Annotated in this window: 107 protein-coding genes (1 of these 107 cut by a window edge); 49 read left to right on the forward strand and 58 right to left on the reverse strand. The window is 68.6% G+C overall.

What is annotated here, in order from left to right:
• The first annotated feature begins 518 nt into the window (after positions 1 to 518).
• The 8 genes from AC1D2O_RS02170 (at position 519) to AC1D2O_RS02205 (ending at position 9,943) form a co-directional block, all read left to right on the forward strand.
• Positions 519 to 1,499 (forward strand): transglutaminase family protein, encoded by a 981-nt coding sequence (locus tag AC1D2O_RS02170; protein ID WP_478086057.1) that lies wholly within the window; start codon positions 519 to 521, stop codon positions 1,497 to 1,499.
• Entirely contained in the window at positions 1,496 to 1,954 is a 459-nt protein-coding gene (locus tag AC1D2O_RS02175) for a RidA family protein (protein ID WP_478086059.1), read from the forward strand. The genes AC1D2O_RS02170 and AC1D2O_RS02175 overlap by 4 nt, the downstream gene beginning before the upstream one ends.
• Complete coding sequence (locus tag AC1D2O_RS02180) at positions 1,951 to 2,406, forward strand: Lrp/AsnC family transcriptional regulator (RefSeq protein ID WP_478086111.1); 456 nt, start codon at positions 1,951 to 1,953, stop codon at positions 2,404 to 2,406. The genes AC1D2O_RS02175 and AC1D2O_RS02180 overlap by 4 nt, the downstream gene beginning before the upstream one ends.
• Positions 2,407 to 2,431: 25 nt before the next feature.
• Entirely contained in the window at positions 2,432 to 3,244 is an 813-nt protein-coding gene (locus AC1D2O_RS02185) for a helix-turn-helix transcriptional regulator (RefSeq protein ID WP_478086061.1), read from the forward strand.
• 104 nt (positions 3,245 to 3,348) lie between these two features.
• Positions 3,349 to 4,782, forward strand: a complete 1,434-nt coding sequence (locus AC1D2O_RS02190) for an aldehyde dehydrogenase family protein (RefSeq protein ID WP_478156090.1) — start codon at positions 3,349 to 3,351, stop codon at positions 4,780 to 4,782.
• A 107-nt stretch (positions 4,783 to 4,889) separates the two neighbouring features.
• Entirely contained in the window at positions 4,890 to 5,879 is a 990-nt protein-coding gene (locus AC1D2O_RS02195; protein WP_478086065.1) for a helix-turn-helix domain-containing protein, read from the forward strand.
• A gap of 125 nt (positions 5,880 to 6,004) precedes the next feature.
• Positions 6,005 to 8,311 (forward strand): primary-amine oxidase, encoded by a 2,307-nt coding sequence (gene tynA / locus AC1D2O_RS02200; RefSeq protein ID WP_478086067.1) that lies wholly within the window; start codon positions 6,005 to 6,007, stop codon positions 8,309 to 8,311.
• Positions 8,312 to 8,359: 48 nt separating this feature from the next.
• Positions 8,360 to 9,943, forward strand: coding sequence for an amidase (locus AC1D2O_RS02205; protein ID WP_478156092.1), 1,584 nt, complete (start codon positions 8,360 to 8,362; stop codon positions 9,941 to 9,943).
• Between the two features lie 45 nt (positions 9,944 to 9,988).
• Here AC1D2O_RS02205 and AC1D2O_RS02210 read toward each other — a convergent pair whose 3' ends face one another.
• Complete coding sequence (locus AC1D2O_RS02210; protein WP_478156255.1) at positions 9,989 to 11,200, reverse strand: saccharopine dehydrogenase family protein; 1,212 nt, start codon at positions 11,198 to 11,200, stop codon at positions 9,989 to 9,991.
• Between the two features lie 219 nt (positions 11,201 to 11,419).
• Positions 11,420 to 12,112 carry a Crp/Fnr family transcriptional regulator gene (locus AC1D2O_RS02215; protein WP_478086073.1) on the reverse strand — a complete coding sequence of 231 codons (693 nt, stop codon included), beginning with the start codon at positions 12,110 to 12,112 and terminating at the stop codon, positions 11,420 to 11,422.
• Positions 12,113 to 12,201: 89 nt separating this feature from the next.
• Here AC1D2O_RS02215 and AC1D2O_RS02220 point away from each other — a divergent pair, with 89 nt between their 5' ends.
• From AC1D2O_RS02220 to AC1D2O_RS02245, 6 genes are all read left to right on the forward strand, one after another.
• Positions 12,202 to 13,284 (forward strand): aminotransferase class V-fold PLP-dependent enzyme, encoded by a 1,083-nt coding sequence (locus tag AC1D2O_RS02220; RefSeq protein ID WP_478086074.1) that lies wholly within the window; start codon positions 12,202 to 12,204, stop codon positions 13,282 to 13,284.
• Positions 13,281 to 13,712 (forward strand): hypothetical protein, encoded by a 432-nt coding sequence (locus tag AC1D2O_RS02225; RefSeq protein WP_478086076.1) that lies wholly within the window; start codon positions 13,281 to 13,283, stop codon positions 13,710 to 13,712. Before AC1D2O_RS02220 ends, AC1D2O_RS02225 begins: the two co-directional genes overlap by 4 nt.
• Positions 13,713 to 13,733: 21 nt before the next feature.
• Positions 13,734 to 14,723: a Bug family tripartite tricarboxylate transporter substrate binding protein gene (locus AC1D2O_RS02230; protein ID WP_478086077.1), complete on the forward strand. Its 990-nt coding sequence runs from the start codon at positions 13,734 to 13,736 to the stop codon at positions 14,721 to 14,723.
• Positions 14,720 to 15,121 carry a RidA family protein gene (locus tag AC1D2O_RS02235; protein WP_478086078.1) on the forward strand — a complete coding sequence of 134 codons (402 nt, stop codon included), beginning with the start codon at positions 14,720 to 14,722 and terminating at the stop codon, positions 15,119 to 15,121. The genes AC1D2O_RS02230 and AC1D2O_RS02235 overlap by 4 nt, the downstream gene beginning before the upstream one ends.
• A 32-nt stretch (positions 15,122 to 15,153) precedes the next feature.
• Entirely contained in the window at positions 15,154 to 15,945 is a 792-nt protein-coding gene (locus AC1D2O_RS02240) for a cyclase family protein (protein WP_478086079.1), read from the forward strand.
• Between the two features lie 189 nt (positions 15,946 to 16,134).
• Positions 16,135 to 16,665, forward strand: coding sequence for a hypothetical protein (locus AC1D2O_RS02245; protein ID WP_478086081.1), 531 nt, complete (start codon positions 16,135 to 16,137; stop codon positions 16,663 to 16,665).
• A gap of 53 nt (positions 16,666 to 16,718) precedes the next feature.
• On the opposite strand, the gene AC1D2O_RS02250 is transcribed toward AC1D2O_RS02245, so the two are convergent.
• The 8 genes from AC1D2O_RS02250 to AC1D2O_RS02285 form a co-directional block, all read right to left on the reverse strand.
• Positions 16,719 to 17,744, reverse strand: coding sequence for a LacI family DNA-binding transcriptional regulator (locus tag AC1D2O_RS02250; RefSeq protein WP_478086113.1), 1,026 nt, complete (start codon positions 17,742 to 17,744; stop codon positions 16,719 to 16,721).
• Positions 17,745 to 17,758: 14 nt separating this feature from the next.
• Complete coding sequence (locus AC1D2O_RS02255; RefSeq protein ID WP_478086083.1) at positions 17,759 to 18,751, reverse strand: 2-hydroxyacid dehydrogenase; 993 nt, start codon at positions 18,749 to 18,751, stop codon at positions 17,759 to 17,761.
• The gene (locus tag AC1D2O_RS02260) at positions 18,748 to 19,707 is read right to left on the reverse strand and encodes a sugar kinase (RefSeq protein ID WP_478086085.1); all 960 of its coding nucleotides are present in this window, start codon (positions 19,705 to 19,707) and stop codon (positions 18,748 to 18,750) included. The genes AC1D2O_RS02255 and AC1D2O_RS02260 overlap by 4 nt, the downstream gene beginning before the upstream one ends.
• Positions 19,707 to 20,441: a sugar phosphate isomerase/epimerase family protein gene (locus tag AC1D2O_RS02265; RefSeq protein WP_478086087.1), complete on the reverse strand. Its 735-nt coding sequence runs from the start codon at positions 20,439 to 20,441 to the stop codon at positions 19,707 to 19,709. Before AC1D2O_RS02265 ends, AC1D2O_RS02260 begins: the two co-directional genes overlap by 1 nt.
• A 16-nt stretch (positions 20,442 to 20,457) precedes the next feature.
• The gene (locus AC1D2O_RS02270) at positions 20,458 to 21,237 is read right to left on the reverse strand and encodes an amino acid ABC transporter ATP-binding protein (RefSeq protein WP_478086089.1); all 780 of its coding nucleotides are present in this window, start codon (positions 21,235 to 21,237) and stop codon (positions 20,458 to 20,460) included.
• Between the two features lie 25 nt (positions 21,238 to 21,262).
• Positions 21,263 to 22,060 carry a transporter substrate-binding domain-containing protein gene (locus AC1D2O_RS02275; protein ID WP_478086091.1) on the reverse strand — a complete coding sequence of 266 codons (798 nt, stop codon included), beginning with the start codon at positions 22,058 to 22,060 and terminating at the stop codon, positions 21,263 to 21,265.
• Positions 22,061 to 22,138: 78 nt separating this feature from the next.
• Positions 22,139 to 22,792 carry an amino acid ABC transporter permease gene (locus AC1D2O_RS02280; RefSeq protein ID WP_478086093.1) on the reverse strand — a complete coding sequence of 218 codons (654 nt, stop codon included), beginning with the start codon at positions 22,790 to 22,792 and terminating at the stop codon, positions 22,139 to 22,141.
• A 5-nt stretch (positions 22,793 to 22,797) separates the two neighbouring features.
• Complete coding sequence (locus AC1D2O_RS02285; RefSeq protein ID WP_442281436.1) at positions 22,798 to 23,469, reverse strand: amino acid ABC transporter permease; 672 nt, start codon at positions 23,467 to 23,469, stop codon at positions 22,798 to 22,800.
• A gap of 159 nt (positions 23,470 to 23,628) precedes the next feature.
• On the opposite strand from AC1D2O_RS02285, the gene AC1D2O_RS02290 reads away from it, so the two are divergent.
• The gene (locus AC1D2O_RS02290) at positions 23,629 to 25,332 is read left to right on the forward strand and encodes a hypothetical protein (RefSeq protein WP_478086095.1); all 1,704 of its coding nucleotides are present in this window, start codon (positions 23,629 to 23,631) and stop codon (positions 25,330 to 25,332) included.
• A gap of 27 nt (positions 25,333 to 25,359) precedes the next feature.
• Here the strand turns inward: AC1D2O_RS02290 and AC1D2O_RS02295 are convergent, their stop codons facing one another.
• On the reverse strand, positions 25,360 to 28,842 hold the full coding sequence (locus AC1D2O_RS02295; RefSeq protein WP_478156094.1) for a patatin-like phospholipase family protein: 3,483 nt from the start codon (positions 28,840 to 28,842) through the stop codon (positions 25,360 to 25,362).
• A 161-nt stretch (positions 28,843 to 29,003) separates the two neighbouring features.
• On the opposite strand from AC1D2O_RS02295, the gene AC1D2O_RS02300 reads away from it, so the two are divergent.
• Positions 29,004 to 30,131: an MBL fold metallo-hydrolase gene (locus tag AC1D2O_RS02300; RefSeq protein ID WP_478086099.1), complete on the forward strand. Its 1,128-nt coding sequence runs from the start codon at positions 29,004 to 29,006 to the stop codon at positions 30,129 to 30,131.
• 211 nt (positions 30,132 to 30,342) lie between these two features.
• Here AC1D2O_RS02300 and AC1D2O_RS02305 read toward each other — a convergent pair whose 3' ends face one another.
• The 5 genes from AC1D2O_RS02305 to AC1D2O_RS02325 are packed head-to-tail and all read right to left on the reverse strand — an operon-like array spanning position 30,343 to position 36,792.
• A complete protein-coding gene (locus tag AC1D2O_RS02305) occupies positions 30,343 to 31,329 on the reverse strand; it encodes a Bug family tripartite tricarboxylate transporter substrate binding protein (protein ID WP_478086101.1) in 987 nt (328 codons plus the stop codon).
• A gap of 38 nt (positions 31,330 to 31,367) precedes the next feature.
• On the reverse strand, positions 31,368 to 33,710 hold the full coding sequence (locus AC1D2O_RS02310; protein ID WP_478086103.1) for an acyl-CoA dehydrogenase family protein: 2,343 nt from the start codon (positions 33,708 to 33,710) through the stop codon (positions 31,368 to 31,370).
• Positions 33,711 to 33,759: 49 nt separating this feature from the next.
• Positions 33,760 to 34,533, reverse strand: a complete 774-nt coding sequence (locus tag AC1D2O_RS02315) for an enoyl-CoA hydratase/isomerase family protein (RefSeq protein WP_478086105.1) — start codon at positions 34,531 to 34,533, stop codon at positions 33,760 to 33,762.
• A 45-nt stretch (positions 34,534 to 34,578) separates the two neighbouring features.
• Entirely contained in the window at positions 34,579 to 35,778 is a 1,200-nt protein-coding gene (locus tag AC1D2O_RS02320) for a CaiB/BaiF CoA transferase family protein (protein ID WP_478086106.1), read from the reverse strand.
• 39 nt (positions 35,779 to 35,817) lie between these two features.
• Positions 35,818 to 36,792 carry a Bug family tripartite tricarboxylate transporter substrate binding protein gene (locus AC1D2O_RS02325; RefSeq protein WP_478086108.1) on the reverse strand — a complete coding sequence of 325 codons (975 nt, stop codon included), beginning with the start codon at positions 36,790 to 36,792 and terminating at the stop codon, positions 35,818 to 35,820.
• A 211-nt stretch (positions 36,793 to 37,003) separates the two neighbouring features.
• On the opposite strand from AC1D2O_RS02325, the gene AC1D2O_RS02330 reads away from it, so the two are divergent.
• Positions 37,004 to 37,981, forward strand: a complete 978-nt coding sequence (locus tag AC1D2O_RS02330) for a LysR family transcriptional regulator (RefSeq protein WP_478156096.1) — start codon at positions 37,004 to 37,006, stop codon at positions 37,979 to 37,981.
• Between the two features lie 97 nt (positions 37,982 to 38,078).
• On the opposite strand, the gene AC1D2O_RS02335 is transcribed toward AC1D2O_RS02330, so the two are convergent.
• From AC1D2O_RS02335 to AC1D2O_RS02350, 4 genes are all read right to left on the reverse strand, one after another.
• Positions 38,079 to 38,258 carry a hypothetical protein gene (locus AC1D2O_RS02335; RefSeq protein WP_478088582.1) on the reverse strand — a complete coding sequence of 60 codons (180 nt, stop codon included), beginning with the start codon at positions 38,256 to 38,258 and terminating at the stop codon, positions 38,079 to 38,081.
• An 11-nt stretch (positions 38,259 to 38,269) separates the two neighbouring features.
• On the reverse strand, positions 38,270 to 40,654 hold the full coding sequence (gene parC, locus AC1D2O_RS02340) for a DNA topoisomerase IV subunit A (RefSeq protein ID WP_478088580.1): 2,385 nt from the start codon (positions 40,652 to 40,654) through the stop codon (positions 38,270 to 38,272).
• A gap of 78 nt (positions 40,655 to 40,732) precedes the next feature.
• Positions 40,733 to 41,611 carry a lytic transglycosylase domain-containing protein gene (locus tag AC1D2O_RS02345; RefSeq protein ID WP_478088578.1) on the reverse strand — a complete coding sequence of 293 codons (879 nt, stop codon included), beginning with the start codon at positions 41,609 to 41,611 and terminating at the stop codon, positions 40,733 to 40,735.
• Between the two features lie 85 nt (positions 41,612 to 41,696).
• Positions 41,697 to 43,694 carry a DNA topoisomerase IV subunit B gene (locus AC1D2O_RS02350; protein WP_478088575.1) on the reverse strand — a complete coding sequence of 666 codons (1,998 nt, stop codon included), beginning with the start codon at positions 43,692 to 43,694 and terminating at the stop codon, positions 41,697 to 41,699.
• 140 nt (positions 43,695 to 43,834) lie between these two features.
• On the opposite strand from AC1D2O_RS02350, the gene AC1D2O_RS02355 reads away from it, so the two are divergent.
• From AC1D2O_RS02355 to AC1D2O_RS02380, 6 genes are all read left to right on the forward strand, one after another.
• Positions 43,835 to 45,049 carry an MFS transporter gene (locus AC1D2O_RS02355; protein WP_478088573.1) on the forward strand — a complete coding sequence of 405 codons (1,215 nt, stop codon included), beginning with the start codon at positions 43,835 to 43,837 and terminating at the stop codon, positions 45,047 to 45,049.
• 8 nt (positions 45,050 to 45,057) lie between these two features.
• Entirely contained in the window at positions 45,058 to 45,207 is a 150-nt protein-coding gene (locus tag AC1D2O_RS02360) for a hypothetical protein (protein WP_478088571.1), read from the forward strand.
• On the forward strand, positions 45,204 to 45,758 hold the full coding sequence (locus AC1D2O_RS02365) for a class I SAM-dependent methyltransferase (protein ID WP_478088570.1): 555 nt from the start codon (positions 45,204 to 45,206) through the stop codon (positions 45,756 to 45,758). Before AC1D2O_RS02360 ends, AC1D2O_RS02365 begins: the two co-directional genes overlap by 4 nt.
• Positions 45,759 to 45,799: 41 nt before the next feature.
• Positions 45,800 to 46,726 (forward strand): 4-hydroxy-tetrahydrodipicolinate synthase, encoded by a 927-nt coding sequence (dapA, locus tag AC1D2O_RS02370; RefSeq protein WP_478088568.1) that lies wholly within the window; start codon positions 45,800 to 45,802, stop codon positions 46,724 to 46,726.
• Positions 46,727 to 46,845: 119 nt separating this feature from the next.
• Positions 46,846 to 47,928 (forward strand): outer membrane protein assembly factor BamC, encoded by a 1,083-nt coding sequence (gene bamC, locus AC1D2O_RS02375; RefSeq protein ID WP_478088566.1) that lies wholly within the window; start codon positions 46,846 to 46,848, stop codon positions 47,926 to 47,928.
• A 7-nt stretch (positions 47,929 to 47,935) separates the two neighbouring features.
• Positions 47,936 to 48,712 (forward strand): MBL fold metallo-hydrolase, encoded by a 777-nt coding sequence (locus AC1D2O_RS02380; protein WP_478156098.1) that lies wholly within the window; start codon positions 47,936 to 47,938, stop codon positions 48,710 to 48,712.
• A 63-nt stretch (positions 48,713 to 48,775) separates the two neighbouring features.
• On the opposite strand, the gene AC1D2O_RS02385 is transcribed toward AC1D2O_RS02380, so the two are convergent.
• The 3 genes from AC1D2O_RS02385 to AC1D2O_RS02395 all read right to left on the reverse strand — a co-directional run bounded on the left by AC1D2O_RS02385 (position 48,776) and on the right by AC1D2O_RS02395 (position 50,750).
• On the reverse strand, positions 48,776 to 49,024 hold the full coding sequence (locus tag AC1D2O_RS02385) for a hypothetical protein (protein ID WP_478088562.1): 249 nt from the start codon (positions 49,022 to 49,024) through the stop codon (positions 48,776 to 48,778).
• Between the two features lie 93 nt (positions 49,025 to 49,117).
• On the reverse strand, positions 49,118 to 49,621 hold the full coding sequence (locus AC1D2O_RS02390) for a hypothetical protein (protein WP_478088561.1): 504 nt from the start codon (positions 49,619 to 49,621) through the stop codon (positions 49,118 to 49,120).
• Positions 49,611 to 50,750 carry a JmjC domain-containing protein gene (locus AC1D2O_RS02395; protein WP_478156100.1) on the reverse strand — a complete coding sequence of 380 codons (1,140 nt, stop codon included), beginning with the start codon at positions 50,748 to 50,750 and terminating at the stop codon, positions 49,611 to 49,613. Before AC1D2O_RS02395 ends, AC1D2O_RS02390 begins: the two co-directional genes overlap by 11 nt.
• A gap of 14 nt (positions 50,751 to 50,764) precedes the next feature.
• Between AC1D2O_RS02395 and AC1D2O_RS02400 the strand changes: the two genes are divergently transcribed.
• Positions 50,765 to 51,289, forward strand: a complete 525-nt coding sequence (locus AC1D2O_RS02400; protein ID WP_478088557.1) for an FKBP-type peptidyl-prolyl cis-trans isomerase — start codon at positions 50,765 to 50,767, stop codon at positions 51,287 to 51,289.
• Between the two features lie 61 nt (positions 51,290 to 51,350).
• On the opposite strand, the gene AC1D2O_RS02405 is transcribed toward AC1D2O_RS02400, so the two are convergent.
• The 3 genes from AC1D2O_RS02405 to coaBC all read right to left on the reverse strand — a co-directional run bounded on the left by AC1D2O_RS02405 (position 51,351) and on the right by coaBC (position 53,751).
• A complete protein-coding gene (locus AC1D2O_RS02405) occupies positions 51,351 to 51,842 on the reverse strand; it encodes a glycine zipper 2TM domain-containing protein (RefSeq protein WP_478088555.1) in 492 nt (163 codons plus the stop codon).
• A 195-nt stretch (positions 51,843 to 52,037) separates the two neighbouring features.
• Positions 52,038 to 52,484, reverse strand: coding sequence for a dUTP diphosphatase (gene dut, locus AC1D2O_RS02410; RefSeq protein ID WP_478088553.1), 447 nt, complete (start codon positions 52,482 to 52,484; stop codon positions 52,038 to 52,040).
• Positions 52,485 to 52,521: 37 nt separating this feature from the next.
• Positions 52,522 to 53,751 carry a bifunctional phosphopantothenoylcysteine decarboxylase/phosphopantothenate--cysteine ligase CoaBC gene (coaBC, locus tag AC1D2O_RS02415; protein WP_478088552.1) on the reverse strand — a complete coding sequence of 410 codons (1,230 nt, stop codon included), beginning with the start codon at positions 53,749 to 53,751 and terminating at the stop codon, positions 52,522 to 52,524.
• Between the two features lie 190 nt (positions 53,752 to 53,941).
• Here coaBC and AC1D2O_RS02420 point away from each other — a divergent pair, with 190 nt between their 5' ends.
• The 7 genes from AC1D2O_RS02420 to AC1D2O_RS02450 all read left to right on the forward strand — a co-directional run bounded on the left by AC1D2O_RS02420 (position 53,942) and on the right by AC1D2O_RS02450 (position 60,120).
• Positions 53,942 to 55,612 (forward strand): CTP synthase, encoded by a 1,671-nt coding sequence (locus AC1D2O_RS02420; RefSeq protein ID WP_478156102.1) that lies wholly within the window; start codon positions 53,942 to 53,944, stop codon positions 55,610 to 55,612.
• Complete coding sequence (gene kdsA / locus AC1D2O_RS02425) at positions 55,609 to 56,466, forward strand: 3-deoxy-8-phosphooctulonate synthase (protein WP_478088546.1); 858 nt, start codon at positions 55,609 to 55,611, stop codon at positions 56,464 to 56,466. The genes AC1D2O_RS02420 and kdsA overlap by 4 nt, the downstream gene beginning before the upstream one ends.
• Positions 56,463 to 56,753, forward strand: coding sequence for a DUF1330 domain-containing protein (locus AC1D2O_RS02430; RefSeq protein WP_478088544.1), 291 nt, complete (start codon positions 56,463 to 56,465; stop codon positions 56,751 to 56,753). Before kdsA ends, AC1D2O_RS02430 begins: the two co-directional genes overlap by 4 nt.
• A gap of 162 nt (positions 56,754 to 56,915) precedes the next feature.
• Positions 56,916 to 58,199, forward strand: coding sequence for a phosphopyruvate hydratase (gene eno / locus AC1D2O_RS02435; protein WP_478156104.1), 1,284 nt, complete (start codon positions 56,916 to 56,918; stop codon positions 58,197 to 58,199).
• 142 nt (positions 58,200 to 58,341) lie between these two features.
• Positions 58,342 to 58,617: a cell division protein FtsB gene (gene ftsB, locus AC1D2O_RS02440; RefSeq protein WP_478092984.1), complete on the forward strand. Its 276-nt coding sequence runs from the start codon at positions 58,342 to 58,344 to the stop codon at positions 58,615 to 58,617.
• 13 nt (positions 58,618 to 58,630) lie between these two features.
• Positions 58,631 to 59,155, forward strand: a complete 525-nt coding sequence (locus AC1D2O_RS02445) for an ATPase (protein ID WP_478092986.1) — start codon at positions 58,631 to 58,633, stop codon at positions 59,153 to 59,155.
• Complete coding sequence (locus AC1D2O_RS02450) at positions 59,152 to 60,120, forward strand: hypothetical protein (RefSeq protein ID WP_478092989.1); 969 nt, start codon at positions 59,152 to 59,154, stop codon at positions 60,118 to 60,120. The genes AC1D2O_RS02445 and AC1D2O_RS02450 overlap by 4 nt, the downstream gene beginning before the upstream one ends.
• 17 nt (positions 60,121 to 60,137) lie before the next feature.
• On the opposite strand, the gene AC1D2O_RS02455 is transcribed toward AC1D2O_RS02450, so the two are convergent.
• The 6 genes from AC1D2O_RS02455 to AC1D2O_RS02480 all read right to left on the reverse strand — a co-directional run bounded on the left by AC1D2O_RS02455 (position 60,138) and on the right by AC1D2O_RS02480 (position 63,510).
• Positions 60,138 to 60,620, reverse strand: coding sequence for an adenosine-specific kinase (locus tag AC1D2O_RS02455; protein ID WP_478092991.1), 483 nt, complete (start codon positions 60,618 to 60,620; stop codon positions 60,138 to 60,140).
• A gap of 50 nt (positions 60,621 to 60,670) precedes the next feature.
• Positions 60,671 to 60,880, reverse strand: a complete 210-nt coding sequence (locus AC1D2O_RS02460) for a hypothetical protein (RefSeq protein ID WP_478092993.1) — start codon at positions 60,878 to 60,880, stop codon at positions 60,671 to 60,673.
• Positions 60,881 to 60,963: 83 nt separating this feature from the next.
• The gene (locus AC1D2O_RS02465) at positions 60,964 to 61,164 is read right to left on the reverse strand and encodes a DUF6494 family protein (RefSeq protein ID WP_478093002.1); all 201 of its coding nucleotides are present in this window, start codon (positions 61,162 to 61,164) and stop codon (positions 60,964 to 60,966) included.
• 59 nt (positions 61,165 to 61,223) lie between these two features.
• Positions 61,224 to 61,799, reverse strand: coding sequence for an NnrU family protein (locus AC1D2O_RS02470; RefSeq protein WP_478092996.1), 576 nt, complete (start codon positions 61,797 to 61,799; stop codon positions 61,224 to 61,226).
• A 164-nt stretch (positions 61,800 to 61,963) separates the two neighbouring features.
• The gene (gene hslO, locus AC1D2O_RS02475) at positions 61,964 to 62,962 is read right to left on the reverse strand and encodes an Hsp33 family molecular chaperone HslO (RefSeq protein WP_478092998.1); all 999 of its coding nucleotides are present in this window, start codon (positions 62,960 to 62,962) and stop codon (positions 61,964 to 61,966) included.
• 23 nt (positions 62,963 to 62,985) lie between these two features.
• Positions 62,986 to 63,510, reverse strand: a complete 525-nt coding sequence (locus tag AC1D2O_RS02480) for a gamma carbonic anhydrase family protein (protein ID WP_478156106.1) — start codon at positions 63,508 to 63,510, stop codon at positions 62,986 to 62,988.
• A 40-nt stretch (positions 63,511 to 63,550) separates the two neighbouring features.
• Here AC1D2O_RS02480 and AC1D2O_RS02485 point away from each other — a divergent pair, with 40 nt between their 5' ends.
• A complete protein-coding gene (locus AC1D2O_RS02485; protein WP_478156108.1) occupies positions 63,551 to 64,354 on the forward strand; it encodes a ferritin-like domain-containing protein in 804 nt (267 codons plus the stop codon).
• A 6-nt stretch (positions 64,355 to 64,360) separates the two neighbouring features.
• Here AC1D2O_RS02485 and AC1D2O_RS02490 read toward each other — a convergent pair whose 3' ends face one another.
• The 6 genes from AC1D2O_RS02490 to AC1D2O_RS02515 form a co-directional block, all read right to left on the reverse strand.
• Positions 64,361 to 64,828: a MaoC family dehydratase gene (locus AC1D2O_RS02490; RefSeq protein WP_478089007.1), complete on the reverse strand. Its 468-nt coding sequence runs from the start codon at positions 64,826 to 64,828 to the stop codon at positions 64,361 to 64,363.
• A 32-nt stretch (positions 64,829 to 64,860) separates the two neighbouring features.
• Entirely contained in the window at positions 64,861 to 65,994 is a 1,134-nt protein-coding gene (locus AC1D2O_RS02495) for a thiolase family protein (protein ID WP_478089008.1), read from the reverse strand.
• 89 nt (positions 65,995 to 66,083) lie between these two features.
• Positions 66,084 to 66,647, reverse strand: coding sequence for a TetR/AcrR family transcriptional regulator (locus tag AC1D2O_RS02500; RefSeq protein WP_478089009.1), 564 nt, complete (start codon positions 66,645 to 66,647; stop codon positions 66,084 to 66,086).
• A 50-nt stretch (positions 66,648 to 66,697) separates the two neighbouring features.
• Positions 66,698 to 67,672 (reverse strand): Bug family tripartite tricarboxylate transporter substrate binding protein, encoded by a 975-nt coding sequence (locus AC1D2O_RS02505; protein WP_478089010.1) that lies wholly within the window; start codon positions 67,670 to 67,672, stop codon positions 66,698 to 66,700.
• Positions 67,673 to 67,762: 90 nt separating this feature from the next.
• The gene (xerD, locus tag AC1D2O_RS02510) at positions 67,763 to 68,680 is read right to left on the reverse strand and encodes a site-specific tyrosine recombinase XerD (protein ID WP_478089011.1); all 918 of its coding nucleotides are present in this window, start codon (positions 68,678 to 68,680) and stop codon (positions 67,763 to 67,765) included.
• 152 nt (positions 68,681 to 68,832) lie between these two features.
• Positions 68,833 to 69,807 (reverse strand): tripartite tricarboxylate transporter substrate binding protein BugE, encoded by a 975-nt coding sequence (locus tag AC1D2O_RS02515; RefSeq protein WP_478156109.1) that lies wholly within the window; start codon positions 69,805 to 69,807, stop codon positions 68,833 to 68,835.
• A 103-nt stretch (positions 69,808 to 69,910) separates the two neighbouring features.
• Here AC1D2O_RS02515 and AC1D2O_RS02520 point away from each other — a divergent pair, with 103 nt between their 5' ends.
• Both AC1D2O_RS02520 and AC1D2O_RS02525 read left to right on the forward strand, forming a co-directional pair.
• Positions 69,911 to 70,816: an AEC family transporter gene (locus tag AC1D2O_RS02520; protein ID WP_478089013.1), complete on the forward strand. Its 906-nt coding sequence runs from the start codon at positions 69,911 to 69,913 to the stop codon at positions 70,814 to 70,816.
• A 43-nt stretch (positions 70,817 to 70,859) separates the two neighbouring features.
• A complete protein-coding gene (locus tag AC1D2O_RS02525) occupies positions 70,860 to 71,291 on the forward strand; it encodes a hypothetical protein (RefSeq protein ID WP_478089014.1) in 432 nt (143 codons plus the stop codon).
• On the opposite strand, the gene queG is transcribed toward AC1D2O_RS02525, so the two are convergent.
• Complete coding sequence (queG, locus tag AC1D2O_RS02530) at positions 71,278 to 72,348, reverse strand: tRNA epoxyqueuosine(34) reductase QueG (RefSeq protein ID WP_478089015.1); 1,071 nt, start codon at positions 72,346 to 72,348, stop codon at positions 71,278 to 71,280. The genes AC1D2O_RS02525 and queG overlap by 14 nt on opposite strands.
• Here queG and tsaE point away from each other — a divergent pair.
• The 3 genes from tsaE (at position 72,334) to AC1D2O_RS02545 (ending at position 74,662) form a co-directional block, all read left to right on the forward strand.
• Entirely contained in the window at positions 72,334 to 72,831 is a 498-nt protein-coding gene (gene tsaE / locus AC1D2O_RS02535; RefSeq protein ID WP_478089016.1) for a tRNA (adenosine(37)-N6)-threonylcarbamoyltransferase complex ATPase subunit type 1 TsaE, read from the forward strand. The genes queG and tsaE overlap by 15 nt on opposite strands.
• Complete coding sequence (locus AC1D2O_RS02540) at positions 72,828 to 74,255, forward strand: N-acetylmuramoyl-L-alanine amidase (protein WP_478089017.1); 1,428 nt, start codon at positions 72,828 to 72,830, stop codon at positions 74,253 to 74,255. The genes tsaE and AC1D2O_RS02540 overlap by 4 nt, the downstream gene beginning before the upstream one ends.
• A gap of 110 nt (positions 74,256 to 74,365) precedes the next feature.
• Complete coding sequence (locus tag AC1D2O_RS02545) at positions 74,366 to 74,662, forward strand: glycine zipper domain-containing protein (RefSeq protein WP_478089018.1); 297 nt, start codon at positions 74,366 to 74,368, stop codon at positions 74,660 to 74,662.
• A 61-nt stretch (positions 74,663 to 74,723) separates the two neighbouring features.
• Here the strand turns inward: AC1D2O_RS02545 and AC1D2O_RS02550 are convergent, their stop codons facing one another.
• Positions 74,724 to 75,371, reverse strand: a complete 648-nt coding sequence (locus AC1D2O_RS02550) for a DedA family protein (RefSeq protein WP_478089019.1) — start codon at positions 75,369 to 75,371, stop codon at positions 74,724 to 74,726.
• 49 nt (positions 75,372 to 75,420) lie between these two features.
• Here AC1D2O_RS02550 and mutL point away from each other — a divergent pair, with 49 nt between their 5' ends.
• The 5 genes from mutL (at position 75,421) to AC1D2O_RS02575 (ending at position 81,350) form a co-directional block, all read left to right on the forward strand.
• Positions 75,421 to 77,271, forward strand: a complete 1,851-nt coding sequence (gene mutL, locus AC1D2O_RS02555; protein WP_478089020.1) for a DNA mismatch repair endonuclease MutL — start codon at positions 75,421 to 75,423, stop codon at positions 77,269 to 77,271.
• A gap of 235 nt (positions 77,272 to 77,506) precedes the next feature.
• The gene (locus AC1D2O_RS02560; RefSeq protein WP_478156111.1) at positions 77,507 to 78,469 is read left to right on the forward strand and encodes an alpha/beta hydrolase; all 963 of its coding nucleotides are present in this window, start codon (positions 77,507 to 77,509) and stop codon (positions 78,467 to 78,469) included.
• Positions 78,470 to 78,515: 46 nt separating this feature from the next.
• Entirely contained in the window at positions 78,516 to 79,760 is a 1,245-nt protein-coding gene (locus AC1D2O_RS02565) for a multidrug effflux MFS transporter (protein WP_478089022.1), read from the forward strand.
• Entirely contained in the window at positions 79,750 to 80,697 is a 948-nt protein-coding gene (gene miaA, locus AC1D2O_RS02570) for a tRNA (adenosine(37)-N6)-dimethylallyltransferase MiaA (protein WP_478089023.1), read from the forward strand. Before AC1D2O_RS02565 ends, miaA begins: the two co-directional genes overlap by 11 nt.
• Positions 80,694 to 81,350 (forward strand): ABC transporter ATP-binding protein, encoded by a 657-nt coding sequence (locus AC1D2O_RS02575; protein WP_478156113.1) that lies wholly within the window; start codon positions 80,694 to 80,696, stop codon positions 81,348 to 81,350. Before miaA ends, AC1D2O_RS02575 begins: the two co-directional genes overlap by 4 nt.
• On the opposite strand, the gene AC1D2O_RS02580 is transcribed toward AC1D2O_RS02575, so the two are convergent.
• Positions 81,347 to 82,312, reverse strand: a complete 966-nt coding sequence (locus tag AC1D2O_RS02580) for a threo-3-hydroxy-L-aspartate ammonia-lyase (RefSeq protein ID WP_478156115.1) — start codon at positions 82,310 to 82,312, stop codon at positions 81,347 to 81,349. The genes AC1D2O_RS02575 and AC1D2O_RS02580 overlap by 4 nt on opposite strands.
• 129 nt (positions 82,313 to 82,441) lie before the next feature.
• Here AC1D2O_RS02580 and AC1D2O_RS02585 point away from each other — a divergent pair, with 129 nt between their 5' ends.
• The 4 genes from AC1D2O_RS02585 to AC1D2O_RS02600 are packed head-to-tail and all read left to right on the forward strand — an operon-like array spanning position 82,442 to position 87,696.
• Positions 82,442 to 82,798 (forward strand): YciI family protein, encoded by a 357-nt coding sequence (locus AC1D2O_RS02585; RefSeq protein ID WP_442281501.1) that lies wholly within the window; start codon positions 82,442 to 82,444, stop codon positions 82,796 to 82,798.
• Positions 82,795 to 84,036, forward strand: a complete 1,242-nt coding sequence (locus tag AC1D2O_RS02590) for an RNA polymerase sigma factor (protein ID WP_478094079.1) — start codon at positions 82,795 to 82,797, stop codon at positions 84,034 to 84,036. The genes AC1D2O_RS02585 and AC1D2O_RS02590 overlap by 4 nt, the downstream gene beginning before the upstream one ends.
• Before the next feature lie 28 nt (positions 84,037 to 84,064).
• Complete coding sequence (locus AC1D2O_RS02595; protein WP_478156116.1) at positions 84,065 to 86,629, forward strand: ABC transporter permease; 2,565 nt, start codon at positions 84,065 to 84,067, stop codon at positions 86,627 to 86,629.
• Between the two features lie 11 nt (positions 86,630 to 86,640).
• Complete coding sequence (locus AC1D2O_RS02600; RefSeq protein WP_478093012.1) at positions 86,641 to 87,696, forward strand: lipocalin-like domain-containing protein; 1,056 nt, start codon at positions 86,641 to 86,643, stop codon at positions 87,694 to 87,696.
• On the opposite strand, the gene AC1D2O_RS02605 is transcribed toward AC1D2O_RS02600, so the two are convergent.
• Positions 87,672 to 88,031 (reverse strand): hypothetical protein, encoded by a 360-nt coding sequence (locus tag AC1D2O_RS02605; RefSeq protein ID WP_478093006.1) that lies wholly within the window; start codon positions 88,029 to 88,031, stop codon positions 87,672 to 87,674. The two genes, AC1D2O_RS02600 and AC1D2O_RS02605, sit on opposite strands and share 25 nt — an antisense overlap.
• Positions 88,032 to 88,553: 522 nt before the next feature.
• On the opposite strand from AC1D2O_RS02605, the gene AC1D2O_RS02610 reads away from it, so the two are divergent.
• Positions 88,554 to 90,629, forward strand: coding sequence for an O-linked N-acetylglucosamine transferase, SPINDLY family protein (locus AC1D2O_RS02610; RefSeq protein WP_478093008.1), 2,076 nt, complete (start codon positions 88,554 to 88,556; stop codon positions 90,627 to 90,629).
• A gap of 48 nt (positions 90,630 to 90,677) precedes the next feature.
• On the opposite strand, the gene AC1D2O_RS02615 is transcribed toward AC1D2O_RS02610, so the two are convergent.
• The 10 genes from AC1D2O_RS02615 to AC1D2O_RS02660 all read right to left on the reverse strand — a co-directional run bounded on the left by AC1D2O_RS02615 (position 90,678) and on the right by AC1D2O_RS02660 (position 102,314).
• Entirely contained in the window at positions 90,678 to 91,427 is a 750-nt protein-coding gene (locus tag AC1D2O_RS02615) for a hypothetical protein (protein WP_478156118.1), read from the reverse strand.
• Between the two features lie 602 nt (positions 91,428 to 92,029).
• Positions 92,030 to 93,019, reverse strand: coding sequence for a branched-chain amino acid ABC transporter permease (locus AC1D2O_RS02620; protein WP_477650530.1), 990 nt, complete (start codon positions 93,017 to 93,019; stop codon positions 92,030 to 92,032).
• A 22-nt stretch (positions 93,020 to 93,041) separates the two neighbouring features.
• Positions 93,042 to 93,917, reverse strand: coding sequence for a branched-chain amino acid ABC transporter permease (locus AC1D2O_RS02625; protein ID WP_478156120.1), 876 nt, complete (start codon positions 93,915 to 93,917; stop codon positions 93,042 to 93,044).
• 133 nt (positions 93,918 to 94,050) lie between these two features.
• The gene (locus tag AC1D2O_RS02630) at positions 94,051 to 95,244 is read right to left on the reverse strand and encodes an ABC transporter substrate-binding protein (protein WP_478156122.1); all 1,194 of its coding nucleotides are present in this window, start codon (positions 95,242 to 95,244) and stop codon (positions 94,051 to 94,053) included.
• 49 nt (positions 95,245 to 95,293) lie between these two features.
• On the reverse strand, positions 95,294 to 96,469 hold the full coding sequence (locus AC1D2O_RS02635) for an ABC transporter substrate-binding protein (protein ID WP_478094205.1): 1,176 nt from the start codon (positions 96,467 to 96,469) through the stop codon (positions 95,294 to 95,296).
• A gap of 58 nt (positions 96,470 to 96,527) precedes the next feature.
• Complete coding sequence (locus tag AC1D2O_RS02640; protein WP_478094201.1) at positions 96,528 to 97,238, reverse strand: ABC transporter ATP-binding protein; 711 nt, start codon at positions 97,236 to 97,238, stop codon at positions 96,528 to 96,530.
• Between the two features lie 86 nt (positions 97,239 to 97,324).
• Positions 97,325 to 98,095 carry an ABC transporter ATP-binding protein gene (locus AC1D2O_RS02645; RefSeq protein ID WP_478156124.1) on the reverse strand — a complete coding sequence of 257 codons (771 nt, stop codon included), beginning with the start codon at positions 98,093 to 98,095 and terminating at the stop codon, positions 97,325 to 97,327.
• Positions 98,096 to 98,219: 124 nt separating this feature from the next.
• Positions 98,220 to 100,097 carry an acyclic terpene utilization AtuA family protein gene (locus AC1D2O_RS02650; protein WP_478087699.1) on the reverse strand — a complete coding sequence of 626 codons (1,878 nt, stop codon included), beginning with the start codon at positions 100,095 to 100,097 and terminating at the stop codon, positions 98,220 to 98,222.
• A 26-nt stretch (positions 100,098 to 100,123) separates the two neighbouring features.
• A complete protein-coding gene (locus tag AC1D2O_RS02655) occupies positions 100,124 to 101,101 on the reverse strand; it encodes a Bug family tripartite tricarboxylate transporter substrate binding protein (protein WP_478087701.1) in 978 nt (325 codons plus the stop codon).
• 61 nt (positions 101,102 to 101,162) lie between these two features.
• Complete coding sequence (locus tag AC1D2O_RS02660; protein WP_478087703.1) at positions 101,163 to 102,314, reverse strand: CaiB/BaiF CoA transferase family protein; 1,152 nt, start codon at positions 102,312 to 102,314, stop codon at positions 101,163 to 101,165.
• A gap of 131 nt (positions 102,315 to 102,445) precedes the next feature.
• Between AC1D2O_RS02660 and AC1D2O_RS02665 the strand changes: the two genes are divergently transcribed.
• On the forward strand, positions 102,446 to 103,336 hold the full coding sequence (locus AC1D2O_RS02665; protein ID WP_478087705.1) for a LysR family transcriptional regulator: 891 nt from the start codon (positions 102,446 to 102,448) through the stop codon (positions 103,334 to 103,336).
• A gap of 9 nt (positions 103,337 to 103,345) precedes the next feature.
• On the opposite strand, the gene AC1D2O_RS02670 is transcribed toward AC1D2O_RS02665, so the two are convergent.
• Genes AC1D2O_RS02670 through AC1D2O_RS02685 form a run of 4 tightly spaced genes read right to left on the reverse strand, consistent with a single transcriptional unit; the run spans position 103,346 to position 108,286 of the window.
• A complete protein-coding gene (locus AC1D2O_RS02670; protein WP_478087707.1) occupies positions 103,346 to 104,905 on the reverse strand; it encodes a DHA2 family efflux MFS transporter permease subunit in 1,560 nt (519 codons plus the stop codon).
• A gap of 17 nt (positions 104,906 to 104,922) precedes the next feature.
• Positions 104,923 to 106,233 (reverse strand): EmrA/EmrK family multidrug efflux transporter periplasmic adaptor subunit, encoded by a 1,311-nt coding sequence (locus AC1D2O_RS02675; protein WP_478087709.1) that lies wholly within the window; start codon positions 106,231 to 106,233, stop codon positions 104,923 to 104,925.
• A gap of 39 nt (positions 106,234 to 106,272) precedes the next feature.
• Entirely contained in the window at positions 106,273 to 107,751 is a 1,479-nt protein-coding gene (locus tag AC1D2O_RS02680; protein ID WP_478087710.1) for an efflux transporter outer membrane subunit, read from the reverse strand.
• Complete coding sequence (locus tag AC1D2O_RS02685; RefSeq protein WP_478087712.1) at positions 107,732 to 108,286, reverse strand: MarR family winged helix-turn-helix transcriptional regulator; 555 nt, start codon at positions 108,284 to 108,286, stop codon at positions 107,732 to 107,734. The genes AC1D2O_RS02680 and AC1D2O_RS02685 overlap by 20 nt, the downstream gene beginning before the upstream one ends.
• Before the next feature lie 79 nt (positions 108,287 to 108,365).
• Here AC1D2O_RS02685 and AC1D2O_RS02690 point away from each other — a divergent pair, with 79 nt between their 5' ends.
• Complete coding sequence (locus tag AC1D2O_RS02690; RefSeq protein WP_478156126.1) at positions 108,366 to 110,147, forward strand: ABC transporter transmembrane domain-containing protein; 1,782 nt, start codon at positions 108,366 to 108,368, stop codon at positions 110,145 to 110,147.
• A gap of 270 nt (positions 110,148 to 110,417) precedes the next feature.
• Here AC1D2O_RS02690 and AC1D2O_RS02695 read toward each other — a convergent pair whose 3' ends face one another.
• Both AC1D2O_RS02695 and AC1D2O_RS02700 read right to left on the reverse strand, forming a co-directional pair.
• On the reverse strand, positions 110,418 to 110,858 hold the full coding sequence (locus tag AC1D2O_RS02695; protein ID WP_478087714.1) for a DUF1178 family protein: 441 nt from the start codon (positions 110,856 to 110,858) through the stop codon (positions 110,418 to 110,420).
• A gap of 7 nt (positions 110,859 to 110,865) precedes the next feature.
• A protein-coding gene (locus tag AC1D2O_RS02700) for an NUDIX domain-containing protein (protein WP_478087716.1) crosses the window boundary here: on the reverse strand, positions 110,866 to 111,376 show its 3' portion. The gene runs 80 nt beyond the window's last position; only the last 511 of its 591 coding nucleotides appear in the window; the start codon falls outside the window, past its right edge; the stop codon is at positions 110,866 to 110,868.

The following is a 111,376-nucleotide window of genomic DNA, read 5'->3' on the forward strand; positions in this document are numbered from 1 at the left end:
GCCCTGCGCTGCTCACGGTACGCGGGGTCTCGCTCAAACTCGCTCCGCTGCGCTCCACTCAAACAGTCGCGAGCCCTGATCCGCGCACCGCTGCGCTGCTCGGCGGTGCCTCAACGGCCGGCCCGGGGCCTACCGCCCACCGCCGTGGACACGTTGGGGTTGCATTGGACGTTGGAGGCGCAGGGGCGGCTCGCACACCCCGAAGCCCGGCATGCGGTGCGGGACGGGCGATCCCCTCTGCGCCGCTGAGGAGCGCAGCTTCAGGCGGATAAGGGCCGCGCGTGTTTGAGCGCAGCGAGTTTGCGCGGACCCCGCCTGAAGCGAGCACCGCAAGGCAGCCCGAAGGGCCGGCGCAGTGGGGTCGGCGGGCCCGTACCGCGTGCCGGGCGCGCTTCCGAGGGAAACAAGCCTGGCGCACAACCAACATCCCTCCTTGGAGTTCCGCTTGGAGAAAAACCCCAAGCCCAATTCTTGACCCCTCGTGCCCGCCCTCCGCGGGCGGCTGTAAGCTCTGCCTTATGCTGCTCCACGTCACCCACGCCACCCGCTACGACTACGCGCCGCCGGTCGAGACGGCGCAGCACCTGGCGCACCTGAAGCCGCTGAACACCGTGTCGCAACGCCTCGTAAGCCATGCGCTGACGATCAGGCCGACGCCCGCCCTGCACGAGGAGTCGCCGGATGTCTACGGCAATGCGCGCGCCTTCTTCGCGCTCGAGTCGACGCACGACGAGCTGGTGGTGACCGCCGAGAGCGTGGTCGAGACCGCGCCGCCCGTGCTGTCGCCGGCGGCGGCGCCCGAGCTGCCGTGGGAAGAGGTGCGGGAGCGCTTCCGCTACGTCAAGGACTCGGGCTACGACCCGGCCTCCGAGTTCGTCTTCCCGTCGCGCTACGTGCCGCGGCACGACGACTTCGCCGCCTACGCGCGGCCCAGCTTCGCACCGGGCCGGCCGGCCTTCGACGCGGCGATGGACCTCACGCTGCGCATGTTCCGCGACTTGGAATACGACGCCGAGAGCACCGAGATCAGCACGCCGGCAATCGAGGCCCTGGCGCAGCGCAAGGGCGTCTGCCAGGACTTCGCCCACATCATGATCGCCTGCCTGCGCACCCTGGGCCTGCCGGCGCGCTACGTGAGCGGCTACCTGCTGACCCAGCCCCCGCCCGGCCGCCCGCGCCTGATCGGCGCCGATGCCTCCCACGCCTGGGTGTCGCTCTACCTGCCGGGCACCGACGGCCCCGGCGACTGGGCCGACTTCGACCCGACCAACGGCCGCCAGCCCGGCGAGGACTACGTGACGCTGGCCATCGGCCGCGACTACTCCGACGTCTCGCCGATGCGCGGCGTGCTGCATGGCGGGGCCCGGCACACGCTGGATGTCAGGGTCACCGTGCGGCCGCTCGAGGAGCTGAAGGACGAAGCCGTTCGGATCGCACAGTCCCAATCGCAATCGCAATCGCAATCCCAATCTCAAACCCGGAACAAGGAGTCCTCATGAACGTCTACGACACGCTGTCCCGCCTCGGCATCACCCTGCCGCCCGTGGCCACCCCGGCCGCTGCCTACGTGCCCTTCGCGCGCACCGGCAACCTGGTGTTCCTCTCGGGCCACATCGCCCGCAAGGACGGCAAGCCCTGGGTCGGCCAGCTCGGCGCCACGCTCGGCACCGACGAAGGCAAGCAGGCCGCGCGCGCGATCGCGATCGACCTGCTCGGCACCCTGCACGCGGCGGTCGGCGACCTGAACAAGGTCAAGCGCATCGTCAAGCTCATGAGCCTGGTCAATTCGACCAGCACCTTCACCGAGCAGCACCTGGTGACCAACGGCGCGAGCGAGTTCATGGCCGAGGTCTTCGGCAGCGAGAAGGGCGCCCACGCGCGCAGCGCCTTCGGCGTCGCGCAGATCCCGATGGGTGCCTGCGTGGAGATCGAACTGATCGCCGAAATCGAATAAGCAGTTCGTTGGACGACACCGACCGCCACCTGCTGAGCCTGCTCCAGGCCAACGCCCGCGAGCCCGCCGCGACGCTGGCGCGCAAGCTGGGCATGGCGCGCACCACGGTCGTCGCCCGCATCGCGCGGCTGGAGCGCGACGGCGTGATCGCCGGCTATGGCGTGCGGCTCGGCCAGCGTCTCGAACACGCCGCCGTGCGCGCTTACTGCGGGCTCAGTGTGGCGCCGAAGGCCGGCGCCGCGGTGGTCCGCGCGCTCGAACGGCTGCCCGAGGTCGAGGAACTCTCGGCCGTCAGCGGCCAGTACGACTACATGCTGGCCCTGCGCTGCGAGACCAACGAGCAGCTCGACGCGCTGCTCGACCGCATCGGCCTGATCGAAGGCATCCAGCACACGCACACCTCGGTGGTGCTGAGCCGCAAGATCGATCGGCGCAGCGCGGTGGCGCCATAATCCCGGACCCCGGGGAACCCATCCGATGCACAGCGACGACGTGCTCCAGACCCAACGCCGACTGCGCGGCAGTCTGCTCGACGACCGCCGCGCGCTTCCCTGGCGCCCGGCCCGCGAGTTCGCGGCGCAGATGCTGCTGTACGTCGAAGACCCGCTCCAGTGCTGGCGCGTGGGCCTGGAGTGCCTGCGCGAACTGCTCGACGCCGATCGGGTGGATGGCGGCTTCGCCGAACCCGGGCAGGCGCTGTATGCGCCGCTGGCCGAATCGCTGCGCCCTGGCGGTGCCGTGCCTTCGGTGGTCGGATTCGCGATGGATGCCCGCGATCCGAGCCTGGCCGCCGTCTGGGCCGCCGAGGGCGTGGTGGTGTTCGGCGACATCGCGAGCGATGCGCGCTTCGGGCCGCAGATGCGTGCTCAGCTCGGCACCATCGGCACCCGCACCAAGCTGGCCGTGTCGCTGCACGACGGCGCACGCTCGCTCGGCCTCTTGTGCGCGGACTGGATCGAGCCCCGCACGGCCTGGCGCTCCGAGGCCTTCGCCCAACTTCCGCTGCTCGCACGCGCCGTGCTCACGCCGGTGCTGACGGCGGCACGCTCGCTCAACGATGCGCGCGACGCTGCAACCGCTCCCGATCCTGCGGCCCTCGCCGGACTCACGCCGGCCGAGCTGAAGGTCGCGCGCATGGCCGCCACCGGGATGAGCTACAAGGAGATCGCGCGCGAACTCAAGCGCTCCTTCTCGACCGTCGACCACCAGCTGCGCAGCGCGCGCGACAAGCTGGGCGTGTCCTCGACCGCACGCCTCGCGGGCGCCCTGTCGGTCCACCTGCCCCACTGACGGCGCTCCATGGGGGTGAACCCTATCGCGAATCTTCGCGATGGAGCAGCGCGGGCGCGCTCCCTAGACTGCGCGGGCCACCATCCACCGTCTGGAGACACCCCGTGAGAACCTTTCAGAACACCGTGAACGGCCGCCCCGCCGCCGCCGCCGCCCGCACTTTCGAATCGAAGAACCCCGCCACCGGCGAGACGCTGGGCCTGGTGCCGCACGCCACGCCGCAACAGGTGGCCGAAGCCGTCGCCGCGGCGCGCGCCGCGCAGCCCGCATGGGCCGCACGTCCCGACGCCGAACGCCAGGCGCTGCTGATGCAGGTCGCGCAAGCCATCAAGGCCAATTCCGAGTACCTCGCCGAATGGGTGACGCGCGAACAGGGCAAGCCGCTCGGCGGCGTCGGTCCCGACCAGGTACCCGGCGCGCGCTTCGAGCTCTGGGGCTGCGAAGTCTGGACACAGGTGCCCGCGAGCCTCGAGCTGCCGGTGGAAGTCGTCTTCGAGGACGCCACGCGGCGTGACGAAATGCACCGCCAGCCCTTCGGCGTGGTCGCCGCGATCGCGCCCTGGAACTGGCCGCTGCTGATCGCCATCTGGCAGATCGTCCCGTCCCTGCGCGCCGGCAACACGGTGGTGCTCAAGCCCTCCGAATACACGAGCATCGGCACGCTGGAGATGGTCCGCATCATGGCGGAGGTGCTGCCGCCCGGCGTGCTGAACACCGTGACCGGCGGCGGCGATGTCGGCGCCGCCCTGGTGGAGAACAGCGGCATCGACAAGATCATGTTCACCGGCTCGAACGCCACCGGCGCGCGCATCGCCGCGGCGGCGGCGCGCAATCTCACGCCGACGACGATGGAACTGGGCGGCAACGACGCCGCGATCGTGCTGCCCGATGCCGATCCGAAGGCGATCGCGATGGGGCTCTTCTGGGGCGCCTTCCTCAACATGGGCCAGACCTGCGCCTGCGCCAAGAGGCTGTACGTGCCCGACAGCCTGCACGACGCCGTGGTCGCCGAGCTCAAGGCGCTCGCGCAAGCCATGCCGATGGGCAACGGATTGGCGGCCGGTACCGTGATCGGCCCGATCCAGAACCGCATGCAGTACGACAAGGTGGTGGCGCTGGTCGAGGACGCCAGGGCAGGCGGAGCGACCATTGTCTGCGGCGGCAAGGCGCCCGGCGGTCCGGGCCACTTCTATCCGGTGACGCTGGTCACCGACATCGCCGACGGCAGCCGCCTGGTGGACGAGGAGCAGTTCGGCCCGGTGCTGCCGGTCATTCGCTACAGCGACCTCGAATCCGCGATCGCGAGCGCCAACCGGCTCGACGCCGGACTCGGCGCCTCCGTCTGGTCCGCCGACATCGACAAGGCCAGAGCGGTCGCCTCGCGCATCCGGGCCGGCACCGTGTGGATCAACCAGCATGGCGCGATCCATCCCATGGTGCCCTTCGGCGGCGTCAAGCGCTCGGGCTGGGGGGTGGAATTCGGCATCGACGGCCTCAAGTCGGTCACGCAGCCGCGCGTCATCAGCATCAAGAAGTAACGGCGTGCCAAAACGAGCGGCAGAAACCCGACCATCAGGGTAATCCGGCTTCCGAAACGCCGGGGCCTGCGGCACGCTTCTTGCGCCGAATCCGTCCGGATACCGCCATGGAAGACGTCTGCTACACCACCCTCGACACCCGCGATGCGGACGAGCATGCCGCCGGGCTGAGCGCCTGGGACCAGAAGTACGAGCAGATCTCTGCCGGCCGTTTCAGCGGCCACGTGGAGGACCTGCGCGTGGGACCGGTGCAGGTGTTCGCGGAGACTGCGAGCCGCGCGGTTTTCCAGTGCGGTATGCCGCGCGCCGGGACGCTCACGGTCGGCCTGATGCATCCCGTGACCGAGGCCGGCTGGTTCTGCGGCCATGCGCTCGAACGCGACCGCATGATCGCCGTGTCGTCCGGTTCCGAATTCGACCTGATCGCGGGCGCGGGCATGGATGTGATCGGCATCTCCATCGACACCGCGCACCTGTCGGCACTGGCCGCCCAGTTGCGCGGCGGCGAGCAGGTCGCGCAGCCATTGCAAGGCCCGTGCGTGCTGGCTTCGTCTGCGGCCGTCCAGGCCGGGATGAAGCAACTCGTCGATTCCGCGCTCGCGCTCGCGCGGCTGCAGCCTGCGCTGCTGCAGGAGCCCGCAGCGCAGCGCATGCTGGCGCTCTCGCTCTCGGAGGCGATGCTCGACGGCGTGGCCGGCGATCGCCACGAAGCGAGCGTGCGGCCCAGCGCCGCCGCGCGACGGCGCATCCTCTACGCCGCGCGCGACTACATGCACGCCCATGCCGACGAGGCGATCACCGTGCCCGACCTGTGCCAGGCCACCTGCGCCTCGCGCCGAGCGCTGCAATACGCGTTCGAAGAGATCCTGCACCTGAGCCCCGTGACCTACCTGCGCGTGATGCGCCTGAACCGCGTGCGCGGCGAACTGCTCGCGCACAGCGACGAGACGGTGGGCGACGTCGCGGCGCGCTGGGGCTTCTGGCACCTGTCGCGCTTCGCGGCGGACTACCGCCAGCACTTCGGCGAACTGCCCTCGGCGACCCGCGCGCGCGGTGCCGCCAGGGCCATGCCGACCGGCATGCTGACCACCCACTGACCGGCTTGCGGCCCGTGGAGGTCGTTCGAGGCCCCGGGCGAAGTCTTGCCGAATCGGGATAACGGGCCCCGTGCACTGCCTCGTAACCTCCGTCGAAACCACTCCCACAGCGACGCAGGACTTCGATGCAGCATCCACAGTTTTCAGATTCCCGCCCTCTGCGCCAGCGCGCCGCCGCACTGACGGCCATCGCGGTGCTCGCGGCCTGCGCCGCGCTCACGACCTTCGCACCGCCCGCGCACGCCCATGGCGGCGCGGCGCACATGGTGCCGCTGAAGAAGACGCTGGAGGACTTCGGTGCCGCGGTGCGCTGGGACGGCTTCGCCAACGTCTTCACGATTTCGCGCAACAGCATGCTGGTGCGGGTCAAGCCGGGTTCGCGCACCGCCATGGTGAACGGACAGCCGGTGCAGCTCGACGTGCCGGTGACGATGCGGGCCAACACGGCCTATGTGTCGCACGATTTCATCAACCAGGTATTCCAGTCGGGGCTGGACAAGACCTTTGCGGTGGAGCGCACGCCGAGTCCGCTCAACCCGCTGACCGCCGACGAGATCCAGGCGGTCGTCGCGATCCTCAAGTCCTCCGGCCGCTACCAGCCCGGCTACCGCTTCACCGAGATCACGCTGAAGACGCCCCCGAAGGACGAAGCATGGAACTTCGCGCTCACCGGCCAGCCCGTGCGCGCGCCCCGCCAGGCCTCGGTGGTGGTGCTCGACGGCAAGAAGCTGATCGAAGGCACGATCGACCTCGCGGCGCGCAGCGTCACGAGCTGGAAGCCCATCGAGGGCGCGCACGGCATGGTTCTGCTCGACGACTTCGCCACGGTGCAATCGGCCATCGAAGGCAGCCCCGAGTACGCGCAGGCGCTGCGCAAGCGTGACATCCACGACGTGAGGAAGGTGGTCGCGACGCCGCTGACGGTCGGCTACTTCGACGGCAAGGACGAACTGAAGCAGGAGCAACGCCTGCTCAAGGTCGTGAGCTACCTTGACGTGGGCGACGGCAACTACTGGGCCCACCCGATCGAGAACCTGGTCGCGGTGGTGGACCTCGAGCACAAGAAGGTCGTGAAGATCGAGGACCAGGGCGTGATCCCGGTGCCGCTCAAGCCGACGCCCTACGACGGCCGCGACCGCAGCGCGTCCCCCGCGCCCAAGCCGCTGGAGATCACCGAGCCCGAGGGCAAGAACTACACCATCAGCGGCAACACGCTGCACTGGCGCAACTGGGACTTCCATGTGCGGCTCGATTCGCGCGTCGGGCTGGTGCTCTCGACCGTCACCTACAACGACCGCGGCACGCGCCGCAAGGTCATGTACGAAGGCTCGCTCGGCGGCATGATCGTGCCCTACGGCGACCCCGACGTGGGCTGGTACTTCAAGGCCTACCTCGATTCGGGCGAGTACGGCATGGGCACGCTGACTTCGCCGATCGCGCGCGGCCGCGACGCGCCCGACAACGCGGTGCTGCTCGATGCCACGCTGGCCGACTACGCGGGCGCTCCGGCCAAGGTGCCCAACGCGATCGCGGTGTTCGAGCGCTATGCCGGCCCCGAGTTCAAGCACCAGGAGATGGGCAAACCCAACGTCAGCACCGAGCGGCGTGAACTGGTGGTGCGCTGGATCAGCACCGTCGGCAACTACGACTACATGTTCGACTGGGTCTTCGCCGAGAACGGCACCATCGGCATCAACGCCGGCGCGACCGGCATCGAGGCCGTGAAGGGCGTCAAGGCGCGCACCATGCAGGATCCAACCGCCGCCGAAGACACGCGCTACGGCACCTTGCTCGACCACAACATCGTCGGCACCACGCACCAGCACATCTACAACTTCCGGCTCGACCTCGACGTCGATGGCGAGGCCAACTCGCTGACCGAGATCGACCCGGTGGTCGAGAAGAACACGCGCGGCGGGCCACGCACCAGCACCATGCAGACCGTGCAGCGCACGGTGGCGAGCGAGAAGGCGGCAGCTCAGAAGTTCGATGCGTCGACCATCCGTCTCCTGAGCAACCCGAACCGGCTCAACAAGGTCGGCAATCCGGTCTCGTACCAGCTCATTCCTTACGCGGGCGGCACGCACCCGATCGCCAAGGGCGCCAACTTTGCCAAGGACGAGTGGATCAACCACCGCCTGAGCTTCATGGACCGCCAGATCTGGGTCACGCGCTACGACCCGCAGGAGAAGTTCCCCGAAGGCAAGTATCCCAACCGCTCGGGCAAGGACACCGGCCTCGGCCAGTTCACCGCCGACGACCAGCCGATCGTGAACACCGACAACGTGGTCTGGCTGACCACCGGCACCACCCACGTCGCGCGCGCCGAGGAGTGGCCGATCATGCCGACCGAATGGGTCCACGCGCTGCTGAAGCCCTGGAACTACTTCGACGAGACGCCCACGCTCGGGCTGAACCAGCCGGCCAAGTGAGCCGCTCGCTTCACCTCCATTCCAACATCCAGACCACGAGGACATCCCATGCAAGACTTCGACCCATCGCCATCCCTCGGCGGCGCGACCACGGATCGTCGCGACTTCCTCAAGGCTGGCGCCGCCCTGCTCGCGACCACACCGCTGGCTGCGCTGGCCCAGGGCGCGAGTCCGGTCACCCGGCCCGCCGGCGAGATCACCGGCTGGTCGGCCATCGCCTTGTCGCGCGCCATCCAATCGCGCAGCGTCTCGTGCGTGGAGGTGATGAACGCCTATCTGGCGCAGGTCGACCGCTTCAATCCGACGGTCAACGCCATCGTCTCGCTGCAGGCGCGCGAAGGGCTGCTCACGCAGGCCCGGCAGCGCGACGCCCAGCTGGCGACAGCGAAGAACGAAGGCCGCAGTGTCGGCTGGATGCACGGCTTTCCGCAAGCGCCCAAAGACCTCGCGGCCACGGCCGGCATCGTCACCACGCAAGGTTCGCCGATCCTCAAGGACTACGTGCCGAAGACCGACGCCATCGTCGTCGAGCGGGCGCGCAAGGCCGGCGCGATCCTGATCGGCAAGACCAACACGCCGGAATTCGGGCTCGGCTCGCACACCTACAACGCCGTGTTCGGCACTACGCTGAATGCCTTCGATCCGACGAAGAGCGCGGGCGGCAGCAGCGGCGGCGCCGCCGTGTCGCTGGCATTGAACATGCTTCCCGTGGCCGACGGCAGCGACATGATGGGATCGCTGCGCAACCCGGCCGGGTGGAACAATGTCTTCGGCTTCCGGCCTTCGTTCGGGCGCGTGCCCTACGGCCCGACCAACGAGGTCTTCATGCAACAGCTCGGCTACGAAGGCCCGATGGGCCGCAGCGTGGCGGATCTCGCGATGCTGCTGTCGGTGCAGGCCGGCCATGACGCCCGCGTGCCGCTGTCGATCGACCAGGACCCGGCGATGTTCACCAGGCCGCTGGCCAAGGACTTCAAAGGCGCGCGCATCGGCTGGATGGGCGACTACAACGGCTACCTGCCGATGGAGCCCGGCGTGCTCGACACCTGCACCCAGGCGCTCAAGCACTTCGAGACCATCGGCTGCACGGTGGAAGCGGTTCAGCCCGATTTCTCGATGGAGCGCCTGTGGAAGACCTGGCTCACGCTGCGCGGCTTCCTCGTCGCGGGCGTGGCCGGCGGGCTCTATGCCGATCCGAAGACGCGAGCCATGATGAAGCCCGAAGCCGTCTGGGAAGTCGAGAAGGGCCTCAAGGTCTCGGGCGCGGACGTCTACCGCGCCTCCATCGATCGCAGCGCGTGGTACCAGGCGCTCAACACGCTGTTCCAGAGCTACGACTACCTGGTGCTGCCATCGGCGCAGGTGTTTCCCTTCGATGCCAAGCTGGACTGGCCCAAGAGCGTCAACGGCAGGACGATGGACACCTACCACCGATGGATGGAGGTCGTCGTCGGCGGCACGCTGGCCGGCGTGCCGGTGCTGAGCGTGCCGGCCGGCTTCGGTCCGGGCGGGCTGCCGATCGGTCTCCAGGTGATGGGCCGCGCGCAGGCGGATCTGGCAGTGCTCCAGATCGGCAACGCCTACGAGCTGGCGTCGAAGTACACGGCAAGGCGCAGCCCGCTGCTCGCCTGAAGACGACACGGGTCAATCGAACCGGATGCCCTGCGCCAGCGGCGTTCATGCTTGTGGCTCCTTGCGTGCGCGACGTCGCGCCTGAGGCGGCCAAGCATGGGCGAAAGTGGCGCCGCGATGCGGGCCGGCCGGCGCCGCGCCGCCACCCGGTTCGCCGAGCGCGGCGAAGCAGCTGCCGACGCGGGTGGCCAGGAAGGCCTCGAGCGCCACCCGCTCCTGCCCCACGAAACCGCGCGCCGGCAGGCGGCCTGTGCGCAGCAGCTCGAACACGCCGACCACGCCCGCCGCGGTGGCGAGTTCGATCGCGGTGCGGTCCACGCCGCGCAGGCGGCCGCCCTGGATGCGGGCCATGCGCGTTTCCTGCTCGAGGCGCCCGCCACGCAGGCCGGACGCCGAGGCGAACACGATCACCACGTCTTCCCGGCTGTGCGGCACGGCGTACTCCAGCACCTGCCGCAGCAGGTCCCGCCGCTCGGCCAGCCGCAGGTCGTGCAGCAGCAGCGCCATCGCATCGCGGTGGCCCGGGTAGCGCAGCGTCTTGTAGTCGAGGTTGCGCACGCGGCCCGCCAGCGTCTCGCACAGCGTGCCGAGCCCGCCCGAGGTGTTGAAGGCTTCGTAGGTGTCGCCGTCGAGCACCAATGTCTCGTGCCCTTCGAGGGGCTGCGCCGACACGGGCTGGCCCTGCACGATGGCCGCGCAAGGATGGCAGTATTCGTTGATGAGGCCGTCGATGCTCCAGGTGAAGTTGTAGCGCAGGCCGTTGGTGGCGTGGCGAGAGAGAGCGCCGACGCGCAGATGCAGGTCGTGCAGTTCGTCGAACCGGCCGGCGAGGTGGGCCCCCAGCATGCCGATCACGCCGGGCGCCAGGCCGCACTGCGGCATCAGCACCGTGTCGGCCCCGTCGGCCAGGCCACGGATGACGTGGGTGGCCGCGACATCCTCCGTCAGGTCGAGGTAGTGCACACCGAGCGCGCGCGCGGCCGCCGCGACGCGCCCGGCCTGCTGGAAAGGCAGCGCGTTGATCAGCAGCTGGTGCCCGGCCAATGCCGCCGCCAGCGCTGCGTCGTCCCCGACATCGAGCACCGTGCGCCGCACCAGCCGGTCGTCCAGCGCGCGCCGCGGGGGTTCGCGGTCGGCGAGCGTGACCGGAATCCGGTGGTAGTCGGCCAGCATGTCGGCCACCGTGCCACCCACCTTGCCGGCCCCCAGCACCAGCACGTTGCGAATCGAGATCATCGGGTCCTCCCTGGCATCCATCGAATGCAAGAACAGACTCTAGGAGGCCCCGCCGTCAGGCGGAAGCCGCCATTGCGTCGAAGGACCGCCCTGCACGGACGAAACGACGGCCCGGACGATCGAAAGGTCAGCCAGCGCCGCAAGCCGGGCACGGCGAGAAAAAGATGCCGGCTTGTAAAGCCGTTGACATACGGCGCCGCGAGCCGTTCCTACACTGGATCGCCATCGACCCGATGTCCTTCACAAGACCACGGCCCGCTGCCTCAGCGCCTGCATCTCTCGAATCACGCAATGCGACTTGACCATCTCGATCAGGCCCTGCTCCTGCAGCTGCATCAGCACGTTGGAGGTCATGACCCGGCTCAAGCCGGCGAGGTTGGCCATCTCCTGGTGGGTGAACGAGATCCGTATCGCGACGCCCTGCCCTTGCGCCTCGCCGTAGGTGCCGGCCAACTGCACCAGGTGATGGACCACCCGCTGGGTCGCCGTCGCCTGGCTCAACAGCAGGTTCTGGTGCGCCAGCACGCGCAGCTTGACATTCATGAGCCAGAGCACCTGGCGCATGCACGCGTCGTCGCGCGCCATGGACTGCAGCAGCTGGGCCAGCGCCACCTGCCGCGTGACCACGTCCGACGAGGCCACCGCGGTGACCGAATGCCGGCCGTCCAGGAACGCGCTGCATTCGCCGACCATCCCCTGCGTGCCGACGATGGCCAGGTGTTTCTCGTGGCCGGCCTCCGACAGCAGCACCAGCCGGACACGGCCCTGCTCGACGACGTGGACATGGGTCACGGCGTCGCCCTGCGAGAACAGGGTCTGCCCCTTGCGGAAGTCCACCCGCGGCGCGCCCTGCGCCATCAGCATCTCCCAGCGGAAATGCGGCACCTCGATCCACGCCGAAGGGGAAGCCGTCGTCTCTGCGTTCTTGTTCATCGCCTCGAAGTCCCATCGTCCCGGCGGGCAGTTTCATGAAACATCCATTCTCCTCATACCGAAAGCTTTTTCCCATCCTGGACAACGCGGTGCAGCTGTCCAGCTGCTCGCAAAGCGCGCTGAGCCTGCCGGTGCGTCAGGCCATCGACGAGTACCTCGACGTCTGGGTGCGCCGCGGCGCCGACTGGGGCTACTGGATGGACCAGGTGGCCCTGGCGCGCGCCGAGTTCGCACGCATGATCCACGCCGATGTCGAGGACATCGCGGTGCTGGGCAGCGTGTCGGATGCCGCGTCGGCGATCGCCTCGGCGCTGCGCTTCGACGGCGGACGCCCCGACGTCGTCACGAGCACGCTGGACTTTCCCTCGATCTGCCACGTCTGGCTGGCACAGCAGCCGCGCGGCGCGCAGGTCCGCCTGGTTCCGGCCGAGGCGGGCCGCACCGACACCACCGCACGGGTCGCGGCGGCGGTCAACGACCGCACGGCACTGGTGTCGGTGTCGCAGGCCTGCTTCTATGACGGCCAGATCGTCGACATCGCGGCCACCGGCCGGGCTGCGCGCGCGCACGACGCGATCCAGTTCGTCGATGCCTACCAGTCCGCCGGCTCGATCGCGATCGACGTCCGCGCCCAGGAGGTCGACATCCTGGCCGCCGGTGCCCAGAAGTACCTGCTGGGCATTCCGGGCATCGCGTTTCTCTATGTGCGGCCTGCGCTGGCGCGGCAGCTCGTGCCCACGGTCACCGGCTGGTTCGGCCGCGTCAACCCGTTCGCCTTCGATCCCGCGCAGCTCGATTTCGCCGACAGCGCCACGCGTTTCAACACCGGCACGCCGCCCATGATGTGCGCCAGCGTCGCGCGCGCCAGCATGGCCCTGCTCAACGAGATCGGTGTGCCGGCGATCGAGGCCTACCTGCAGCAGCTGTCGGCCGTGGCCATCGAGGAGGCGGCGCGCCTGGACCTCGAGGTCGCGAGCCCCCTGGACCCCGCCGCCAAGGGCGCGAACACCGCGATCCGCATCGCCAACGCCGCCGCGGTCGAAGCGCAGATGCTGCAGTCGGGCTACGTGGTCTCGGCGCGCAACGACGTGATCCGGATCGCGCCGCACTTCTACAACACGGCCGACGACGTCGTGGGCGCCCTGCGCGCGCTGGCTCGCCTGACGCGATGACGGCCACCCACAGCGCTTCGGTCCACTGCCGCGCGAGCACGCAGCAGGCCCTGGACTTCCTTTGCGATGGCCTGGCGCTCGGCCAATGGGCCCTGGGCTGCTGGCAGACCGAGGCGGTCGGCGGCGGCATGGTGCGCGGCCACTCGCTGTTCGACGACACGCCGAGCTGGGTGCGCCCGGTCGTCGACGAGGCCCGCATGACAGTGAGCTACCACGTGGGCGGCGCGCCCGATGCGCTGAGCCCGCGCATCCACGCCGTGGTGGAAGTCGATCCGGACGGCTGCCGGATCAGCCTGCATGCGTCGCGCACGCCCGACATGGATGACGCCCGCTGGCTGCGCCTGGTGCGTTGCCACGAGCTGGAAGTGCTCCTGATCCAGGCACGCCTGGAGCACCAGGCTGCGCCACCCGGTCCGCAAGTTCTTTGACACCACGATGAGGAAGAGATCATGAACCGACGTCATTTCGGCCAGGCCTTCACGGCGGCCCTGCTCGCCCCCGCGCTCTCGTCTCCCTGGGGCGCCCACGCGAGTACCAAGGCTTACACGGGACCCATCCGCGTGCTGGTGGGCTTTCCGCCGGGCGGCGCCACCGACGTGGTGGCGCGCGCCGTGATCGACAAGCTCGGCAAGGCCATGAACGGCCAGGTGTTCGTGGTCGACAACAAGCCCGGGGCCGGCGGGCAGATCGCCGCCCAGCTGCTCAAGGCCGCGCCGGCCGACGGCTCGACCATCATGCTGTCGATCGACCACACGCAAGTGATCATTCCGCTGACCCTCGCCGCCGCCGGCTACGACCCGGTGGCCGACTTCACGGCGCTGGCCGGCGTGGCCTCCTACTACAACGTGCTCGCGGTCAGCGCCGCCACCGACGTCAAGACCATGGCCGAGCTCGGCGCCTGGGTGAAGGCCCATCCGAACGAGGCCAACTACGGCATCCCGGCAGCCGGCAGCGTGCCGCAGTTCATCGGCCACATCGTCGGCAAGTCCTTCGGCGTCACGATGAACTCGGTGCCCTACAAGGGTGGCGCTCCGATGGTGCAGGACCTGCTCGCGGGCCAGATTCCGATCGGCATTGCCTCGATGACCGAGTTGATCGAGTACCACCGCGCCGGCAAGGTGCGCATTCTCGCGAGTTCGGGCCAGGTGCGCAGCAAGACCGCGCCCGAGATCCCGACTTTCCTCGAACTGGGCTACAGCGGCATCGACAAGAACCCGTGGCTGGCCTTCTTCGGGCCGAAGGGCTTGCCGGTCGAATTCGTCGATCAGTTCGACCGCGCGATGAAGATCGCCCTGGCTCAGCCCGACCTGCAGGAACGGCTGGCCAAGATGGGCAACGAGGTGACGCCGGCGCCGGCCAAGGAGGTCGAGCAGTGGGTGGTCGATGCCTCGCGCGGCTGGGGCAAGGTGATCCGCGACTCGGGGTTCAAGGCGCAATGAGCATCGACTCCGACACGCCACGCACGTTCATCCAGAGCGGCTCCCGCTGGGAGGAGCTGGCCGGCTACTCGCGCGCCGTGGTCGACGGCGACTGGATCTTCGTCTCGGGCACGCTGGGCCAGGTTTTCGCCACCGGCGAGTTTCCGGCCACCGTCGAGCAGCAGTGCGATGTCGCGCTCGACACCATCGAAAGCGCACTGGCGCAGGCGCGGGCCAGCCTGGCCGACGTGCTGCGCGTGCGGGTCTATGTGCCCGATCGCGGCGATGTGATCGCGGTCAGCGGTGTGCTCAAGCGCCGCTTCGGCGCCAACCGCCCGGCCAACACCACGCTGTGCAGCGCATTGGCGGTCGAGGGCGCCAAGGTCGAACTCGAAGTCACCGCCCGGCGCCGCGCCTGAGTCTCCTTTTCCCCGTCTGATTGGAAGCCACGATGAACCTCCTGACCCAGCTGGCCACGGCCATGCGCGACCGGTCGGTCCGCACGATCGATCTCACCCACACCCTGAGCGAGGACTTCCCGCCGCTGCAGTTGCCGCCGCAGTTCGGCCAGGTCGCCGCCTTCAAGATGGAGCGCATCTCGCGCTACGACGAGGCCGGCCCTGGCTGGTACTGGAACAACTTCACCTGCGGCGAGCACACCGGCACGCACTTCGATGCGCCCGCGCACTGGGTGACGGGCAAGGACCATCCGCGCAACACGGTCGACACCATCGACACCGGCAACTTCATCGCGCCGGCGGTGGTGGTCGATGCCAGCGCCGAGGTCGCCGAGGATGCCGACTGGCTGCTGACGGTGGATTTCCTGCAGGCCTGGGAAGTGCGCCACGGCCGCATTCCCGAAGGCGCATGGGTGCTGCTTCGCACCGACTGGTCGAAGCGGATCGCCGACCCGGTCGCCTTCGTCAACATGCGCGACGACGGCGCCCATACGCCGGGGCCGACGCAGGAGGCGGTCGAGTGGTTGATCCGCGAGCGCAACGTGCATGGCTTCGGCGTCGAGACGATCAACACCGATGCGGGTCAATCGCATGGCTGGCCGCTGGCCTATCCGTGCCACACCCTGATGCATGGCGCCAACCGTTATGGGCTGCAGTGCCTGAAGAACCTTGACCAGTTGCCGCCGACGGGAGCGCTGATCGTCTCTGCGCCGTTGAAGATCCAAGCGGGCTCGGGCAGTCCGTTGCGGGTGCTGGCGCTGGTCGAGGGCGATCCGGGCGGCTAGCCGCCCATCCGCTCGCCGGCGGCGCCCATCCTTCGCGGCGGGGCGGTCCGGAACTCTCATTCGGTTTCACTTGATCCGTGTCCGAATTGACGCACGTCAACAATTCGAGGGTCAACCTCGGACATGCTGCCCCTGTGGGACAGGCTCCCAGGAATTGCAGCTTCTTTCAACCACGTAGGGGGAATCTTCATGACGACCCGACGCGTTTTCGTGACCTCCGCGACCTTGCTCGCCTCGACTCCCGCACTCGAGACCGCCAGGGCACAGGGCGCCGATGCGCCGGCGAAGCCGGCCGACTTCCTGTTCGTGCAGACGGCGAACAGCATGACCTACGACAAGACGAACGGCAAACTGACGCTGAAGGATGTGAGCCCGATCACGGTGTTCTTCTCCGACCGCCCTGAACACATCGCCGGAAACATGAAGACGGCAGCATTCGTTCCCTTCTGGAGCAAGGGCAAGGACAGCTTTCTTTCGGATCCGCCCAATGCCGACATCTCCATCATCGAAGGCAAGTCGATGCGGCAAGTGATAGCGATCCTGCAGACGCCCGTACTGAAAGGCTCCGCCCTGTCCTACACGATCAAGGTCCTGCAGGGCAACATGCCGGCCAAGGGAGCGGAGGTCTCGGTGTTCATCGACGTCATCGGCATGCCCATGACGCCCGTGTCGTACGCCGGCGTCGCACGGCGGAGCTACCGTCGCGCGGTCATTCGATAGGTCGGAGCGCGCCGCTCAGTCCACGGCGCGATGGCGCGATGGACAAGCGCGCGTCAAGCGCTGCTCGACGATCCCCGCACCACCAACTGCCCCGGCAGCAGCAACTGGCGCGCCGGCCCTTCCAGTCCTCGCAGGCGTTCGAGCAGGCAGGTCGCCGCGACCCGGCCGATGTCCTCGGTGGGCTGCGCGATGGCGCTCAGCCCGGGGCCGATCAGCGGTGCCCATTCGGCGTCATCGAAACCGACGAAGCCGATATCGATTCCGAAGCGCAAGCCCAGCCGCGCCATCGCCGCGGCCACGCGCAAGGTCACGACCGCATTGCCCGCCAGCACCGCGGCACGCTTGCCGCGCTTGGCGCGCTTGTGCAGGGCGCGCAGCGCGGCATCGAGGCCCTCGCTGTCGTCACCTGTGCATTCGCACACCTCGCCGGCCACGCGCGGCTCGTGCGCCGCGATGCAGGCCCCGAAGGCCGCCGTGCGCTCGCGCCGCGAACTCACGCCCTTCTGCGGCTCCGTGATGTAGAGCAGCTCGCGGTAGCCGCCTTCGACCAGGTGGCCGCAGGCCGCGCGCATGGCCGCGGGGTTGTCCAGCGACACGAAGTCCGTGTGCATGCCCGCATGGCGCCGGTCCACCAGCACGGCAGGCTTGCCATGCAGCGCGTCGGCGTCGACCAGCCCGGCGCCGCGACCCAGCGTGTTGAGGATGAAGCCATCGACCTGGTAGCCGGCCAACGCATCGATGGCCTCGCGCTCGCGGTCGATGTCGTTGCCCAGGTTGAACAGCATCACGAGGTAGCCGGCTTCCTGGCAGGCCTTCTCCGCGCCGCGCAGCACGGCCACCGAATACGGATTGGTGATGTCGGCCACGATCAGGCCGATCAGGCGCGATCGGCCGTGGCTCAGGGCCTGCGCCATCGGGCTCGGCGTGTAGGCCAGTTGCGCGACCGCGGCCTCGACGCGGGCCGCGATGTCGGGACTCAGCAGCCGCTCGCGATGATTCAGGAACCGCGAGACCGTCGCCTTGGAGACGCCGGCCGCCTTGGCGACGTCGGCGATGGTGGCGCGGGCCGGACGCTGCATGGAGGTTCGGGCGCTCAAGCGGATGCGGTGTCGTAGACGGCCGTGGGGCACTCGCCGGCCAGTGCCTGCAGCAGATTGGTCGTCGCGAGCTCGGCCATCGCATGCCGGGTCTCGTGCGTGGCCGAGCCGATGTGCGGCAGCGGGGTCACGCGCGCATGGGTGCGCAGCGGCGAATCCGCGGGCAGCGGCTCGGTCGCGAAGACGTCGAGGCCGGCCGCATGCAGCGTGCCGTGGTCGAGTGCGGCGAGCAGCGCGTCTTCCTGCACCGTGGCGCCGCGGCCGCCGTTGATGAAGATGGCACCCGGCTTCATCGCGGCGAAGAACTTCGCATCGACCATGCCGCGCGTGCTGTCCGACAGCGGCAGCATCGCGACCACGAAGTCGGCGCGGGCCAGCAGCTCGTCCAGCGGCGTGTGCGCGGCACGGCCCTGCAGCTCGGGCGCCTGCGCGGCCAGGTCCACCGGCCGGCGCGCGTGATAGAGCACAGGCATGCCGAATCCGAGCGCGGCCCGGCGCGCAACCGCCTGGCCGATGCGGCCGAAGCCCAGCAGGCCCAAGGTCTTGCCGTGGACGTCGAAGCCGAACAGATCCTCGCCGATGTTCTTCGTCCAGCGGCCTTCCCGCACCAGGTTCGAGAGCTCGACCACGCGCCGGCTGGTGGCCATCAGCAGGGCGAACACGGTGTCGGCCACGGTCTCGTCGAGCACGCCGGGCGTGTGGCACAAGGTGATGCCGCGCGCGTGCAGCGACGCCAGCGCATAGTTGTCGACCCCGACCGAAACGCTGGACACCACTTCGAGCTGCGGCGCGCGCGCCAGCAGCGCGTCGTCGACCGGGTAGCTGGAGCCGATCAGGCCATGGGCCTTGGCGAGCGCCGCGTCGAAGGCCGCGCGCTGCGCCGGCAGGCGTGGATTGGCGACCGTGACCTCGTGCACCGCCTGCAGGCGCGCGAGCTGGTCGTCGGGAAGCTCGCGAAACACCAGCACGTTCTTGCGGGCAGCAGTCACAGTCCGGCCTCCTCGAGTTCTGCGCGAGTCGGCAGGCCCTCAGTATCGCCGAGGACCTGCACCGCGCGGGCGCCGATCCAGGCGCCGCGCCGCACCGCATCGGGCACCGCCTTGCCTTCGAGCAGCGCGCTGACCACGCCGGCCGCGAAGCCGTCGCCGGCGCCCACGGTGTCGACGATGTCCTTCACAGGGAAGCCTTCGACTCGGCCGCTGCCCGCGACATCGCTGTCGTAGTAGGCGCCTTCGGCACCGAGCTTCACGACCACCAGCCGGGCACCGCGTGCCCGGTAGAAATGCGCCACGCCCTCGGGCGTGCTTTCACCGGTGAGGAACAGGCCCTCCTCCAGGCCCGGCAGCACCCAGTCGGCGCGCGCCGCCAGGTCGTTGATCCAGTGCCGCATGGTCTCCGGCGACGACCACAGCGTCGGGCGCAGGTTGGGGTCGAAGGAAATCGTGCGGCCGGCCGTGCGCATCACGTCCATGCTCTTGATGGCCGCCTGCAGGCTGGTGTCGGAGATCGCCGCGAACACGCCGGTGGCGTGCAGGTGGCGCGCCGAGCGCAGCCAGGCCTCGTCGACGTCGGCCGGACCCATGTGGCTGGCGGCCGAGCCCTTGCGGTGGTATTCGACCGGCGGATCGCTGCCGTCGGTCACGCGGCCCTTGAACTGGAAGCCGGTGCGCTGGGCCGCATCGCTGATCACGTGCGAGCAGTCGATGCCCTCGCCCTGCATGGTGGCGAGCAGCGCGCGGCCCATCGAATCGGTGCCGAGCCGGCTGGCCCAGCCGACCCGCAGGCCGAGGCGCGAAAGGCCGATCGCAACGTTGGTCTCGGCGCCCGCGGTGCGCTTGTGGAAGGCGGTGGCGTTCTCGATCGGCCCGGGCTGGTCGGCCACCAGCAGCAGCATGGCCTCGCCGAACAGCGCGACGTCGAAGGTGGCAGCGGCAGCGTTCGTCATCAGAGGGAGCGGATGTGGGTGATCTGGTCGCGCGTGACGGCCTGCAGGTCGTCACCGACCAGAGGGTATTCGATGGCGCGCGGCACATCGGCCGGCAGCGCCCGCAGCACGGCGCGCCAGGGCGCGACCGAATCGGCCAGCGGCACCGCCACCCACTTGGCCGGCAGCCGCTGCACACCCTTGCAGTGCACGTAGCGCACGCGGCGGCCCAGCGCCTGGGCCGCCTGCAGCGGACACTCGCCGACCCAGTGCCAGTTGCCCATGTCGAAGGTCATGCCGAGCTCCAGCCCGGCGCGGTCGGCCGCGTCGAAGAAGGCCTGCAGCGCCGCCAGCGTCCCGGCGGAGACGGTCTGGTCGTTCTCGATCACGAGCTCGACCCGGGTCTCGGCGAGCTGCACCTTCAATCCCCACAGCGAACCGTGCGAGGCCGGACCGAAGTCGCCGATCGACATCTTGAGTCGCCTGGCGCCCAGCGTGGTCGCGGCGGCGATGCCGCGGGCCAGCGCGGCGCTGTCGAGCCAGCCGCCTTCGGCCCAGAGGCCTTCGGGGCTGGAATAGACCGAGGCCAGCCCGGCCATGGCGGGCAGCTCCGAGGACGGGTCGCGCAGCAGTTCGCCGCGCACCTCGACGCTGTCGGCGCCCGCGGCGCGCGCCAGTTGCGCGCACCAGAGCTGGCCGTGGCGCCCGATCTCCGAGGCGCCGAAGGATGAAAGGGAAATCAATACCGGCGTCATGTCGTCGATCGCGGCGTCAGTGCGCTTGATGGGAACTCAGGATTTGTCCGAGAAACTGCCGCGTCTTCTCGTGCTTGGGATGGCCGAAGAATTCGGCCGGCGGGCCCTGCTCGACGATCTGGCCGTCGGCCATGAAGATCACCCGGTCGGCCACGCTTCGCGCGAATCCCATCTCGTGCGTGACGCACAGCATGGTCATGCCGTCCTCGGCCAGGCCGATCATGGTGTCGAGCACTTCCTTGACCATCTCGGGGTCGAGTGCCGAGGTCGGCTCGTCGAACAGCATGATCTTGGGCGCCATGCACAGCGCACGCGCGATCGCCACCCGCTGCTGCTGGCCGCCCGAGAGCTGGCTCGGGTACTTCTGCGCCTGCTCGGGAATGCGCACGCGCGTGAGGTACTTCATCGCCACCTCTTCCGCCTGCAACTTGCTCATGCCGCGCGAGCGCATCGGCGCCAGCGTGCAGTTCTGCAGGATCGTGAGGTGCGGGAACAGGTTGAACTGCTGGAACACCATGCCGACCTCGGCCCGCACGGCGTCGACGTTCTTGCCACCGGCCGTGAGCTCGATGCCGTCGACCACGATGCGGCCCTTCTGCACCGTCTCGAGCCGGTTGATGCATCGGATGAGCGTCGACTTGCCCGAGCCCGAGGGCCCGCAGATCACGATGCGCTCGCCCGTGCGCACCGACAGGTCGATGCCGGTCAGCACCTGGAAGCTGCCGTACCACTTGTTCACCGCCTCCATGCGGATGATCGGATCAGCGCCTGCGGCGGTCGTGACTGCGTCGGTCATGGATGTTCCCTGGAATCGGTCCGGCTTACTGCAGCTTCGGCAGGTCCGTCTGCAGCCACTTTTGATAGAGCTTGTTCAGCTCGCCGTTGGCCGTGTTCTTCGAGACGAACTCGTTCACGTTCTTGAGCAGGTCGTCCTGGCCCGGGCGCATCGCGATGCCCATGGACTGCTGCAGCAGCGTGAACTTGTTCTCGAAGGTGTTGGCCGGCACGCGCTTGGCGATCTGCGCCGCCACCGTGACCGAGCAGCCGATCGCATCGACCTGGCCCGACATCAGCGCCTGCATCGCCGAGGCGTCGTCGTCGAAGCGGCGGATCTCGGTGCCTTCGGGCGCTGCCTTGGTCACGGCCACGTCCTGCGTGCTGGCGCGGGCCACGCCCACGCGCAGGCCCTTCAGGTCGGCCGCGCTCTTGATCGGCGTGCCGCTCTTGCCGTACAGCACGACGGTCGCGGCCGCATAGGGCTGCGAGAACTGCACCTGCTTGGCGCGCTCGGGCGTCACGGCCAGCGAGGCCACCAGCAGGTCGACCTTGTTGGTCAACAGGAAGGGAATGCGGTTCGGACCGGTGACCGGCACGATGTTGGCCTTCACGCCCCAGTCCTTGGCCAGCAGCTTGGCGACGTCGGCGTCGTAGCCGTCGGGCTGGTTCTTCGCATCGGTGGTGCCATAGGGCGGGAAGTCGACCAGCATGCCGATCGTGATCTCGCCCTTCTTCTTGATGTCGGCCACGGTCTGGGCCGAAGCGAAGGGAGCGAAGGCGGTCAGCGCGGCGCCCAGGCCCAGGGCTGCAATGACCGCGCGGCGGGTGGTGGAACGGATCATGTCAGGTCTCCTTGATTGAACAGAAAGAATGAGGGAAGGCGCGCGCGACACGAAGTGCGCGAAGACTGGGGGAGAGCTTCATCTCCCGAGCGCCTGTGCCCGCTTGCGCTCCATGCGCGCGGCCAGCAGCGACAACGGCCAGCAGATGACGAAATAGATCGCGGCCACGGTCGTGAAGACGTGCAGCGGCTGGAAGGTGGCGTTGTTGATGATCTGCCCGGCGCGCGTGACTTCGGTGAAGCCGATGATGGCCGCCAGCGAGGTGCCCTTGATGATCTGCACCAGGTAGCCGACCGTCGGCGGCAGCGCGATCTTGAAGGCCTGGGGCAGGACGACGTCGCGCATGCGCGATGCGTAGTCGAGGCTCAGCGCCTCGGCCGCTTCCCACTGACCGCGCGGGATCGCCTGGATGCAGCCGCGCCAGATCTCGCCGAGGAAGGCGGCGCTGTTGAGGATCAGCGCCACGCCGGCGGCGATCCACGGATTGATGTCGAGGCCCAGCACCGGCGCGCCGAAGAAGATCAGGAACAGCTGCAGCAGGAGCGGCGTGCCCTGGAAGACCTGGATGAATGCGGTGGACAGGGTGCGGGCGGTCTTGCTGTCGGAAGTGCGTGCGAGCGCGATCACGAGGCCGAGGATCGCACCGCCGACGAAGGCGATCGCCGACAGCGCCAGCGTCCATTGGGCCGCTTCGAGGATGAACAGGAATTCGGGAAAGCCGAAGGTACGCATGATGTTCAGCGCCGATCCGGATAGTTGAGGGTGCGCCTGTAGATCAGCTTGAACAGGGCCGAGAACGCGAGCGAGAGCGCCAGGTAGATGCCGGCGACCACGATGTAGATCTCGAAGCTGCGGAAGGTCTGCGACTGCAGGTTGGCGGCCACCGAGGTCAGGTCGTCGGCCGAGATCACCGACACCACGGCCGAGCTCAGCATCAGCAGGATGAACTGGCTCGTGAGCGCCGGGTAGATGGCCTTCAGCGCGGGCTTGATGATCACGAAGCGGAAGATCTCCCAGGGCTTCAGATTGAGCGCCCGGCCCGCCTCGATCTGGCCCTTGGGGATCGACTCGATGCCGGCGCGCACGATCTCGGCGGCATAGGCGCCGAGGTTCACCACCATCGCGGTCAGCGCCGCGGTATAGGGCGACCAGCGCAGCCCGATGGCCGGCAGCGCGAAGAAGAAGAAGAACAGCTGCACCAGGAAAGGCGTGTTGCGGATGACCTCGATGTACGCGTTCACGATGAAGCGCAGCCAGGCCGGGCCCGAGGTCTTGCCCCAGGCGCAGAAGACCGCGACCACCAGGCCCAGCAGCGTGGCGACCAGCGACAGCTGGATCGTGATCCAGGTGCCTTTCAGCAGCAGCGGCCAGGCGGCGAAGACGGCGTCGAACTGGAATTGGTAGTTCACGGGGGGGCGTCGATTCGAAACAGGGTTCGGTGTGGGTGCACCGCGCGAGAAACGCACTTCGTCGCGGTGCAGCGCAGTATATTTGAAACCGGTTTCAGCACCACATTAGGGATTCCCCCTAGACACCCGCCCTGGACGCCGGCATGCCTACACTGTGGGATGCCGATCACAGACTTGGTGGACACCGAGGCAGAGTTTTCCGGCGCAGTGGCCGCACCCGCCGTGCAGCACCTGCGCCAGACCCTCCTGTGGCCCTTGCGCCTGATGCCGACCGTCCAGCCGCGCCACGCGCATCGCGGCCCCTGGCAGGTGCTGCGAGACCTCGGCGACGCCTCGCCGTGGCGCGAGGAGATCGACGAATACACCGGCGCCAGCGACCGCTTCCACGAGCGCCACTACAACGAGTTCGTGAGCTTCCTGCCCTACGTGCAGCGCTTCCTGTACGGCGACGGCCGCAAGGGCCGCGCGGCCGGCGGCGCCAACGACGGCGACTCGCCGATGCGCGTGTTCCGCCGCAGCGACGTGGCCGCGGTGCGCGTGGTGGGGCGGCCCGGCGACGCGCCGATCACGCTGCAGGTGGTGCACGTCGATCTCTACTTCTTCTTCGACGTCGACGTGGTGATGCTCAACGTCGAGGTCGGCGCCGACCAGCTGAGCCTGGCGCAGGCGCAGGAAATCCTCTACCGCTTCGGCCGTGCCTACCCCGGCGGCTGGGATGCGCAGGGCCAGGCGCTGCACTGCATGAGCAGCGTCGAGTGGCTGGCCGCCGACGGCAGCGTGCTCGCGTGCTCCGACGCGCAGGAGCGCGAGGCCTTCATGTCGCACGTGGCCGAGCATCGCGCGCCGCGGCTGGCCGCGCACTGGGCCTGGCTGATGCGGCCGCTGGTCAGCGACCATTCGGACGAGGCCGGCGCCCTGCGCTTTCGCCAGATCGAGTACTACCGCATGCCGGTGATGGCCTACCTCGCGCTCGACGACCCGCGCCGGCTCTCGCGCAGTGATTTCATCCGGCTGGCGCTGGTGACCGGCGCGGCCGAGCCGGCCACCAGCGCCGGCGGCCCCCTGCCCTACGCCGACGAACTGGTCGAGGACTTCGAGCGGCGCTACTGCTACGACCGCTTCTGGGTCGACGCCGGCGCGGCGCCGCGCACGCGCTACCTGTGCAACGGCCGCGCCCTGGTCGTGATCGGCGACGCCCATGCCGAGTACTTCTGCTGCCGCGACCGCGGCGTGCTGGCGCAATTCCGCCATCAGCACTTCCTGCTGTTCCTGATCGCGCACTTCCAGAAGGCGGCGCTGCTGATGTACTCCGACCGCCTGGTCGAGGCGCTGCGCATGCTCGACGTCCACGACGTCGCCAGCGTCAAGCGCTTCAAGCGCGCGATCCGCGCCAGCTTCGAGGGCTTCCTGCGTTTCACGCACCGCTACTGGTTCCACGAGATCTCGGAGCAGGCGCAGGTGCGCGCGCTGTCGCACCTGTGCGCCACGCACCTCGGGCTCGATCCGCTCTACGACGAAGTCAAGGAGCGGATCGCCGACATGAACACCTACCTCGACGCCGACAGCCTGCGAAGACAGGCGAACACGGTGGTGCGGCTCACGGTGGTCACCCTCTTCGGCCTCATCGGCACCATCACCACCGGCTTCCTCGGCATGAACCTGCTGGCCGAGGCCGAGTCGCCGCTGTGGCGCAAGCTGATCTGGTTCGGCATCGTCTTCGTCTTCACGACCTGGCTCACGGTCTACACGATGGTCAAGTCGAAGCGGCTGTCGGACTTCATCGATGCGCTGTCCGACGAGCGCCACACGCTGCGCACCAAGCTCGGCGTGCTGGCCCGGGTCTGGCGACCCGGTTCGGACTGAGCGCTCACCCGACCCAGGGGCGGAACCTCAGCGGGGCAACCAGACCTCGATCGCGCCGGGGTCCGCCGCGATCGGGCGCGGCAGCAGCTTGATGACCCAGGGCTGCCCGGTCGGCGACGCCGCGGTCTGGATCAGGGCTTGGGCGCAGGCGCGCGAAGACTCCTCGCGGATCACCACGGTCGGCACCGGATGGCCGACCGGCGGCGCGCGTCCGGCGCGGCGCGAGGTGCTCAGCAGGTCCTCGATCGGCGGCACCGACGCGCCCAGCGCACGCCAGGGACCACGCCAGGCACGGGCCTTGTCGCGCAGCCCGGTGCCATAGGTCAGGATGTAGACCACCGCACCGTCGCAGGCGTCCGGGGCGACCGGCGTGGGCACGGGCTGCGGCGCACTCGTGCCGTCGGGCGACGGTGCATAGGTGGGCGGCGGCGCGGCCGCCACCTGCTCGTCGCGGCCTGCCCCCGTGAGCCGGTCGCGCATCCAGACCGCCAGCCGGAACGGAACCGGCAGGATGCCGCTGCAGTTCTGTTTCGAGCCGGTCTGGCCGCTGTAGTCGCGCGCCCAGTAGCGCGGTGCGCACGGCGGCGCCTGCGCAGGCTGCAGGCAGTCGATGCCGTTGCCCGGATCGAGCAAGCGCGCGCAGGCCGGCGAGCGTTGCTCCGCGGCCTCGCTCGCGCAGGCCTGCTTGGCGTCGTCGACCAGGCGCACCGACAGCCGGAACTTGGCCATGAAGTTGTCGCTGCCCTCCCGGCACAGCAGGTCGCCGGTACGCAGCAGCTCGGCCGCCAGCAGGGCCGGCGCATCGCCGCCGCCGCCGCCGGTGCGCAGATGGGCCCAGCGTTCGGTGAGGTCCTTGAAGGCGCTGTTCTCCGACTTCTCCTGGTCGGCGCGCTGCGCGCGCCAGCTGTCGATGCCCTGCCAGGCGGCGACGCCGAAGGTGGCGGCGGTGCCGATGCCGATCGATGCCGTGACCGCGCCGGCCTTGAGCACGCGGGCCTGCAACCGGCTCATCGACCCCACCGCGGCGGCCGCGGCGCTGTCCTTGTCGCTCGCCTTGGCGCCGCGGGCGCTCGAATCCGGCTGGCCGTCGTCGAGCACGAACAGGCCCGGTGCACCGAGCGCCACGTGCTCCAGCAATTCCTCGTCGAGCCGGAAGCCGATCTCCGAGCCGAGGCGGAAGTAGCTCTCCCACTGGGCCTCGTCGAAGAACTGGTCGGTGGTCGGCTGCTGCGGGAACAGCGGATTGGCGGCCTTGAAGTTCACCAGGTCGACCGGGAGCGAGGCCGAGACATTGGGCTTCACCAGCACGATCTGCCCCGTGGCGCCGCTCGCGTAGCGCACCTGCGCGAGCGCCAGGCAGGCCTGGCTGGTCGGCGAGGCCAGGTCGTTGAGCGAGCCGAAGGCACCCAGGTGCGTCCACTCGGCGCCGGGCTGCGGCTTCATGAAGGTGATCTCGGCGTTGAGGTCGATGCGGGCGCGACGGATCAGGATCTCGAGGTCGCAGAAGCGGTAGTCCGGGTCGGCACCGCAGTCGGCGATCACGATCAGCGCGGCCTCCTGACGCAGCAGCGCGTAGGCGCCGGTGTTCTCGAAATGGCCGCCGTCGCTCAGGTACCAGTTGGCCGAGCTGCTGCCCGGAAAGGCGCCGAAGCACTCGAGCAGCAAGAAGCGCGTCTTCATCAACAGCGGGCTCGCATGCACCACCGCGCCGCGCTGCATGATGCCGGCGCCGGCGCTGTTCCACCAGTAGCCCAGCCGCAGGCCCGCGAACACCGACAGCGCCGAGATGCCGCGCTTGGTGAGCCGCCCGAGCCCGGGCGCGAAGGCCGCGCCGGAGATCGCCATCCAGGCGCCCAGCGTGAGCGCGCCGTCGCCGCGGGCCTGGGCCCACCGGGCGCCGCCGGCCTGCATCCAGCCGAGCGGCCCGATGGTCAGCGGCTGGCTCTTGCGGTCGCGGTTGAAGAGCCGATCCTTGGTGCCGTGCGTCTGGTTGATGCAGACGTTCGCCAGGTGCACCGGCCCACCGTGGGCCTGCGGCGCGTAGCGCAGCTGCGAGATGTCGTCGTGCGCGTCGACCTCGCCCACCGGCACCTGCGGGGGCTCCAGCCCCGACATCCTGTCGGTCGGCCGGGCACCGAGCCGCCGCGCATTGGCGGCCCCGAGGTAGCCGCGCACGATGCGCGCCTTGTAGAACATGTGCAGCGACGAGACATTCAGGAAGGCGAAGTTGCGCCCGGTCGCCAAGGCATAGATGCCGATGATCACGGCGATCGTGCCGAGCCAGGCCCAGCCGCGCATGAAATCCAGCCCCGCCGGCGTGAAGACCGGCAGCAGCACCGCCGCATACACGACGCCGATCCACCAGGCCGCGAGGCAGAAGGCCAGCACCAGTCCGAGCAGACTGGCAAGCGTCATCACCAGCGTCTTGCCGATGCCGGGCAGCTCCTGCCGGTGCTGCAGCAGCATCGGCAGCACGCCGCGCAGCACCGCGGCGGCCACCAGCAGCACCGCGCCGTACGAAACCCGCTGCTCCTGGCCCTCGGCGGCCAGCCACCAGGCGCTGCGGTCGAGCAGGCCGAGCATCACGATGAGGAGCGCGGTGTTGAGCACCGAGGCCAGCCGGTCGGTCAGTTCGTTGCGCAGTTGGGCCGGCGACTGCCTGCGGCTGCGGTACAGCACCCACAGCAGGGCCACGACCCAGCAGGCGGCAAACGCCTCGAAAGCCGGCGCCAGCCAGGGCGGGCCGCTGTAGCGCAGCATCAGCGCCGGTGCGACGACGGCAGCGCCGATGCCCAGCGCCAGCCACATCGCCGCCTGCAGCAGCATCGACGAGATGGACAGCCGGTCACGCACCGACCAGTAGGCGCAAGCCAGCACCACCGAGGCGAGGAAGGGCCCGACCAGCGTGAACCACAGCGTCGGCCATCGCGTGGCCCACTCGACCACCAGGCGCATGTACTGCATGGCGTCGAGATCGGTCGTGCGCACCACCGCGTCGGGCGGCACCCGGTTGAGGTCGACCGCGCGGAACACGGCATCCCACAGCAGCAGGTTGGTGGCCGCCAGCACCATGCCGATCAGGCTGGCGGCGATCGCGAGCTCGATGTGGGTGGCCAGCAGGTTGCGCAGATAGAGCGCGGTGGCGAACAGCATGTCGCGCAGGCCACCCGGAATCAGGTAGCGGCCATTGGCGCGCAGCCACCAGCCGAAGCGTGCGCGGTCGACGTCGGCGAGGGCGCGCTCGATCTCGCGCACCTCCTCGGCCGACTGGGCATCGGTGCACAGCCGACCGAACGCTGCGCCGATGTAGCCGCCGCCCGACACGGTCGACATCAGGTCGAACTTGAGCAACTGCCGGCGTGCCGCCAGCGCCTTCAGCAGGCCCAGGCAGAAGGTGGCGCTTCGGATGCCCCCACCCGACAGCGCCAGCCCCCAGGGCCGTCGCCCGTCGTCGGCGCCATGCAGGGCGCGTCGACGCTCGGCGACCAGCTTCTGGATGGTCTCGTCCATTCGGCTCCTCGTCGTTCGATGCAATATTTCATGCACGAGTCGATCGATCAATGGCTCGAACGGCCTATGCCGGAGCACAAGGGCTGCGCGGCTCCTGTTGCGGTGGATTGGTTAAGCTCGCGCCGCCCGGCCCGCCTTCCGCTCCTTCAGGATCACCCCCCATGACGACAGCGCCCCCCGACACCCTGCCCACAGCGCAACCGCACCGACTGCGGCGCCTGTGTGCGGGCCTCGCGACGGCGGCGTGCACGCTGCTGGCCGCCTGCACGACCAGCGGCGTTTGCGAAAGCCCCTATGTCCGGTCGCCGCAGTTCAAGGGCTGCGGCTTCCAGAACCCGCCGAACCCGGATGCCCTCCCCTCGGCCAGCGGCTGGAAGATCTGGTCGCGATTCCTGTTCGAACGCAAGATCGACACCGTGCCGACCGATCCGATTCCGGTGCAGGCCCTCGACAGCGCGATGCTGCAAGCGCTGGACCCGCAGACCATCCACCTGGTCCGGCTGGGGCATTCATCGCACCTGGTCAAGTTGCAGGGCAAGTTCTGGCTGATCGATCCGGTGTTCAGCGAGCGCGCCTCGCCCTTCCAGTGGCTGGGACCGCGGCGCTTCCACAAGCCACCGATCGCACTCGAGCAGCTGCCGCCGATCGACGGGCTGATCCTCTCGCACGACCACTACGACCACCTCGACACCGCGACCATCGAGTACCTGGCGCAACGGGTGCAGCGCTACTTCGTGCCGCTGGGTGTCAAGGCCCGGCTGGTCGAGCTCGGCGTGCCGGCCGACCGCATCACCGAGCTGGACTGGTGGCAGAACGCGCAGTACGACGGCGTCCAGCTCACCGCCACGCCGGCGCAGCATTTCTCGGGCCGCACCCTGAACGATCGCGACCGCACGCTGTGGGCGTCGTGGGTGGTCCAGAGCGGCGGCCAGCGCATCTTCTACAGCGGCGACTCGGGCTACTTCAAGGGCTTCCGCGATATCGGCGAACGCTTCGGCGGCTTCGACCTGGCGATGCTGGAGAACGGCGCCTACGACGCCTACTGGCCCTCGGTCCACATGACGCCCGAGGAGAGCGTGCAGGCCTTCGAGGACCTGCGCGGCAAGGTGCTCTACTCGGTGCACAACAGCACCTTCGACCTTGCATTCCACACCTGGCACGACCCGCTGGACCGCATCGCCGACCTGTCGGAGGGCAGGAAGATCGAGCTCGCCACGCCGGTGATCGGCGAGGTGCTGACGATCGGCCAGCCGCGCACCAACCTGCGCTGGTGGGCCGGACTGAAGTAGCGGCCCTGGGTGGGCCCGACAGCCAGCGGCCGAGCGCAAGCCTCGCGAGGCCGCTCACCACCGCGATCTCGAGTCCCATGAATCCGGTTTCCATACGCGACTCCCTTACAGCACGCGCACGATCACACGGAGCGCGTCTTCGAGGTAGGCAGCTTTGCGTGCAATCGATCGACGTCGGCGCGCCATTGTCTTCGGGGCTCTGCAAGTCGATTCAGTCCAGGCTCAGGTTGGATGCCCTGATGGTTTCCGCCCAGCGCGCGCGTTCCGCCGTGACAAAGGAGGCGAATTCTGCTTGTGACTGCCCGCCTGGGAAACCGCCGAGTTGCTTGATTTGCGCGATCAGGTCGCGATCGCGCATCACCGCGTCAAGGTTTTTCTGCAGCTTTCCGACAATCTCCGGCGGCGTCTTGGCCCCCACGAAGATGCCGATCCAGGCCGTCGACAGGAAATTGTCGACGCCGGCTTGCGCCATGGTCGGCACCTCCGGCAGGCTGGGCACGCGCTGGCTGGCGGTCACGGCCAGCGGGCGCAGCTTGCCTGCCTGGATATGCGGCAAGGCCTGCGTCAGATTGTCGAACTGGAAACTTGTTTCGCCGGCCAGCAAGGCCGTCGTCGCCGGCGTGGATCCGCGGTAGGGAACATGGATGGCATCCGTTGCGGTGCGCATCTTGAAGAGCTCGCCGGTGAGATGGCTTGTTTGCCCAATGCCGGCGGAGCCGAAGGACAGCTTCCCTGGCTGCATCTTCATTTGCGCCATCAGCTCGGCCACGCTCCTGATCGAGGATTGCGCGTTGACGACCAGGACATTGGGGAATGAAATGACATCGGTCATCGCAATCAGATCTTCCGGCTTGTAGGGAAGGCTCTTGTAGGCGCTGTAGTTGATGGCCTGGGGACCGACATTGCCGCTCAGCAGCGTGTATCCGTCTGCTGGCGCCTGCAGTGCTGCCTGCGTGCCGATGATGCCGCCCGCGCCGGAACGGTTGTCGACCACGACGGGTTGACCGAGGCGGGCGCTGAGTTTTTGCGCAAACAGCCGCATCGGAACGTCGATGGTGCCGCCCGCCGCACCCGGCACGATGAGGGTCAGCGGCCGGCCGGGCCAGGTGGCAGCGGGCTGCGCTGACGCGGCCGAGGAAATGACCATAGCAAGCATGAGCGCCAGTGGCCCGATCGAACGGTGTGTCGGCATGTTCATGGTTCTTCCTTTGTCCGTTTCCTGGCTGATTGAGGGTCTCACGCCCCGGGCTGGCGCCTGGCGGCAACGAAGCGCCCGAGGTGCGTGGCTGCATTGCCAAGCAATGCGTCGTTGGCCATCAGGCGCTTGCTGTAGTGGCTGATGGGTGTCTCGTCCTGCAGCCCGATGGCCCCGTGGAGTTGCAGCACATCGAGTGCGATGGCGCGGCCGGCCTGGCCGACGAGGTACTTGGCGGCGCTGACGCGTCGCGTGCGCTCGGATGGCGGCACCTCGCTCCAACCCGCCACGGCCTGTATCACCAGAATTCGCGCGGCGCTCCAGGCGCGGTAGAGATCGACCACGCGGTGCTGCAGGGCCTGCTGGTCCGACAGCGCGCGGCCGAATTGCTGGCGCGTGCGCAGGTGTTCGACCGTGAGGGCCAGCGAGCGTCGCATGACCCCGGCGCTCTCGGCGCACAGGGCCACGGTGGCCAGCTCCTGCGCCTCGCCGAGCAGTGCCTCGGCGTGGCCTGGGCCGGCAAGCAGCGCGTCTGCGGGTAGCTCGACACCATGCAGGCGCAAATCCGCCGCGCCGCGTCCATCGTGAAGCTGATAACTGCGCCGGATCATGCCTGCGGCATCGCCGGGAACGTCGAACAGCGCCAGGCCGCCGCTGGCCAGGCTCGCCGCCACGAACAGATGCTGCGCCTGGCCACCCCCCATCACCAGCCTATGGGTCCCGTTCAGATGCCAGCGCGCGCCTTCCTGGCGCGCCGCCATGGCGTCAGGGTGGCTATCGCCCCCGCCATGGGCAACTGCGCAGCGCGCCTCGCCGCTCGCCAGCGCGGCCCGCTGGTGCGCGCGTGCCTCGCCTGCCTCGGCGCCGAGCAGGATCTGCGTGCCAAGAACCGCGCTCCAGAGCACCGGCTCGACCACCAGGGCATCCCCAAGCGCCTCCATCAGAGGCATGAGATCGGGCACCGTGCCGCCCAGGCCGCCGTCCTGCTCGGGCATCAGCAGGCCGGTCAGGCCGAGCGCGGCCAGCGCGTTCCAGCCGGCCAGGTCGAAGCCCTCATGGGCGCTCACGATCTGCCGCCTGCGCTCGAAGCCGTAGTGCTTGCTGAGCCAGCGTCCCAGGGATGCGGACATGGCTGCCTGCTGCTCGTCCAGATGCCCATCGCGCGGATGATCGATCTCGGTCTGGCCGCTGAAAATTGCCTTCGCCATGATCTGGCGCTGGATCTCGGAAGAGCCGCCGGCCAGGGTGATGCCGCGGTAGCGCCAGAAGTGCAGCGGGAAGTTTTCCGAATGCGTGCTGGAAAACGGCTGGGCATGGGGCAGGCCGTCGATCGCGAGCGGGTCAAGGGGAAGCGCCTCGGTGCCGAGCAAGTCCATCCGGAACAGATGCAGGTCCTGCAGCAGCAAGTTGCCATCGAGCTTGAGCCGCGAGGCCTCCAGTTCCGGGCTGCCGCCTTGTTCGGCCAGCCGCACGGCCGGCCACCAGGCGGCTTCGAGTGCACGCACACGAATGTCCAGTTCGGCGTGGCGGCGCGCCAGCAACGCGTCCTCGATCTGCGCCAGGGGGGCGGTGTCCCGCCCGCTGGCGAGGCCGGCCAGGCTGGCCAGCTCCGCCTTGCAGTCACCCACGCGGGCCAGGAACAGGCGCTCGATCACCAGTAGTCCCTTGGCAATGGTCCAGCCACCGTGCTCGGCGCCCACCAGATGAGCCGCCGGCACCCGCACGTCATCGAAGAACATCTGGACGTGGAAGTGCGAGCCGTTGATGAAGCGAATCGGACGCACCGTCACGCCCGGCGCGCGCAAGTCCATCAACAGCACCGAAATGCCCTCCTGCTTGCGCTGAGCCGCCGGGTCGGTGCGCACCAGCACCAGCGCCCAATTGGCCCACTGGCCCAGGGTTTGCCAGATCTTGCTGCCATTGACGATCCAGGCATCCCCGTCGCGCCGTGCCACGGTGCGCAGCGCCGCCAGGTCGGAGCCGGCGTCGGGCTCGGAATAGCCTTGCGCCCAGAAGTCTTCGAACGACAGCATGCCGGGCAGCCAGCGCCGGCACTGCTCGGGCGTTCCGTAGCGCATCAGGGTGGGGCCGATCGTGTCGATGCCGAGGTTGTCGTAGCGCGGCGCATCGCTGGCCGCCAGCTCTTCCCGAAAGATGGCCTGTTGCATCAGCGACCAGCCAGGGCCGCCATGCGCTCGCGGCCAGCCGGGGGCGGCCCAGCCTCGCTCATACAGGATGCCCTGCCAGCGTGCGGCCTGCTCGCGCGTCACGAGGCAATGGGCGCGCGTGGCGGCGCGGATATCGGCCGGGACGGCGTCGCGAAGAAAATCGCGAACCTCGATGCGGAAGGGATCGAGGTGATCGGCGCTGGAATCGGGTGGCACGGTCAATCCCCCGACGCGATGGAAGTCGCGTTCATTGCGCGGCTGAGGCTCACCCGACGGACCACCTCGGCTTGCGCTTCTCCACGAAGGCCGCGACCCCTTCCTTGGCGTCATCCGTCGCGGCGATATTGCCAAAGCACTCCACGGCACTCGCGACGCCACGTCGATAGTCGCTGTCGTTGGCGCGCATGAAAGCAGCGCGTCCCATCCGCATGACCTTGGGCGATTTCTCGCACAGCGTGCGAGCCAGCCGCCTGGCTTCGTTCATGACCTCGGCCTCCGGAACGATTCGGCTGACCAGGCCAAGCTCCCTGGCCTCGGCGGCCTCGAAGGAACGGCCAGTGAACAGGAGATCGAAGGCCCGATGGCGCCCAACGATGCGCGGCAGGTGCGTGTAGTGAATGGCCGGGACCATGCCTACGTCGATCTCGGGATAGCCGAAGGTCGCCGTATCGGCGGCCACGATCATGTCGCACGAGATGGCCAGGGTCATGCCGCCTCCGCGCGCTGTCCCCTGCACCGCGGCGATCGACGGTTTGCCCAGATTGAACTGGACATCGCAAAGGCCGACATACAGCTTTTCGACCAGGGCATAGAGCTGGCCGGACGAGGCACCGTGCACGGCATCCAGCCTCAGGCCGGCAGAAAATCGACCCGGCACGGCGCTGCCCAGAATCACTGCGCGAACCGACTCATCTTCGGCCGCCCGCCGCATCGATCGGAGCAGGTCATCGAGCATCGCCTCGCTGATTGCGTTGACTGGCGCACTGTCGAGCAGTATCTCGGCGATCTGGTCGCGAATCTCGAAACGGACTTGGGACATTGGGGCCTCCTGGATGGGGTCACGAGCCGAACGTCGGCCGATTTTTCAGGTTGCGACAGCATCGGCGACAACGCCGGCTGCCTTGAATTGACTGATCGCCTCCGGCGCATAGCCGGCCTGCAGCAGGATCTCGTCGGTGTGCTGCCCCAGCAAGGGTGGCGCGCTGCGTGCCTCGCGCCCGGCGCCGCGAAAGCGAACCGGCAAACCCATGTTCCTCACCTTGCCCAGCACCGGATGGTCCGACTCCACGATGAGTTGGCGCGCCTCCACTTGGGGGTGGTCAAGTGCCTGGTCCAAGGTGTGGATGGGGGAACATGGCACGCCGGCAGCACGCAGGGCATCCAGCCAGGACGCCACCGTCCGCGTCCCCATCGCCGCCTGCACCAATTCGACGGTCATCGCAAAATTCTCCACCCGCGCCGCGTTGGTTGCGAACCTCGGGTCATCGACTCGGTGCTGCAGGCCGGCGACGGCGCAGAAGCGCCGCCACTGCCCATCGTTGCCGATCCCCAGCATGATCGGGCCATCGACCGCATCGAATGCCTGGTAAGGCGACATGGCAGGGTGGCCCGTTCCCATCCGTTTCGGTATCCGACCGGTACGCCAGTAGTTTTGCGCCATGTAGCCCATGAAACCCAGCGCCGTGTCGAGCAGCGAGACTTCCAGGTAGACGCCGGCGCCGGTCTTGCTTCGTTCCATCAGCGCGGCAAGGATGCCGCTGAAGGCATGCATGCCGGTGCCGATGTCGACCGGCGAGAAGCTCGCCCGCGCCAACGCCCCTTCCGGATCGCCCATGCTGCTGATCATGCCGCTGAAGGCCTGAAGCATGACGTCGTAACCGGGTTCGTTGCCCATCGGCCCGCTGCGCCCGTAGCCCGAGATCTCGCAATAGACCATCGACGGGTTGAGGGCGCTCAGTGTTTCGTAGTCGACACCCAACTTGGCAGCCGTGCCGCCGCCAAACCCCTGCAGAACGACATCCGACTGCTTCGCCAGGGCTTGAACGATCATCCGACCTTCGGGCAACTTCAGGTCCACCGCGAGACTGCGCTTGTTGTGATTGACTGAGAGGAAGGTCGCCGATTGACCCTGGTCCTGCGGCAGCCAGGCGCGGGTGTCATCGCCCACGCCCACCGGCTCGACCTTCGTGACGTCGGCGCCAAGTTCGCCCAGATATTGGCCGCAAAGCGGGCCGGCCAAGACCTTGCTCAAATCCAGAACGCGAATTCCCTTTAGCGGAAGCATCTCTTTGACTTTCTCCGTGAGATTGGGCGACGCACTGAGCTATTCGGCCTTGATGTCCATGGTGCGGGCGACCACGGACCATCGCTCGGCATCCTGGTTCACGAAGTCCTGCAACTCGGCTGGATTGATGATCAATGACTCGGCGCCTCGCGCCGTCAAGCTTTGGATGTACCCGGGATCCGCCAGCGCCTTGGCCATCGCTTGCCGCAGATGGGCGACAACGTCGGGCGGGGTCTTGGCCGATACCTGCAGGGCTAGCCAGTACTTGAGATCCAGGCTCGGATAGCCGGCTTCCTTCAGGGTGGGAACATCTGGCAGCAGCGGCGCCCGAGCCGCAGAGGTAATGGCCAGTCCTTTGAGCTTGCCGCCCTGGATCTGACCGACACAGGTCGTCATGCTGTCGAACAGGAAGTCGACCTGTCCGGCCATGACATCGGTGCTGGCCGGCGCACTGCCCTTGTAGGGGACCGCAACCGCGGCGAAACCGGCCACCTTCTGCAGAACCGCACCGTAGATATGCGGCGAACTCCCGGGCCCAAAAGTGGCGAAGGACAAGTTGTTTGGATGTTCCTTGCCGAGCCGGACCAGATCACCAAGCGTGCTCACACCGAGTTTGGTCGGATGGACCACCAGGACGTTGGGCACCACGGCGCCAATTCCGACCGCCAGGAAATCGCGCTTTGGATGGAATCTCGCGGTCGGGTACATCAGGGGATTCACGGCCTGCATGCCAACGGTGTTCAGCAGCAGCGTATGGCCGTCTGCTTCCGCATCCAGGACGATCTGCGCCCCGAGGTTGCCGCTGGCGCCCGGCTTGTTCTCGACTACGACGGTCTGACCGAGCACCTTCGCCAACGGAATCGCAACCTGGCGCGCCACAAAATCGCCCGGCCCGCCGGCGGCGAAAGGAACGACGATCTTGAGGATGCGGGACGACCCGCTCTGCGCAAAGCTCGGTCGGATCAACAGCGCTGCCGATGCACCGAGAACGACCTCGCGGCGTCTGTGGTTCATGCGTGTCCCCGTCAAAGGTCTGCGGCTGGCATCGAGATTGGTGCCCGCCCAGACTCTTGAAGAGCACTATCTGCCGTCCGACGGGATAAGTCGAAGACTAGATATTGATGGTCGATATAATATTTTTCATATGCCTTGAGCGATCGCAACGAGAGGCGACGCGCCACCTCTCCCGAGTCGCCCTTTCCACTGTCACCTCGGACACTTGATCATGGCAATTGACGTACGTGGATTCCGATGTCTTGTCGCCGTCGCGTCGGCGGGCTCGATATCCCGAGCAGCGGAGTCGTTGCACGTCGCCCAACCCGCTCTCAGTCTCCACATCAAGAATATCGAGCGGGATCTCGGCGTCGCGCTCTTTGATCGGACCCCAAAGGGTGTCGTCCCCACAGCCGCCGGCACGCGCTTTCTGAGCCATGCAAGGGATATCCTCAAGCGCATCGATCTCGCTTGCGAAGACGTTGGCGACTTCGTGGCGGAGCCCGCGGGCCGCGTTGCGATCGGACTGCCTCAGTCGATGGCAAAGATCGTGACACTTCCTCTCGTGCGGGAAACGACCAGCCGGTGGCCGAAGATCCAGTTGCAGATCATTGAACTCAGCACCGGCTATATCCCGGAGCGCCTGATGACCGCGCATCTGGACATCGGTCTGGTCTTTCAGTCCGACGCCAACGATGCGCTCCAGTTCGAACACCTGGTCGACGAAGAACTGGTGCTGGTGGCCGCGCCCGGCCTGCTCACGAAGGCGCACAACGGCCGTCTGGGCCGGCTGAAGGAAATCCCCCTTGCAGACCTGGGCCGCTACCCGATGATCTTGCCCGCCAGCGTGCACAGCCTGCGGTCATTGATTGACAGGCATCTGGATTCCCATCGCGTCGTGCTGAACATGCTGGCCGAGGTCAATGCCATCCCGCAGCTCATCGAGCTTGCAGCTGCCGGCGTTTGCTGTTCGATACTTTCCTACGCGTCGGTACGCGACGAGCTGCGAAGCGGCTTGCTCTCCGGCGCGCGCATCGTGGAACCCGGGATTTCCCGGCCGGTATTCCTTTGCCGATCGGCAACTTCGCCACTTTCGATGGCGGCCTCCACCGTGCGCGCCCTGGTTTTGAGCACAGTCCAATCCCTCATTGCGGATGGCAGTTGGCCGGCGCGCACCACCACCAAGCCGAGTGCGGTCCGCGCCTGTTGACCAGCACCGATTGGGCCTTGATCAACGCCCCTGCCGGAGAACGCCAGAGTTCGCGTGGCAGCAAAAACCGATGGCCGCCGGCTCGATACCCTCGGCGTCAGCGCTTCTGCCGCCGCTCCCGCGCCCGCCGCACCTGCCGGCTCTGCCCGGCCTCGGCCGCCGCGCGGGCCTGCCGGGCCTTCTTCTGCCGCCGCCGGCCCGACAGCCAGCGGCCGAGCGCGAAGCTCGCGAGGCCGCTCACGACCGCGATCACGAGCCCGATGATTCCGATTTCCATGCGCGCCTCCCTTACAGCACGCGCACGATGCCGGTCGGCTTGAAGCCGAGATCGGCCGCCTTGCCCTTGCGTGCCCGGGTGCCGCGCGCGTTGTTGAGCGTGCGGATCTCCAGCGTCTCCTCGCGCTCCTTGCCGCCGCGGCCGATGCCTTCAATCTTGATGCTGCGCGTGTAGGCCGCCGCACCGGCCAGCGTGTCCTTGGCCTCGAGATCGATCAGCGTGAGCCCGCGGCCGCCCTTCGGCAGCGCCTTGAGTTCGCCGATGTCGAAGGTCAGAATACGGCCGCCGGTCGAGGCGCAGGCCACGTGCGTGGCCGCCGGCAGCGGCTCGGCGCCGCCGGCGCCGCCGACCAGCGACGGGCGGCACAGCTGCTCGCCCTCGCCGACGTCGATGAAAGCCTTGCCGCCGCGCTGGCGCGAGATCATGTTCTCGACCGCCGCGATGAAGCCGTAGCCGCCGGTGTTCGCGAGCAGCAGGTTGGCCGACAGCGGGCCCGCGAAGTAATGCGCGACATGCGTCCCGCTGTCGAGGTCGATCAGCGTCGTCACCGGCTGGCCGTCGCCGCGCCCGCCCGGCAGCGACGCCACGGGCACGCTGTAGACGCGCACGCCCTTGTCCTTGGCGGTGCCGAAGACCAGCAGCGTATCGACCGAGCGGCATTCGAAGGCGCCATACAGCGCATCGCCCGACTTGAAGCTGTACTCGGGTGCCGCGGCGGCCGCGGCGCGCTCGCTGGCCCAGCCCTTCTGCGTGCGCACCCAGCCCTTCTGCGACACGATCACGGTCACCGGCTCGTCGACCACGCGCACTTCGGCCACGGCCCGCTTCTCGGCCTGGATCAGCGTGCGGCGCGCATCCTCGAAGCTCTTCGCGTCGGCCTCGATTTCCTTCACCAGCAGGCGGCGCAGCGCGGCCGGACTGCCGAGGATGTCCTCGAGCTTCTTCTGTTCCTCGCGCAGGCCCTTGAGCTCCTGCTCGATCTTGATCGCCTCCAGCCGCGCCAGCTGACGCAGCCGGATCTCGAGAATGTCCTCGGCCTGCCGGTCGCTCAGGTTGAAGCGCGCGATCAGCGCCGCCTTCGGATCCTCGGCGGCGCGGATGATCGCGATCACCTCGTCGATGTTCAGCAGCACCAGCTGCCGCCCTTCGAGGATGTGGATGCGGTCCTGCACCTTGCCGAGCCGATGGCGCGAGCGCTTCTCGACCGTGATCTCGCGGAAGGCGATCCACTCGTTGAGCATCTGCCGCAGCGACTTCTGCGTCGGCTTGCCGTCGATGCCCACCATCGTCAGGTTGATCGACGACGAGCTCTCCAGCGAGGTCTGCGACAGCAGCATCGTGGCGAACTCTTCCTGGCTGATGCGCGAGGTCTTGGGTTCGAACACCAGCCGCACCGCCGCGTCCTTGCTCGACTCGTCGCGCACCACGTCGAGCAGAGACAACACCGAGGCCTTGAGTTGCGTCTGCTCGGCCGTGAGCGCCTTCTTGCCGGCGCGGATCTTGGGGTTGGTGAGCTCCTCGATCTCTTCGAGCACCTTCTGCGAGCTGACGCCCGGCGGCAGTTCGTTGACCACCAGTTGCCACTGGCCGCGCGCGAGCTCCTCGATCTTCCAGCGGGCCCGCACCTTGAGCGAGCCGCGACCCGTGCGATAGGCGTCGGCGATGTCGGTCGCGCTGCTGATGATCTGCGCGCCGCCCGGATAGTCGGGGCCGGGCACCAGGGTGAACAGTTCCTCGTCGGTCAGCTGGCCGTTGGCCTTGATCAGCGCCACGCAGGCGTCGGCGACCTCGCGCAGGTTGTGGCTCGGGATCTCGGTCGCCAGGCCGACGGCGATGCCGCTCGCGCCGTTGAGCAGCGTGAACGGAAGCCGTGCCGGCAGCAGGCGCGGCTCCTCGGTCGAGCCGTCGTAGTTGGCGATGAAGTCGACCGTGCCCTCGTCGATCTCGTCAAGCAGGAGACTCGTGATGCGGGCCAGCCGCGCCTCGGTGTAGCGCATCGCCGCGGCGCCGTCGCCGTCGCGGCTGCCGAAGTTGCCCTGGCCGTCGACCAGCGGATAGCGCTGCGAGAAGTCCTGCGCCATGCGCACCAGTGCGTCGTAGGCGGCCTGGTCGCTGTGCGGATGGAAGCGGCCGAGCACGTCGCCGACCACGCGCGCGCTCTTGACCGGCTTGGCGCCCACGGTGCCGTTGGCGCCGCCGAAGCCCAGCCCCATGCGCGACATCGAATAGAGGATGCGCCGCTGCACCGGCTTCTGGCCGTCGCTGACATCGGGCAAGGCGCGGCCCTTCACCACGCTGAGCGCGTATTCGAGGTAGGCGGTCTGCGCGTAGTCGGCCAGCGTCAGCGCGCCATCGTCTTCGGGGCTCTGCAGATCGAGCGTGGGTTGAGAGTCCATGGAAAAAGAATGATGAGGAAATTCAGGGAGAGGGGCCGGCGCCTTGCGCTCGGCCCGGTGTCCGGCTCGCCGCCGACTTCATGGCGGCGCGGGCAATTCCGTTTCGGCAGGCGTTTCGGGCGCCGGCCCGGCATCGGCGGGCAGCGCCGGCACGCCGCGCGGTTCGGACGGCATGTTGCCACGTCCGAGCTCGCCGCCCTTCGGCACCGTCATTTCCATGCGGATGCGGCCGGGCGCATTGCCGCGCCCGTGCGGCGCCGAAGGCTTCAGGTAGGCGTAGAGCTGCAGCACGGTCGCGACGTAGTTCTGGGTCTCGCGGTAGTTGGGGATCCTGTTGCCGGCGCGCTGCACCGCGCCTTCGCCCGCGTTGTAGGCCGCCAGCGCCAGCTCGATCCGGCCGGGAAACATCGCGAGCAGGTCGCGCAGGTAGCGCGAGCCGGTGGCGACGTTGATGTGCGGGTCGAAGAGCTTCTTCTCGATCGACGCCCGCCCGTCCGTCGTGACGCCATAGCGCTGCGCGGTGGCCGGCATCACCTGCATCAAACCCAATGCGCCCTTGGGCGACACGGCCTGCGCATCGAATCCCGACTCGGTCGCGACCAGCGCCTGCAGCAGCTCGTAGTCGATCGAATGGCGCCGCGCCGCATCGCGCAGTGCGCCCTGCGCGGGCTTGAAGTTCGGCGAGGCCTCGAACAACGCCAGCAGCGCCTGCGAAGCAGGCGGCACCTTGCCGTCGATCACGCCCTTCGCGCCCAGCCGGGGCAGGCCGATGCCCTTGGCCGTGTCGAAGCTCTGGCCGCCCCGAAAGAAGAGCTGGTAGCGCGGATCGATCTGCTCCGATGCGAAATGCGCCACGCCCTTGTCGTCGATGTAGCCGAAGATGTCGGCGGCGTGGACGCGCTGCGCCGCGATCAGCAGCAGCGCCGACAGCAGCAGGAAGCGTCCAAGGGCTCTCATGAGGTTTGCCATGCGGCACTATGGATGGCTACGGGCCTGTCCGACCGCTCACAGCGTCACAAAATGTTCATGGCCCGGCGCCGGCCTAGACGTCGATCTCGACATCATCGGCGCGCAGTTCCATCAGTTCGCGGCGGGCGGCGGCTTCGCCCTTGCCCATCAGCTTGGTGATCTCGCCCTCGGTGCCCTGGGTGTCGAAGCGCCCCAGCCGCACCTGCAGCAGGCGCCGCGTGTCGGGGTTCAGCGTGGTCTCCCACAACTGCTCGGCGTTCATCTCGCCCAGCCCCTTGAAGCGGCTGATGCTCCAGGCGCCTTCGCGCACACCGTCCTTGCGCAGCTTGTCGAGGATCGCCGTGAGTTCGCCCTCGTCGAGCGCATAGAACTTGGAGGCCGGCTTCTTGCCGCGCGCCGGCGCGTCGACCCGGAACAGCGGCGGCTTGGCCACGTACACGTGGCCGGCCTCGATCAGCTTCGGGAAATGGCGGAAGAACAAGGTCAGCAGCAGCACCTGGATGTGCGAGCCGTCGACGTCGGCATCGCTCAGGATGCAGACCTTGCCGTAGCGCAGGCCCGACATGTCAGGCGTGTCGTTGGGCCCGTGCGGATCGACGCCGACCGCCACCGAGATGTCGTGGATTTCGGTGTTGGCGAACAGCCGGTCGCGCTCGACTTCCCAGGTGTTCAGCACCTTGCCGCGCAACGGCAGGATGGCCTGGCTTTCCTTGTCGCGCCCCATCTTGGCGCTGCCGCCGGCCGAATCGCCCTCGACCAGGAAGACCTCGTTGTGCGCGATGTCCTTGCTCTCGCAGTCGGTCAGCTTGCCGGGCAGCACGGCCACGCCGGAGCCCTTGCGCTTCTCGACCTTCTGCCCGGCCTTCTGCCGCGTCTGCGCGGCCTTGATGGCCAGTTCGGCGAGCTTCCTGCCGTAGTCCACGTGCTGGTTCAGCCACAGCTCGAGCGCGGGCCGCACGAAGCTGGACACCAGCCGCACTGCGTCGCGCGAGTTGAGCCGTTCCTTGATCTGGCCCTGGAACTGGGGGTCGAGCACCTTGGCCGACAGCACGTACGAAGCGCGTGCGAACACGTCCTCGGGCAGCAGCTTGACGCCCTTGGGCAGCAGCGAATGCAGCTCGATGAAGCTCTTGACCGCGTTGAACAGGCCGTCGCGCAATCCGCTCTCGTGGGTGCCGCCGGCGCTGGTCGGGATCAGGTTGACGTAGCTCTCGCGCACCGGCTGGCCGTCCTCGGTGAAGGCCACGCACCAGTCGGCGCCCTCGCCTTCGGCGAAGTTGTCGGCGTTCTTGTCGGCATGGCCCGCACCTTCGAACAGCGGGATCACCGGCTCGCCGTTGAGGGTCTGCATCAGGTAGTCGCGCAGGCCGCCCTTGTAGAGCCAGGTCTGGACGTCCTTGGTCTTCTCGACCACCAGCGTCACCGTGACGCCGGGCATCAGCACCGCCTTGCTGCGCAGCAGATGGGTCAGCTCGTTGATCGGGAGCGCGGCGGACTCGAAGTACTTCGGATCCGGCCAGGCGCGCACCGTGGTGCCCAGCTTGCGGTCGCGCGGTCCATCGCCGTTCGAGGCGGCCGCGCTTTCCTGCGGCCGCACCTTCAGTGGCTCGATCACGTCGCCGGCCGAGAAGGCGAGCTGCGCCACCGAGCCTTCGCGGTACGAGACGACTTCGAGCCGGGTCGACAGCGCATTGGTCACCGACACGCCGACCCCGTGCAGGCCGCCCGAGAAGCTGTAGGCGCCGCCCGAGCCCTTGTCGAACTTGCCGCCCGCATGCAGCCGGGTAAACACCAGCTCGACCACCGGCGCCTTCTCTTCCGGATGCAGGCCGAACGGAATGCCGCGGCCATCGTCCTCGACGCTGACCGAGCCATCGGTATGCAGTGTGACCTTGATCTTCTTGCCGTAGCCCGCGAGCGCCTCGTCGGCCGCGTTGTCCAGTACTTCCTGAATGATGTGCAGCGGGTTGTCGGTGCGGGTGTACATGCCCGGCCGCTGCTTGACGGGCTCGAGGCCCTTGAGGACGCGAATCGACGCCTCGCCGTAACTGCCTGGTTCCTTGCTTGCCATGGCGCGGGATTCTAGGCCTTGGTTCCGGGGCCGCCCGCGGGCCCCGGCGCGCGGACCGCATCAAAGGCCGCCGAAAATATCAACAATCGCCGCCGGCAGGCGCCCGACGCCGATCCCGGCTTTTCGGTACATTTTCCGCAATGACCTCTTCTTCCCAGCCGCTGGGCATCCAGCGGGTGCTCCTCTGCGGCGCCATGATCGTCACCCTGTCGATGGGGATCCGGCACGGCTTCGGCCTCTGGCTCCAACCGATCACCCAGGACCAGGGATGGACGCGGCAGGCCTTCTCGCTCGCGCTCGCCATCCAGAACCTTTCCTGGGGCGTGATCGGCGTCTTCGCCGGCATGCTGGCCGACAAGCTCGGCGCCTTCCGGGTGCTGGTGGCCGGCGCCGTGCTTTATGCGCTGGGACTGGCCGGCATGGCGCTGTCGCACACGCCGCTGCTGTTCGCGCTGACCACCGGCGTGCTGATCGGCGCCGCCCAGGCCGGCACCACCTACGCCGTGATCTACGGCGTGATCGGGCGCCAGGTCCCGGCCGAGCGCCGCTCCTGGGCCATGGGCGTGGCGGCCGCCGCCGGCTCCTTCGGCCAGTTCCTGATGGTGCCGGTCGAGGGCCAGCTGATCGCCCGGCTCGGCTGGCAGACCGCGCTGCTGGCGCTGGCGGCCATGGTGCTGCTGATCATCCCGCTGGCCTACTCGCTGCGCGAACCGCGGCTCGCCGCCGCCAGCGGCAAGCGCGAACAGACCATCGCGCAGGCGGTGCAGGAGGCCTTCAGGTACCCCAGTTTCGTGATGCTGACGGCGGGCTACTTCGTCTGCGGCTTCCAGTTGGCGTTCATCGGCATTCACATGCCGAGCTACCTGCGCGACAAGGGGCTCTCGCCCGAGGTGGCCAGCTATGCGCTGGCGCTGATCGGCCTGTTCAACATATTCGGCACCTACACCGCGGGCGCGCTGGGCTCCCGGCTGGCCAAGCGCAAGCTGCTGGCGGCCATCTACCTGAGCCGCGCGGCGGCGATCGCCGTCTTCCTGCTGACGCCGCTGTCGCCGCTCTCGGTCTACGTGTTCGCCGCCGCGATGGGCTTCCTGTGGCTCTCGACCGTGCCGCTGACCAGCGGCATCGTGGCCCAGATCTTCGGCGTCGCCCACCTGTCGATGCTGGGCGGCTTCGTCTTCCTGAGCCACCAGGTCGGCTCCTTCCTGGGAGTCTGGCTGGGCGGCTATCTGTACGACCGGCTGGGCAGCTACGACCTGGTCTGGTACGTCTCGATCGGGCTCGGCGTGATGGCAGCGCTGATCAACCTGCCGGTCAAGGAAAACGCGATTTTGCGACCGAGAATCCAACCTGCTTGACCACGGACATGTCTGAAACCACCCGCCCCACCCGCCATCGCCTTGTCCAAGCCGGCTGGCTGGGCGCCGCCGCGCTCGCGCTGGCGGGCGTGTTCGCGCTCTACACGCGTCCGGGCTTCCTGGTGACGCTGGCCGACCAGATCTGGGCCTGCTTTTGAATCACGCCACACTCGCACCCTCGCCCTGGATCGTGCGCTGGTCGCACCTGCTGGCGCCCGGCGCCACGGTGCTGGACGTCGCCTGCGGCAGCGGCCGCCACATGCGCTGGTTCGGCGACCGCGGCCACCCCGCTACAGGCGTCGACCGCTCGCAGGACGCGATCGATGCCGCGGCATCGTTCGGTCGCGCCGTTCAGGCCGACATCGAGGACGGCCCCTGGCCCTTCGAAGGCCGGCTTTTCGGCGCGGTGATCGTCACCAACTACCTCTGGCGCCCGCGCCTGCCGGACATCGTCGCGGCGGTCGCGCCCGGCGGCGTTTTGCTTTATGAAACCTTTGCGGCGGGCAACGAGAGCGTCGGCAAGCCATCGCGGCCGGATTTCCTGCTCCAGCCCGGCGAACTGCTGGCCGCCTGCGCCGGCCTGCGCGTGGTGGCCTACGAGGACGGTTTCCTGCCCGAACCCGAGCGTTTCGTCCAGCGCATTGCAGCCGTGCGGCCGCCCGCCGCACCGTCTGCGACACCGCCGCGCCACCTGCTCCAGCCGGCTTAGCCGGGCCACCCCTTCCCGGCGGAGGCGGCCAGATCAGTAGAATGGCTGCTTTTCGGGCAACCCACAAAGAGATTCCCTTGGAGCAACTGACAGGCAGCATCGTTGCGCTCGTCACGCCGATGCATGACGACGGCAGTGTCGACTACCCCGCCCTGCGCCGGCTGATCGACTGGCACATCGACGAAGGCACCGATTGTCTCGGCGTCGTCGGCACCACCGGCGAGTCGCCGACGGTCGACGTCGAAGAGCATTGCGAGATCATCCGCGTCGCGGTCGAACAGGCGCGCGGCCGCGTGCCCGTGATGGCCGGCTGCGGCGCCAATTCCACCAAGGAAGCCATCGAGCTCGCCAAGTTCGCCAGGGGCGTAGGCGCCGATTGCCAGCTCCAGGTGGTGCCCTACTACAACAAGCCGACGCAGGAAGGCCAGTACCAGCACTTCAAGGCGATCGCCGAAGCGGTGGGCGACCTGCCGACGGTGCTCTACAACGTGCCCGGCCGAACCGTCGCCGACATGGCGCACGATACCGTGCTGAGGCTGGCGCAAGTGCCCGGCATCATCGGCATCAAGGAAGCAACCGGCAACATCGAGCGCGCCCAGTGGCTGATCCGCGATCTGCCGAAGCGCTTTGCCGTGTACTCCGGCGACGACCCGACCGCGGTCGCGCTGATGCTGTGCGGCGGCCAGGGCAACATCAGCGTCACGGCCAACATCGCGCCGCGCAAGATGCACGAACTGTGCGTCGCTGCGATCGCCGGCGACGTGAAGCGCGCCATGCAGATCCAGTTCGAACTGATGCCGCTGCACCGCCACCTGTTCGTCGAGCCGAACCCGATTCCGCTCAAGTGGGCGATGGCACGGCTCGGCCTGTGCGGCGGCGCGCTGCGCCTGCCCCTCACCGAACTGGCCGAAGCCAGCCGGCCGGTGGTCGAATCCGCGTTGCGCGCCAGCGGCCTCCTCAAGAACTGACCCCCCTCTTTACAGCGGGCGTTCGCGGACGCCGGCAACCTTTTTGCCCGGTCCGCGCTCTGAAGAAGCGGGCGCCGCGCCCATCGATCGAGCTCAACATTCCAAAAAGGAAGCAGACGTTGAAAACCATTTCGCGATTCGCATTGCTGGCCCTGGTCGCCAGCCTCGCCGCCTGTTCGGCCCTCGAGAGCGACAAGATCGACTACAAGAGCGCCGGCAAGGCCCCGACCCTCGAAGTGCCGCCCGACCTGACGCAGCTGTCGCGCGACAACCGCTATGCGGTGCCGGGCGGTGCGGTCACGGCCAACTCCTACCAGGCCGGCCTCGCCAATTCGCCGAGCCTGCCGACCGCGGTCAGTTCGGTCGGCGATGTGCGCATGGAACGTGCCGGCACGCAGCGCTGGCTGGTCATCAACCGGCCGGCCGACCAGCTCTGGGACCCGGTGCGCGACTTCTGGCTGGAGAGCGGCTTCCTGCTCACCTCCGACCAGCGCAACCTCGGCATCATGGAAACCGACTGGGCCGAGAACCGCGCCAAGCTGCCGCAGGACATTCTTCGCGGCACGATCGGCAAGCTGCTCGACTCGGTCTATTCGACCGGCGAGCTCGACCGCTTCCGCACCCGGCTGGAACGCACGCCCAATGGCACCGAGATCTTCATCAGCCACCGCGGCATGGAAGAGGTCTACAGCAGCTCGCGCAAGGACCAGACCACCTGGCAGCCGCGCGCCACCGATCCTGAACTCGAAGCCGAATTCCTGCGCCGCCTGATGGTCAAGCTGGGTGTCTCGCAAGAGCAGTCGAAGGTCCTCGCCGCCACCGGCGCAGCGCCGCAGACGGCCAAGGTCGCCAACGTCGGTGGCCAGCCGGTGGTGCAGATCAACGACAACTTCGAACGCGCCTGGCGCCGTGTCGGCCTGGCGCTCGACCGCACCGGCTTCACGGTGGAAGACCGCGACCGCGCCGCCGGCACCTACTTCGTGCGCTACGTGCCGCCGAACCCCAACAAGTCGGAACCGAGCATCTTCTCCAAGCTGCTGAGCTTCGGCTCGAGCAAGACCGACGCGCCGCTCAAGTTCCGCATCCTGGTCAAGGGCCAGGGCGAGACCAGCACGGTGTCGGTACTGAACGAAGCCGGCGCAGCCGACAGCACCGCCAATGCGCAACGCATCGTGCAGGTGATTGCCGACGACCTGAAGTAGCCGGTCGATGCTGCGCTTCCGCAGTCTGGGCAGCGGCAGCACCGGCAACGCCACGCTGGTCGAGGCGTCCAGCGGCGGCCGCATCTCGCGGCTGCTGGTCGACTGCGGCTTCGCGCTGCGGCATCTGGATACGCGGCTGGCGCGGGCCGGGCTCGCCGCCGGCGACATCGACGCCATCTTCATCACGCACGAGCACGGCGACCACATCGGCTGCGCGCGGGCCTTGTCGCGCCGCGAGCGGATCCCGGTCTGGATGAGCGAGGGCACCTGGCTCGCAACCGGCGGGCACGATTTCGAAGGCCGCCTGCAGCTCGCCCGCGACAGCGTCGACATCGAGGTCGGCGATCTTTGCATCCAGCCCTTCACCGTGCCGCACGATGCGCGCGAGCCCCTGCAGCTGCGCTGCACCGACGGCGCGCGCAGCCTCGGCGTGCTCACCGACCTGGGCCATGCGACGCCGCACGTGCTGGCCCGCCTGATGGGCCTCGACGCCCTCCTGCTCGAGTTCAACCACGACAGCGACCTGCTGGCCGGCTCGGCCTATCCGCCCTTCCTCAAGCAGCGCGTCGGCGGCAACTACGGGCATCTCTCGAACGCCGCGGCCGCGGCCATTGCGCGCGCCGTGCACCACGGCGGCCTGCGCCATGTGCTGGCGGCGCACCTGAGCGAACAGAACAACCGGCCCGAGATCGTGCGCCGCGTGATGGCTGAAGCGCTGGGCGCCACCGAGCAGGACATGCTCACCGCCACGGCCGCCGAGGGCTCGCCCTGGCTTGATCTTTGAGCCTGGCCCCTGAATGAAAAAGCCGCCCGAGGGCGGCCTTTTTTTCGGGTGGTGGATCAGCCCTCAGGGCTTGGCGGGCGGCGTCTCGGCATTCTTCTTCGCGGCCTCGGTCGCCTGATTGGCGGCGTCCAGCGCGGAAGACGATTCGGCGGATGGCGCTGTTGCGGGCGCGGCAGGTGCGGCAGGCTCGGCCGGCGGCGCGACCTGTGCGGGAGGTGGCGCGACCACCGCCGGCGCCGGCTCTTCCTTCTTGCCGCACGCAGTCAATGCGGCAGCGGCGATCAGCGAAGCGAGCAGGGCGGACTTCTTCATTGGGGGCTCCTTTGGATGAAGATGGCAGAGGAAAAAATTCTAGACCCGCGGTCGGGCCCGACGCCCCGATCCGGTGCGATTCGCGGCATTGGCTTACAAGCCCAGCGTGTCCGCGGGAAAGGCCGGCTTGGCGTGGCGCAGGCATTCGTCGATGCGCTCGCGCAGGGCGCGCCGCGCCTGCGGCGCACTGCCGCAGACGCCTCGCGCGTGCTCGACGTCGATGCGCTGGAGGAACCAGGTGGGCGTCCAGATCGCGCTGGGCACCTGCGGCAGCCCGGGGCCATGGCAGGCACGGCAATCGACGATATGGCTCCACATCCGACGCCAATGGACGAAGCGCGCATGTTCGCGTGCGAAGACGTCGAATCGCTGCGCCAGCAGGACGAAGCTGCGCCCGGCGGCGGACCAGGCCTGCAGGGCCTCGACGCTCGCGCGCTCGCCGAGCGGCCAGTCCAGGAAGTCGGGGTCGGCCAGCACGATCTCGCGCCAGTTCTCGCGCGCTGCCGCCTCGAGCGCCGCATGCAGGTGCGCCTGGAAGGCCTGGCGGCCATCGAAGGCGCCTTCGGGCAGGTCGACACCGACCGCGTCATCCGGCATGCAACCACCCCGCTTCGCACCAATCGCCCAGCAGCGCGAGTGCATCCTCGCTGGCGCCCGCCAGATCGCGCGCCCCGAGCGTTCGCTGGTCGGCCAGCCGCCGCATCAGCGTGGCGTCGCGGCCCGCGGCCCGGAAGCTCTCGCCGTTGATGTAGAGATGGCGCGCGTCGTAAAGCATGCGCGTGCGACGGTCCAGTGCCACCTCGTTCCAGTGCTGCGGCAGCTCGCCGGCATCGAACCAGACCGTCGGCTTCGGCTCGGTCATCGATTCGCCGAGCGCGCGGTCGATGACCTCGCCGTCGCGCACGGCAGCCAGCACCGCCTCGCGCGCGAAGGCCTGCAGCGCCTGAGGCATGGCGGCCGGCGTCGCGAGTGCATCCTGGGACGGGTCACGGTAGTGCACCGCGGCCCGAGCCGGTTCGTCCTGCAGCGCATCCGCGTGCGCCTCGGCGATGCGCGACAACAGGTCGGCGCCGAGCGGCGCGGCGGCCGGCGCACGCAAGCCGATCGAGCAGGTCATGCAGTCGCCTCCGACCGCGACACCGTCGTGCGCATAGCGCGGCGGCAGGTAGAGCATGTCGCCGGGCTCGAGGACGAAGGTCTGCTCGGCTTCGAAGCGGGCCAGGATCTTGAGCGGCACGTCGGGCTGCAGGCCGAGGTCGCGCTGCTTGCCGATCGACCAGCGGCGCCGTCCCTGCGCCTGCAGCAGGAACACGTCGTAGCTGTCGAAATGCGGCCCGACGCCACCGGTATCGCTTGCATAGCTGATCATCAGGTCGTCGAGGCGGGCATCGGGAACAAAACGGAACTGTTGCAACAGTTCATGAACGCCTTGATCGTGCAGATCCACGCCCTGCACCAGCAGGGTCCAGCCGGGCTGCTGGAGCCCGGGCAAGGCGCGGCGCGCAAAAGGCCCGTGCTTCAGGGTCCAGCCGGCATCGCGGTGGCGAATCAACCGGGACTCGACCTCCTCGCGGGCGGCCAGGTCGAACAACGCAGAGCGTGCGATTGGTGGCACCATGCCGGGCACGGCCTGGCGGACCAGCAGAGGCTTCTTCTGCCAGTGGCGTCGCATGAACTGGCGGGCGCTGAGGCCGCCGAGCAGGGGCAGGGGTAGATCAATCTCCATGGGAGAATTGTCCAATGGAAATCACTGAACAATGCGTGGTCGGCCTGACCTGGACACTGAAAGACACCTTGGGCGAAGTCCTGGACGTGCTCGACGACCCGGTGGAGTTCCTGGTCGGCGGCGACGATCTCTTCGACGCCATCGAGGCCGCCCTGCTCGGCCATGAGCCGGGCGCCCGGGTCCAGTTGCAGCTCGAACCCGAACAGGCCTTCGGCGACTTCAACGACCAGTTGCTCTTTCTGGAGCCGCGCTCGCTGTTCCCGCCCGAGACCGAGGAAGGCATGAGCTTCGACGGCGCGGCGCTGCCCAAAGGCGTGAACCCCGACATGCCCAAGGACGTGCTCTACACCGTCAGCGAGATCTATCCCGAGCATCTGGTGCTGGACGGCAACCATCCGCTGGCGGGCATCGCGATCCGGCTCGACATGACCGTGAAGTCGGTGCGCGAAGCCACCGAAGAAGAGATCGGCAGCGGCACGGCGGGCACCGGATTCTTCAAGGTCCCGCCCACCGCACCGGGCAACGACCTGCTGCACTGAGCCGCGACGCAGACGAAAAAAAGCCGGGCCCTGCCCGGCTTTTTCATTGGGCGCGCGGCGCTCAGAAGCGGGAGATCTGGCCGTTGTCGATGCGAACGCGGTCCCCGACGCGCAGATCGCCCGGGCTGGGCACGTCGAAGGCGCGATAGCCGCCGTTGTCGGTCTGGACCGAGACGCGATAGCTCTGGTAGGTGCGCGGCGCTCTGTTGTTTGACTCGACGGCATTGCCGAGCAGGGCACCGCCCACAGCGCCGGCAATGGTCGCGGCGGTGTTGCCGCGGCCGCTACCGACCTGGTGGCCGAGCACGCCGCCGACCACGCCGCCGGCCACCGCCCCGACGCCGCTCGGGGCCGCACCCGCACTCTGGCTCTGGACGACCTCGATGTTCGCGACCCGGCCGTATTCCACATAGGGACCCTGCTGCGCCGGCTGCGGCGGCTGATAGGGGTAGCTGGAGGTCTGGTAGACCGGCGCCGGCGCGACGCAGGCCGTCAGCGCGGCCAGTGCCAGGACGGAGGCGCCGACGGAAACGAGGCGGACGGAAATCTTCATGGTGTTTTGCTCCTCAGGAAACGGGGGGCCGATGCAGGCCGGATGGGAATTCAACGCGGCAGAGGCATGCGGGATGACCTCGACACAGCTTGATACCTTCGAAGCCGAAAGGCCATCGCCGGTTCCGCTCTTTACGTGTGGCCCTGCGAGACGCGCGCCTGAAGGCGACGGCCTACAGGTGCCGACCTCGGGTGTTCAGTGTTTACCCGTCGATCCGTAGCCGCCCTCGCCCCGTTCGCTGGGCGGGAAATCGGCCACCACCTGGAACGCCGCCTGCACCACCGGCACGATCACCAGTTGGGCGAGCCGCTCCATGGGCTGCAGCACGAAGGGCGTGTCGCTGCGGTTCCAGGCGCTGATCTTCAGTTCGCCCTGGTAGTCGCTGTCGATCAGGCCGACCAGGTTGCCGAGCACGATGCCGTGCTTGTGGCCCAGTCCCGAGCGCGGCAGGATCAGCGCCGCGAAGCCCGGATCGGCCAGGTGGATCGCGATGCCCGTGCCCACCAGTTGCCAGGCATTGGGCTCCAGCGTGATGGGCGCGTCGAGGCAGGCCCGGAGGTCCAGCCCGGCACTGCCGGGCGTGGCGTAGGCAGGCAGCTGGTCCTGCATGCGGGGATCGAGGATGCGAACGTCGACTTTCAATTCTTGTGACCTGTGCGTGTGATGAGAGAGGGCCGGTTCAACGCGAACCGGCGGTGGGAAGGCGGGCCGCGATCTCGGCCACCAGATCGCGCGCCAGCGTGAGCTTGGGCGCGCGCGGCAATTCGCGCACGCCGTGGGCGTCGACCAGCAGCAGGCTGTTGTCGTCCTGCCCGAAGGTGAGCGGACCGATGTTGCCGACCAGCAGCGGAATGCCCTTGCGCTCGCGCTTGGCCTTGGCATGGGCTTCCAGATTTTCGCTCTCGGCCGCGAAGCCGACGCAGAACAGCTGGCCGCTCTGGGCGCGCGCACCCTGGGCGACGGTCAGCAGGATGTCGTCGTTCTCGACGAAGTGCAGCACCGGCGGCTTGCCGCTGCCATCCTTCTTGATCTTCTGCTCGCTGTGCGAAGCCGGGCGCCAGTCGGCCACGGCCGCAGTGGCGACGAAGATCGAGGCCGCCTGCACGGCCTGCAGGGTCGCGTCGAGCATCTCGCGCGCCGACAGCACGTCGACGCGGCGCACGCCGCGCGGCGTCGCCAAGTGCACCGGGCCGGCCACCAGCGTGACCTCGGCACCGGCATCGCGCGCGGCGCGGGCGATGGCGAAGCCCATCTTGCCCGAGGAATGATTGGTGATGCCGCGGATCGGGTCGAGCGCCTCGAAGGTCGGCCCGGCGGTCACGACCACCTGCTGGCCCGCCAGCACCTTGGGCTGGAACTGGGCGATCACTTCCTCGAGCAGTTGCTGGGCCTCCAGCATGCGGCCGTCGCCGGTCTCGCCGCAGGCCTGCCAGCCGTTGCCCACGCCCAGCACGCGCGCGCCGTCGGCATCGACCTGGCGCAGGTTGCGCTGGGTCGCCGGATGGATCCACATCTCGCGGTTCATGGCCGGCGCGATCAGGAGCGGCACCCGCTCGGCCGGGCGCGCCAGGCACAGCAGGCTCAGCAATTCGTCGGAGCGCCCCTGCACCAGCCGGGCGATGAAATCGGCACTGGCGGGCGCCAGCACGATGGCATCGGCCTCGCGGCTCAGGTTGATGTGCGGCATGTTGTTGGGCTCGCGCACATCCCACTGCGAGCCGTAGACCGGCCGCCCCGACAGCGCCTGCATGGTCACCGGCGTGATGAACTGCTCGGCCGCCTCGGTCATCACGACCTGCACGGTGGCGCCGGCCTTCACCAGCAGCCGGCACAATTCGGCCGACTTGTAGCAGGCGATGCCCCCCGTGAGACCCAGGACGATGTGTTTGCCAACGAGTTCTTGTTGCATCGACGGAGTTTAAAGCGCCAAGGATCGAGGCCAGGGGGCCGCCGCGCCGGGCCGCTCCCAAGCGGCCGGCCCGCCCCCCGGTCGGGGGGTAGGCGTCCCGACACGAAGTGCGGGATGCCATGGGGGGCGAGCAAATGCCCACACCTATAATCCCTATTTCCCACTTCCCGGATCTGCGTCCGGAACTGGCATGACCAAATTTGTCTTCGTCACCGGCGGTGTGGTGTCCTCCCTGGGCAAGGGAATCGCCTCCGCCTCGCTCGCCGCCCTCCTTGAATCGCGCGGCCTCAATGTCACCCTCATCAAGCTGGATCCGTACATCAACGTCGACCCCGGCACGATGTCGCCGTTCCAGCACGGCGAGGTGTTCGTCACCGACGACGGTGCCGAGACCGACCTCGACCTGGGCCACTACGAGCGCTTCATCACGACGCGCATGCGGCGCGCCAACAATTTCACCACCGGCCAGATCTACAAGTCCGTGCTCGAGAAGGAGCGCCGCGGCGACTACCTGGGCAAGACGGTGCAGGTGATCCCGCACATCACGAACGAGATCCAGGAATACGTCAAGCGCGGCGCCGGCATCGACACCCCGCACGAGGTCGATGTCGCGATCGTCGAGATCGGTGGCACCGTCGGCGACATCGAGTCGCTGCCCTTCCTCGAGGCCGTGCGCCAGATGAGCCTGCGCATGGGCCCCAACAATTCGGCTTTCGTGCACCTGAGCTACGTGCCGTGGATCGCCGCGGCCGGCGAGCTCAAGACCAAGCCGACCCAGCACACCGCCAAGGAACTGCGCGCCATCGGCATCCAGGCCGACGCCCTGCTGTGCCGCGCCGACCGGCCGATTCCCGACGACGAGCGCGCCAAGATCTCGCTGTTCTCGAACGTGCCCGAATGGGGCGTGATCTCGATGTGGGACGTCGACACCATCTACAAGGTGCCGCGCATGCTGCACGAGCAGGGCCTGGACGGCCTGATCTGCGACAAGCTGCGCATCAACACGCCGCCGGCCAAGCTTCAGCGCTGGGACGACCTGGTCTACGAGGTCGAGCATCCGCAGAAGGACGTGTCGATCGCGATGGTCGGCAAGTACGTCGACCTGTCCGACAGCTACAAGTCGCTCAACGAGGCGCTGCGCCACGCCGGCATGAAGAACCATGCGCGCGTGAAGATCGACTACATCGACTCCGAGACCATCACGCCGCAGGACGTCGCGCGGCTCGGCAAGTACGATGGCGTCCTGGTGCCCGGCGGCTTCGGCCAGCGCGGCGTCGAGGGCAAGATCGCGGCGGCGCGCTTCGCCCGCGAGACCAAGGTGCCCTACCTGGGCATCTGCCTGGGCATGCAGGTCGCGACCATCGAGTACGCCCGCAACGTGGCCGGCCTCAAGAACGCCAACAGCACCGAGTTCGACCCCGAGACCCCCTGCCCCGTGATCGCGCTGATCACCGAGTGGAAGGACAACGACGGCACGGTCAAGACCCGCGACGAGAAGTCCGATCTCGGCGGCACCATGCGCCTGGGCGCCCAAAGCTCCGACGTGACGCCCGGCACGCTGGCCCACAGCATCTACGGCGACGTCGTGACCGAGCGGCACCGCCATCGCTACGAAGCCAACGTCAACTACCTCGACGAACTTCGCCGCGCCGGCCTCGTCATTTCGGCACTGACGCAACGCGAGCACCTGACCGAGATCGTCGAATTGCCGCAGAACGTGCACCCGTGGTTCATGGGCGTGCAATTCCACCCCGAGTTCAAGTCCACGCCGTGGGGCGGTCATCCGTTGTTCAATGCGTTCGTCAAGGCGGCGCTCGAACATCAGGGCGCGGACAAGAAGGCTCTCAAGGTGGTGGCATGAAACTCTGCGGATTCGACATCGGGTTGGACCAGCCCTTCTTCTTGATCGCAGGGCCCTGCGTCGTCGAGTCCGAGCAATTGCAGATGGACACCGCCGGCACGCTCAAGGAGATCACCGCCTCGCTCGGCATCCCGTTCATCTTCAAGAGCAGCTTCGACAAGGCCAACCGCTCGTCGGGCACCAGCTTCCGCGGCCCGGGCCGCGACAAGGGCCTGGAGATCCTGGCCAAGGTCAAGCGCGAACTCGGCCTGCCGGTGCTGACCGACGTCCACACGGAAGAAGACATCACGGCCGCGGCCCAGGTGGTCGACGTGCTGCAGACACCGGCCTTCCTGTGCCGCCAGACCGACTTCATCCGCGCCGTGGCGCAGTCGGGCAAGCCAGTCAACATCAAGAAGGGCCAGTTCCTCGCGCCGCACGACATGAAGAACGTGATCGACAAGGCGCGCGCGGCGGCCAAGGAAAAGGGCCTGCCCGAGGACAGCTTCATGGCCTGCGAGCGCGGCGCCAGCTTCGGCTACAACAACCTGGTCTCGGACATGCGTTCGCTCGCGATCATGCGCGAGACCGGCGCCCCGGTGGTGTTCGACGCCACGCATTCGGTGCAGTTGCCCGGCGGCCAGGGCACCAGTTCGGGGGGCCAGCGCGAGATGGTGCCGGTGCTGTCGCGCGCGGCGGTCGCGGTCGGCGTGGCGGGGCTGTTCATGGAAACCCATCCGGACCCGGCCAAGGCCTTGAGCGACGGCCCGAATGCCGTGCCGCTCAAGCACATGAAGGCCCTGCTCGAGACGCTGCTGGCGCTCGACCGCGTCACCAAGAAGAACGCATTTCTCGAGGACATTTTTCAGCAATGACCAGCGCCTACATCATCGCGAATGTCGAGGTGACGAACCCGACGCAGTACGAGGACTACAAGAAGTGGTCCTCCGAAGCCATGAAGGTGCACGGCGCCGAGGTCTGCGTGCGCGGCGGCAAGGTCGAGGTGCTCGAGGGCGACTGGAATCCCCAGCGCATCGTGATCCTCAAGTTTCCGAGCGTCGAGGCGGCGAAGAAATTCAACGACTCGCCCGAATACGGCAAGGCGCGCGCGTCGCGTCAGGGGGCCGCGATCATGCGCATGATCGTGGTCGAAGGCATATGACAAGCTGACCCCCAGGTTGGCTCACTTCGTGTAGCCGCCCACCCCCTTTCAGGGGGCGATACCAGCAGCCCGGCAAAGCCGGTTCTGCGGTATCCCTGGAATGAGGCTGTGGCATGTTTTGATAGCTGATTGATTACCAGGTTTTTTTCGGAGCAAGAGAAAATGAGTGCAATCGTAGACATCGTCGGGCGCGAGATTCTCGACAGCCGCGGCAACCCCACCGTCGAATGCGACGTGCTGCTCGAATCGGGCACCATGGGCCGCGCGGCCGTGCCTTCGGGCGCATCGACCGGCTCGCGCGAAGCCATCGAGCTGCGCGACGGCGACAAGGGCCGCTACCTGGGCAAGGGCGTGCTCAAGGCGGTCGAGAACATCAACACCGAAATCTCCGAGTCCGTGCTGGGCCTGGACGCCAGCGAGCAGGCCTTCCTGGACCGCACGCTGCTCGACCTCGACGGCACCGAGAACAAGGCCCGCCTGGGCGCCAACGCGACCCTGGCCGTGTCGATGGCCGTGGCCCGCGCCGCGGCCGAGGAATCCGGCCTGCCGCTGTACCGCTACTTCGGCGGCATGGGCGGCATGCAGCTGCCGGTGCCGATGATGAACGTCATCAACGGCGGCGCCCACGCCAACAACAGCCTCGACCTGCAGGAGTTCATGATCATCCCCGTGGGCGCCAAGAGCTTCCGCGAATCGGTGCGCTATGGCGCCGAGGTGTTCCATGCGCTCAAGAAGATCCTGGGCGACCGCGGCATCAGCACGGCGGTCGGCGACGAAGGCGGCTTCGCACCCAGCGTCGAAAGCCATGAAGCGGCGATCCAGCTGATCCTCGAAGCCATCGACAAGGCCGGTTATGTGGCGGGCGAGCAGATCGCCCTGGGCCTCGACTGCGCCGCCAGCGAGTTCTACAAGGACGGCAAGTACGTGCTGGCCGGCGAAAACCTGAGCCTCAGCGCCGAGAGCTGGACCGACATGCTGGCGAGCTGGGTCGACAAGTACCCGATCATCAGCATCGAGGACGGCATGCACGAAGGCGACTGGGACGGCTGGAAGCACCTCACCGAACGCCTGGGCAAGCGCGTGCAGCTGGTGGGCGACGACCTGTTCGTCACCAACACCAAGATCCTGCAGGAAGGCATCGACCGCGGCATCGCCAACTCGATCCTGATCAAGATCAACCAGATCGGCACCCTGACCGAGACCTTCGCCGCGATCGAGATGGCCAAGCGCGCGGGCTACACCGCCGTGATCAGCCATCGTTCGGGCGAGACCGAGGACTCGACCATCGCCGACATCGCGGTCGGCACCAACGCCGGCCAGATCAAGACCGGCTCGCTGTCGCGCTCGGACCGCATCGCCAAGTACAACCAGCTGCTGCGCATCGAGGAAGACCTCGGTGATGTCGCTTCCTACCCCGGCCGCGGCGCCTTCTACAACCTGAGATGACGTTCACCCCCAGGTTGGCCCACTTCGTGTGGCCGCCCACCCCCTCTCCGGGGGCAACACCAGCGGCCCGGCGAAGCCGGTTCCGCGGTGTTCCTGGCGAAGGCCGGGCGTCGCCGACCTGAGAATTCCGTCTTAGTTGTTTATGCGCTCACGCATCGTCCCGATCATCCTGGTCCTGCTGCTGCTGATTCTTCAGTGGCAGCTCTGGACCGGGCGCGGCAGCGTGCGCGACGTGGCGCAGCTCCAGGACAAGCTGGCCGACCAGAAGGAATCCAACGCCAAGGCGGCGATCAACAACGAGCGGCTGTCCTCCGAGGTCAACGATCTCAAGGAAGGACTCGAGATGGTCGAGGAACGGGCCCGCCAGGAGCTAGGCATGGTCAAGCCCAACGAAGTGTTCGTCCAGATCACGCGCTGACGGGCGCCTCGGCATGTCGCCCGCCCTTCCCGCCGGCTGCACGATTGCCTTGCTCGGCGCCGAACGCACCGGCAAGACGGAACTGGCGCGCGCGCTCGCGGCACGGCTGCAGGACCACGGCGTGACGGTGGCCGATGGCACGGCCCTCGACGAGGCCGTTTCGCACGAACTTCTCACCGGGGACCGCTCGCTCTACGCAGGGGCGCTGGCGGCACAGCGCCGATACGCGTGCACCCTGCTCATGGGTCTCGACCTTTCGTTGCCGGCCGAGTTCGGACCCGAGTCTTCGCTACGGCGGGAGCGCACCGACGCCCTGCTGCGCGCGGCGCTCATCGCCGCGCAACTCCCCTTCGCCGTCATCCACGGCCGCGGCAGCGAGCGCCTGGCCAATGCCTGCAACGCGATCGGCGCCGGCGATGCCGGCGGCGGCCGAAGCGTCGCGCCCTGGAGCTGCGACAAGTGCTCCGACCCGGCGTGCGAACATCGGCTCTTCACCGCTCTCCTCGGCCGGCGCCGCGAAGCCGGCACCGCTGCATGACCCACGCCTGCCTGCGCATCGCCTTCTGCGCTTCCGTCCTCTGGCTCGGCGCCGGCGCGACCGCCGCGCCCGCCACCGTCACGGTCGAGAACAAGACCCGGCCGACCGCCTGCGCCGAGGAAGACAACGTGTCGCTGGCATTGAGCGGCCGCGGCATCGCGCGCTTTCGCGTCGAAGCGCTGCAACCGCCCTACCTGGCCGGCATCGGAGCCGACACCACCGCGCCCGATTTCTCCAACTGCAACTTCGACGGCGGCGCCCATCCCACCGATCCGAGCTACGCCTTCAAGCCGCGTCGCGTGGTGCTCCATGACGGCAGCCGATGGATGATCGTCGGCATCACGCTGCCCACCTTCTGGCGCCCTCACCGAGTGCCGGTGCGCGTGGGCCAGCGGTCGGAGGACGACATCCACCTGCTGCAGGTCTTCGCCAAGAAGCCCGGCGCCAAGCCGCTGGAGGCGATCGTGATGTACCCGGCCGACGGCTACTGGCGCCTCAAGCCGCTGCCCCTGGCCCGCTTCGGCGACGGCGTCTACGGCTCGTCCTTCCTGATGGGGCCGGTCGAGACGGACGGGCGGCCGGTGGTGAACATCGCCTCGATCGAGGTCAGGACCCAGCCGCTCGCCTTCCGCCTGCGCTTCGTCGGCGGCGGGCGGGCGGACGTGAAAGTCGCGGAGATCAGCCGGACGCGCACCGCGCTCGATGTGGCCCTTGCGCCGCCAACCCGCCACGACCAGCCCTTCGCAGTGCTGCGCTCGATGTACGTGACGGCCGACAACGCCGACGTCAGCGCGCTGAGCTGGCAGGCCACGCCCTCCTCGGCCATGCAGACGCAGGATCTGCCCTCGGTCTCCACGCTCGAGGCGGCGCAGGTCCGCTTCGGCCGCACGATGCCGTCGCGCCACAACACGAGCGCGCCGGACATCCGGTTCAGCGGCTTCGAGACGGCGGGTTCCGGGCCATAGGCGCCAGCCCTCGTTGCTCAGAGCTTGTAGCCGAACTGGCGCAGCATCTTCTTGCGTGCTTGGACGTCGGACTCGGTTTCGATGCCCTTGCTCTTGACGCCATCGACAACGCCGAGAATCCCACGCCCGCTTCCCGTGTCCGCCACGATGACTTCCACCGGATTGCCGGTCGCGCAGTAGATGGCGCATACCTCGGGCACTGCCTTGATGGCGTTCAGGATGTTGACCGGGAATCCATCGGTCATGAAGACGATGAAGCAATGGCCGCAACTCAGCGCCAGGGCGTTCTTCTGGGCCAGCGCGACGAGTTCCGCATCGTTGCCGGTCCGACGCACCAGGGCGGGCCCGCTGGCCTCGCAGAATGCAATGCCGAACTTCATCTGAGGCACGGTCTGCACGATCGCCTCGTGCAAGTCTTCGATCGTCTTGATGAAGTGCGACTGGCCGAGGATGACGTTGAGATCGGCCGGCTTGTCGATCGGGACGGTAGTCAGTTCCATGGCAGTCTCCTTGACGTTGCGACCCCTGCCGGGGGTCTGGCAAGCGCGGGTCAATCCGGACTGCGCGCCTGCTCTTCGATCTCGTCGCGCGCATCTCCCAGCGTGAGATACGCACGAACCAGCGCCACGCGAATGACGTCCTGGTGAGTGGGCGCATCGAAGCTGCGATCGCTGCTCAGCGAATTGGCGGACACGGCCGCGGCGACGAGCTGCACGGCTTGCGCAAAGCGTGCGTCGTCGATTCGGGATCTTTCGCCCATGGCGTCCTCCGGTGGAAGGCCTCACGCTCGTCGCAGGGCGCTGGGCGCCAGCGCGTACCCGGAAAGGCCGTTGGAGTGGGATGTCACTGCAGCTTGATGTCGCCGTCGAACTTGACCTTGAGACCCAGTTGCGGGATCTCCAGGGTCATGGTGGCGGCAAGGGTCTCGGCAACGGCGCCGGCGGCGACGGCCTTCGCCACCGCCTGCTCGATGTCGCGTTGCGAGTTGACGCCGACCATCTTGAGAAACTTCCGAATGCTGAGGTTGAGTGTCTCGTCGTCCATCGGGGCCTCCTGGTCTACGTCGCTCATGTTGTCATCGACTGGGCGCTTCGGCAAGCCGCCTAGCCGAGCGGCGATACGCCAGTCAGCCACACGTGAGCCCGGAACAGGAACACCACGTACACCACGAGGCCGCCGACGAGCGCCACCACATCATTCAGCGCACCCGGCGGGGCTCCCGGCACGCGGTGCGGCACGGCACGGCGCTTGACGGAAATCCGGTCGGCCACGGCCCAGACGAGGAAGGCGCCGAACAGCAGCACGTCGGCCAGCGTGCCATTGGCCAGCAGGTGCGCCACCGCCCAGAATTTCACGGCGAGCAGCATGGGGTGCCTGGCCGCTCGCTGTATGCGCCCGGGGAGGTAGGCCGCAAACAGCAGTGGAAACACCGGCAGCATCAGCAGCAGCGCGACATGCCGCAGCGCGGGTGGCGGCGTGTAGAGGACCACAGGGGACTGGCGGGCGACGCCGTAGCCATGGATGAGCACGATCAGCCCGACGAGCGAAACCAGGGCGTAGATGCCTTTCCAGAGCCGCTCGCCACGTCGTTCGACCTGCGCATCGCGCCAGGCCGGGGCGACGATCGACACCGAATGAATGCCGAAAAACAGGATGAGGCCAACGACAAGAAGAGACATGAGAGCTTCTCCGAGCGGCGCTGCTGGCCGCAGTGGTCGTCGAACGATGGGCGATGGAACTGGGCAGGACCAAGCGGTGCTGCCCTGCACCCGCATTCTGTCTCACCGAAGCGTGGGTCGCCAGCCATCCGCCGACTGGCGCACGCGCCTCTGGGTGGCGCCCCCTACTGAACCACCGCGCTCCCGGGCATCTGGTCGCCCGGTGCGGTGAAGATCTGGGCCGCATCGACCGCATCGAAGCGGTACTGCTTGCCGCAGAAGTCGCAGCCGACCTCGATGTCGCCGCGCTCGGCGAGGATGCTCTCGGCCTCCTCCATGCCAAGCCCGCGGATCATGTTCGCGACCCGGCTGCGGCCGCAGGTGCAGGCGAAATGCGGCCCCAGCAAGCCGGCCTGCGGCTCGAAGCGCAGCAGCTTCTCTTCCCAGAACAGGCGCCGCAGGATGGTGTCGACGTCGAGCGTCAGCAATTCGTCCCTGGTCAGGCTCGAGGCCAGGATCGAGATGCGGTTGTAGTCCTCGTTGCGGCCGATCTGGTCTTCGTTGGCCTGGTCGTGGTCGCTGCCGGAGGTGCCCTCGAGGTTGGCCTCGCCCTTGACCGGCAGACGCTGGATCAGCAGCCCCGCGGCCACCTTGTCGTCGGCCGCCAGCACCAGCGTGGTGTCGAGCTGCTCGCTTTGCAGCATGTAGTGCTGCAGCACCTCGCTCAGGCGCCCGAGCTTCTCGCCGCGGTCGCCGAACAGCGGCACCACACCCTGGTACGGCTGCTGGCCCGGCAGCTTGTCCTTGGGGTCGAGCGTGATCGCGCAGCGGCCCTTGTTGCTCACGTTCACCATCTCGGGCAGGCGCGCATCGGCGGGCAGCTCGCCCACCACCTTGGCGGTGGCGCGCACGCTCAGGTCGGGCTTGGCTTCGGCGACCGCGACCTTGACCGGCCCATCACCGAAGATCTGCAGGATCAGCGCGCCATTGAACTTGATGTTGGCCTGCATCAGCGTGGCGGCGGCCGTCATCTCGCCCAGCAGCTCGGCCACCGGGGCCGGATAGGCGCCCGTGGCGCTGTTGGACGCGCGCCGCGCCAGGATCTCCTGCCAGGCATCGGTCAGGCGCACGATCATGCCGCGCACCGGCATGCCGTCGAACAGGAACTTGTGCAACTCGCTCAATGGGAACTCGCTCTCCCGCCCTTTCAGGCGATCTTCTTGAGGCCCTTCGCGAAGCGACGGCCGTTTTCAACATAGTGCTCGGCGCTCTGCCGCAGCCTGGCGGCGGCCGCATCGTCGAGCGTGCGCACCACCTTGGCGGGCGAGCCGATGATCAGCGAGTTGTCCGGAAATTCCTTGCCCTCGGTGACGACGCTGCCGGCGCCAACGATCGAGTTGCGGCCGATCCTGGCGTTATTCAAGACCACCGCCTGGATGCCGATCAGCGAGTTGTCGCCGACGGTGCAGCCATGCAGCATCACCTGGTGGCCGACCGTGACGTTGTCGCCGATCGTGAGCGGACAGCCGATGTCGGCATGCAGCACCGACAGGTCCTGCACATTGCTGTTGCGCCCGATGGTGAGGGCCTCGGTGTCGCCGCGCAGCACGGCGCCGAACCAGATGCTCGCGTTCTCGCCCAGGACGACGTTGCCCATGACCTGCGCACTGTCGGCGACCCAGGCACCTTCGGCGAGTTGCGGCGCCACGCCGTCGAGTTCATAGAGGGCCATCGCGTGTGTCTCCAGAAGAACAAAAACTAGAATTGTAGGGATGCATCCCCGCCTTGGCGCCCTGGCCGCGCTGCGCCTCACCGACCCCGACCTCAAGGTGGCCGCGACCCGGACCCTGGTCGCCGGCCTCGGGCCGGGGTCGATCGACAGCCTGCCGCTGCGCGTCGCCGGCGACGATGCCGGCGTCCCGGGCCGCCCCGAACGCCCGCTGCGCGTGTCGGCGACCGCGGTCGAGAAGCGCTCGCCCTTCACGCCCGAAGGCCGCGCCGCGCTGATCCATTCGATCTGCCACATCGAATTCAACGCGATCAACCTGGCGCTCGATGCCGCCTGGCGCTACGACGGCATGCCCGAGGCCTACTACCGCGACTGGCTGCGCGTGGCCGACGAGGAGGCGCAGCATTTCACGCTGCTGCACACGCAGCTGCGCACCATGGGTCATGCCTACGGCGACTTCAGCGGCCACGACGGCCTCTGGTCCATGTGCGAGAAGACCCGGGACGACGTGCTCGCCCGCATGGCGCTGGTGCCGCGCACGCTGGAAGCGCGCGGCCTGGACGCGACGCCGCTGATCCAGGCCAAGCTGCGCCGGGTCGGCACCCCCGATGCGCTGGCGGCCTGCGCCATCCTCGACATCATCCTGCGCGACGAGGTCGGCCATGTGGCGATCGGCAACCACTGGTACCGCTGGCTGTGCGAGCGCGACGGGTTCGAGCCGATCGCCCACTACCGCCTGCTCTACCGGCGGCACGAGGCGCCGCGTCTGCGGGCGCCGTTCAACCTCGAAGCCCGGGCCCTGGCCGGCTTCACCGACGAGGAACTGCTGGGCCTGCAGCAGGGCTGAGCGCGGCTACGAAGGCCGCTTCGACACCACCAGCTTCGGCGAGAAGCGCTGCAGCACGTCGCCGTGCTGGTTCAGCGTTTCGCAGCGCATCTGCACCATGCCGCGCTCGGGTCGCGAACGCGAGGGAACCACCTCGACCACCTCGCTCTCGACGTGCAGCACGTCGCCCGGCCGGGTCGGCTTGGGCCAGCTGAGTTCGCCGCCCGAGCCGATGATGCCGTCGGCCAGCGGAATGCCGCTTTCGACCAGCAGCTTCATCGTGATCGCCGCCGTGTGCCAGCCGCTGGCCGCAAGGCCCTGGAAGAAGGTGCGCTGCGCCGCCTCCGGGTCGAGATGGAAGGGCTGGGGATCGAAGCGGGTGGCGAAGTCGATGATCTGCGCGGCATCGAGCGCATGCTCGCCGCTCGTGAAGCGATCGCCGGGCGCAAGGTCTTCGAGGTACAGCCTGGGTGTCGAGGCGCTGGATTCGGGCATGGGGACTTCCACTGTCGTTGGGTGGGTCATTGTCAGACGCGCTCGAGGATCGTTGCAATGCCCTGCCCGCCACCGATGCATTGCGTGGCCAGCGCATAGCGCCCGTTCTCGCGCACCAGCAGCGAAGCCGCCTTGCCGGTGATGCGCGCGCCGGTGGCGCCCAGCGGGTGGCCGATCGCGAGGCCGCCGCCGTCGAGGTTGACCTTGTCCGGATCGAGCCCCAGTTCGCGGATGCAGGCCAGCGCCTGCGACGAGAAGGCCTCGTTGATCTCGACCACGTCGAGGTCGGCCGCCGTGAGGCCGGCACGCGCCAGCGCCTTGCGCGTGGCCGGGATCGGCCCGATGCCCATCACGGCCGGGTCGACACCCACCGAGGCGAAGGACTTGATCCGTGCCAGTGCCTGCAGCCCGTGGCGGGCGCCAAAGGCGTCGCTCGTGACCAGCACCACGGCGGCGCCGTCCGTCAGCGGCGAGGAGGTGCCCGCGGTCACGACGCCTTCGGGGCGGAACGCGGGCCGCAACGCGGCCAGCGCTTCAGCCGAGGTCGCCGGGCGGATGCAGCCATCGGCCGTGACGCTGTCGCCGCCGGGCAGCGCGATGGCGACGATCTCGTCGGCCAGCCGACCCTGCTCGCGCGCTTCGGCGGCCTTGCGGTGCGACTGCACCGCCAGCGCCTCCTGATCGCTTCGGCTGACCTTCCAGCGTTCGGCGACGTTCTCGGCGGTCTCGCCCATCGAGATGTAGGCGTCGGTGCCGGCCAGCAATTCGGGGTTGGGCGAAAAGTTGAAGCCGCCCTGCGGCACCATCGTCATCGACTCCACGCCGACGCAGAGGAAGGCCTCGCCCATGCCGGCTTCGATCTGCGCGGCCGCGATGTGGATCGCCTGCATCGACGAGCCGCAGAAGCGGTTGACCGTCATGCCGCCGACCTCGTGCGGCAGCCCGGCCAGCAGGCCGACGATGCGCGCCAGGTTGTTGCCCTGGGCCGCCTCGGGGTAGGCGCAGCCGAGGATCACGTCCTCGATCAGCGCGGGATCGAGATCGGTGCGCCGCAGCAGGCCGCCGACCACCTGCGCGGCCAGCGTGTCGGGCCGGATACCGGCCAGTGCGCCCTTCTTCGCAAAATGGAACGGGGAACGAACATAGCCCGCGATGACGGCTTTCATGGTTTTACTCCGGTTGACTACCAACCAATCGGTAGTTTTTCTTGCCAAAAATAGGGCGCGCCGAGGCGTGCCCTGGGAACTTCCGTCGCTCAGCTCGCAAGCGAATGCTTCAATTGGTCGATGGCCTCGTCGAAATCCTCGACCTGCCCGGTCATGCGCGCCGACAGCAGGGCGCCCTGGCAGGCGGCGAACACATAGCTGGCGGAAGCGCCGACCTTGCCGCCCGGCGACAAGGCCCCGAGCACGCCGGTCAGCCAGAGGATCTGCGCGTTGCGCAAATCGCGCACGGCCCGCCTGAGTTCCTCGTCGATGCAGTCCCAGCCCGGTGCCAACGCACCCGCAGGGCAGACGCCCTCGCCCGCATGCAGGCCGTTGCGGTACATCCGGAAGTAGGCATCGAGCGAGGCTTGCGGCGTGCTGCGCGGCTTGGCGGTCCAGTCCTTGAACGCCTGCGCCGCCGCGCGCAGCACCTCGACGCCGAGCGCCTCCTTGGTCGCGAAGTGGTGGTACAGGCTCGCCTTGCGGATGCCGACCCGGTCCGCCACGTCCTGGAAACTGAAGCCGAGGTAGGAGCGGGTCTGGATCAGCTCCCGCGCCACGCCCAGGATCTGCTCGCGCGTGGTGGCGCCAGCCAAGGTGTTTGCAGCAATCATCTACCTACTATAAGGTAGGTAAACCGGATGGTCAAGCCACGCGGGCCTGTTCAATCAGCCCGTATGCCCGCGGCTTTCACGATCCGGGCGTTGTTCTCGTATTCCGTCGCGATCTCGTTGGCGAAGGCTTCTGCGCGGCCGCCGGTGGGGACGTTGTCGGTCGCCAGCAGCTTGGCGCGCAGGTCGGGGCTGGCCAGCGCCTTGTTGATCTCCACGTTGTACTTCTCGATCAGGATGGCCGGCGTGCCCGCGGGCGCGAAGACGCCGAACTGCGAGGACAGGTTGGCCCCGGGGTAACCCAGTTCGGCCAGCGTGGCGACCTTCGGCAGGTTCTCCAGCCGCGCCGGCGCGCCGACCGCGAGCGGCCGCAGCTTGCCGGCCTGGATCTGCGCCGAGACGGCCGGCCCCGCGTTGGTCGACAGGATCTCGAACTGGCCGCCGATCGCATCGCTGAGCTGCTGGGCGCCGCCCTTGTACGGAATGTGCGTGATGTCGACCTTGGCCGCCGCGCGCAGTTGCTCCAGCACGATGTGGCCGAGCGAGGCCTGGCCGGACGTGGCCCAGCGCACCGCGCCGGGGCGCGCCCGGGCGTCTTCGAGCAGGCTGCGCAGGTCGCGCATGCCGGTCGCCGGTGTCGCCATCAGCAGCACCGGCGAGTACATGACGCTCGCCACCGGCGCGATGTCCTTGATCGGATCGAAGGGCGAGCGGCCCAGGTGCGGGTTCAGCACCAGCGGACTGATGGCCGAGAAGCCCAGGGTGGCGCCGTCGGGCGCCGCCTTGGCGACCGCATCCACGCCGATCGTGCCGCTGGCGCCAGCCCTGTTCTCGACCACCAGCGTACTGCCGAGCTGCGCGGCCAGCTTGTCGGCCAGCGCCCGCGCCACCACGTCGCTGACGCCGCCCGAGGGATAGGCAACCACCAGCCGGATGGTCTTGGGCACCGCCTGCGCCGATGCGACGGCGCTGAAGACAACAAGGCCGAGCGCGGCGGCCAGGGCACGGGGACGGACGGTCAAGGGCATCGATGCGACTCCTGCGATGAATGGTCAATGCCGGCATTCTGCCGGCTGGGCGGGCTACACGCAGTGAGCCCAACCTGGGGGCGAGCCACCCTACCCCCGGGGATGATGCTTCGCGTGCATCTGCTTCAAGCGCTCGCGCGCCACGTGCGTGTAGATCGTGGTGGTCGAGATGTCGGCGTGGCCCAGCAGCAGCTGCACCGCACGCAGGTCGGCGCCATGGTTGAGCAGGTGGGTGGCGAAGGCATGGCGCAGCGTGTGGGGCGACAGCGGCACGTGGATGCCGGCGGCCAGCGCGTTCTTCTTGACGATGATCCAGAACATCACGCGCGTCATGCCCGCCCCGCGCGCGGTGACGAACAGGTCCGGCGTCTGCTGGCCATCGAGGATCAAGGGCCGCGCATCGAGCAGATAACGCTCGATCCAGCGCCGTGCCTCGCCGCCGAAGGGAACCAGCCGCTCCTTGCTGCCCTTGCCCAGCACGCGGATGACGCCGTCGTTGAGGCTCAGCTCGAACACCTTGAGCGCGACCAGCTCGCTGACCCGCAGCCCGCTGGCATACATCAGCTCGAGCATCGCACGATCGCGCAGCCCCAGCGGCGTGTCGACGTCAGGCGCCGCCAGCAGGTCGTCGACCTGCTTCTCCGACAAGGTCTTGATCGCGCGCGGCATCTGCCGGGCCGGCGCCAGCCTGAGGCTCGGGTCGGCGGCGATGCGGTGCTCGCGCAAGGCCCAGCGGTAGTAGCGCTTGAACACGGTGAGCCGGCGATTGGCCGAGGTCGCCTTGCCCTTGTCGGACAGGCGCGCGCCCATGTAGGCCTGCAGGTCGCTTTCCAGCGCGGCGTCGAGCGGCTTGCCGCGCTGGACGCGCAGCCATTGGGCGAACAGCGCGAGATCGCGGCGGTAGGCCGCGAGCGTGTTCTTCGACAGGCCGTCCTCGAGCCACAGCGCATCGACGAAGTCGTCGATCTCGGGCGTATCGGAAAGCGTCTCGGCGGCGTCAGTTGTCATGCGCCGCAAGATAACAAAAAGGCAGCAAAAAGGCCGGCGCAGCCAGGCCCGTTGGTGAAACACCGCGGATCTGGCTTTGCCAGTCCGCTGGTGTTGCCCCCGGTAGGGGGTGGGCGGCTACACGAAGTGAGCCAACCTGGGGGCGAGCCAATTCAATCCAGCGAGAGTTTCTGCTTCGCGACCACCTGCTTGTAGATCTCGTACTCGGCCTTGATCTGGGCCGCGAACTGCTCGGGCGTGTTGGCCACGATCAGCGAGCCGGTGTCCTCGATGCGCTTGCGCACCGCCGGGTCCTCGACCGACTTCTTGACGCCGGCGTTGACCTTGTCGACCACTTCCTTCGGCAGGCCCTTGGGCCCCAGGATGCCGTAGTAGGCCATGCGGTTGACCGGCTCCAGGCCGACTTCCTTGAAGGTCGGCACATTCGGCAGCGCGGCCAGGCGCTGCGGCGCGGACACCACGATCGGCACCAGCTTGCCGGTCTGGATGAAGGGCAGCGCCGATGGGATGTTGTCAAAAATGATCGCCACCTGCCCGGCCACCACGTCGTTGAGCGCCGGTCCGGCGCCGCGGTACGGAATGTGGGTCACGAAGGTGTTGGTCAGGTTCTTGTACAGCTCCATCAACAGATGGCCGATGCCGCCCGTGCCCGACGAGGCGTACGAATACTTGCCCGGGTTCTTCTTGAGTTCGGCCACGAACTCGGCATAGTTCTTGGCCGGAAAGCTCGGGTGCACCGCGATGATGTTCGGCGTCGCCGCGATGTTCACGATCGGCGTGAAGTCGTTGATCGGGTCGTAGGGCACCTTCGGGTTGATGGCCGGATTGGCGGCCGTGCTCGACACCGTCGCGACGCCGAGCTTGTAGCCGTCGGGCGCGGCGCGCGCGGTTTCGGCGGCCCCCACGATGCCGCCGCCGCCGGCCTTGTTGATCACGATCACGTTCTGTCCGAGCGCCTTGCCCAGCGGCTCCGAAATGACGCGCGCCACGATGTCCGTGGTGCCACCGGGTGCGAAAGGCACCTGGAGTTCGATCGGCTTGTTCGGGTAGCCCTGCGCCCAGCTCGAACCAGCGACCGCGAACAGCGCGGCCGCACCGACGACTGCACTCCATTGACGACGTTGCATTGATAGCCTCCTCGGGCCAAGAAACGAAAGTGCGGATGCTAACGGGTGGCCCCGGCCGGCACCACGTGGATAACCCACGGCCGGGGCGGATATCCTCGAAGCGGTGAACTATGCCCAGCTCCTCTTCCCCGATTTCTCCCTCATCGCCTGCGGCTGGCTGCTGTGCCGCTACACGCCCCTCGACCGCCGCGTCTGGGATCAGGTCGAGAGCCTGGTGTACTACTTTCTTTTTCCGGTGCTGCTGTTCCACTCGATCGTGCGCAGTCCGCTCGACTTCGGAGCCACCTCGAACCTGCTGACCGCCGGGGTCGGCGTCGGCCTCAGCGGCATCGCGCTGGCCTATGCCCTGCCCTTCCTGCCGGGCATCGGGGAGCACATCGACCGCCGCGACCACGCAGCCAGCGCGCAGATCGCGTTTCGCTTCAATTCCTTCATCTGCCTGGCGCTGGCCGACCGGATCGCAGGCCCCGAGGGACTCCTGATGATCGCGGTGCTGATCGGGGTCTGCGTGCCGATGTTCAACATCGCGGCGGTCTGGCCGATGGCGCGGCATGCGCAGACCGGGCTGGCGCGCCAGCTGCTTCGCAACCCGCTGATCATCGCGACGCTGAGCGGGCTCGCCGCCAACCTGCTCGGCCTGGGCGTACCGGGCTGGATCGAGCCGACGCTCACGCGCATCGGCGCGGCCTCGCTGGCGCTGGGGCTGATGGCGGCAGGCGCCGGCATGCAGTTCGCCACCATTGCGCGCGGCAAGGTACTGGCGGTGTCGGTGCTCACGATCCGCCACCTGCTGCTGCCGCTCATCGGCTGGGGGCTCGCCGTGGTGCTGCAGCTGCATCCGGCCCAGGCCGCGGTGCTGCTGACCTTCGCGGCTGTTCCGACCGCGTCGAGCGCCTATGTGCTGGCGACGCGCATGGGCTACAACGGCCCCTACGTCGCGGGGCTGGTGACACTGTCGACGCTGTTCGGCGTGGCCAGCCTGCCTTTTGCGCTGGCGCTCATTCGCTAGGGCCTGTGAACAGGCCCGGGCCTCGACCCGCTACCATGCGGCGATGCGCTACCCACTTCTGGCTGCCGTCGCCGTCGCTTCGACATGGACGGCGATAGCGCAGGCGCAGGAATACACCCACTACCAAGGGACCTGGAGCGGCCCCTTCCTGTTCTACGTCGCCCAGCCGGACACGGGCGCCGAGGGCCCGCCGGCGGTGTTCGCGGGCAGCTTGCAGATCGAGCTCGATGGCTCGGTGTACGGCGCGGTGCCCGAGGCGGACTGCACGCTGGCCGGGTCGAGCATGGACTACATCACGCCGGCCAACGCCTCGATCGACCTGGTGGCGACCGGCTGCCGGGATACGCGCTTCAACGGCCACTTCGTCGGCAAGCTGATCAACAACCCGGCTCTGAAGTACGCCTCGATGCGCCTCAGTTCGATGCGCTCGCTCGACACCGGCACGGCGTACATCTCGGCCATCATCCGGCACTGAACGCCAGCGCCCACTCGACATGCTCGCGCACCAGCGCGCTCGGGTCGGCGCGGCGAGTGGCCAGCGCCTCGCGCGCACCCGGCTCCCCGGCACGCAGCGCATTGCCCAGCGCCACCGCCACATTGCGCAGCCAGCGCTCATGCCCGATGCGGCGGATCGGGCTGCCTTCGGTGAAGCGCAGGAAGTCCTCCTCGCTCCAGGCGAACAGCTCGCCGAGCTGGCGGCCGGTGAGCCCGTCGCGGGCATCGAAGTCGGGCAGCGCGCTCTTCTTGGCGAACTTGTTCCATGGGCAGACGAGCTGGCAGTCGTCGCAGCCGTAGATGCGGTTGCCGATCAGGGGGCGCAGCTCGAGCGGGATCGCTCCGGCATGCTCGATCGTCAGGTAGGAGATGCAGCGCCGCGCGTCCAGCCGATGCGGCGCGATGATCGCGCGCGTCGGGCAGATGTCGATGCAGGCGCTGCAGCTGCCGCAGTGCGGCGTGACCGGCTCGCTGGGAGGCAGCGCCATGTCGACATAGATCTCGCCGAGAAAGAACATCGAGCCGGCCTCGCGATCGAGCACCAGCGTGTGCTTGCCGCGCCAGCCCTGCCCGCTGCGCGAGGCCAGCTCGGCTTCGAGCACCGGCGCCGAATCGGTGAAGGCGCGGTGGCCGAAAGGACCGACCTCGGCGGCGATGCGTTCGGCCAGCCTGGCCAGCCGCGAGCGCAGCACCTTGTGGTAGTCGCGGCCGCGGGCATAGAGCGAGACGATGCCTTCGCCGGGCCGCTCGAGCCGCGCGAACTCCACGGCCTGCCAGTCGTCCGGCGTGGCGCGCGGCAGGTAGTCCATGCGCGCGGTGATCACCGACACCGTGCCCGGCACCAGCTCGGCCGGCCTCGCGCGACGGGTGCCGTGCGCGGCCATGTAGTGCATCTCGCCATGGAAGCCTTCGGCCAGCCATTGCATCAATCCGGCCTCTGCGCTCGACAGGTCGACGCCCGCGACGCCGATTTGGGAGAATCCGAGCTCCCGGGCCAAGGCCTGAATCCTGTTGACGAGTTGATGGCTGCCGATCACCTTCCGATTGTAGAAACGCACAGCGCCACCCAGGTCTGGCGAACCGAAGACGACACTGGCGTCCTGGCGCAGGCGCTGGCGCGCTCGCCCGCCCTGCGCGATGCCTTCATCTCGCTGCAGGGCGACCTGGGCGCCGGCAAGACCACCTTCGTGCGCCACCTGCTGCGCGCGCTCGGCATCGCCGGGCGCATCAAGAGCCCGACCTACGCGGTGGTGGAGCCGCACGAGGCGCCCGACGGGCTGGCGATCTTCCATTTCGACTTCTACCGCTTCAGCGACCCGCGCGAATGGGAGGACGCCGGCTTCCGTGACATCTTCGCGGGTCCGGGGGTCAAGTTGGCCGAATGGCCCGAGAACGCGGCGGGGCGCATTCCGCTTGCGGACCTCGCTATTAAAATCGAAGCAATGACCGACGACACCCGCACCGTGACGCTGCGCGCCCATACCGAGCGAGGCACGCGCCTGCTTGCCGACGCCGCATGAAGGCCAGAGGACTGAAAAGGCGCGTGCTGCTGCAGGGCGGCAGCATCGCGCTGCTGCTGGGCCTGCACGAGATCGCCCGTGGCGCCACCATCATGGCGGTGCGGGTCTGGCCTGCGGCCGACTACACGCGTGTCACCATCGAGTCCGATGGCCGGCTCAGCTCGCAGCAACTGGTGGTGGGCAGCCCGCCGCGGCTGGCGGTCGACATCAACGGGATCGAGCTCAACCCGGCGCTGCGCGAGCTGGTCGGAAAGATCAAGCCCGACGATCCGTTCATCAACGGCCTGCGCGTCGGCCAGTTCGCGCCGGGCGTGGTGCGCATCGTGTTCGACCTCAAGCAGGCCGTGGCGCCGCAGGTGTTCTCGCTGGCGCCGGTGGCGGCCTACCGCGACCGGCTGGTGCTGGACCTCTATCCGCAGCAGGCCATCGATCCGCTCGAGGCGCTGATCGCCGAACGGATGCGCGACGCGCCCAAGGCGCCGGGCCGCGACACCGCGGCGGCGCCCGAGCCCGCCGTCGACCCCCTCGGCGACCTGATGGCGCAGCAGTCGGCGCGGTCGGCGCCGTCCGTGTCGGTCACGCAGGCCAACCGCCCGTCGGCCCCGGTCGGACCGCTGCCGATGCCGATGCCACCGGTGGCCAGCGCTCCGCCGCCGCCTCCCGCGACGGCCAACCGCGGCGCCACCGCGAACCAGACCGACCGCATCATCATCGTCGCGCTCGATCCGGGCCACGGCGGCGAAGACCCGGGCGCGATCGGCTCCAACGGCACCCGCGAGAAGGACATCGTGCTGCAGATCGCGCACCGCCTGCGCACCCGCATCAATGCGAGCAGCGTCAACGGCAACCCGATGCGCGCCTACCTGACACGCGACGCCGACTTCTTCGTGCCGCTGGGCGTGCGCGTGCAGAAGGCGCGGCGGGTGCAGGCCGACCTGTTCGTCAGCATCCATGCCGATGCCTTCACCACCCCCGAGGCCCGCGGCGCCAGCGTCTTCGCGCTGAGCCAGGGCGGCGCCTCGAGCAGCGCCGCGCGCTGGCTCGCCAACAAGGAGAACCAGGCCGACAAGGTCGGCGGCGTCAACGTGGGCAACCACGAGGTGCAGGTGCAGCGCGCGCTGCTCGACATGAGCACCACGGCGCAGATCAACGACAGCCTCAAGCTCGGCGGCGCGATGCTCGGCGAGATCCGCGGCATCGGCGCGCGGCTGCACAAGCCGAAGGTCGAGCAGGCCGGCTTCGCGGTGCTCAAGGCACCCGACATCCCCAGCGTGCTGGTCGAGACCGCCTTCATCAGCAATCCCGAGGAAGAGGCCAAGCTGCGCAGCACGGCCTATCAGGAAGACCTGGCGGATGCGCTGATGCGAGGCATCCAGAGCTACTTCGCGCAGAATCCGCCGCTGGCGCGCAGCCGGCAGCTGTAGTTCCGTACAGGAATTGCAGCGCATTCGGTCAATGCGCCGAGGCTCGCTCCTACATGCGGCGCCGCGCTTTTTCGAACAATGAATCCACCAATCACTGAAAGGTGGACGATATGAAGACAAGACTCTGGATCGCGGCGGCCGCCGCCGCGGGCATCACCGCCCTGGCCGGCTGCGCGGGCGGCCCGAATCAGCAGCTCGGCACCGCAGGCGGTGCCGTCGGCGGCGCGGTGATCGGCCATGCGATCGGCGGCAACACGGCCTCCACGGTGGGTGGCGCCGCGGTCGGCGGGCTGATCGGCAACCAGGTGGGCCGCAGCGTCGACGAACGAAACCAGCGGCGCTACTACCCCCAGAACAACTACTACGCCCCGAACGGCTACTACCCGAACAACGGCCCGAACTATTGAGCGAGCCCAGGCAGGATTCGTGTCAGCGCACCCGCGGGTGCGCTTTTTTTTGGCCGCGGCCTCAGCGGGCCGCCGACGCGCCGCGGGCGCGCCAGGCGCCGAACAGCGCGATCAGCCCGGGCACCAGGATCAGCGCCCAGATGACCTTCTCGAGGTTGTCCTTGACGATCGGCAGGTTGCCGAAGAAGTAGCCGACCGTGCACAGGCCCAGCACCCACAGCAGCGCACCCACCACATTGAACAGCGTGAACTTGCCGCGCGTCATGTCGGCCACGCCCGCCACGAAGGGGGCAAAGGTGCGAATGAAGGGCAGGAAGCGCGCCGCGATGATCGTGACGCCGCCGAAGCGCTCATAGAAGGCATGCGCCTGGTCGAAGGCCTTGCGGTTGAAGAGGCGCGAGTTCTCCCACTGGAACACCTTCGGCCCGAAATAGCGCCCGATGCTGAAATTGCACTGGTCGCCCAGGATCGCGGCCGCCAGCAGGATCGGCACCGCCAGCCCGAAGCTCATCAGGCCCGCGCCGCACAGCGCGCCGACGATGAACAGCAGCGAATCGCCGGGCAGGAAGGGCATCACCACCAGCCCGGTCTCGACGAACACGATCAGGAACAGCAGGGCGTAGACCCAGGGCCCGTAGGCGATGACGAAGGCCTCGAGGTGTTTGTCGACATGCAGGATGAAGTCGATGAGAAAGCTGATGAATTCCATGGCGCGCATTATCCCGGTGCGCGCGAGGGCGCCCTTCTAGAATGTCCCCGTGAGCGCCCTTCCTTCTTCCACCGCCGCCGCGCGCCGGCCGATCCGCGAACTTCCCGACGAACTGATCAGCCAGATCGCGGCCGGCGAAGTGGTCGAGCGGCCCGCCTCGGTGGTGCGCGAACTGCTCGACAACGCGCTCGACGCCGGCGCCAGGCAGATCACGGTGCGGCTCTCGGCCGGCGGCGTGCGGCTGATTTCGGTCGAGGACGACGGCCTCGGCCTGCCGCGCGAGGAACTCCCGCTGGCCCTGCGCCGGCACGCCACCAGCAAGATCGCCAGCCTGGGCGACCTCGAGACCGTGGGCACGATGGGCTTTCGCGGCGAGGCGCTGGCCGCCATCAACGCGATCGCCGAGCTCAGCGTGCTGTCGCGCTTCGCGGGTGCCGACAGCGCCTTCGCGCTCGACGGCCGTACCGGCGAACTGCGGCCGGTGGCGCGCGCCACCGGCACCACGGTCGAGGTTCGCGAGCTGTTCTTCGCCACCCCGGCCCGGCGCAAATTCCTCAAGACCGACGCCACCGAGCTCGCACACTGCATCGAGGCCGTGCGGCGCCATGCGCTGGCGCGTCCCGAGGTCGGCTTTTCGATCTGGCACGAGGGCCGCCTGGTCGAGCAATGGCGTGCCGCCGACTCGCGCGACCAGCGCCTGGCCGACACGCTCGGCGACGACTTCGTGGCCCACAGCGTGGCGGTCGATCGCAGCGCCGGCCCGGTGCGCGTCACCGGCCGCGCCGGCATTCCCGATGCGGCGCGCTCGCGCGCCGACCAGCAGTTCTTCTATGTCAATGGCCGCTTCGTGCGCGACAAGGTGCTGGCCCACGCGGTGCGCAGCGCCTACGAGGACGTGCTGCACGGCCAGCGCCAACCGGTCTATGCGCTGTACCTCGAGATCGATCCGGCCCGGGTCGACGTCAACGTGCACCCGACCAAGATCGAGGTGCGCTTCCGCGACGGCCGCGAGGTGCACCAGGCGGTGCGCCACGCGATCGAGGACGCGCTGGCCGCCCCGCGGGCCGGCGAGGCGATGGCGGCCCCGGCAGAACCCTTCTTCAAGCCCCGACTGGCGCCCGCCTCGGCCGCCTGGACCCAGCCGGCGATGCACTTCGCGGGCGAACGCGGGCTCGGCGACGCGGCCGCCATGTGGCCGGCCGCGCCCCGCGAGACTTCGCTGGAGCGCCCGGCGCCGCCCTTCGCCTCGGAGGCTGCGCCGGCTTTCGCCGCCGTGCCGCCCGGCACAGGTCCGGGCGCCGCGATCGAAGCCCAAGCCTGGCCCCTGGGCCGCGCGCTGGCCCAGTTGCAGGGCATCTACATCCTGGCCGAGAACAGCCAGGGCCTGGTCATCGTCGACATGCATGCCGCGCACGAGCGGATCGTCTACGAGCGCCTGAAGACCCAGCTCGACGGTGCCGCCATCAGCAGCCAGCCGCTGCTGATCCCGGCCACCTTCGCTGCCACGCCGCAGGAAGTGGCCACCGCCGAAGCCTGCGCCGCCGTGCTGCCCGCGCTCGGCCTCGAGATCACGCCGTTCTCGCCGCGCACCCTGGCGGTGCGTGCGGTGCCCGGAACCCTGGCCGACGGCGACCCCGTGGAACTCGCGCGCAGCGTGCTGGCCGAACTGGCCCACCATGACGCCAGCACCGTGGTGCAGCGGGCCCAGAACGAACTGCTGTCCACCATGGCCTGCCACGGCGCCGTGCGCGCCAACCGCAAGCTGACCCTCGACGAGATGAACGCCCTGCTGCGCCAGATGGAGGCCACCGAGCGCTCGGACCAGTGCAATCACGGCCGGCCGACCTGGCGCCAGCTGTCGGTGCGGGAGCTCGACGCGCTCTTCATGCGCGGGCGCTGAGCCTCGGCCTGCCTGCTTTGACGTGCGGCATGGCGACTGCCACGGACCCTCAGCGCAGCCGATCCATGTGAAATTGTGAAAGAAACCTTGCGGTTTTCTTACAGATCACGCGATCCGACCGCGGCCGCACGCCCCGGGTACCAAGGGTTTTCAGGGTCATCGCCCAACCCGGCATGGACGTTGCATGGAATCTGTCGTTGAACTTTCCGGCCCTGTGCCTGTCTTTCAGCCTTCCATGAAATCCTGGTCCCTGTTCGCATCCGCCACCGCCCTGGTCGCCCTGCTGGCCGGGGGCTGTTCGACCCTCGACGAGCAGCAGCGCGAGTGGATCTTCCAGCCCAGCGACCGCAGCTGGGGCAATTCGGAGGCCATGAGCCAGGGCATGGACGACGTCTGGATCGATTTCCAGTCCTCCCTGACCGGCGAGCCCGCGCGCCTGCACGGGCTGTGGCTCGGCGGCGCCCCCGAAACGGAAGACACGCCGGTGCTGCTCTACCTGCACGGCGCGCGCTACAACGTGGCCGGCTCGGCACCCCGCATGCGCCGCATGCACGAACTGGGCTTTTCGGTGCTGGCGATCGACTACCGCGGCTTCGGCAAGAGTTCCAAGGGATTGCCTTCCGAAGACTCGGCGCGCGAAGACGCCCGCGCGGCCTGGGCCTGGCTCGCGGCCCGGCACCCGAAGCAGGCGCGCTACATCTTCGGCCACTCGCTCGGCGGCGCAATCGGCATCGACCTGGCGTCGCGCGTGAACGACGAGAGCGGCACCATCGTCGAGAGCACCTTCACCTCGATCGCCGACGTGGCGAGCAGCTTCAAGTGGGGCTGGCTGCCTTTCGGTCCCTTCATCACCCAGCGCTTCGAGGCGATCAGCAAGGTCAAGGACATCGGCGCGCCGCTGCTGGTGGTGCATGGCGCGGCCGACAGCCTGATCAATCCGACCCTGGGCCGAAAGCTCTACGACGCCGCGACCGTGCCGAAGATGTTCGTGCTGGTCGAGGGCGGCTCGCACCACAATGCGAATTCGATCGGCCAGGGGCAGTACCGGGCGGCCCTGTCGCAGCTGTTCCGCATGAAGGAGCCGCCGCTCGAAACCGCCAGGGGCGCGGATGCCCCCAAGCCCGCGCCGTTGCCGCTGCCGGCGCCTCCCGAGACGACCGCCTTGCGGCCCCATCGCCTGTCCGCCCCGGCGATCTGAGCGCTCTGCGGCAACCCGCGGCGGCGCCTTTGTTAACCTTGGGCGCATGCCGCCTCCTGTCGCACCGGCCATTTCCCGCATCACGCCGTCTGCCTCGAGCATGTCGCCGGCCGCGGTCGTCCTCATGCTGGCCCTGCTGCTGGGCATCCAGCCGGTCACGACCGACCTCTATCTGCCCGCCCTGCCGACGCTGACCGCCGAACTCGGCGCCCGCATGTCGCACGCGCAGCTCACGCTGAGCGCCCTGCTGCTGGCCTTCGGCGTCTCGCAGCTGGTGCTCGGACCGTTGTCCGACCGCTTCGGCCGCCGGCCGGTCCTGCTGTGGGGCCTCGGCGGCTACGTGGCCGCCAGCATCGGCGGCGCCATGGCGCCCTCGATCGAGATCCTGATCGTCTGGCGCGCCCTGCAGGGCGCCGCGATGGGCGCGGCGGTGATGGCGGCGCGCGCGATCGTGCGCGACCTCTATCCGCCGGCCGACGGCGCGCGCGTGATGTCCCGCGCCCTGACCGGCCTGGGCATCATCGCCTGCCTCTGCGTGCCCCTGGGAGGGCTGGTGTCGGACCTGTTCGGCTGGCGCGTCGCGCTGCTGGCGCCGGCCGTGTTCGGCGCCCTCACGCTGGCGCTGATCGCCCTGCGCTTCGACGAGACCCTGACGCGCCGCAATCCCGACGCGCTGCGCGCCGGGGCGCTGGTCGCCACCTGGGCGACGGTGCTGCGCAACCCGGTCTTCCTGGCCTTCAGCGCACTGACCACCGCGTCCTACGGCCTGCTGTTCACTTTCCTGGCCGCGTCGTCCTTCGTGTTCATCCAGGTGCTCGGGCTCAGCAAGACGCAATATGGCGCCGTGATGCTGTGGAACTCGCTGGCCTACATCGCCGGCACCTTCGTCTGCCGGCGCTGGCTGGCGCGCCACGGCGTGCGCCGCAGCGTCGCGCGGGCGGCCTGGCTGACGCTCGCGGGCGGCACATCGATGGGCCTGCTGGCGCTGGCGGGCGTGGTGTCGGTCGCGGCCATCGTCGGTCCGCAGACCCTGGTGATGATCGCGCACGGCGTCCACCAGCCCTGCGGCCAGACCGGCGCGGTCGGCCCGTTCCCGCAGGCGGCGGGTGCCGCCTCGGCGCTCAACGGCTTCATCATGATGCTGGCCGCCTTCGCCATCGGCGGCTGGCTCGGCGCGCACATGGACGGCACCGTGATGCCGCTGGTGCTCGGCGTCTGGTTCTGGAGCGTCTGCATCGCCGCCGTCGCGTGGATCCTGGTGCGCAGGTACGGGGAGCCGCGTGGCCGCTGATCCGACGTCGAACGCATTGCGCTACGTGGCGCTCGCCGGTCCCACCGCCTCGGGCAAGACCGCGGCGGCGCTGGCGATCGCCCGCGAACGCCCGGTCGAGATCGTCAGCGTCGACTCGGCCCTGGTCTACCGCGGCATGGACATCGGCACCGCCAAGCCCACCCCGGCGGAACTCGCCGAAGTGCCGCACCACCTGATCGACATCCGCGATCCGCGCGAGGCCTACAGCGCCGCCGCGTTCGTGGAGGACGCCCGGCGCCTGATCGGCGAGATCGCGGCGCGCGGCAGGCTCCCGCTGCTGGTGGGCGGCACGATGCTCTACTTCAAGGCGCTGGCCGACGGCATCGACGCGATGCCCGCGGCCGATCCCGCGCTGCGCCGGCAGCTCGAGGTCGATGCCGCCGCGCTCGGCTGGCCGGCGATGCACGCCCGCCTCGCCGAGGTCGATGCGATCACGGCGGCGCGGCTGGCACCCAACGACAGCCAGCGCATCCAGCGTGCGCTGGAGGTCTGGCACACGAGCGGCCAGACGCTGGCCAGCTTCCATGCCGCGGGCCGCGCGAGCCGGGGAACGCCGGCGGTCGCCTTGCTGTCCCTGGAGCCCACTGATCGCGCCTGGCTGAACGAACGCATCGCGGCGCGCTTCGACGCGATGCTCTCGGCCGGCCTCATCGCCGAGGTGCAGGCGCTGCGCGCGCGCGGCGACCTGGCGGCGGACCTGCCGTCGATGCGCTGCGTCGGCTACCGCCAGACCTGGGAAGCCCTGGATGGCGCCTGGCCGATCACCGAGCTGCGCGAGCGCGGCATCGCCGCCACCCGCCAGCTCGCGAAACGCCAGATGACCTGGCTGCGCAGCATGCCGCAGCGCCGCGTGATCGCCGCGGAAGCCCCCGACGCGGTCGCGCAGGTCGTCCGGCTCGTCGCCGAGCTCCCATGACGCTGCGCATCACGGACCTGGGGAAGCACTATGGCGAGCTGCCGGTGTTCGAGCACGTGTCGCTCGAGGTGGCGGCCGGCGAATTCGTCGCGATCGTGGGCGAATCCGGTGTCGGCAAATCGACCTTGCTCAATTGCATGGCCGGCCTCGACCACTGGGATGCCGGCACGGTCCTGCACGGCGGCACCGACATCGGCGCCCTCGACGCCGAGGCGCGCGCCCTGTGGCGGCGCGCGCACGTCGGCTTCGTGTTCCAGGCCTTCCATGTGCTGCCGCACCTGGACGTGGCGCAGAACGTCGCATTGCCGCTGATGCTGCTGGGGCAACAGGGGCCGGGCAGCACCGAGCGCGTCGCCCGGATGCTCGATGCGGTCGGCCTCGCCGGCCTCGGCGAACGCCTGCCGCAGCAGTTGAGCGGCGGGCAGCTCCAGCGCGTGGCGATCGCCCGTGCACTGGTGCACCGGCCCGCGCTGCTGCTGGCCGACGAGCCGACCGGCAACCTCGATCCCGCCACCGCCGTGCGCGTGATGGACGTGCTGCTGGCGCAGACCCGCGAGCACGGCGCCTCGCTGGTGCTGGTCACGCACTCCGAGGCCGCGGCGGCGCGCGCCGACCGCGTGCTGCACCTGAGCGCCGAAGGGATCCGGGCCTAGGCTGCGGACAGCAGCGCGGCGAAGCGCGCCAGGTCGACGTTGCCGCCGCTCACGATGACGCCCACCCGCTGGCCGCGAATCGCCTCGCCCGCCGCGCAGGCCGCCGCGAAGGCAAGGCAGCCCGTGGGCTCGACCACCATCTTCATCCGCTCGGCGAAGAAGCGCATGGCGTCGACCAGCTGGGCGTCGCTGACCGTGGCGATGTCGGTCACATCGCGCCGGATGATGCCGAAGGTGTACTCGCCCAGGTGCTGAGTCTGCGCGCCGTCGGCAATGGTCTTCGGGGTGTCGATGTGCACGATGCGGCCGGCGCGCAGCGACTGCTGGCCGTCGTTGCCGGCTTCGGGCTCGACGCCGTAGATCTTGCAGTCCGGCGCCAGCGCGCGCGCCGCGAGCGCCGAGCCGCTGGTCAGGCCGCCGCCGCCGAGGCAGACGTAGAGCGCATCGAGGGCGCCGACCTCCTCGATCAGTTCCTTTGCCGCCGTGCCCTGGCCCGCGATCACGTCCGGATGGTCGTAGGGCGGGATCAGCGTCATGCCGCGCTCCTCGGCCAGCCGCCGCGTCAGCGCCTCGCGGTCCTCGGTGAAGCGGTCGTAGAGGACCACCTCGGCACCGTACTCGCGCGTGGCGGCAAGCTTGGCGGCCGGCGCATCGGTGGGCATCACGATCACGGCCGGCATGCCGAGGATGCGCGCCGCCAGCGCGACCGCCTGCGCATGGTTGCCCGAGGAGAAGGCGATCGCACCGGCCTGGCGCTGCCGGGCATCGAACTTCGACAGCGCATTGAAGGCGCCGCGGAACTTAAAGGCGCCCATGCGCTGGAAGTTCTCGCACTTGAAGAAGAACTGCGCGCCCCAGCGGGCGTCGGCGGTGCGCGAGCGCAGCACCGGCGTGCGGTGCGCATGCCCTTCGAGCCGCGCGGCCGCGGCGATCACGTCGTCGTAGGTCGGAAGTGTCTGCATGGCGACGAGCTTAGCGCGGCGGTCATCGAAAAATGCACGATTCCTGTCGCACACTGTCGAAATGCCCGCCCGTGCGCCGTCATTGCAGTGAGCGATCCTGCTCGTGTGTTTTCCTTTGTGGAGATTTCCATGCAATACATGCTGATGTTCTACCAACCCCAGTCCGAGTTCGACCAGCGCGACGAGGCAGCGGCCCAGGCCTACCGGGCCGGCTGGATGGACTATGTGGGCGCGATCCGCCAGTCGGGTGTCACGCTCAGCGGCCACGGCCTGCAACCGCCGATGACCGGCACCACGCTGCGGGTGCGCGGCGACAAGCGCCAGGTGCAGGACGGGCCCTTCGCCGACAGCAAGGAGCAGCTCGGCGGCTACTTCGTGATCGAGGTGCCCGACCTCGACACCGCGCTCGAATGGGCCGCGCGCGCGCCCTGCGCCAGCACCGGCGGCGTCGAGGTGCGGCCGGTGTTCACCGCACCCACGATGTGACGGACCTGGCCGTCCGGGAGGCCCGCGCGGCGGCCGAGCGAGCGGCCCGCCAGTCGTATGGCCGGCTGGTCGCCATCCTGTCGGCGCGCACGCGCGACATCGCGGCCTCGGAGGACGCGCTGGCCGACGCCTTCGCGCGGGCGCTCGAGCGCTGGCCGGCCGACGGCGTGCCCGCGAAGCCGGAGGCCTGGCTGCTGCAGGTGGCGCGCCACCGCACGCTCGACGCCTGGCGCCACAGCCGGGTGCAGGACGAGGCGGCGCAGAGCCTGCTGCTGCTGGCCGACCAGTTCGAGGAGGACGCGGACGGCGGCGAGGCAGTGCCCGACGAGCGGCTGCGCCTGTTCTTCGTCTGCGCCCATCCGGCCATCGATGCCGCGGCGCGCGCGCCCTTGATGCTGCAGACCGTGCTCGGGCTGGACGCCGCCCGCATGGCTGGTGCCTTCCTGAGCGCGCCGGCCACGCTCGGCCAGCGCCTGGTGCGGGCCAAGGCGCGCATCCGGGCCGCCGGCATTCCGTTCGAGTTCCCGCACGCGAACGACCTGCCGCAGCGGCTGCAGGATGTGCTCGACGGCATCTACGCGGCCTACGGCACCGGCTGGGACGAGGTCGACGGCGCCGACGCCTCGCAGCGCGGCCTCACGGCCGAGGCGATCGACCTCTGCCGCATCCTCTGCGGCCTGCTGCCGCGGGAACCCGAGCCGCTGGGCCTGCTGGCGCTGATGCTGTTCTGCGAAAGCCGCGCCGCCGCGAGGCGCAACGCCGCAGGCGACTACGTGCCGCTGGACGCGCAGGAGGTCGCGCGCTGGAACCCGCAACTGCGCGGACAGGCCGAGCAGGCGCTGAAGAGCGCCGCCAGCCTCGAGTCGCTCGGCGCCTACCAGATCGAAGCCGCGATCCAGTCGGCGCATTGCGCGCGACGGCTCGGTGCGCAGGTGCCGGCCGATGCGCTGGTGGCGCTCTATGACGGCCTGATCGCGCTGCGCCCGGGCACCGGCGCGCAGGTCGGCCGGGCCTGCGCCCTGGCCGAAGCCGAAACGCCGGCGGCCGGCCTGCGGGCGCTCGATGCCATCGCGCCGGCCGAGGTCGCGAACTACCAGCCCTTCTGGGCGGCGCGCGCGCACCTGCTGGGCCGCAGCTGCCAGGTGGCCGCGGCACGGCAGGCCTATGCCCGCGCGGCCGGCCTCAGCACCAGCCCGGCGATCCGCGCCTGGCTGGCCGCCGCATCCGATCGCCTGTGACCCGCGCGCATCGCGCAGAATGGGCCGCATGAGGGCCCTGTTGTTCAGCTTCTCGTGGCAGGAACTGCGCCACCACCCGTGGCGCAACGCGGCCGCGGTCGTCGCCGTGATGCTGGGCGTCGCGCTGGCCTTCTCGGTGCAGCTGATCAATGCCTCGGCGCTCGACGAATTCTCGAGCGCGGTGCGCTCGGTCAACGGCCAGCCCGACCTCGAATTGCGCGCCGCGCAAGGCGCCTTCGACGAGGCCGTCTTCGCGCAGGTGGTCCGGCAGCCGGAGGTCGCCCTGGCCAGCCCCGTGCTCGAGCTGCAAAGCGTCGCGCAGATCGGCGAGCGCCGGCTGCCGCTGCGGGTCGTCGGCATCGACGCGCTCGCGCTGCCGACCATCGCGCCGGCGCTGATGCCGCGCCCGGCCGAGGCCGGCGACCGTTTCTCGCTCTTCGCGCCGCGCCAGGTCTTTCTCAATGCCGCCGCGCGCAAGGCCGTCGGCGACGACGCCACCCAGCTGCGGTTGCGTGTCGGCACGCAATGGCAATCGCTGCAGGTCGCCGGCCAGGTGGCGGCCGGCGGTGCCGCGCTGGCGGTGATGGACATCGGCGCCGCGCAGGACCTGTTCGGCCGCGCCGGCCAGCTCACGCGCATCGACCTGCGGCTGGCGCCGGGCACCGACCACACGGCCTTCATCGGCGCGCTGCAACAGTCGCCGGACTGGCCGACCGGCATCCAGATCGCCGAACCGGGCGATGCGGCCGAGCGCGTCAGCAACCTCTCGCGCGCCTACCGCGTGAACCTCACGGTGCTGGCGCTGGTGGCGCTGTTCACCGGCGCCTTCCTGGTGTTCTCGGTGCTCGCGCTGAGCGTCGCCAAGCGTGCGCAGCAGTTCGCGCTGCTCGGCGTGCTCGGACTCACGCCGCGCGAGCGCCTGCGGCTGGTGCTGACCGAATCGCTGGTGCTCGGGCTGATCGGCAGCGCCGCGGGCATCGCCCTGGGCGCCGCGCTCGCCCAGCTCGCGCTGAAGCTGCTGGGCGGCGACCTCGGCGGCGGCTACTTCGACGGCGTCGCGCCGACCCTGCGCTGGAGCTGGGGCGCGGCCTGGACCTACGGCGCACTCGGCGTGCTCGCGGCCGGCGTCGGCGGCTGGTGGCCGGCGTGCGCCGCGCAGGCCCTGCCCGAAGCGCAGACGCTCAAGGGCCTGGGCGCCGCGCCGGCGGGCGGCGGTGCGCATCGCATCGCGCTGCTGCTGATCGCCGCCGGCGTCGCCCTGGCCACGGCACCGGCGGTCTTCGGCATCCCGATCGCCGCCTACCTCTCGGTCGGCTTCCTGCTGGTCGGCGGCATCGGCGCGCTGCCGTGGCTGATCGCGGGGGTCTATGACCGGCTCGCGCCGCTGGCCGCGCAGCGCCTGCTGCCGCTGCTGGCGATCGAGCGCGCCCGGCGCATGCGCGGCACCGCCGCGGTGGCGGTCAGCGGCGTGGTCGCGAGCCTCAGCCTCGCCGTCGCGCTCACCGTGATGGTCGCGAGCTTTCGCGACTCGGTCACGCACTGGCTCGACATCGTGCTACCGGCCGACCTGTACCTGCGCAACGCCGCGGGCGCGGGCTCCGGCAGCGAGCAGGCCCTCTTCGCGCCGGCCTTCGTGCAGGCCCTGGCGCAGTTGCCCGGCGTGGCGCGCACCGGCACGCTGCGCACGCGCGCACTGCTGATCGATCCGTCGCGGCCCGCGGTGACGCTGATCGCGCGCACCTTGGACGACGACGTCGGGCGTTCGCTGCCGCTGACCGGCGCCGCGCTGCCGGTGCCGCCCGGACAGGTCGGGATCTACGTCAGCGAGGCGATGGTCGAGCTCTACGGGGCCCGGCCCGGCACGGCCTTCGAGCCGCTCGCGCGCGCCTGGGGTCCGCAGCGCGAGCGCCGCGGTGCCTCGCCGCCGGTGTTCTTCGTCGCCGGCATCTGGCGCGACTACGTGCGGCAATTCGGCGCCGTCACGATCGACGCCCGCGACTTCGAGCGCCTGACCGGCGAGGCCGGGGTCAGCGACGTCGCGCTGTGGCTCGCGCCCGGCGCGGCCGAGGGCGCGGTGCAGGAGGCGGTGCGGGCCCTGGCCGCGCGCGAGCTCGGCGCGGCCGAGCCGATCGAGATGTCCTCGGTGGCCCAGATCCGCGCCACCTCGCTGCGCATCTTCGACCGCAGCTTCGCGGTCACCTACTGGTTGCAGGCGGTGGCAATCGCAATCGGCCTGTTCGGCATCGCGGCCAGCTTCAGCGCCCAGGTGCTGGCGCGGCGCAAGGAATTCGGCCTGCTCGCGCATCTGGGCTTCACGCGCACACAGGTGCTCGCGATCGTCGCCGGCGAAGGCGCGGCCTGGACTGCGATCGGCGCCGTCGCCGGGCTGGCGCTCGGGCTCGCGGTGTCGGTGGTGCTGGTGCACGTCGTCAACCCGCAGAGCTTCCACTGGACGATGGACCTGCAGGTGCCCTGGGCGCGGCTGTCCGCGCTGTGCGCCGCGGTGGTCGCGGCCGGCACGGTCACGGCCTGGCTCGCCGGCCGCGCGGCCGCGGACCACGACGCCGTGATGGCGGTCAAGGAGGACTGGTGACAAGGCTGCCGATGCGGTCCCCTGGCCTGTCGCGCCGCACCGTGCTGCTGTCGGCGCTCGCCGGCCCGGCGGCCTGGGCCCTGCCGCCGCGCGTGCTGCAATTCCCGCGCGACTTCGGCAGCCACCCCGAGCTGCGCACCGAGTGGTGGTACATCACGGGCCAGGCGCAGGCCGGCACGCGCGAGTTCGGCTTCCAGCTCACCTTCTTCCGCTCGCGCGTCGACGCCGCCCAGTCGATCCAGTCCGCCTTCGCGGCGCGGCAGCTGATCTTCGCGCACGCCGCCATCACCGACCTCGAGGGACGCCGGCTGTGGCACGACCAGCGCATCGCGCGCGAAGGCTTCGGCGTGGCATCCGCCTCCGAAGCCGACACCGACGTCCGGCTGCGCGACTGGTCGCTCAAGCGCGACGGCCAGGGCTACGCGGCCCGCCTGCCCGCCGCGGGCTTCGCGCTCGACCTGCGCTTCGACCCGACCCAGCCGGTGCTGCTGCAAGGCAGTGCTGGCCTCTCGCGCAAGGGCCCCGAGCCCGACCAGGCCAGCTACTACTACAGCGAGCCGCAACTCGCGGTCTCGGGCAGCCTGAGCCTGCAAGGCCGGCGCTTCGAGGTGCAGGGCCGTGCCTGGCTCGACCACGAGTGGAGCGAGGCCTTGCTGCACCCCGAGGCCGTCGGCTGGGACTGGATCGGCATGAACCTCTTCGATGGCGGCGCGCTGACGGCCTTCAGGCTGCGCCGTCGCGACGGCTCAGCACTGTGGCACGGCGGCTCGCTGCGCACGGCCGATGGCCGGCTGCAGGTGTTCGGCCCGGACGCGCTGCGCTTCGAGGCCGAGGCCCACTGGACCAGCCCCCGCACGCGGGCCGCCTATCCGACGCGCTGGCGCATCCACACGCCTGCCGGCGCCTTCACGGTGCGCGCCCTGCTCGACGACCAGGAGCTCGACGGCCAGGGCTCGACCGGCACGGTGTATTGGGAAGGCCTGAGCGAGTTGCTGGACGCCGGCGGCCAGCCGGTGGGCCGCGGCTACCTCGAGCTCACGGGTTACGCGCAGGCACTGAAGCTCTGAGCGCGCGCATCGACCGCGCCGCGGTCGAAGACCAGCTGCCCGCGCAGCCAGGCGCGGAACTCCTCCTCGGCCTGGGCCCTGGCCTCGATCGCCCACGCGCTCCAGCGCCGCTCGACCCTGCCGGCCCATTCGTCGAGCAGCGCGAGCACGGCCGGCGCCGAGCCCGCCGCCTTGGCGAGCAGTCGACAACGGCACACCCGTGCGTGCAGTTGGTACAGGGACGCCCTGCCCTGCAGATAGTCGCGTCCGGCCTCGAAGAGCTGGCGGAGTTCAGGGATTCGCCCCAGCCGGCCCCCGGCAGCGACGAATCGTGCGGACGATGCCGTCGGTTTCATGCGTGACCTCGCAACAGCACACCGGCCTCAGACGCGCAAGCGCCGCCGGCCGAGCCATCCATGACGAGAGTCACGAAAAACGGGTGGAAAAATTTCATGGTCGATCTCGAAGACGAAGGAAGTGCAGGAGGATCGATCGCGAATGCGAAACCTCGCGGCGCGCCAGCCGGGCGCAGCGGCATGCGGGCCCACGGATGCGAGTCCCCGGCCGCCTGGGCCGGGACGTGCGCGTGCAACCGCAATCTGAAGCGTCGATGATCCGGCGTCAGGCTGCCGCCGGAAATCAGACTGTTCTGAAACTGCCAAAAACCTCGCGCAGGGAACGCGACCACGCGGCGCGGCTGCGCGGCGGGTCTGAACATCGGGCCCGGCAGGCGATCTGGCTGTCAATTGCAGGGAAACTGCGCGCCCTGCCGCAGTACCTTTCTCGATCTTCAGCAGACGCTGCGCGTTGGTCGAAGCGCTCCGCGGACGAAGGCGGCCCGCCACTACGATGGGTGTCGCCCCCGCATCGCCGTACGCATGAACCGACCCCGCTCCCCCAAGCCGCACCCGCTGTTTTCCCGCTTCGCGGCGGCGCCGAGACCGGCGGGGCCCGACGCACTCTATGCACAAGCCCTGGCGCTGTATCGGCAAAGCCAGTGGAACGCAGTCATTGTTCTTTGCCGCGACAAGCTGCTGCCGCTGGCGCCCAGCCATCGGGATGGCCTGTCATTGCTGGGCGTGGCGTGCTTCCTGCAGGGGGACCTTCCGGCCTCCGCGAACTACCTGCAGGCGGCGATCGCGGCGGGCGCCGGTGCCGATGCCCATACCAACCTCGGCATGACGCTGAACGCGCTGCGTCGACCCGAGGACGCCGAGGCCGCCTATCGGCGGGCCGTGGCGCTGGACCCGTTGCAGGCCACGGCCTGGAACAATCTCGGCAACCTGCTGGCCCGCAGCTTCCAGGCGAGCCGCCGGGACGAAGCCCTGCATTGCTATAGGCAAGCACTCGCTGCCAAGCCCGACTACGTCAACGCCCACACCAACCTGGGCTACGAGTTGGAGAACCGCAAGGATCTCGCAGCCGCTGAGCCATGCTATCGAGAGGCCCTGCGTCTGCTGCCCCGGTTCCTGCCGGCGATCGGCAACCTGGCCGACTTGCTCAAGCGCCTGAAGCGCCCCGAGGAAGCGCTGCGGTATTACCGGCAGGCCATCGTCCTCGATCCGCACAATCCCAGGTACATCGGCAACGCGCTTGGCCTGCGCCGCGATGTCGCGGACTGGCGGCCCGACGGCCGGCCGACCGCCCGCGACCTGATTTCGGCACTGGACCGGGAGCAGCCCAGCGAACTGGCGCCCCTCTACCTGTTGGCCCTGCCCGAAAGCAGTGCCGAACTGCAGCGCAGCGCGGCGCGGCGCTTTGCCCGGCAGCGCTGGGACTGGGCCCTGGCGCAGCCGCCGCTGGTCGCCGCCGCCACGCCGCGCGAGGGTGCCCTGCGCATCGGCTACCTGTCGGCCGACTTCCGCAACCATCCGGTCGCGCACCTGGTGACCGAGGTGATCGCCGCGCAAGATCGCGCGCTGTCGGAAGTGTTCCTCTACGCCTACGGCCCGCCGGCCGACGACGCGCAGCGCCGCGCCTTGCAGCAAGCGGCCGACCACTTCACCGACATCAGCGCCATGGACGACCTCGATGCCGCGCGGCGTATCCGCGACGACGACATCGACGTGCTGGTCGACCTGACCGGCTACACCACCCACGCGCGGCTCGGGATCACCGCCCTTCGCCCTGCTCCCGTGATCGCCTCCTGGCTCGGCTACATCGGCAGCCTGGGCGAGCCGCGCCTGGCCGACTACGTGATCGGCGACGCTGTCGCCACGCCGCCGGCCCTGGCGCACCACTTCAGCGAAACGCTGGCGCTGATGCCCGAGTGCTACCAGCCCAACGGCGCGTTGCATCCGCTGCCGGCGCCGCCGAGCCGCGCCGACGAAGGCCTGCCCGAAGACGCGCTGGTGTTCTGCAGTTTCAACCAGATCTTCAAGCTCACCCCGCAGCTGTGGGACGACTGGTGCCACATCCTGCAGGCGGTGCCCGGCAGTGTGCTGTGGCTGGCGCCTCCCGGTTCCGAGACGACCGCGCAGAGCCTGCGCGACGAAACCGCCCGACGCGGCGTGGCGCCCGAGCGCTTGGTCTTCGCCGAGCGCCGCCCGCTGGCCGTGCATCAGGCGCGGATCGCACTGGCCGATATTGCGCTCGACACCTTTCCCTACAACTCGGGCACCACGGCCAGCGACGTGCTGCGCGCCGGCGTGCCGCTGGTCACGCGCGCGGGCGAGACCTTCGTGAGCCGCATGGCGGCGAGCCTGCTGCACGCGGTCGGATTGGGGGAACTGGTGGCCGCGGACAGTGCTGGTTATCGGGAACTGGCGATTGCGTTGGCACAGGATGCGCCGCGGCGGCAGGCACTGCGCGCTGCGTTGGCCGAGCGCGTGCCGGCTTCGGCCCTGTTCCGGCCCGAGCGCTTTGCGCGGCAGCTGGATGCGTTGTTTCGCGCGATGCATGCGCAGGCGCTGGAGGGGCGGCGGGAAATCATTCAGCTGGCGACCGGCAACTGAATCAGCAGCCTTCGGACCGCGCGCCCAAGGAACTCTCGTGCAGGGTCTTCAGAACTTCTTGGGTATCTGGGCCCTGAGCTTCCAGTAGGCCGTCAACAGATCCGGGTCACCGGTTGCGACATGCTCGCTCTTGAGCGCATCGCATGCCAGCAACAAGCGGCGGGTCCGCGGATGCTCTTCGAAAAGGCGAGCGAACATCGGCTGTCGATCGCTGATGTCCAGGACGCTCGTCCGGAACGGGTTGGTTGCCAAGAGCACCGCAGGAAATCGCTCTTGCACGAAAGTCTTCATCGGCGTCTGGTTCAACACGGAACCATAGTTGGTCGTCGATTTCAGACCCGCTGAAAGCGCTTCGTTCTCGTCTTCGACAAAATTGAAGAATGCAGTGGCAAGCTCAAGCCACTTTCTCCAGTAAATCGGCTTGGCAATCACGAAATTGCAAAAGGCACTATTGCCACTGTGGCCAACGATTTTATCGAGATCGACCCCCTGCGCAATGCGGTCAAAAAAATGTTGGCTCACGCGCTTCAAGCCAGGATGGAAAAGATCACCCTGCTCGAAATGACTCAGAAAGTATGCCGTCTGCTCCCATGAATAGGAAATGGTCACCACCTCTGCGGAAGAATCCAGTTTTTCCAAAAAGGAATACACATCGGACGACTTCAGGCGAGTTTTTGCAAAGAACTTTGGAGAAAAGAATCCATGCCACGAATCCTCCGCCAGCCCTGATTTTTCAATGAAAATCTTAATCACCCATAGCTCATACCAGTCGGGCCTCTTGTTTTGAAGATTATCCAATGGCATGAATCCTGGATCAGCTGAATCTCTTGTTTTCTGATCATAGAATATTTGACGTATCTGAAAATTGTTCACAAGGGGCACAGATTAAAAAAGATGAACAATTCTGCCATTTTCCTTAATCCAAAAAAAGATGACTCAGCCCGTGAAATTTCCAAAAATAAGATGGGAGCATCCGTATTTTTCGATCGAACACTCCCAGTCTGGGGTTCGAAAATAGACGGCATTTCCGGGCGGAAGGCAGCCGCCAACGGCTTCACGAGATGCCGGAGCTGCCATGGATTGAGGTCACCTTGAGCCCCGACCATCATCCGTCCATGCAGGCGGGAACGATGGGGCCCGATGGCGCTGCAGGCGGTTCAAAGGCTCCAGGCCATCTGCTCCAACTCGGGCCTCCGGGACGCCACCATCCCGGTGGGCCAGTCGCTCTCGCGCCCACACCTCGCGCCGCGTCACCCTCGGGCGTTCGCCTGCCTACGCACGCGGCATTGGGCTTCCGCTGCGCAAGGGAACAATGAAAAGAACAGCCCCCGCAGCTTGCGAGACTGGTGGCACCCTCGGGCGGAGGCCGCCCCAACGGTGACCCTTTTCGACAGGAGCCCTCAGCCCCTCGCCACCCCACGCCGCCGATCGATGAAGGCGATGATCTCGCCCATGATCCCGCGCCGGAAGGCCAGCACGCAGACCACGAAGATCAGGCCCGTGACCATGGTGACCGACTCGCCCAGGGTGTTGAACCAGTCGATGGTCGTGAGACGCGCCAGCAGGTGGCCGAACTCGCCGATCTTGTTCTCGAGCAGCACCACCACGGCCGAGCCGACCAGCGGGCCCGACAGCGTGCCGAGGCCGCCGACCAGCGTCATCAGGATCACCTGGCCCGAGGCGCTCCAGTGCACGTCGGACAGCGTCGCGAAGCCCAGCACCAGCGTCTTGAGCGAACCCGCGAGGCCCGACAGCGCGGCCGAGATCACGAAGGCCAGCAGCTTGAAGCGGCTGACGTCGTAGCCCAGCGACAGCGCGCGCGGCTCGTTCTCCTTGATGCCCTTCAACACCTGGCCGAAGGGCGAATGGATGGTGCGCACGATCAGCAGGAAGGCGGCCACCACGATCACCAGCGTGACGTAGTACATCGTGAGGTCGCTCTGCAGGTCGATCAGGCCGAAGAGCTTGCCGCGCGGCACGCCCTGCAGGCCGTCTTCGCCGCCGGTGAACTTGGCCTGCAGCGCGACGAAGAACACCATCTGCGCCAGCGCCAGCGTGATCATCGCGAAGTAGATGCCCTGGCGACGGATCGCCAGCAGGCCGAAGATCCAGCCCAGGAAGGCACCGGCCGCGGTGCCGGCGATGAGACCGAGCTCGGGCGTCAGGCCCCAGACTTTCATCGCATGGCCGGCCACGTAGGCCGAACCGCCGAGGAAGGCCGCATGGCCGAAGGACAGCAGGCCGGTGTAGCCCAGCAGCAGGTTGAAGGCCGAGGCGAACAGCGCGAAGCACATCAGCTTCATCACGAACACCGGATAGGCGCCGACGAAGGGTGCGACAACGAGCGCGATCAGCAGCAGCGCGTAGACAACAGGGGTGATTTTTCTCATGGCTCTATGCGTTGGGGCCGCGTCATTTCTCTTTGCCGAACAGGCCGGCCGGCCGGATGAGCAGCACGATCACCATGATCACGAACACGACGGTCGAGGAGGCCTCGGGATAGAACACCTTGGTCAGGCCTTCGATGACACCGAGCCCGAGCCCGGTGAGGATGGCGCCCATGATCGAGCCCATGCCACCGATCACCACGACCGCGAACACCACGATGATCAGGTTCTGCCCCATCAGCGGCGAGACCTGGATCACCGGCGCCGCCAGCACGCCCGCGAAGGCCGCCAGCGCGACGCCGAAGCCGTAGGTCAGCGTGATCATCAGCGGCACGTTGACGCCGAAGGCCTCGACCAGGCGCGGGTTCTCGGTGCCGGCGCGCAGGTAGGCGCCCAGGCGCGTCTTCTCGATCACGAACCAGGTCGCGAAGCAGACCACCAGCGAGGCCACCACCACCCAGGCCCGGTAGTTGGGCAGGATCATGAAGCCGAGGTCGGTGGCGCTCGCCAGCGCATCGGGCGTGTCGTAGGCCAGGCCCGAGACGCCGTAGACCGAGCGGAACACGCCCTCGATCAGCAGCGTGAGCCCGAGCGTGAGCAACAGGCCGTACAGATGGTCGAGCTTGTAGATCCAGCGCAGCAGCAGGCGTTCGATCAGGACGCCGAACAGGCCCACGATGAGCGGCGCCACCGCCAGCATGACCCAGTAGTTGACGTCGAAGTAATTCATCGCCATCCAGGTCAGCACCGCGCCCAGCATGAACAGCGCGCCGTGCGCGAAGTTGATCACGTTGAGCAGGCCGAAGATCACTGCGAGCCCGAGGCTCAGGATCGCGTAGAACGACCCGTTGACCAGCCCCAGAAGGAGCTGGCTCAACAAGGCAGGAAGCGAGATGTTCATAAGCTGTTCAAAGAGGCCGCCGCGCCCCTCCCGGCGGCGTGGGCCCACGCCAGGGATACCGCGGAACCGGCTTCGCCGGGCCGCTGGTATCGCCCCCTGGAGGGGGCAGCGCCGCAGGCGCTTCGGGGGGGTGTCATTTCAGGAGGGCGCACTTGCTTTCGGCCAAGGAGGTGAAGACCTGCTCGCCCGGCAGCTTGGAAACCATCTTGTAGTAGTCCCACGGCTGGGTCGACTCGGACGGCGACTTGACCTGCATCAGGTACATGTCGTGCACGAAGCGGCCGTCCGCGCGGATCGTTCCCTTGGCGTAGAAGTCGTTGATCGGGGTCTTCTTGAGTTCCGCCATCACCTTGTCGGCGTCGGTGCTCTTCACGGCCTGCACCGCCTTCAGGTAGGCCGTCGTGGCCGAATAGTCCGCGGCCTGGATGTCGGTCGGCATGCGCTTGGTCTTGTCGAAGTACTTCTTGCCGAAGGCACGGGTCTTCTCGTCGAGGTTCCAGTCCCAGCTGGTGGTGAGCAGCAGGCCTTCGGTGTTCTTGAGGCCCAGGCTGTGGATGTCGGTGATGAAGACCAGCAGGCCGGCCATCTTCATGGACTTGTTGATGCCGAATTCCTTCGCGGCCTTGATCGCGTTGATGGTGTCGCCGCCCGCGTTCGCGAGGCCGAGGATCTGCGCCTTGGAGTTCTGCGCCTGCAGCAGGAACGAAGAGAAGTCCGATGCGTTGAGCGGATGCTTGACGCCGCCGACCACCGTGCCGCCCTTCTCCTTCACGACCTTGGCGGTATCGGCCTCGAGCGCCGCGCCGAAGGCATAGTCGGCCGTCAGGAAGAACCAGTTCTTGCCGCCCTGCCCCACCACCGCGCCGCCGGTGCCCTTGGCCAGCGCCACGGTGTCGTAGGCGTAGTGCACTGTGTAGGGGCTGCATTGCTCGTTGGTGAGCGCCGAGGTCCCCGCGCCGTTGACGATGAAGACGCGCTTCTTCTCCTGCGCGACCTTGGCCAGCGCGAGGCCGGTGCCCGAGTTGGTGCCGCCGAACAGCATCGTGAGGTTGTCGGTGTCGATCCACTCGCGCGCCTTCGAGGCGGCGATGTCGGCCTTGTTCTGGTGATCGGCCGTGACCAGTTCGATGGGCAGGCCGTTGACCTTGCCGCCGAAGTCGTCGATCGCCATCTGGATCGCGGTCGCCCCGCCCTTGCCTTCGACGTCGGCATAGAGGCTGGACATGTCGGTGATGAATCCGATCTTGACCTTCTCCTGTGCCTGGACACTGCCGGCCGCCAGGGCGACGGCGAAGGAGACCGCAGTCAGCGCGATTGTTTTTTTCATTGTCGAATCAAAAAGAGAGATGAGTGAGAGAAATCGTTGGATCGGCGCGTCATTTCCAGAGCGCGCACTTGGAGTCGGCCTTGGGCGTGAACACCTGGTCGCCCGGCAGCTTGGCGATCACCTTGAGGTAGTCCCAGGGCTGCTTCGACTCGGCCGGCGACTTGACTTCGACCAGGTACATGTCGTGCACCATGCGGCCGTCGGCGCGGATCGTGCCCTGGGCGTAGAAGTCGTTGATCGGCGTCTTCTTGAGTTCGGCCATCACCTTGTCGGCATCGGTGGTCTTGGCCGCCTGAACCGCCTTCAGGTAGGTCATCGTGGCCGAGTAGTCGGCGGCCTGGATGTCGGTCGGCATGCGCTTGGTCTTGTCGAAGAAGCGCTTGGAGAACTTGCGGGTGTCGTCGTTCAGGTCCCAGTACCAGCTGGTGGTGTGCAGCAGGCCTTCGGTGTTCTTCAGGCCCAGGCTGTGGACATCGGTCAGGAAGATCAGCAGGCCCGCGGTCTTCATGGTCTTGCCGATGCCGAACTCCTTCGCGGCCTTGATCGAATTGATGGTGTCGCCGCCCGCGTTGGCCAGGCCGAGGATCTGCGCCTTCGAGTTCTGCGCCTGCAGCAGGAAGGACGAGAAGTCCGAGGCATTGAGCGGAGCCCGGACCGCGCCGACCACCGTGCCGCCCTTGGCCTTGACCACCGCCGCGGTGTCGGCTTCGAGCGCATGGCCGAAGGCGTAGTCGGCGGTCAGGAAGAACCAGCTCTTGCCGCCGCGGTCGACCACCGCGCCGCCCGTGCCCTTGGCCAGCGCGACGGTGTCGTAGGCATAGTGCACCGTGTAGGGGCTGCACTGCTCGTTCGTCAGCGCCGAGGAGGCGGCGCCGTTGTTGAAGTAGACCCGCTTCTTTTCCTGCGCCACCTTGGCCGTCGCCAGGGCGGTGCCGGAGTTGGTGCCGCCGAACACCATGGTCACGCCCGCGGTGTCGATCCATTCGCGGGCCTTGGAGGCGGCGATGTCGGCCTTGTTCTGGTGGTCCGCGGTCAGCAGCTCGATCGGCTGGCCGAGCACCTTGCCGCCGAAATCGTCGATCGCCATCTGGATCGCGGTCGCACCGCCCTTGCCCTCGAGGTCGGCGTACAGGCTCGACATGTCGGTGACGAAACCGATCTTCACCTTCTCTTGTGCCTGTGCGGCGCCGGAAGCGAGCGCCATCGCGGCGATGGCCAGGGTCATTGCGCTGAACTGGTTCTTCATGGGGACCTCCGTCCGATCAACAGGTTGCGAAAAAAAATCAAACACCGAGCAGCTCGTTGAGCACCGGCATCTTGGCCTCGAGCTCGGCGGCGCCGAAGGCCTCGACCATGCGGCCGTGCTCCATCACGTAGAAGCGGTCGGCCAGCGGGGCCGCGAAGCGGAAGTTCTGCTCCACCATGACCACCGTGTAGCCCTTGCCGCGCAGCGTGTGGATCATGCGGGCGAGCGCCTGCACGATCACCGGCGCCAGGCCTTCGGAGATCTCGTCGAGCAGCAGCAGCCGGGCGCCGGTGCGCAGGATGCGCGCCACCGCCAGCATCTGCTGCTCGCCGCCCGACAGCCGCGTGCCCTGGCTGTTGCGGCGCTCGGCCAGGTTCGGGAACATGGCGTAGATCTCGTCCACCGACATGCCCTTGTCGGCGCTCTTGAGCACCGGTGGCAGCAGCAGGTTCTCCTCGCACGAAAGGCTGGCGAAGATGCCGCGCTCTTCCGGGCAATAGCCGATGCCCTGGTGGGCGATGCGGTGCGTCGCCATGTGGATGGTCTCGACGCCGTTGACCTTGATGCTGCCCTTGCGGGTGCCGGTCAGGCCGAGCACGGCGCGCATCGTCGTCGTGCGGCCGGCGCCATTGCGCCCCAGCAGCGTGACGACTTCGCCCGGCTGCACCACCATGTCGACGCCGTGCAGCACGTGCGATTCGCCGTACCAGGCCTGCAAACCCTTGATCTCGAGTGCGGGGGTTGTCATGGTGCCTCCCGCCGGGCCGCCCCAAGGGAGGCACGCGCCCCCTCGGGGGGCAGCGAACTACACGAAGTGAGGAGCGTGGGGGTCATTCAATGGGCTCCCTGCAGTGCGCCGTCGGTGGTGCCCATGTAGGCCTCCATCACCTGCGGATTGCGCGAGACCTCGGTGTACGGCCCCTCGGCCAGCACCGCGCCGCGCTGCAGCACCGTGATCGTGTCGGCGATGGTCGAGACCACGCTCATGTTGTGTTCCACCATCAGGATCGTGCGGCCGGCCGACACCCGCTTGATCAGTTCGGCCACCCGGTGCACGTCCTCGTGCCCCATGCCCTGGGTCGGCTCGTCGAGCAGCATCAGTTCGGGCTCCATCGCGAGCGTGGTCGCGATCTCGAGCGCGCGCTTGCGGCCGTAGGGCAGGTTCACAGTGAGCTCGTCGGCCAGGTCCTCGAGACCGACTTCGGCCAGCAGCACGCGGGCGCGGGCATCGAGCGGCTTCAGCGACTTCTCGCTCTTCCAGAAATGGTAGGAGGTGCCCAGCGCCCGCTGCAGGCCCAGGCGCACATTCTCGAGCAGGGTCAGGTGCGGGAACACCGCCGAGATCTGGAACGAGCGGATGATGCCGCGCCGCGCGATCTGCGCCGGGCGCTCACTCGTGATGTCCATTCCGTTGAAGAGAATCGTGCCCGAGGTCGGCTCGAGAAACTTGGTCAGCAGATTGAAGCAGGTCGTCTTGCCCGCACCGTTGGGGCCGATCAGCGCGTGGATCGAGCCGCGCACGACCGAGAGATCGACCTTGCTGACCGCGGTGAAGCCCTTGAATTCCTTGGTGAGCTGGCGTGTTTCGAGAATGATGTCGCTCATCTCGCGCGGTCGCCCATCGGCTGGCAGAAAAATTCGGTCATGCGGTCCATCTCAGCGCACCACCATGGTTGCGCGGACCGCATTGTTTGCGGCGGCGGCAAGACTTGCCTACTGGGGCAAATGCCTAGCCGCGGCTCGGCCCCGGTTCCGACCCAAGCTGTTGCGCCGTTGCACGGTAGAGCTCGGACGCCGCCGCATCCAGCTGCCGGGCAGCGACCTGGATCGGCATCGACAGCAGGATCTGCGCCATGCTCTTTCCAAGCGGGTCCACCCGCAGCGACGCCATGCCGCCGCCGCCCAGCGCTTCTTCGCAGACGAAATTCATCGCGTCGATGCCGGGCAACTCATAGCGGGTCACCTTTCCCCGGACCAGATGCGCCAGGTAGGAAGCCACCGCCTCCGGCGTCAGCTGGGCGCGCAGCGTCGGCAGGAAGGCCGGATGCCGCGCCATGACGCCGATGTTCGAGGTGTCGCCCTTGTCGCCGCTGCGGGCGTAGGCCAGCCGGATCAGCGGAACTTCGACCCGGTCGTCATCGATCGCGGTGGTGTCATCCTTGGCCAGGTCGGCCAAGGCGCCACCCTGCGCGGCGGGAGCTTCGGGCGTCTGCCCCCCCGCGACCGGCAAACTCGCCGGCACGGCCCACCGCTCGCCACCGAGTTCGACGAAGGGCGTGAACAGCGCCTTGTCGACGAGCAACGGGAACTGGCGGATCGACAGCGCCGCCGAAGGCCGGCCGCCGCCCATGCCGGTGGTGCCCGGCGCCCAGGAGGTTCCGGCCGCGGAGATTTCCTTCGCGAACACCTCGAGCGCGGCCTTCTCGGCATGCGTCACGGCGACGCGCAGCACGGCCTGCCTCGGCGGATGCCGGGTCGCATGCGGCCCATAGCTGGACTCGGCGCCCAGCACATCGATGTGCGTCGCGCTGAAGTCGCTCCAGCCACGCGCTTCGAAGAGATCGCGCGTGCGACGGATCATGGCCTCGCCGGTGCGCCGGGCTTTTGCCGCGGCGTCGAAGCCGACGATCAGCAGCTCGGCGTTGCAGCGGTACCCCGCGGCGTAGGTCGCGGTGACCTTGAACTTGTCGGAGGGCGGACGGCCCTTGGCACCGGCCACGCGGACTTCGCCTGACCCGGTCTCGGTGATGCCGACGTTGCGGAAGTCGCACACCACGTCCGGAAGCAAATAGGCCGACGGGTCGCCGATCTCGTAGAGCAGTTGCTCGCCGACCGTGGCGCGGGAGACCAGTCCGCCGGTGCCCGGCGGCTTGCTGACCGTGAAGGAGCCGTCGGACGCGCATTCGACGATGGGGTAGCCGATGTGCGCCCAGTCGGGCACCCGATCCCAATCGGTGTGAAGCCCGCCCGTGGCCTGGCATCCGCATTCGATGATGTGGCCCGCGAGGCTGCCGCCCGCCAGGCGGTCCCAGTCGTCGGCGCCCCATCCGAACTCGTGCATGAGCGCGCCCAGCGTCACCGCGCTGTCGACGCAGCGCCCCGTGATGACGATCTGGGCGCCGGCGGCCAAGGCGCTCGCGATCGGCGCCGCCCCCAGGTAGGCATTGGCGCTGACCAGCCGCTCGGGCAAGGGCTCGCCCGTCGTCATGTGGCCGATGCCCTGCGCGCGCAGCGCGTCGATCAGAGGCAGGGCGTCATCGCCCGTGACGACCGCGACCTTGACCTCGAGGCCGAGGCCGGCGGCCAGCTTCTCGACGGCCGCAGCGCAGGCCTTCGGATTGACGCCGCCTGCGTTCGCGATCACCCGGATGTTCTTGGCGACCACCATCGGCAGGACCGTCGCCATGGCCGAGGTCACGAAATCGGTCGCATAGCCCATGTCGGGGTTCTTCAGCCTGGCGCCGGCCAGCAGCGACATCGTGAGCTCCGCCAGGTAGTCGAACACCAGGTAGTCGATCCCGCCCTGCTCCACCAGCTGCGGCGCTCCCACCGAGCTGTCGCCCCAGAAGCCCGAGGCGCCACCGATCCTCACGGTCCGTTTGTTCATCATCGTTCCTTTGGAAATTCAGCGAATCACTCGGCCTCGATGCCGGCGGCCCGGATCACGCGGCCCCACTTCTGGGATTCGGCGGTCTGGAACGCCGCCAGGCCTTCCGGCGTGCTCGTCGCCGCCTCGCCGCTCGAAGTCGCCTGATAGGCCACGATGGCGGGCGATGCGGAGACCTTGATCAGCATTTCGTTGAGCTTGGCCGTGACCGCGGCCGGCGCCTTCGGCGGCAGGTAGACCGCGGTCCAGTACGACATGTCGTACCCCTTGACGCCGGCCTCGTCCACCGTCGGCACCGTGGGGGCCGCGGCGAGCCGCCGGGTGCCGCTCACCGCGAGGGCGCGCAGCTTTCCGCTCTTGACCTGGGGCAACGCGGTCGGCGCGTCGGCGAACATGAAGTCGACCTGGCCACCCAGCAGGTCCGTGATCGCCATCGGGTTGCTCTTGTAGGGGACGTTGACCATGTCGACGCCCGCCATCTGCTTGAGCAGCTCGCTGGCCACCCGGCTGGAGGAACTGCCGCTGCCGAAGTTGAGCTTGCCGGGCGACTTTTTCGCCGCGGCGATCAGGTCGGCCACCGACTTGATCGGGGACGACTCGTTCACGAGCAGCAGCATGTGGCCCTTGGAGAGCAGCGCCACGGGCGTGAAGTCCTTGACCGGGTCATAGGGCAGCTTCTTGTAGAGGTGTTCGTTGGCCGCGTGCGTGGTGTTGGTGGTCATCAGCATCGTGTAGCCGTCCGGCGCGGCCTTCGCGACGTACTGCGCGGCGATGAAGCCGCTCGCGCCCGCCTTGTTGTCGACAACGACGGGCACCTTGTATTCGGTGCTCAGGGCCTGCGCCATGCTGCGCGCCTGCTGATCGGTACCGCTGCCCGCGGCGAAAGGCACCACGATCGTGATCGGCTTGTCTGGGTAGGACTGCGCGTGCGCGAGTCCGCCGCACAACATCAGGGCGGCAACGGCCACCGAAGTGCCCAGGGCGCGATGGAAGAAACGAGGCATGTGGTCTCCTGTTTGAAAATTGGCTGGATGCGGTCAACGACGCCGGCCGCGCCTCGGCAGGTCAGGCATCGCTGCCGCTCTCTCTTGAAGGGATGCCGTAGTCGGCGTTGTGCTGACCCAGCCGCGGCGCCACGGCGCGGTGCGCGGGGCGCACGCCGTCGATCGACAACGGCAGCGCCGTCAAGCGGAAGTCTTCGCCGGGCACCGCCTGCAACATGCCCAGGGCTTCGACCTGGGGATGGGCGATGGCCTCGGGCACGGTGTGCACGGGGGCGCAGGGGACGCCGGAGGCCTTGAAGCGCGAGAGCCACTGAGAGCGCGTTTGCGCCTTCAGCAACGGGGCCAGCTCTGCCAGCAGTGCCGCCTTGTGGCCGAGGCGCGCACGGTTGGTGGCGTAGCGCTCATCCTCGATCCAGTCGGCGCGGCCGAGCTCGAGCGCGAGCTTGGCGAACAGCCGGTCGTTGCCGCAACAGATCAGCACCGGTGCATCGGCGGTCTCGAACGCCTCGTACGGCACGAAGCCCGGATGGCCGGAGCGGTGCCGGTCCGGCAGCCGGCCTTCGTTCACGTAGGCGTCGGCCTTCTGGCCGGTCCACACCAGTGCCGTCTCCAGCAACGAGGTGCTGACGACACCGCCCTTGCCCGTCGAATGCCTGCGCTGAAGAAGCGCCAGCGCGCCGATGACCGTCCACATGCCGCTGCCCTGGTCGCAGACCGACGCGCCGGTGCGCATCGGTGGATCCTCGGGGCCGCCGTTGATGCTGGAGAGCCCGCTGAAGGCCTGGATCAACGGCTCGTAGCCCGGCAGCATGCGCATGGGCCCGGTGTGGCCGAACGCGGAGATCTCGCAATAGATCAGGCGCGGGTGCCTCTCGCACAGCGCGGGGCCGTCGATGCCCAGCGTCTTCGTGACACCGGGGCGCAGGTTGTGGATCAGGATGTCGGTGTCCGCGACCAGGCGCTCGAACGCCGCCAGGCCCTCGTCGCTCTTGAGGTCGATCGCGACCGACTTCTTGCCGCGATTGAAGATGTGGAAGTTGTGGGCATCGCCATGGCGGAACGCCGGGCCCATGTGGCGGGCGTCGTCCCCGCCTTCGGTACGTTCGAGCTTGACCACCTCGGCGCCGAGATCGGCGAGGATCGCGCCGGCGAAAGGCCCCGCCAGGACCTGTCCCAGCTCGAGCACGCGAATGCCTTCAAGAATGTTGTTCATGCGTTTGCCGAGGTCTCTCGACCTCATGTCTCCGTACAGCAACAAATTCTGGCGGCATGCGCCTGATGTGGGAAGGACAATAATCCTATAACTCTGATAACCCTATCGGATCAATTCACCACGCACACGGCATGCGGATCGGCATCACCCTTCAGCAACTTGAGGCCTTCGTCGAAGTCGCCCGAACGGTCAACTTTCGATCGGCGGCCCAGGCGCTGCACGTATCGCAGCCGGCCTTGAGCCGGACGATCAAGGTGGTCGAGTCGGCGCTGGGCGCGCGCCTGTTCGACCGCGACACGCGGCATGTGGAAATCACGCCGGCCGGCAAGGAGCTCCTCCCGATTGCCTTGCGGATCCTGGAGAACTTCAACAGTTCGTTCAGCGAGTTGTCGCAGTTCCTGGAGGGCCGCAGCGGCCACGTCACCGTCGCGTCGCTGCCCTCGGCCGGCGTGGCACTGCTGCCGCGAGCGATCGCCGCGTTCCGCCTGCTGCACCCGCAGGTCCAGTTCTCGCTGATCGAGGGGCCCGCGGACCTGCTGCGAACGGCCATCGACGAAGGCAAGGCCGACATGGCCATCAGCGTGCGGCCGGCGCCGCAGGAGCCCCTGCTCTACCGCCATCTGCTCGACGACCCCTTCGTGCTGCTGTGTCGTCGCGACGACCCCCTGAGCGCGAAGTCCTCGGTGCCTTGGTCCGCGTTCGCTGCCCGCCCGTTCATCGCGAGCAGCTTCAGGAGCAGCATCCGGCCGATCACCGATGCGGCCTTTCTTCAGAAGGGCCTGCCGATCCTGCCGGCCATCGAGTATCCGAGCATCGCCGTGGCGGGAGCCCTGGTGGCGGCGGGCCTCGGCCTCACGGCCTTGCCGCGGCTGGCCCTTCAACTCATCAAGAACGACGACCTGGTCGCGATACCGCTGCAGCGGCCCGTGATGTCCCGGCCGGTCGGCGTGGTCACGCGGGTCGGCCGGTCGCTCTCGCCCGTGAGCCGGGCGTTCATGGAGTCGCTCCAGCGGCTTGCGTAGGGCGCCCGCTCAGTGCGCGCCGGCCGCGGCGTCCGAGGTGCCTGCGCCCCTGGCCGGCCTGGCCAGCCAGACCAGCGGAATCAGCAGCAGGAACAGGATCGCGGAGCCGTAGAACACGTCGTTCGTGGCCAGCATGAAGGACTGCTGGTCGACGATGCGGTTGATCTGGCCCAGCACCTGCTCGGGGCTGAAGCCGCCGGCGCCCAGGTTGGCGATCGTGCTGTTCGCGGCCGCGCTGCCCTGGTTCACGGATTCGACCAGCTGCGCGTGGTGCAAGGCCGCCCTGTTCTCCCACAAGGTGGTCGCGCTCGAGGTGCCGATCGCGCCCGCGGTGATGCGCAGGAAGTTCGACAGGCCCGAGGCCGCCGGGATCCGATCGGGCGAGAGGCCCGACAAGGTGATGGTCACCAGCGGAATGAAGAAGAAGGCCATCGCCACGCCCTGGATGATGGTCGGGATCATGATGGTCCAGAAGTCGGCCTGGGTGTTGAAGTTCGAGCGCATCCACAGCACCAGCGCGAACACCAGGAACGAGAAGGTCGCGTAGCGGCGCGGGTCGACCCTGCCCACCGTGAGGCCGACGATCGGCGAGAAGATGATCGCCAGCATTCCGACCGGCGCCATGATCATGCCGGCCTGGGTCGCCGTGTAGCCCATGAACTGCTGCAGCCACAACGGCAGGATCACCACGTTGCCGAAGAAGAGGCCATAGGCCACCGCCGTCGCCAGCGCGCCCGACCAGAAGTTGCGCCGCTTGAAGAGCGACAGGTCGACCACCGGATGCTTGTCGGTCAGCTCCCAGATCAGGAAGAAGGCGAAGCCGACCACCGCCACCACCGCCAGCGTCATGATCAAGGCCGAATGGAACCAGTCGAGCTCCTTGCCCTTGTCGAGCATCAGCTGCATCGCACCGACCCAGAGCACCAGCAGCGCCAGCCCGATGCCGTCGATCGGCACCTTGCGGGTCACGCTCTCGCGCTTGCGGTAGATGCCCCAGGTGATGCCCGCGGCCAGCAGGCCGACCGGGATGTTGATGTAGAAGATCCAGGGCCAGGAGATGTTGTCGGTGATCCAGCCGCCGAGCATCGGCCCCATCACCGGAGCGACCAGCGTGGTCATCGACCACATCGCCATCGCCAGGCCCGCCTTAGCGCGCGGATAGCTCGACAGCAGCAGCGTCTGCGACAACGGGATCATCGGCCCGGCCACGAAGCCCTGCAGCGCGCGGAAGGCGATCAGCGTCGTCATGTTCGGCGCCAGGCCGCAGAGCCACGAGCTGATGATGAACAGCAGCACGCTCGTCATGAACAGCCGCACCTGTCCGAAGCGCTGCGTGAGCCAGCCCGTGAGCGGCACCGCGATGGCGTTGGCCACCGCGAAGCTGGTGATGACCCAGGTGCCCTGCGTCGAGCTGACGCCGAGGTCGCCGGCGATCGCCGGCAGCGACACGTTCGCGATCGAGGTGTCGAGCACGTTCATGAAGGTCGCGGCCGAGAGCGCGATCGTGCCCCACACGCGGGCGGAGCCCTCGAGCGGCGGCAGCGGCTGGGAAGCGGTGGCGTTCGACATCGCGCGCGCTCGCCCGATCAGCCGGGATGCGCTGGCGAAGGCGTCGGCGTCGCGGACGGCGCGGGGCGGGCCGCCGGCGCCTGGCGCGGCGCATCGCGGCCGAGGTTGGCGGCGATGATGCGTTCGACCTCTGCATCGGCGCCGCCGTCGAGCTTGCTGTAGACCTGCGTCTGGATCAGCGCACTGCCGCGTGGCGCGTCGGCCAGCGCCTTGCCGTCCTTCTTCGAGATGTCGATCTCTGCGTCCATCGACAGGCCTACGCGCAGCGGGTTGGCCTTGAGCTGCTCGGGGTCGAGCGCGATGCGCACCGGCACCCGCTGCACCACCTTGATCCAGTTGCCGGTGGCGTTCTGCGCCGGCAGCAGCGCGAAGGCCGAGCCGGTGCCGACGCCGAGGCCGGCGACCCGGCCGTCGTACGCGACCTTCTTGCCGTACAGGTCGGCCGTGAGTTTCACGGGCTGGTCGATACGGATATTGCGCAACTGCACTTCCTTGAAATTGGCATCGACCCACAGCTGGTTCAGCGGCACGATCGACATCATCGGCGTGCCGGCGGCCACGCGTTGGCCGAGTTGCACCGTGCGCTTGGCCACGTAGCCCTCGACCGGTGCCGGCATCGCGACGCGCTGGGTGGCGAGATAGGCCTCGCGCACCTTGGCCGCAGCCGCGAGCACGCTCGGATGCCGCTCGACGGAGGTGCCCTCGGTCAGCGACTGGTTGCTGGTCAGCTGTTCGCGCGCGGAGAGCACGCCGGCCTGCGCCGCCGCCAGCTGGCTCTTGGCATTGGCCAGTGCGGTCTCGGAATGGTTCAGCTCTTCCTTCGACACCGCGCCGTTGCCCGACAGGGCCTGGCGGCGCTTGAGGTCGTCCTGCGCCCGCGCGATGTCGCTCTGCGCGCGCACGATGTCGGCCTGCCGCAGCGTCACTTGCGCCGCCAGCGAGCCGTTGTTGGCATACAGGGTGCGTGCCAGGCGCACCGCCTGCGCCAGCGCGGCCTCGGCCTGCTCGAGCGCCACCCGGGCATCGGAGGGATCGAGCTGGACCAGCGGCTGGCCGGCTTTCACCAGATCGGTGTCGTCGGCCATGATCGCCATCACGGTGCCGCCGATCTGCGGCGTGATCTGGATGACGTTGCCCTGCACGTAGGCGTTGTCCGTCGTTTCATAGTGGCTCGCGACCAGCCATTCGTAGACCCCCCAGCCGGCGCCGGCCAGCACCACCACCGAGGCGAGCGCGGTCAACGCACGGCGGCGCTTGTTGTTGGCGGCGGGCGCCTGGGCGATGGGCTCGATCGGCGCAGCGGATGGGGCGTTGTTGCTGTTGTCCATGACGGTGTCTTTCGGATTCGAAGCAGTGTTCGGGAGTGTTCAGGGATGCGCGGCCGCAGGCGCGGCGGCGGTCCGGGTGGCGTCCGAGGGCTGCCAGCCGCCACCCAGCGCGCGCGCCAGGCCGACCTGGCTTTCAAGTGCCCGCGCCGCGAGGTCGACACCGTCGCGGCGCTGCGCCAGCACGGTGATCTCGGCCGTCAGGACGTCCAGGTAGTTGCCGAGCCCCGCGCTGTAGCGCTGCAGGCCGATGTCGTAGGCGGCCTCGGCGGCGTCCTGCGCCTCGCGCTGCTGGATCTGCTGGCGCGCCACCGACTGCACGCTCGTGACCTGGTCGGCGACGTCGCGCACCGCGTCGAAGACGGTGGCGTTGTAGCTGTCGATCGCGGCGTCCAGATCGGCCGACCTGCCGCGCAGGTTGGCGCGCAGGCGGCCGCCCTCGAAGATCGGCAGGCGGATCGCGGGGCCGACGCCCCACTGCTGGCTGTCCGACTTCAGCAGGTTGCCGAAGCCGATGCTCGAGAAGCCGGCGAAGGCCACCAGGTTGACGTTGGGATAGAACTGCGTCTTCGCATTCGCGACGTCGCTGCTCGCGGCCTCGACGCGCCAGCGCGCGGCGGCGATGTCGGCGCGCCGGCCCAGCAGATCGGCCGGAATGGTCTGCTGCAGGGCCATGCCCTTGAAGTTGCCCAGCCTCGGCGGCGCCAGCGCCTGGGTCGCGCCGGGCCTCGCCACCAGGGCGTCGAGCGCGTGACGCGAGATCGCGATCTGCTCGTCCAGCGCCTCGATCTGCTGGCGGGCCTCGGGCACGCTGCTTTCGCTCTGCTTCAGCTGCAGGCGCGTGTCCAGGCCGGCGGACACGCGGTCGCGCACCAGCTTGAGCAGTTCTTCGCGCTGTGCCAGCGCGCGCTGGGCCACCACCAGCCGGTCGTTCAGCCGTGCCCACTGGACGTAGCCGCGCGCCACGTTGCTCGCCAGCAGGATGCGCGCGGCATCGGCCTCGGCCGCGGCCGCATTGGCCGTGCCCAGCGCGGCGTCGAGCGCCGTGCGGTTCTTGCCGAAGAAGTCGAGTTCCCAGCTGGCGCCGATCTGCAGCGTGCCGGTTTCCTGGACGGAGCCGCCGAGCGGCCGCGGATAGATGGAGTTGGCGCTGAACTTCTGCCGCGTCAGGTCGAGGGCGCCGTGGATCTGGGGCATGTCGGCCGCTTCGGCCGTCATCACGGACGCCTGGGCGCGCGCGAGCCGGGCAAGGGCGATCTGCAGATTGGGGTTGCCTTCGGTGGCCTGGTCGACCAGCGCGTTGAGCTGCGGATCGCCGAAGGCCAGCCACCATTGGCTGTCGAGCGTCGGTGCGGCCGGGGCGGCGGGTGCGGCGGCCAGGCCAAGGCTCTCCGCGGTCTGCAGCTTCGGGTTCGAGGCGATCGCGCCCATGTCGGCGCAACCCGCGATGGCCAGCGCCAGCACGGCCGCGGCGACCGCACTCGCACGCCGCAAGGTCGGCTCAGGAAGAGGTCGAGTCATCATTTTCTCCACGGGCCGACAAGGCCTGTGCGTTGTCCAGGATGCGGCGCAGGTAGCTCTTGAGCTGCTCCCACTCCTCGTTGGTGAATCCGGCCAGGTGTTCGTTCTGCACCCGGCTGAGAATTTGCGGCACCTCGCGGGCCGCCGCGCGGCCCTCGTCGGTCAACTCGATGTGCACCACGCGCCGGTCGGCCACCGAGCGAACGCGCCGGCAGAGGCCCTTGGCCTCGAGGCGATCGAGCAGGCGCGTCATGGCGCCGGTATCGAGCAGGCACTCGCGCGCCAGCTCGGCCACCGTGGTGACCTTGCCCGTGTGCAGCTTGTGCAACGGCACCCACTGCGGATAGGTCGGGCTGCCGGGCTCGCACATGTGCGATTCGACCGATTGGGAGACCGCACTCAGGATGCGACGCATCATGTAGCCGATGCTCTCCTCCGCACGGTAGTTCTCGGGCTTGTAGAAAGCCTCGACCGCCGGCGGTTTGCCGGGCGAAGGTGCCGCGGAGCGGTCCTCAGGGGTCTTGGATTCGGACATACCCGCATATTATTTGCCTCGGCAATTACTGTCAAGGCGACCTTTGGTGAGGCAAGCGTTTCGCTAGAATCGCTCGGATATGGCTTCCCCCTCTCCCTCACTCGCCAAAGGCTCGCCGAAGTCCCTGTCGGGCCTGGCGCCCTTTCTGCGCCCCTACCGCACGCAAATCGTCCTCGCGGGTGTGTTCCTGGTGCTGGCGGCGGCGACCACCCTGGTATTCCCGATCGCCCTGCGCAGCCTCATCGATGGCGGCCTGGTCTCGACCGACAAGGGGGCGCAGACGATGGCGCTGCGCGAGCATTTCGTCGCCCTGTTCGCCGTCGCCGTGGCGCTCGGGCTGTTCTCGGCAGCGCGCTTCTACACGGTGAGCTGGCTGGGCGAGCGCGTGACGGCGGATCTGCGCAATGCCGTCTACGCCCATGTGCTGCGGCAAAGCCCGGTGTTCTTCGAGACCACCCAGACCGGCGAGGTGCTGTCGCGCCTGACCGCCGACACCACGCTGGTGCAGACCGTGGTCGGCTCCTCGCTCAGCATGGGGCTTCGCAATGCGGTGATGGGCGTCGGCGCCCTGGCCATCCTGGTCTGGACCAATCCCTACGTGATGGTGCAGGTATTCGGCATCCTGGTGCTGGTCGTGCTGCCCAGCATGTGGTTCGGCCGCCGCGTGCGCAAGCTGTCGCGCGCCAGCCAGGACCGGGTGGCCGACTCCAGCGCGATCGCGGCCGAGGTGCTCAACGCGATTCCCGTGGTCCAGAGCTACACCGCCGAAGCGCGCGAGGCGGCGCGCTTCGATGCCTCGACCGACAGCGCCTTCCGCACGGCGGTGCGCCGCACGCGTGCGCGCTCGGTGCTGGTGGCATTCATCATCATCGCCACCTCGGCGGCGCTGCTCTGGGGCCTGTACCAGGGCACGCAAGCGGTGCTGCGCGGCGACATCACGGCCGGCCATCTCGGGCAGACCGTGGTCTACGTGATCATCCTCGCGAGCGCCGCGGCCGTGCTCGGCGAGGTCTACGGCGACCTGTTGCGCGCCGCCGGCGCCACCGAGCGCCTGATGGAACTGCTTCATGCCAGGCCAGTGATCCTGTCGCCGGAGCAGCCGACCCAGGCACCGGTGCCCGAGGCCGGCAGCGCCCTGAGCCTGGAGGGCGTGGGCTTCCACTATCCCTCGCGGCCCGGCACCCCTGCCCTGCGCGATTTCACGCTCCAGGTGGCGCCCGGCGAGACCGTGGCGCTGGTGGGATCGAGCGGGGCCGGCAAGAGCACCGTGTTCCAGTTGCTGCTGCGCTACTACGACCCGCAGTCCGGCCGCATCACGCTCGACGGCACGCCGCTGGCGGCGCTGTCGCTCGATCAATTGCGCAAGCGCATCGGCCTGGTGCCGCAGGATGCGGTGATCTTCTCGGCCAGCGCGCTCGAGAACATCCGCTACGGCCGGCCCGACGCCAGCGTCGAGGAAGTCCACGCGGCCGCCCGCGCCGCCTTCGCGGACGGCTTCCTGCGGGCCCTGCCCGAGGGCTACGACACCTTCCTGGGCGAGCGCGGCGTACGCCTGTCGGGCGGCCAGCGCCAGCGCATCGCGATCGCCCGCGCGATGCTCAAGAACCCGCCGCTGCTGCTGCTCGACGAAGCCACCAGCGCGCTGGACGCCGAGAGCGAGCGCATGGTGCAGGCGGCCCTCGAATCCGCCATGTCGGGCCGCACCACGCTGGTCATCGCCCACCGGCTCGCCACGGTGCAGAAGGCCGACCGCATCGTGGTGCTGGACCACGGCGGCATCGTCGAACAGGGGACGCATGCGGCGCTGGTGGCGCAGAACGGCGTCTACGCCCGGCTGGCCGCCCTCCAATTCAATACTTGACGCTCGCCCCCAGGTTGCCCGCACTTCGTGTCGGGCGCCCACCCCCTACCGGGGGCGCAGTCAGCGGCCCGGCGAAGCCGGTTCCGCGACTGCCCACGAACCGGCGCGCTGCGCGCAGCCGAAAACAAGAACAGCACCAGTATTCACCGGCCGGCGCAGCCAGGCCCGTTGGTGAAACACCGCGGAACCGGCTTCGCCGGGCCGCTGGTGTTGCCCCCGGCAGGGGGTGGGGGCCCGGACACGAAGTGCCGGGCAACCTGGGGGCGAGCGCTACTGCAACGTTTCTTTGAGGGCTGCCGGGAGGGGCAGCGTGAAGACGGGGATGCCTTCTTCGGCCAGCGAGCGGGCCTGTTCGGGCGTCGCCTGGCCGCGGATGCCGCGCTCCTCGGCTTCGCCGTAGTGCATCTTTCGGGCTTCGTCGACGAAGCGCTCACCGACGTCCTCGGTCTGGGCGATCACCTCGCGCACCGCGCGCAACCAGCGCGCCTCGGGTGAATCGACGGCCGGCGCCCTGGCCGGCGGCGCTTCGACCGGCGGCTTGGCATTGCCGAGGTTCAGCCGCGGCGCGGCCAGCAGCTTGGTGATGGCCGTGTCGCCGCACATCGGGCACTCCACCAGGCCACCGGCGAGTTGGGTGTCGAATGCATCCTGCGATGCAAACCACCCCTCGAAGCCGTGGCCGTGGGCGCACTGGAGGTTGAGGACCTTCATGGGCCGATTATCGGCCGGCGGGCAAAGATGTGTCGTGCCAGTCGAGCACCCATTCGCCCGACAGGACGTTCTGGAGCCAGAGCGTGCAGGTCAGCGTCTTGGCGTCCGACACCGTGCCGTCGCGGCACCAGCCCATCAGCTCCTCGGGCGTGGCACTGATCACGTCGAGGAACTCGCCGTGGTCGAGCTGACGGTCCCCCAGCGTCAGGCCACGCGCAAAGTAGATGTGGATGATCTCGGTCGAGTACGCCACGGCGAGATGCATGGCACCGGCGCGGGCCCACTCGCGCGCGGTGTAGCCGGTTTCCTCGAGCAGCTCGCGCTGGCCGCAGACCAGCGGTTCTTCGCCCGCATCGAGCTTTCCGGCTGGGAATTCGGTCATCACGTGGGCGACCGGATAGCGGTACTGGCGCTCGAGCACGACGCGGCCGTCGTCGAGCAGCGGCACCACCACCACCGCGCCCGGATGCACCACGTACTCGCGCGTCGCGGAGTGGCCGTCGGGCAGGCGCACCGTA

The sequence above is a fragment of the Variovorax sp. P1_G12 genome (assembly GCF_056405555.1).

Coding starts and splice junctions, on each gene's coding strand:
- AC1D2O_RS02170 (WP_478086057.1), top strand. CDS start 519: ATGCTGCTCCACGTCACCCACGCCACCCGCTACGACTACGCGCCGCCG.
- AC1D2O_RS02175 (WP_478086059.1), top strand. CDS start 1,496: ATGAACGTCTACGACACGCTGTCCCGCCTCGGCATCACCCTGCCGCCC.
- AC1D2O_RS02185 (WP_478086061.1), top strand. CDS start 2,432: ATGCACAGCGACGACGTGCTCCAGACCCAACGCCGACTGCGCGGCAGT.
- AC1D2O_RS02195 (WP_478086065.1), top strand. CDS start 4,890: ATGGAAGACGTCTGCTACACCACCCTCGACACCCGCGATGCGGACGAG.
- tynA (WP_478086067.1), top strand. CDS start 6,005: ATGCAGCATCCACAGTTTTCAGATTCCCGCCCTCTGCGCCAGCGCGCC.
- AC1D2O_RS02205 (WP_478156092.1), top strand. CDS start 8,360: ATGCAAGACTTCGACCCATCGCCATCCCTCGGCGGCGCGACCACGGAT.
- AC1D2O_RS02210 (WP_478156255.1), bottom strand. CDS start 11,200: ATGGATGCCAGGGAGGACCCGATGATCTCGATTCGCAACGTGCTGGTG.
- AC1D2O_RS02215 (WP_478086073.1), bottom strand. CDS start 12,112: ATGAACAAGAACGCAGAGACGACGGCTTCCCCTTCGGCGTGGATCGAG.
- AC1D2O_RS02225 (WP_478086076.1), top strand. CDS start 13,281: ATGACGGCCACCCACAGCGCTTCGGTCCACTGCCGCGCGAGCACGCAG.
- AC1D2O_RS02230 (WP_478086077.1), top strand. CDS start 13,734: ATGAACCGACGTCATTTCGGCCAGGCCTTCACGGCGGCCCTGCTCGCC.
- AC1D2O_RS02235 (WP_478086078.1), top strand. CDS start 14,720: ATGAGCATCGACTCCGACACGCCACGCACGTTCATCCAGAGCGGCTCC.
- AC1D2O_RS02240 (WP_478086079.1), top strand. CDS start 15,154: ATGAACCTCCTGACCCAGCTGGCCACGGCCATGCGCGACCGGTCGGTC.
- AC1D2O_RS02245 (WP_478086081.1), top strand. CDS start 16,135: ATGACGACCCGACGCGTTTTCGTGACCTCCGCGACCTTGCTCGCCTCG.
- AC1D2O_RS02250 (WP_478086113.1), bottom strand. CDS start 17,744: ATGCAGCGTCCGGCCCGCGCCACCATCGCCGACGTCGCCAAGGCGGCC.
- AC1D2O_RS02260 (WP_478086085.1), bottom strand. CDS start 19,707: ATGACGAACGCTGCCGCTGCCACCTTCGACGTCGCGCTGTTCGGCGAG.
- AC1D2O_RS02265 (WP_478086087.1), bottom strand. CDS start 20,441: ATGACGCCGGTATTGATTTCCCTTTCATCCTTCGGCGCCTCGGAGATC.
- AC1D2O_RS02270 (WP_478086089.1), bottom strand. CDS start 21,237: ATGACCGACGCAGTCACGACCGCCGCAGGCGCTGATCCGATCATCCGC.
- AC1D2O_RS02275 (WP_478086091.1), bottom strand. CDS start 22,060: ATGATCCGTTCCACCACCCGCCGCGCGGTCATTGCAGCCCTGGGCCTG.
- AC1D2O_RS02280 (WP_478086093.1), bottom strand. CDS start 22,792: ATGCGTACCTTCGGCTTTCCCGAATTCCTGTTCATCCTCGAAGCGGCC.
- AC1D2O_RS02290 (WP_478086095.1), top strand. CDS start 23,629: ATGCCGATCACAGACTTGGTGGACACCGAGGCAGAGTTTTCCGGCGCA.
- AC1D2O_RS02295 (WP_478156094.1), bottom strand. CDS start 28,842: ATGGACGAGACCATCCAGAAGCTGGTCGCCGAGCGTCGACGCGCCCTG.
- AC1D2O_RS02300 (WP_478086099.1), top strand. CDS start 29,004: ATGACGACAGCGCCCCCCGACACCCTGCCCACAGCGCAACCGCACCGA.
- AC1D2O_RS02305 (WP_478086101.1), bottom strand. CDS start 31,329: ATGAACATGCCGACACACCGTTCGATCGGGCCACTGGCGCTCATGCTT.
- AC1D2O_RS02315 (WP_478086105.1), bottom strand. CDS start 34,533: ATGTCCCAAGTCCGTTTCGAGATTCGCGACCAGATCGCCGAGATACTG.
- AC1D2O_RS02320 (WP_478086106.1), bottom strand. CDS start 35,778: ATGCTTCCGCTAAAGGGAATTCGCGTTCTGGATTTGAGCAAGGTCTTG.
- AC1D2O_RS02325 (WP_478086108.1), bottom strand. CDS start 36,792: ATGAACCACAGACGCCGCGAGGTCGTTCTCGGTGCATCGGCAGCGCTG.
- AC1D2O_RS02330 (WP_478156096.1), top strand. CDS start 37,004: ATGGCAATTGACGTACGTGGATTCCGATGTCTTGTCGCCGTCGCGTCG.
- AC1D2O_RS02335 (WP_478088582.1), bottom strand. CDS start 38,258: ATGGAAATCGGAATCATCGGGCTCGTGATCGCGGTCGTGAGCGGCCTC.
- parC (WP_478088580.1), bottom strand. CDS start 40,654: ATGGACTCTCAACCCACGCTCGATCTGCAGAGCCCCGAAGACGATGGC.
- AC1D2O_RS02345 (WP_478088578.1), bottom strand. CDS start 41,611: ATGAGAGCCCTTGGACGCTTCCTGCTGCTGTCGGCGCTGCTGCTGATC.
- AC1D2O_RS02350 (WP_478088575.1), bottom strand. CDS start 43,694: ATGGCAAGCAAGGAACCAGGCAGTTACGGCGAGGCGTCGATTCGCGTC.
- AC1D2O_RS02355 (WP_478088573.1), top strand. CDS start 43,835: ATGACCTCTTCTTCCCAGCCGCTGGGCATCCAGCGGGTGCTCCTCTGC.
- AC1D2O_RS02360 (WP_478088571.1), top strand. CDS start 45,058: ATGTCTGAAACCACCCGCCCCACCCGCCATCGCCTTGTCCAAGCCGGC.
- dapA (WP_478088568.1), top strand. CDS start 45,800: ATGGCTGCTTTTCGGGCAACCCACAAAGAGATTCCCTTGGAGCAACTG.
- AC1D2O_RS02380 (WP_478156098.1), top strand. CDS start 47,936: ATGCTGCGCTTCCGCAGTCTGGGCAGCGGCAGCACCGGCAACGCCACG.
- AC1D2O_RS02385 (WP_478088562.1), bottom strand. CDS start 49,024: ATGAAGAAGTCCGCCCTGCTCGCTTCGCTGATCGCCGCTGCCGCATTG.
- AC1D2O_RS02390 (WP_478088561.1), bottom strand. CDS start 49,621: ATGCCGGATGACGCGGTCGGTGTCGACCTGCCCGAAGGCGCCTTCGAT.
- AC1D2O_RS02395 (WP_478156100.1), bottom strand. CDS start 50,750: ATGGAGATTGATCTACCCCTGCCCCTGCTCGGCGGCCTCAGCGCCCGC.
- AC1D2O_RS02400 (WP_478088557.1), top strand. CDS start 50,765: ATGGAAATCACTGAACAATGCGTGGTCGGCCTGACCTGGACACTGAAA.
- AC1D2O_RS02405 (WP_478088555.1), bottom strand. CDS start 51,842: ATGAAGATTTCCGTCCGCCTCGTTTCCGTCGGCGCCTCCGTCCTGGCA.
- coaBC (WP_478088552.1), bottom strand. CDS start 53,751: ATGCAACAAGAACTCGTTGGCAAACACATCGTCCTGGGTCTCACGGGG.
- AC1D2O_RS02420 (WP_478156102.1), top strand. CDS start 53,942: ATGACCAAATTTGTCTTCGTCACCGGCGGTGTGGTGTCCTCCCTGGGC.
- kdsA (WP_478088546.1), top strand. CDS start 55,609: ATGAAACTCTGCGGATTCGACATCGGGTTGGACCAGCCCTTCTTCTTG.
- AC1D2O_RS02430 (WP_478088544.1), top strand. CDS start 56,463: ATGACCAGCGCCTACATCATCGCGAATGTCGAGGTGACGAACCCGACG.
- eno (WP_478156104.1), top strand. CDS start 56,916: ATGAGTGCAATCGTAGACATCGTCGGGCGCGAGATTCTCGACAGCCGC.
- ftsB (WP_478092984.1), top strand. CDS start 58,342: ATGCGCTCACGCATCGTCCCGATCATCCTGGTCCTGCTGCTGCTGATT.
- AC1D2O_RS02445 (WP_478092986.1), top strand. CDS start 58,631: ATGTCGCCCGCCCTTCCCGCCGGCTGCACGATTGCCTTGCTCGGCGCC.
- AC1D2O_RS02450 (WP_478092989.1), top strand. CDS start 59,152: ATGACCCACGCCTGCCTGCGCATCGCCTTCTGCGCTTCCGTCCTCTGG.
- AC1D2O_RS02455 (WP_478092991.1), bottom strand. CDS start 60,620: ATGGAACTGACTACCGTCCCGATCGACAAGCCGGCCGATCTCAACGTC.
- AC1D2O_RS02460 (WP_478092993.1), bottom strand. CDS start 60,880: ATGGGCGAAAGATCCCGAATCGACGACGCACGCTTTGCGCAAGCCGTG.
- AC1D2O_RS02465 (WP_478093002.1), bottom strand. CDS start 61,164: ATGGACGACGAGACACTCAACCTCAGCATTCGGAAGTTTCTCAAGATG.
- AC1D2O_RS02470 (WP_478092996.1), bottom strand. CDS start 61,799: ATGTCTCTTCTTGTCGTTGGCCTCATCCTGTTTTTCGGCATTCATTCG.
- AC1D2O_RS02480 (WP_478156106.1), bottom strand. CDS start 63,510: ATGGCCCTCTATGAACTCGACGGCGTGGCGCCGCAACTCGCCGAAGGT.
- AC1D2O_RS02485 (WP_478156108.1), top strand. CDS start 63,551: ATGCATCCCCGCCTTGGCGCCCTGGCCGCGCTGCGCCTCACCGACCCC.
- AC1D2O_RS02490 (WP_478089007.1), bottom strand. CDS start 64,828: ATGCCCGAATCCAGCGCCTCGACACCCAGGCTGTACCTCGAAGACCTT.
- AC1D2O_RS02495 (WP_478089008.1), bottom strand. CDS start 65,994: ATGAAAGCCGTCATCGCGGGCTATGTTCGTTCCCCGTTCCATTTTGCG.
- AC1D2O_RS02500 (WP_478089009.1), bottom strand. CDS start 66,647: ATGATTGCTGCAAACACCTTGGCTGGCGCCACCACGCGCGAGCAGATC.
- AC1D2O_RS02505 (WP_478089010.1), bottom strand. CDS start 67,672: ATGCCCTTGACCGTCCGTCCCCGTGCCCTGGCCGCCGCGCTCGGCCTT.
- xerD (WP_478089011.1), bottom strand. CDS start 68,680: ATGACAACTGACGCCGCCGAGACGCTTTCCGATACGCCCGAGATCGAC.
- AC1D2O_RS02515 (WP_478156109.1), bottom strand. CDS start 69,807: ATGCAACGTCGTCAATGGAGTGCAGTCGTCGGTGCGGCCGCGCTGTTC.
- AC1D2O_RS02525 (WP_478089014.1), top strand. CDS start 70,860: ATGCGCTACCCACTTCTGGCTGCCGTCGCCGTCGCTTCGACATGGACG.
- tsaE (WP_478089016.1), top strand. CDS start 72,334: ATGGCTGCCGATCACCTTCCGATTGTAGAAACGCACAGCGCCACCCAG.
- AC1D2O_RS02540 (WP_478089017.1), top strand. CDS start 72,828: ATGAAGGCCAGAGGACTGAAAAGGCGCGTGCTGCTGCAGGGCGGCAGC.
- AC1D2O_RS02545 (WP_478089018.1), top strand. CDS start 74,366: ATGAAGACAAGACTCTGGATCGCGGCGGCCGCCGCCGCGGGCATCACC.
- AC1D2O_RS02550 (WP_478089019.1), bottom strand. CDS start 75,371: ATGGAATTCATCAGCTTTCTCATCGACTTCATCCTGCATGTCGACAAA.
- AC1D2O_RS02560 (WP_478156111.1), top strand. CDS start 77,507: ATGAAATCCTGGTCCCTGTTCGCATCCGCCACCGCCCTGGTCGCCCTG.
- AC1D2O_RS02565 (WP_478089022.1), top strand. CDS start 78,516: ATGCCGCCTCCTGTCGCACCGGCCATTTCCCGCATCACGCCGTCTGCC.
- AC1D2O_RS02575 (WP_478156113.1), top strand. CDS start 80,694: ATGACGCTGCGCATCACGGACCTGGGGAAGCACTATGGCGAGCTGCCG.
- AC1D2O_RS02580 (WP_478156115.1), bottom strand. CDS start 82,312: ATGCAGACACTTCCGACCTACGACGACGTGATCGCCGCGGCCGCGCGG.
- AC1D2O_RS02585 (WP_442281501.1), top strand. CDS start 82,442: ATGCAATACATGCTGATGTTCTACCAACCCCAGTCCGAGTTCGACCAG.
- AC1D2O_RS02595 (WP_478156116.1), top strand. CDS start 84,065: ATGAGGGCCCTGTTGTTCAGCTTCTCGTGGCAGGAACTGCGCCACCAC.
- AC1D2O_RS02600 (WP_478093012.1), top strand. CDS start 86,641: ATGCGGTCCCCTGGCCTGTCGCGCCGCACCGTGCTGCTGTCGGCGCTC.
- AC1D2O_RS02605 (WP_478093006.1), bottom strand. CDS start 88,031: ATGAAACCGACGGCATCGTCCGCACGATTCGTCGCTGCCGGGGGCCGG.
- AC1D2O_RS02610 (WP_478093008.1), top strand. CDS start 88,554: ATGAACCGACCCCGCTCCCCCAAGCCGCACCCGCTGTTTTCCCGCTTC.
- AC1D2O_RS02620 (WP_477650530.1), bottom strand. CDS start 93,019: ATGAGAAAAATCACCCCTGTTGTCTACGCGCTGCTGCTGATCGCGCTC.
- AC1D2O_RS02625 (WP_478156120.1), bottom strand. CDS start 93,917: ATGAACATCTCGCTTCCTGCCTTGTTGAGCCAGCTCCTTCTGGGGCTG.
- AC1D2O_RS02630 (WP_478156122.1), bottom strand. CDS start 95,244: ATGAAAAAAACAATCGCGCTGACTGCGGTCTCCTTCGCCGTCGCCCTG.
- AC1D2O_RS02635 (WP_478094205.1), bottom strand. CDS start 96,469: ATGACCCTGGCCATCGCCGCGATGGCGCTCGCTTCCGGCGCCGCACAG.
- AC1D2O_RS02640 (WP_478094201.1), bottom strand. CDS start 97,238: ATGACAACCCCCGCACTCGAGATCAAGGGTTTGCAGGCCTGGTACGGC.
- AC1D2O_RS02645 (WP_478156124.1), bottom strand. CDS start 98,095: ATGAGCGACATCATTCTCGAAACACGCCAGCTCACCAAGGAATTCAAG.
- AC1D2O_RS02650 (WP_478087699.1), bottom strand. CDS start 100,097: ATGAACAAACGGACCGTGAGGATCGGTGGCGCCTCGGGCTTCTGGGGC.
- AC1D2O_RS02655 (WP_478087701.1), bottom strand. CDS start 101,101: ATGCCTCGTTTCTTCCATCGCGCCCTGGGCACTTCGGTGGCCGTTGCC.
- AC1D2O_RS02660 (WP_478087703.1), bottom strand. CDS start 102,314: ATGAACAACATTCTTGAAGGCATTCGCGTGCTCGAGCTGGGACAGGTC.
- AC1D2O_RS02665 (WP_478087705.1), top strand. CDS start 102,446: ATGCGGATCGGCATCACCCTTCAGCAACTTGAGGCCTTCGTCGAAGTC.
- AC1D2O_RS02670 (WP_478087707.1), bottom strand. CDS start 104,905: ATGTCGAACGCCACCGCTTCCCAGCCGCTGCCGCCGCTCGAGGGCTCC.
- AC1D2O_RS02675 (WP_478087709.1), bottom strand. CDS start 106,233: ATGGACAACAGCAACAACGCCCCATCCGCTGCGCCGATCGAGCCCATC.
- AC1D2O_RS02680 (WP_478087710.1), bottom strand. CDS start 107,751: ATGACTCGACCTCTTCCTGAGCCGACCTTGCGGCGTGCGAGTGCGGTC.
- AC1D2O_RS02685 (WP_478087712.1), bottom strand. CDS start 108,286: ATGTCCGAATCCAAGACCCCTGAGGACCGCTCCGCGGCACCTTCGCCC.
- AC1D2O_RS02690 (WP_478156126.1), top strand. CDS start 108,366: ATGGCTTCCCCCTCTCCCTCACTCGCCAAAGGCTCGCCGAAGTCCCTG.
- AC1D2O_RS02695 (WP_478087714.1), bottom strand. CDS start 110,858: ATGAAGGTCCTCAACCTCCAGTGCGCCCACGGCCACGGCTTCGAGGGG.